Source organism: Burkholderia sp. BE17, assembly GCF_009362305.1.
GTDB lineage: Bacteria > Pseudomonadota > Gammaproteobacteria > Burkholderiales > Burkholderiaceae > Burkholderia > Burkholderia pyrrocinia_C.
The window spans coordinates 1-115,343 of record NZ_WHNU01000015.1; the positions used below are offsets into that span (position 1 = coordinate 1).

At 66.8% G+C, this 115,343-nt stretch carries 97 protein-coding genes and 1 pseudogene; 57 read left to right on the top strand and 41 right to left on the bottom strand.

Annotation, left to right across the window (positions count from 1 at the left end; genetic code table 11):
• Positions 1 to 132, bottom strand: a pseudogene (locus tag GD429_RS14675) (IS256 family transposase); the annotation flags it as partial.
• 175 nt (positions 133 to 307) lie between these two features.
• Between GD429_RS14675 and GD429_RS14680 the strand changes: the two are divergent.
• Positions 308 to 1,015 carry a YceH family protein gene (locus tag GD429_RS14680; RefSeq protein ID WP_152857556.1) on the top strand — a complete coding sequence of 236 codons (708 nt, stop codon included), beginning with the start codon at positions 308 to 310 and terminating at the stop codon, positions 1,013 to 1,015.
• A gap of 90 nt (positions 1,016 to 1,105) precedes the next feature.
• On the opposite strand, the gene GD429_RS14685 is transcribed toward GD429_RS14680, so the two are convergent.
• From GD429_RS14685 to GD429_RS14695, 3 genes are read right to left on the bottom strand one after another with little or no spacing between them, the layout of a single operon-like run.
• Positions 1,106 to 2,371: a hypothetical protein gene (locus GD429_RS14685; protein WP_152857557.1), complete on the bottom strand. Its 1,266-nt coding sequence runs from the start codon at positions 2,369 to 2,371 to the stop codon at positions 1,106 to 1,108.
• Positions 2,372 to 2,418: 47 nt separating this feature from the next.
• Positions 2,419 to 2,856, bottom strand: coding sequence for a hypothetical protein (locus GD429_RS14690; RefSeq protein ID WP_227791651.1), 438 nt, complete (start codon positions 2,854 to 2,856; stop codon positions 2,419 to 2,421).
• A gap of 16 nt (positions 2,857 to 2,872) precedes the next feature.
• Complete coding sequence (locus GD429_RS14695; protein ID WP_152857558.1) at positions 2,873 to 3,427, bottom strand: hypothetical protein; 555 nt, start codon at positions 3,425 to 3,427, stop codon at positions 2,873 to 2,875.
• A gap of 456 nt (positions 3,428 to 3,883) precedes the next feature.
• Between GD429_RS14695 and GD429_RS14700 the strand changes: the two genes are divergently transcribed.
• From GD429_RS14700 to GD429_RS14730, 7 genes are all read left to right on the top strand, one after another.
• Positions 3,884 to 5,200, top strand: a complete 1,317-nt coding sequence (locus GD429_RS14700) for a lipase family protein (protein WP_152857559.1) — start codon at positions 3,884 to 3,886, stop codon at positions 5,198 to 5,200.
• A gap of 191 nt (positions 5,201 to 5,391) precedes the next feature.
• A complete protein-coding gene (locus GD429_RS14705) occupies positions 5,392 to 6,522 on the top strand; it encodes a 3-deoxy-7-phosphoheptulonate synthase (protein ID WP_152857560.1) in 1,131 nt (376 codons plus the stop codon).
• 701 nt (positions 6,523 to 7,223) lie between these two features.
• The gene (cblB, locus tag GD429_RS14710; protein WP_152857561.1) at positions 7,224 to 8,045 is read left to right on the top strand and encodes a cable pilus chaperone CblB; all 822 of its coding nucleotides are present in this window, start codon (positions 7,224 to 7,226) and stop codon (positions 8,043 to 8,045) included.
• Positions 8,046 to 8,048: 3 nt separating this feature from the next.
• Entirely contained in the window at positions 8,049 to 8,549 is a 501-nt protein-coding gene (gene cblA, locus GD429_RS14715) for a cable pilus major pilin CblA (protein ID WP_060315823.1), read from the top strand.
• An 84-nt stretch (positions 8,550 to 8,633) separates the two neighbouring features.
• Positions 8,634 to 11,336 (top strand): cable pilus usher protein CblC, encoded by a 2,703-nt coding sequence (gene cblC / locus GD429_RS14720; RefSeq protein ID WP_152857562.1) that lies wholly within the window; start codon positions 8,634 to 8,636, stop codon positions 11,334 to 11,336.
• A gap of 66 nt (positions 11,337 to 11,402) precedes the next feature.
• Positions 11,403 to 12,569 (top strand): CfaE/CblD family pilus tip adhesin, encoded by a 1,167-nt coding sequence (locus tag GD429_RS14725; RefSeq protein ID WP_152857563.1) that lies wholly within the window; start codon positions 11,403 to 11,405, stop codon positions 12,567 to 12,569.
• 55 nt (positions 12,570 to 12,624) lie between these two features.
• Positions 12,625 to 14,778: an ATP-binding protein gene (locus GD429_RS14730; protein ID WP_152857564.1), complete on the top strand. Its 2,154-nt coding sequence runs from the start codon at positions 12,625 to 12,627 to the stop codon at positions 14,776 to 14,778.
• Between the two features lie 53 nt (positions 14,779 to 14,831).
• On the opposite strand, the gene GD429_RS14735 is transcribed toward GD429_RS14730, so the two are convergent.
• Positions 14,832 to 17,366 (bottom strand): ATP-binding protein, encoded by a 2,535-nt coding sequence (locus GD429_RS14735; protein ID WP_152857675.1) that lies wholly within the window; start codon positions 17,364 to 17,366, stop codon positions 14,832 to 14,834.
• A 395-nt stretch (positions 17,367 to 17,761) separates the two neighbouring features.
• Here GD429_RS14735 and cblR point away from each other — a divergent pair, with 395 nt between their 5' ends.
• Positions 17,762 to 18,475, top strand: a complete 714-nt coding sequence (gene cblR, locus GD429_RS14740) for a cable pilus system response regulator transcription factor CblR (protein ID WP_152857565.1) — start codon at positions 17,762 to 17,764, stop codon at positions 18,473 to 18,475.
• Between the two features lie 289 nt (positions 18,476 to 18,764).
• On the top strand, positions 18,765 to 19,193 hold the full coding sequence (locus GD429_RS14745; protein ID WP_152857566.1) for a PRC-barrel domain-containing protein: 429 nt from the start codon (positions 18,765 to 18,767) through the stop codon (positions 19,191 to 19,193).
• Positions 19,194 to 19,401: 208 nt separating this feature from the next.
• Here the strand turns inward: GD429_RS14745 and dapF are convergent, their stop codons facing one another.
• Complete coding sequence (dapF, locus tag GD429_RS14750) at positions 19,402 to 20,232, bottom strand: diaminopimelate epimerase (RefSeq protein WP_152857567.1); 831 nt, start codon at positions 20,230 to 20,232, stop codon at positions 19,402 to 19,404.
• 280 nt (positions 20,233 to 20,512) lie between these two features.
• Here dapF and GD429_RS14755 point away from each other — a divergent pair, with 280 nt between their 5' ends.
• From GD429_RS14755 to trhA, 3 genes are all read left to right on the top strand, one after another.
• A complete protein-coding gene (locus GD429_RS14755; protein ID WP_152857568.1) occupies positions 20,513 to 22,591 on the top strand; it encodes a carbon starvation CstA family protein in 2,079 nt (692 codons plus the stop codon).
• Positions 22,592 to 22,603: 12 nt separating this feature from the next.
• Positions 22,604 to 22,810 carry a YbdD/YjiX family protein gene (locus GD429_RS14760; protein WP_006480280.1) on the top strand — a complete coding sequence of 69 codons (207 nt, stop codon included), beginning with the start codon at positions 22,604 to 22,606 and terminating at the stop codon, positions 22,808 to 22,810.
• Between the two features lie 200 nt (positions 22,811 to 23,010).
• Entirely contained in the window at positions 23,011 to 23,631 is a 621-nt protein-coding gene (trhA, locus tag GD429_RS14765; RefSeq protein ID WP_047902192.1) for a PAQR family membrane homeostasis protein TrhA, read from the top strand.
• Between the two features lie 103 nt (positions 23,632 to 23,734).
• Here trhA and GD429_RS14770 read toward each other — a convergent pair whose 3' ends face one another.
• Both GD429_RS14770 and GD429_RS14775 read right to left on the bottom strand, forming a co-directional pair.
• A complete protein-coding gene (locus GD429_RS14770) occupies positions 23,735 to 24,166 on the bottom strand; it encodes a nuclear transport factor 2 family protein (RefSeq protein WP_152857569.1) in 432 nt (143 codons plus the stop codon).
• A gap of 119 nt (positions 24,167 to 24,285) precedes the next feature.
• Positions 24,286 to 24,639, bottom strand: coding sequence for a DOPA 4,5-dioxygenase family protein (locus GD429_RS14775; protein ID WP_152857570.1), 354 nt, complete (start codon positions 24,637 to 24,639; stop codon positions 24,286 to 24,288).
• A 491-nt stretch (positions 24,640 to 25,130) separates the two neighbouring features.
• On the opposite strand from GD429_RS14775, the gene GD429_RS14780 reads away from it, so the two are divergent.
• Genes GD429_RS14780 through GD429_RS14790 form a run of 3 tightly spaced genes read left to right on the top strand, consistent with a single transcriptional unit; the run spans position 25,131 to position 26,220 of the window.
• Complete coding sequence (locus GD429_RS14780; protein ID WP_152857571.1) at positions 25,131 to 25,508, top strand: hypothetical protein; 378 nt, start codon at positions 25,131 to 25,133, stop codon at positions 25,506 to 25,508.
• A 14-nt stretch (positions 25,509 to 25,522) separates the two neighbouring features.
• Positions 25,523 to 25,735, top strand: coding sequence for a hypothetical protein (locus tag GD429_RS14785; protein ID WP_152857572.1), 213 nt, complete (start codon positions 25,523 to 25,525; stop codon positions 25,733 to 25,735).
• Positions 25,732 to 26,220, top strand: a complete 489-nt coding sequence (locus GD429_RS14790; RefSeq protein WP_152857573.1) for a hypothetical protein — start codon at positions 25,732 to 25,734, stop codon at positions 26,218 to 26,220. Before GD429_RS14785 ends, GD429_RS14790 begins: the two co-directional genes overlap by 4 nt.
• 217 nt (positions 26,221 to 26,437) lie before the next feature.
• On the opposite strand, the gene hpnH is transcribed toward GD429_RS14790, so the two are convergent.
• Complete coding sequence (gene hpnH / locus GD429_RS14795; RefSeq protein WP_152857574.1) at positions 26,438 to 27,598, bottom strand: adenosyl-hopene transferase HpnH; 1,161 nt, start codon at positions 27,596 to 27,598, stop codon at positions 26,438 to 26,440.
• Positions 27,599 to 27,610: 12 nt separating this feature from the next.
• Positions 27,611 to 28,552 carry a 4-hydroxy-3-methylbut-2-enyl diphosphate reductase gene (ispH, locus tag GD429_RS14800; RefSeq protein WP_034181594.1) on the bottom strand — a complete coding sequence of 314 codons (942 nt, stop codon included), beginning with the start codon at positions 28,550 to 28,552 and terminating at the stop codon, positions 27,611 to 27,613.
• Positions 28,553 to 28,949: 397 nt separating this feature from the next.
• On the opposite strand from ispH, the gene GD429_RS14810 reads away from it, so the two are divergent.
• Positions 28,950 to 30,137: a glycosyltransferase gene (locus GD429_RS14810; protein ID WP_152857575.1), complete on the top strand. Its 1,188-nt coding sequence runs from the start codon at positions 28,950 to 28,952 to the stop codon at positions 30,135 to 30,137.
• 119 nt (positions 30,138 to 30,256) lie between these two features.
• On the opposite strand, the gene GD429_RS14815 is transcribed toward GD429_RS14810, so the two are convergent.
• Both GD429_RS14815 and hpnA read right to left on the bottom strand, forming a co-directional pair.
• Positions 30,257 to 31,657, bottom strand: a complete 1,401-nt coding sequence (locus GD429_RS14815) for a phage tail protein (protein ID WP_152857576.1) — start codon at positions 31,655 to 31,657, stop codon at positions 30,257 to 30,259.
• A gap of 108 nt (positions 31,658 to 31,765) precedes the next feature.
• Positions 31,766 to 32,773: a hopanoid-associated sugar epimerase gene (gene hpnA, locus GD429_RS14820; RefSeq protein WP_072440028.1), complete on the bottom strand. Its 1,008-nt coding sequence runs from the start codon at positions 32,771 to 32,773 to the stop codon at positions 31,766 to 31,768.
• A 214-nt stretch (positions 32,774 to 32,987) separates the two neighbouring features.
• Between hpnA and GD429_RS14830 the strand changes: the two genes are divergently transcribed.
• The 4 genes from GD429_RS14830 to GD429_RS14845 all read left to right on the top strand — a co-directional run bounded on the left by GD429_RS14830 (position 32,988) and on the right by GD429_RS14845 (position 35,734).
• Positions 32,988 to 33,284, top strand: a complete 297-nt coding sequence (locus GD429_RS14830) for an acylphosphatase (RefSeq protein WP_152857577.1) — start codon at positions 32,988 to 32,990, stop codon at positions 33,282 to 33,284.
• Between the two features lie 16 nt (positions 33,285 to 33,300).
• Positions 33,301 to 34,200, top strand: a complete 900-nt coding sequence (rarD, locus tag GD429_RS14835) for an EamA family transporter RarD (protein ID WP_152857578.1) — start codon at positions 33,301 to 33,303, stop codon at positions 34,198 to 34,200.
• Positions 34,155 to 34,376, top strand: a complete 222-nt coding sequence (locus tag GD429_RS14840) for a hypothetical protein (protein ID WP_152857579.1) — start codon at positions 34,155 to 34,157, stop codon at positions 34,374 to 34,376. Before rarD ends, GD429_RS14840 begins: the two co-directional genes overlap by 46 nt.
• Positions 34,377 to 34,609: 233 nt before the next feature.
• Positions 34,610 to 35,734, top strand: a complete 1,125-nt coding sequence (locus GD429_RS14845) for an OpgC domain-containing protein (RefSeq protein WP_152857580.1) — start codon at positions 34,610 to 34,612, stop codon at positions 35,732 to 35,734.
• 34 nt (positions 35,735 to 35,768) lie between these two features.
• Here GD429_RS14845 and GD429_RS14850 read toward each other — a convergent pair whose 3' ends face one another.
• Together GD429_RS14850 and GD429_RS14855 are read right to left on the bottom strand one after the other, a co-directional pair.
• The gene (locus GD429_RS14850; protein WP_152857678.1) at positions 35,769 to 35,975 is read right to left on the bottom strand and encodes a hypothetical protein; all 207 of its coding nucleotides are present in this window, start codon (positions 35,973 to 35,975) and stop codon (positions 35,769 to 35,771) included.
• 117 nt (positions 35,976 to 36,092) lie between these two features.
• Positions 36,093 to 37,613, bottom strand: a complete 1,521-nt coding sequence (locus tag GD429_RS14855; protein ID WP_152857581.1) for a peptide MFS transporter — start codon at positions 37,611 to 37,613, stop codon at positions 36,093 to 36,095.
• 499 nt (positions 37,614 to 38,112) lie between these two features.
• On the opposite strand from GD429_RS14855, the gene GD429_RS14865 reads away from it, so the two are divergent.
• The 7 genes from GD429_RS14865 to GD429_RS14895 all read left to right on the top strand — a co-directional run bounded on the left by GD429_RS14865 (position 38,113) and on the right by GD429_RS14895 (position 46,104).
• The gene (locus GD429_RS14865) at positions 38,113 to 38,694 is read left to right on the top strand and encodes a cupin domain-containing protein (RefSeq protein ID WP_034181602.1); all 582 of its coding nucleotides are present in this window, start codon (positions 38,113 to 38,115) and stop codon (positions 38,692 to 38,694) included.
• Positions 38,695 to 38,873: 179 nt separating this feature from the next.
• Positions 38,874 to 40,487: a peptide ABC transporter substrate-binding protein gene (locus GD429_RS14870; protein WP_152857582.1), complete on the top strand. Its 1,614-nt coding sequence runs from the start codon at positions 38,874 to 38,876 to the stop codon at positions 40,485 to 40,487.
• An 11-nt stretch (positions 40,488 to 40,498) separates the two neighbouring features.
• Entirely contained in the window at positions 40,499 to 41,437 is a 939-nt protein-coding gene (locus GD429_RS14875; protein ID WP_152857583.1) for an ABC transporter permease subunit, read from the top strand.
• Between the two features lie 13 nt (positions 41,438 to 41,450).
• A complete protein-coding gene (locus tag GD429_RS14880) occupies positions 41,451 to 42,353 on the top strand; it encodes an ABC transporter permease (RefSeq protein ID WP_152857584.1) in 903 nt (300 codons plus the stop codon).
• Between the two features lie 105 nt (positions 42,354 to 42,458).
• Positions 42,459 to 43,451 carry an ABC transporter ATP-binding protein gene (locus tag GD429_RS14885; protein WP_152857585.1) on the top strand — a complete coding sequence of 331 codons (993 nt, stop codon included), beginning with the start codon at positions 42,459 to 42,461 and terminating at the stop codon, positions 43,449 to 43,451.
• A complete protein-coding gene (locus tag GD429_RS14890; RefSeq protein ID WP_174421685.1) occupies positions 43,448 to 44,467 on the top strand; it encodes an ABC transporter ATP-binding protein in 1,020 nt (339 codons plus the stop codon). The genes GD429_RS14885 and GD429_RS14890 overlap by 4 nt, the downstream gene beginning before the upstream one ends.
• Before the next feature lie 164 nt (positions 44,468 to 44,631).
• Positions 44,632 to 46,104, top strand: a complete 1,473-nt coding sequence (locus tag GD429_RS14895; protein ID WP_152857587.1) for an OprD family outer membrane porin — start codon at positions 44,632 to 44,634, stop codon at positions 46,102 to 46,104.
• Positions 46,105 to 46,158: 54 nt separating this feature from the next.
• On the opposite strand, the gene GD429_RS14900 is transcribed toward GD429_RS14895, so the two are convergent.
• The 3 genes from GD429_RS14900 to GD429_RS14915 form a co-directional block, all read right to left on the bottom strand.
• Positions 46,159 to 47,154, bottom strand: coding sequence for a DedA family protein/thiosulfate sulfurtransferase GlpE (locus tag GD429_RS14900; protein ID WP_152857588.1), 996 nt, complete (start codon positions 47,152 to 47,154; stop codon positions 46,159 to 46,161).
• 152 nt (positions 47,155 to 47,306) lie between these two features.
• On the bottom strand, positions 47,307 to 47,576 hold the full coding sequence (locus GD429_RS14910) for a hypothetical protein (protein WP_152857679.1): 270 nt from the start codon (positions 47,574 to 47,576) through the stop codon (positions 47,307 to 47,309).
• Between the two features lie 279 nt (positions 47,577 to 47,855).
• Complete coding sequence (locus tag GD429_RS14915) at positions 47,856 to 50,213, bottom strand: phosphocholine-specific phospholipase C (RefSeq protein WP_152857589.1); 2,358 nt, start codon at positions 50,211 to 50,213, stop codon at positions 47,856 to 47,858.
• A 590-nt stretch (positions 50,214 to 50,803) separates the two neighbouring features.
• Here GD429_RS14915 and GD429_RS14920 point away from each other — a divergent pair.
• Together GD429_RS14920 and GD429_RS14925 are read left to right on the top strand one after the other, a co-directional pair.
• Entirely contained in the window at positions 50,804 to 51,304 is a 501-nt protein-coding gene (locus tag GD429_RS14920; RefSeq protein ID WP_152857590.1) for a GNAT family N-acetyltransferase, read from the top strand.
• A gap of 284 nt (positions 51,305 to 51,588) precedes the next feature.
• Positions 51,589 to 53,184 carry a thioredoxin family protein gene (locus GD429_RS14925; protein WP_152857591.1) on the top strand — a complete coding sequence of 532 codons (1,596 nt, stop codon included), beginning with the start codon at positions 51,589 to 51,591 and terminating at the stop codon, positions 53,182 to 53,184.
• A gap of 39 nt (positions 53,185 to 53,223) precedes the next feature.
• Here the strand turns inward: GD429_RS14925 and GD429_RS14930 are convergent, their stop codons facing one another.
• Both GD429_RS14930 and GD429_RS14935 read right to left on the bottom strand, forming a co-directional pair.
• Positions 53,224 to 53,475, bottom strand: coding sequence for a DUF4148 domain-containing protein (locus GD429_RS14930; protein ID WP_152857592.1), 252 nt, complete (start codon positions 53,473 to 53,475; stop codon positions 53,224 to 53,226).
• 377 nt (positions 53,476 to 53,852) lie between these two features.
• Positions 53,853 to 55,256, bottom strand: a complete 1,404-nt coding sequence (locus tag GD429_RS14935; RefSeq protein ID WP_152857593.1) for a GntP family permease — start codon at positions 55,254 to 55,256, stop codon at positions 53,853 to 53,855.
• A 317-nt stretch (positions 55,257 to 55,573) separates the two neighbouring features.
• Between GD429_RS14935 and GD429_RS14940 the strand changes: the two genes are divergently transcribed.
• From GD429_RS14940 to GD429_RS14960, 5 genes are all read left to right on the top strand, one after another.
• Positions 55,574 to 57,052, top strand: a complete 1,479-nt coding sequence (locus GD429_RS14940; protein WP_152857594.1) for a sigma-54 interaction domain-containing protein — start codon at positions 55,574 to 55,576, stop codon at positions 57,050 to 57,052.
• Positions 57,053 to 57,106: 54 nt separating this feature from the next.
• Positions 57,107 to 57,634: a BON domain-containing protein gene (locus GD429_RS14945; protein WP_152857595.1), complete on the top strand. Its 528-nt coding sequence runs from the start codon at positions 57,107 to 57,109 to the stop codon at positions 57,632 to 57,634.
• Positions 57,635 to 57,695: 61 nt separating this feature from the next.
• Entirely contained in the window at positions 57,696 to 57,968 is a 273-nt protein-coding gene (locus GD429_RS14950; protein WP_111019108.1) for a hypothetical protein, read from the top strand.
• 103 nt (positions 57,969 to 58,071) lie between these two features.
• Positions 58,072 to 58,377, top strand: coding sequence for an H-NS family nucleoid-associated regulatory protein (locus tag GD429_RS14955; RefSeq protein ID WP_152857596.1), 306 nt, complete (start codon positions 58,072 to 58,074; stop codon positions 58,375 to 58,377).
• Positions 58,378 to 58,949: 572 nt separating this feature from the next.
• Positions 58,950 to 61,307 carry a GNAT family N-acetyltransferase gene (locus GD429_RS14960; RefSeq protein ID WP_321574622.1) on the top strand — a complete coding sequence of 786 codons (2,358 nt, stop codon included), beginning with the start codon at positions 58,950 to 58,952 and terminating at the stop codon, positions 61,305 to 61,307.
• A gap of 653 nt (positions 61,308 to 61,960) precedes the next feature.
• On the opposite strand, the gene GD429_RS14965 is transcribed toward GD429_RS14960, so the two are convergent.
• Together GD429_RS14965 and GD429_RS14970 are read right to left on the bottom strand one after the other, a co-directional pair.
• Positions 61,961 to 62,512: a hypothetical protein gene (locus GD429_RS14965; RefSeq protein WP_152857597.1), complete on the bottom strand. Its 552-nt coding sequence runs from the start codon at positions 62,510 to 62,512 to the stop codon at positions 61,961 to 61,963.
• Positions 62,513 to 62,684: 172 nt separating this feature from the next.
• A complete protein-coding gene (locus GD429_RS14970; protein ID WP_152857598.1) occupies positions 62,685 to 63,506 on the bottom strand; it encodes an IclR family transcriptional regulator in 822 nt (273 codons plus the stop codon).
• 472 nt (positions 63,507 to 63,978) lie between these two features.
• Between GD429_RS14970 and GD429_RS14975 the strand changes: the two genes are divergently transcribed.
• Positions 63,979 to 64,827: an ureidoglycolate lyase gene (locus GD429_RS14975; RefSeq protein ID WP_152857599.1), complete on the top strand. Its 849-nt coding sequence runs from the start codon at positions 63,979 to 63,981 to the stop codon at positions 64,825 to 64,827.
• 146 nt (positions 64,828 to 64,973) lie between these two features.
• Here the strand turns inward: GD429_RS14975 and GD429_RS14980 are convergent, their stop codons facing one another.
• Positions 64,974 to 65,357 carry a VOC family protein gene (locus tag GD429_RS14980; RefSeq protein WP_034181624.1) on the bottom strand — a complete coding sequence of 128 codons (384 nt, stop codon included), beginning with the start codon at positions 65,355 to 65,357 and terminating at the stop codon, positions 64,974 to 64,976.
• Between the two features lie 255 nt (positions 65,358 to 65,612).
• Here GD429_RS14980 and GD429_RS14985 point away from each other — a divergent pair, with 255 nt between their 5' ends.
• Positions 65,613 to 66,257 (top strand): CGNR zinc finger domain-containing protein, encoded by a 645-nt coding sequence (locus tag GD429_RS14985; RefSeq protein WP_152857600.1) that lies wholly within the window; start codon positions 65,613 to 65,615, stop codon positions 66,255 to 66,257.
• 48 nt (positions 66,258 to 66,305) lie between these two features.
• Here the strand turns inward: GD429_RS14985 and prpR are convergent, their stop codons facing one another.
• Entirely contained in the window at positions 66,306 to 68,288 is a 1,983-nt protein-coding gene (gene prpR, locus GD429_RS14990; RefSeq protein WP_152857601.1) for a propionate catabolism operon regulatory protein PrpR, read from the bottom strand.
• A 170-nt stretch (positions 68,289 to 68,458) separates the two neighbouring features.
• Here prpR and prpB point away from each other — a divergent pair, with 170 nt between their 5' ends.
• From prpB to prpF, 4 genes are all read left to right on the top strand, one after another.
• Positions 68,459 to 69,352, top strand: coding sequence for a methylisocitrate lyase (gene prpB / locus GD429_RS14995; RefSeq protein WP_152857602.1), 894 nt, complete (start codon positions 68,459 to 68,461; stop codon positions 69,350 to 69,352).
• A 156-nt stretch (positions 69,353 to 69,508) separates the two neighbouring features.
• Entirely contained in the window at positions 69,509 to 70,681 is a 1,173-nt protein-coding gene (prpC, locus tag GD429_RS15000; protein ID WP_034181628.1) for a 2-methylcitrate synthase, read from the top strand.
• A gap of 65 nt (positions 70,682 to 70,746) precedes the next feature.
• Positions 70,747 to 73,341, top strand: a complete 2,595-nt coding sequence (gene acnD / locus GD429_RS15005; RefSeq protein ID WP_152857603.1) for a Fe/S-dependent 2-methylisocitrate dehydratase AcnD — start codon at positions 70,747 to 70,749, stop codon at positions 73,339 to 73,341.
• 202 nt (positions 73,342 to 73,543) lie between these two features.
• Positions 73,544 to 74,737, top strand: a complete 1,194-nt coding sequence (gene prpF / locus GD429_RS15010; protein WP_152857604.1) for a 2-methylaconitate cis-trans isomerase PrpF — start codon at positions 73,544 to 73,546, stop codon at positions 74,735 to 74,737.
• A 58-nt stretch (positions 74,738 to 74,795) separates the two neighbouring features.
• Here the strand turns inward: prpF and GD429_RS15015 are convergent, their stop codons facing one another.
• The 7 genes from GD429_RS15015 to GD429_RS15045 form a co-directional block, all read right to left on the bottom strand.
• The gene (locus GD429_RS15015) at positions 74,796 to 75,734 is read right to left on the bottom strand and encodes an alpha/beta hydrolase (RefSeq protein WP_152857605.1); all 939 of its coding nucleotides are present in this window, start codon (positions 75,732 to 75,734) and stop codon (positions 74,796 to 74,798) included.
• A 228-nt stretch (positions 75,735 to 75,962) separates the two neighbouring features.
• Positions 75,963 to 77,117, bottom strand: coding sequence for an acyl-CoA dehydrogenase family protein (locus GD429_RS15020; RefSeq protein WP_152857606.1), 1,155 nt, complete (start codon positions 77,115 to 77,117; stop codon positions 75,963 to 75,965).
• Positions 77,118 to 77,154: 37 nt separating this feature from the next.
• Positions 77,155 to 78,477: an MFS transporter gene (locus GD429_RS15025; protein WP_152857607.1), complete on the bottom strand. Its 1,323-nt coding sequence runs from the start codon at positions 78,475 to 78,477 to the stop codon at positions 77,155 to 77,157.
• A gap of 10 nt (positions 78,478 to 78,487) precedes the next feature.
• Positions 78,488 to 79,540 (bottom strand): porin, encoded by a 1,053-nt coding sequence (locus GD429_RS15030; RefSeq protein WP_152857608.1) that lies wholly within the window; start codon positions 79,538 to 79,540, stop codon positions 78,488 to 78,490.
• A 90-nt stretch (positions 79,541 to 79,630) separates the two neighbouring features.
• Complete coding sequence (locus GD429_RS15035) at positions 79,631 to 80,431, bottom strand: enoyl-CoA hydratase/isomerase family protein (RefSeq protein ID WP_152857609.1); 801 nt, start codon at positions 80,429 to 80,431, stop codon at positions 79,631 to 79,633.
• On the bottom strand, positions 80,428 to 81,648 hold the full coding sequence (locus GD429_RS15040) for a CaiB/BaiF CoA transferase family protein (protein ID WP_152857610.1): 1,221 nt from the start codon (positions 81,646 to 81,648) through the stop codon (positions 80,428 to 80,430). Before GD429_RS15040 ends, GD429_RS15035 begins: the two co-directional genes overlap by 4 nt.
• An 82-nt stretch (positions 81,649 to 81,730) precedes the next feature.
• The gene (locus GD429_RS15045; RefSeq protein WP_152857611.1) at positions 81,731 to 82,513 is read right to left on the bottom strand and encodes a crotonase/enoyl-CoA hydratase family protein; all 783 of its coding nucleotides are present in this window, start codon (positions 82,511 to 82,513) and stop codon (positions 81,731 to 81,733) included.
• A 136-nt stretch (positions 82,514 to 82,649) separates the two neighbouring features.
• Here GD429_RS15045 and GD429_RS15050 point away from each other — a divergent pair, with 136 nt between their 5' ends.
• The gene (locus tag GD429_RS15050) at positions 82,650 to 83,414 is read left to right on the top strand and encodes an IclR family transcriptional regulator (protein ID WP_034181637.1); all 765 of its coding nucleotides are present in this window, start codon (positions 82,650 to 82,652) and stop codon (positions 83,412 to 83,414) included.
• A gap of 211 nt (positions 83,415 to 83,625) precedes the next feature.
• Positions 83,626 to 84,678, top strand: coding sequence for a CaiB/BaiF CoA transferase family protein (locus tag GD429_RS15055; RefSeq protein WP_152857612.1), 1,053 nt, complete (start codon positions 83,626 to 83,628; stop codon positions 84,676 to 84,678).
• A gap of 67 nt (positions 84,679 to 84,745) precedes the next feature.
• On the opposite strand, the gene GD429_RS15060 is transcribed toward GD429_RS15055, so the two are convergent.
• Entirely contained in the window at positions 84,746 to 85,189 is a 444-nt protein-coding gene (locus GD429_RS15060) for a PaaI family thioesterase (RefSeq protein WP_034181638.1), read from the bottom strand.
• 349 nt (positions 85,190 to 85,538) lie between these two features.
• Between GD429_RS15060 and GD429_RS15065 the strand changes: the two genes are divergently transcribed.
• Positions 85,539 to 87,167, top strand: a complete 1,629-nt coding sequence (locus GD429_RS15065; protein WP_152857613.1) for a methyl-accepting chemotaxis protein — start codon at positions 85,539 to 85,541, stop codon at positions 87,165 to 87,167.
• Here the strand turns inward: GD429_RS15065 and GD429_RS15070 are convergent.
• A complete protein-coding gene (locus GD429_RS15070) occupies positions 87,140 to 88,249 on the bottom strand; it encodes an AGE family epimerase/isomerase (RefSeq protein ID WP_152857614.1) in 1,110 nt (369 codons plus the stop codon). The genes GD429_RS15065 and GD429_RS15070 overlap by 28 nt on opposite strands.
• 114 nt (positions 88,250 to 88,363) lie before the next feature.
• Here GD429_RS15070 and GD429_RS15075 point away from each other — a divergent pair, with 114 nt between their 5' ends.
• The 4 genes from GD429_RS15075 (at position 88,364) to GD429_RS15085 (ending at position 91,674) form a co-directional block, all read left to right on the top strand.
• Positions 88,364 to 89,062 carry an MgtC/SapB family protein gene (locus GD429_RS15075; protein ID WP_152857615.1) on the top strand — a complete coding sequence of 233 codons (699 nt, stop codon included), beginning with the start codon at positions 88,364 to 88,366 and terminating at the stop codon, positions 89,060 to 89,062.
• A gap of 92 nt (positions 89,063 to 89,154) precedes the next feature.
• The gene (locus GD429_RS41065) at positions 89,155 to 90,696 is read left to right on the top strand and encodes a flagellar hook-length control protein FliK (RefSeq protein ID WP_152857616.1); all 1,542 of its coding nucleotides are present in this window, start codon (positions 89,155 to 89,157) and stop codon (positions 90,694 to 90,696) included.
• Between the two features lie 175 nt (positions 90,697 to 90,871).
• Entirely contained in the window at positions 90,872 to 91,027 is a 156-nt protein-coding gene (locus tag GD429_RS40455) for a hypothetical protein (RefSeq protein ID WP_193727111.1), read from the top strand.
• 167 nt (positions 91,028 to 91,194) lie between these two features.
• Positions 91,195 to 91,674 carry a GNAT family N-acetyltransferase gene (locus GD429_RS15085; protein WP_152857617.1) on the top strand — a complete coding sequence of 160 codons (480 nt, stop codon included), beginning with the start codon at positions 91,195 to 91,197 and terminating at the stop codon, positions 91,672 to 91,674.
• Between the two features lie 302 nt (positions 91,675 to 91,976).
• Here GD429_RS15085 and GD429_RS15095 read toward each other — a convergent pair whose 3' ends face one another.
• The 3 genes from GD429_RS15095 to GD429_RS15105 form a co-directional block, all read right to left on the bottom strand.
• Positions 91,977 to 94,823, bottom strand: a complete 2,847-nt coding sequence (locus GD429_RS15095) for a heavy metal translocating P-type ATPase (protein WP_152857618.1) — start codon at positions 94,821 to 94,823, stop codon at positions 91,977 to 91,979.
• Between the two features lie 183 nt (positions 94,824 to 95,006).
• A complete protein-coding gene (locus tag GD429_RS15100; RefSeq protein WP_047902238.1) occupies positions 95,007 to 95,330 on the bottom strand; it encodes a type II toxin-antitoxin system HicB family antitoxin in 324 nt (107 codons plus the stop codon).
• Entirely contained in the window at positions 95,327 to 95,578 is a 252-nt protein-coding gene (locus GD429_RS15105; protein WP_152857619.1) for a toxin HicA, read from the bottom strand. The genes GD429_RS15100 and GD429_RS15105 overlap by 4 nt, the downstream gene beginning before the upstream one ends.
• 326 nt (positions 95,579 to 95,904) lie before the next feature.
• On the opposite strand from GD429_RS15105, the gene GD429_RS15110 reads away from it, so the two are divergent.
• Positions 95,905 to 97,341 carry a DUF1254 domain-containing protein gene (locus GD429_RS15110; protein ID WP_152857620.1) on the top strand — a complete coding sequence of 479 codons (1,437 nt, stop codon included), beginning with the start codon at positions 95,905 to 95,907 and terminating at the stop codon, positions 97,339 to 97,341.
• 151 nt (positions 97,342 to 97,492) lie between these two features.
• Positions 97,493 to 101,383: a DUF748 domain-containing protein gene (locus GD429_RS15115; RefSeq protein WP_152857621.1), complete on the top strand. Its 3,891-nt coding sequence runs from the start codon at positions 97,493 to 97,495 to the stop codon at positions 101,381 to 101,383.
• 57 nt (positions 101,384 to 101,440) lie between these two features.
• On the opposite strand, the gene GD429_RS15120 is transcribed toward GD429_RS15115, so the two are convergent.
• A complete protein-coding gene (locus tag GD429_RS15120) occupies positions 101,441 to 101,662 on the bottom strand; it encodes a hypothetical protein (RefSeq protein WP_059238606.1) in 222 nt (73 codons plus the stop codon).
• Between the two features lie 248 nt (positions 101,663 to 101,910).
• Between GD429_RS15120 and GD429_RS15125 the strand changes: the two genes are divergently transcribed.
• Positions 101,911 to 103,587 carry an alkaline phosphatase family protein gene (locus GD429_RS15125; RefSeq protein ID WP_152857623.1) on the top strand — a complete coding sequence of 559 codons (1,677 nt, stop codon included), beginning with the start codon at positions 101,911 to 101,913 and terminating at the stop codon, positions 103,585 to 103,587.
• A gap of 123 nt (positions 103,588 to 103,710) precedes the next feature.
• On the opposite strand, the gene GD429_RS15130 is transcribed toward GD429_RS15125, so the two are convergent.
• On the bottom strand, positions 103,711 to 104,607 hold the full coding sequence (locus GD429_RS15130; protein WP_174419193.1) for a LysR family transcriptional regulator: 897 nt from the start codon (positions 104,605 to 104,607) through the stop codon (positions 103,711 to 103,713).
• 162 nt (positions 104,608 to 104,769) lie between these two features.
• On the opposite strand from GD429_RS15130, the gene GD429_RS15135 reads away from it, so the two are divergent.
• From GD429_RS15135 to GD429_RS15160, 6 genes are all read left to right on the top strand, one after another.
• On the top strand, positions 104,770 to 105,621 hold the full coding sequence (locus GD429_RS15135) for an ABC transporter permease subunit (protein WP_152857624.1): 852 nt from the start codon (positions 104,770 to 104,772) through the stop codon (positions 105,619 to 105,621).
• Positions 105,622 to 105,628: 7 nt separating this feature from the next.
• Positions 105,629 to 106,660 (top strand): ABC transporter ATP-binding protein, encoded by a 1,032-nt coding sequence (locus GD429_RS15140; RefSeq protein ID WP_152857625.1) that lies wholly within the window; start codon positions 105,629 to 105,631, stop codon positions 106,658 to 106,660.
• Between the two features lie 36 nt (positions 106,661 to 106,696).
• Complete coding sequence (locus GD429_RS15145) at positions 106,697 to 107,785, top strand: extracellular solute-binding protein (RefSeq protein WP_152857626.1); 1,089 nt, start codon at positions 106,697 to 106,699, stop codon at positions 107,783 to 107,785.
• Positions 107,786 to 107,795: 10 nt separating this feature from the next.
• Complete coding sequence (locus GD429_RS15150; protein WP_152857627.1) at positions 107,796 to 108,626, top strand: ABC transporter permease; 831 nt, start codon at positions 107,796 to 107,798, stop codon at positions 108,624 to 108,626.
• Positions 108,604 to 109,152, top strand: a complete 549-nt coding sequence (locus GD429_RS15155; protein ID WP_034181654.1) for a TIGR00725 family protein — start codon at positions 108,604 to 108,606, stop codon at positions 109,150 to 109,152. The genes GD429_RS15150 and GD429_RS15155 overlap by 23 nt, the downstream gene beginning before the upstream one ends.
• Before the next feature lie 68 nt (positions 109,153 to 109,220).
• Positions 109,221 to 110,420: a porin gene (locus GD429_RS15160; RefSeq protein WP_152857628.1), complete on the top strand. Its 1,200-nt coding sequence runs from the start codon at positions 109,221 to 109,223 to the stop codon at positions 110,418 to 110,420.
• A 398-nt stretch (positions 110,421 to 110,818) separates the two neighbouring features.
• On the opposite strand, the gene GD429_RS15165 is transcribed toward GD429_RS15160, so the two are convergent.
• From GD429_RS15165 to GD429_RS15180, 4 genes are all read right to left on the bottom strand, one after another.
• On the bottom strand, positions 110,819 to 111,163 hold the full coding sequence (locus tag GD429_RS15165) for an antibiotic biosynthesis monooxygenase family protein (RefSeq protein WP_152857629.1): 345 nt from the start codon (positions 111,161 to 111,163) through the stop codon (positions 110,819 to 110,821).
• 227 nt (positions 111,164 to 111,390) lie between these two features.
• Positions 111,391 to 112,131: a glutamine amidotransferase gene (locus tag GD429_RS15170; protein WP_152857630.1), complete on the bottom strand. Its 741-nt coding sequence runs from the start codon at positions 112,129 to 112,131 to the stop codon at positions 111,391 to 111,393.
• 36 nt (positions 112,132 to 112,167) lie between these two features.
• Positions 112,168 to 113,217 (bottom strand): 2Fe-2S iron-sulfur cluster-binding protein, encoded by a 1,050-nt coding sequence (locus GD429_RS15175; RefSeq protein ID WP_152857631.1) that lies wholly within the window; start codon positions 113,215 to 113,217, stop codon positions 112,168 to 112,170.
• Positions 113,214 to 114,176: an AurF N-oxygenase family protein gene (locus GD429_RS15180; protein ID WP_152857632.1), complete on the bottom strand. Its 963-nt coding sequence runs from the start codon at positions 114,174 to 114,176 to the stop codon at positions 113,214 to 113,216. Before GD429_RS15180 ends, GD429_RS15175 begins: the two co-directional genes overlap by 4 nt.
• Positions 114,177 to 115,343 lie beyond the last annotated feature (1,167 nt).

Consider the following 115,343-nt stretch of genomic DNA (forward strand, 5'->3'; position numbering starts at 1 on the left):
CAGCATCAGATCCTGAACCTCGGTCGGCGTCATCGGCCCCTTGACCAACTGGTCCAGCAGTTCCTTGGGCAACTCAGGCAGCGGCCCGCGGGCCGCTGCCTGACGCGCTACGGTTTGCCTCTTCTTCTTCATCGGCATATCCATGACTTTTATACCTCATGATATGCCCCGCCCACGAAATGACGGATAGGTCCGCGCGGCGAGCAGCGCCGGGCCAAGCGCCGCGAGCTATCATATGGCTCGCCCGTTCGCGATGCCGGACGGGCCGCGACCGTTCCCCTCACCTGCTGCACGCTGCGAAGCCAACATGAACTCCACGCCGGATACGCCCACGCCACGCGCCCTTCGCGAACTCACGCCTCTCGAGGCCCGCATTCTCGGTGTGCTCGTCGAGAAACAGCACACGGTGCCGGACACCTACCCGCTGTCGCTGAATGCGCTGACCGCGGGCTGCAACCAGAAAACCGCGCGCTCGCCGGTGATGAACGTCAGCGAGGACGAAGTCACGACCGCGCTCGACGGGTTGAAGCACCTGAGCCTGGTGATGGAAGGCAGCAGCAGCCGCGTGCCGCGTTTCGAGCACAACATGAACCGCGTGCTCGGCATCCCGAGCCAGGCGATCGCGCTGCTGACGATCCTGCTGCTGCGCGGCCCGCAGACGGCCGCCGAGCTGCGCCTGAACAGCGCACGCCTGCACGGCTTCGCGGATATCTCGTCGGTCGAGGCGTTTCTCGACGAACTCGCGGCGCGCGCGCAGGCGCTCGTCGTCCGGCTGCCGCGTGCGCCGGGCGCGCGCGAGAACCGCTGGATGCACCTGATGTGCGGCGAGGTGAACGTGGCCGATTTCGCGAGCGCGGATGCCGGCGGCGCGGATTCCGTGCCGCCTTCCGAATTCGAGGCGCTGAAGGCCGAACAGAAGCGCCTCGCGGATGAAGTGGCGCGACTGAGTGAGCTGGTTCAGCGGATGGCCAGCGAACTGGGGATCGACGTCGACGCGCAGGGCAACGCGTCTTGACGCAATGACTGCGGTGCTCGCGCGTCGACCGCCCTCGTCGCTGTGCGGCCGGGCCGATGCGCGATGTGGATACCGCTACGTGCCGCCGCGTTACTTCAGCTTGACGCCCGGTACGAGATAACGCGCACCTTCGGGCTTCAGGATCGGTGCGAGCGCCGCAAACGGCGCGTCGAGCTGTGGCCCGAGACAGGCACCCGCCGCGTGGCCGATACCGGACACGGCGAACGACAGCTTGCCGGGCGCATCGAGTTCGAACGCAAGATACTGGGGGAACACGTCGGCGCACGACAGCGAATTGCCGTAGCCGTCCGTCGGCCGTTCACCCGGCTCGGCCTTGTCACGTCGCTGCGCGATGAAGCGCATCAATGCGGCGCTCGTTTCCGTGTCGCCGTCCTTGCCTGGCGTAGCCGCGTCGATCACGCGATTCCAGTCGAGATACGCGCCGCGCAGCAGGTCGAATGTGCCAGGGTTGTAGTGATTGTTCGGATGCGCGCCGCCGCAGAACGTGCTGCCCGATTCCACGATGCCCAATGCCGCGCGCGATAGCCACGTGACCGTCACGTGCTCGTCGTCGTAGCCGCCAAGCGTCCCGGCTGCCGGCCCGTCGTCGGTATAGCGGGTTGACGCGCATTCGAGCGCGGCGAGATTCATCTGCCACTGCCGCTGTTCCAGCAGATGGTTGACCCGCGCCATCACGGCCGGATCGGGATGGCGGCTCAGTCGCGGATACAGGAACTGCGTGCGCGGATCGCGCCACATCCGGTAGGCGATCGTGCCGTCGCCGATCTCGGGGCCGGCCGGCTGCGCGTGCCCGGCGAGCTTCAGCGTCGCGTAGGGTGCGCGCTTCATGTCGATGTCCACGCCGCGTGCGACGCCGCTGCCGACGCCGCCGGCGATGCGATCGGTGACGGCTTCGACGGAACCCGGCCCAATCGCGTCGGGATCGTATTCGGCAACACGCCGCAACGCGAATGCGCGCGTCTTGCCCGAGCGTGCATCGGTCCAGCGGCCCCGATAGCCGTCTCCGTTCTGCGCGCCGCGCCAGGTTGCCGCGACCTGATCGAAATCGGCTCGATCGCTGTAGCTAGACTGGCTGCGGGCGGCATCCGGCAAATCCGTTCGCGCGAGTGGTTCGACGAGCGCTGCGGGCTTGCCGCGCAGCGGAATGTCGATGCCGTACTGCGTGTAGAAATAACGGCCCGAGATCGTGCCGTCTGCCGCCGTCCGCCCGTCGAGTTCCATCACGACTTCGCCAGCCCCTTGCAGCGTGCCCTGATAGACGATGCGTGGCGCGGCGTACACGAAGCCCGCGTGCAGCGCGAGCAACAACAGCGCAATTGGACCCGGCAGTTTCATGGCGATCCTTTCGACGAGATCAGGTGTGGGCGAGAACGATGCCAGCGTTACCAGCGGCATCCCGTTTTCTCGGATGCGTCGGCGTCGAACGCCCACGTGAAATTGGTTTTCTTGCGGGTGCGCGCGTTGGTGTAGGTCATCGTATAGATTCGGGCGCCCTGCGACCTCATTTCGTATTCTCCGTTGATCTTGCCGTCGACCATTTCGATCCAGGTCGTCGTGAACTGGTGCGGACGGTCTTCGGCGGGCACTTCCTCCTCCTCGTGACCGATCACCAGCGGGAGGGCCGTTTTCGATTTCGCGTACCGGACCATGCCGCCCGTCCATTTGACCGCATCGTCGTAGTAGGTGCGCATCTCGAAGCGCACGGGTTTGTCGCCGTCCGATGTGAAACAGAACACTTCGGTGGAAACCTTGGCGAGCGCCGGCAACGAAATGCAGAGCAGTACCGCGGCGAGAGCTTTTTTCATGATGGTGGTGTGCAAGAGATGAAGCCGCATTTCAACCGACGCCGATCCGCGTAGCCCCCGCATCGACGAGCCGGAACAGCAGATCCTCGACGGCCGTCTCGGGCGCGGAACCGAGATCCGCATCGACGCGCCACCCCTGTTCCGTGCGAACCGGTTCCGACAGGTAGTGAACGATGCCATGCAGCCCGTCTTCGGCCGGCGTGTTCTCGTCGTCCACATCGAACCACGCGAAGAACCACGTCTTGAACGCGTCGACCGCCGCGCTTTCGTCGAGGCCATCGGCCTCGATCGCGGCCCAGTCCCACACGAACGGGCGGATCGACACGGCCGCCGTTTCGAGGTCGAACGCGAACGGCTCGAAATCGAGTTGCGAGGTCGAATCGACCATCGACGGCTGGCCGGCCGCGTCGCCTTCGGTCGGGATCGTGTCGGCCCGGCACGGCAGCGCGAGCGGCCCTTCGGTGGCCAGTGTGCCGTCGGCCTGCCGGTAGGCCGGTTCGACGATCACCGCCGGTTGCGCTGCCGCTTTCGCGAGCAGGTCGATATAGGGTTGGCGGATGGCGCGGAGCAGTTCGGATACGGTCATCGTGGCAACTCGGGTGGGTCAGGTAACGATCGGGTCGCCGGCGGGCGGTCACCAGGCCAGCGCCCGTGAGCGCTCGCACCGAACGACTCGGTTGGACGCAATCGTACGGCACTCCGGCCGCGCGCCGGCAGTCGGCCGAACGGTCAGGGCACGCGCTACGATACGCGACTGCCGCGAAATACGTGACGCAAGACACCGGCCTGTCGGTACGACTCGTCGTGTCCGGATTTAGACGTTTACCTTCAAACAACGGAAAACGCACATCGAACGCGTTCTCGTTGTGCTTCAATTCATCCGGTTTGTACTCCTACTAAAATTGCAGATTCCGAACAAGCCGGATCATTCACAGGAGACAGTCGATGGCACGGAAACGCTTTTGAAGCGGCAATCGCAGATGGTCTGCAACACCGCCGAACTTCCTTCGATGAAAGCAGGTTATCCCAGGGGCTCCCACCCATGTCCTCCAGACGTTTGATGATTGCCGCGGCCGTTGTGTCCGCCGCACTGGCCATCGCCGCACCGCCGGCCAGCGCCGGCGCGCCGACCGTGTCCGATCCGTTCTATACGTATGCCGGCGTCACGCCATTGGCATCGATTCCACCGGGCACGGTGCTGAAGACGCGCAACGTCACCTATCACGTGGCCGGCATTCCGACCGCGCTGACCGCGCAGCAGTTGCTGTATCGCACCAACAACGCGCGGAACCAGCCGGTCGTCAACGTGACGTCCGTGATCCGGAGCGCGGTCAGCAACGGCCAGGCCATCTCGTACCAGTCGGCCTACGATTCGCTGAACCCGTACGACGAGCCGTCGCAGGTGATCGCCGGCGATCGCGACGTCACGAAGGTCATCAACGTGGGCACGGTGCTCTACAGCGCGGAATCGATTCCGCTGTCGACACTGCTGCTGCTCGGCTACAACATCATCGTGCCCGATACGGAAGGCCAGACGGCGGACTTCGCTGCGGGCCCCGAATACGGGATGACGACGCTCGATTCGATCCGCGCGGCGCTCAACACGCCGTCGACCGGCCTGAATCCGTCGAGCAAGGTCGCGATGATCGGCTATTCCGGCGGTGCGATCGCGACGAACTGGGCCGCGCAACTCGCGCCGAGCTATGCGCCCGACATCAACAGGCAGCTCGTCGGCGCGGCGGAAGGCGGCGTGCTGGTCGACCCCGCGCACAACCTGCGCTATGTGGACGGCAGCATCGTCTGGGGCGGCGTCGCCGCGGCCGCGCTCGCCGGGCTCTCGCGCGGCTACGGCTTCGACCTGACGCCCTATCTCAGCGACACCGGCGTTGCCGTGTTCAAGGACATTCAGAGCCAGTCGCTCGCGTACATCCTGCCGAAGTACACGGGCCTGCATTGGGGGACGCTGTTCAAGTCGCAATACGCGAACGACATCAACAGCATCCCGGCCTACGTGACGTATGCGAACAAGGTGAATGCGGGGCTGGCCGCGTCGCCGACGATCCCGATGTATATCGACCAGGGCACGGCGGGCGCGCTCGATGGCACGTTCGGCAGCCAGGTGGGCGACGGCGTGATGCTTGCGTACGACGTGCGCGCGCTTGCGAAGAAGTTCTGCGCCAGCGGCACGCCGGTTACTTACACCGAGTATCCGCTCGAACATGTGGGCGCGATCGCGCCTTGGGTGGCCGGCATGCTGCCGTGGCTCTACGACCGCTTCAACGGGAAAGCCGCGCCGAGCAACTGCTGGCTGACGGCGCTGCTGCCGAGCAATTCGCTGGCGCCCGAGACGCTGCACTAGACGCGCCGGGGCGACGCGGTGAAGGGCAGGGCGATCCGCTGCGGATCGCCCTTTTTGCATCCCGCGTCTGCCGTCTGTCGCACGACCCTGACCGCCGTCACATGCATCCCCCCGCCACACCCGGCTGCCGCTTCTCCCGGGTGCCATAATCGAGCCTGCACATCATTCCAGACGTCCCCCGGAGAATCATCATGCAGAACCTCGACAATCCTTCCCATGATCGCGAGGTAGGCAGCGCCGACGCGACGCAGGACACCACGCGCATCGACGACGTCCGCATCGGCGCCGTGCGCCCGCTGATTTCGCCGGCACTGCTGCTCGACGAGCTGCCGGTGCCGGCCGCCACGCAGACGCTCGTCGAGGATACGCGCCGCGCGATCGGCGATATCCTGCACGGCCGCGACGACCGGCTGCTGCTCGTCGTCGGCCCGTGCTCGATCCACGATCACGACCAGGCGCTCGATTACGCGCGCCGCCTGAAGGCCGCCGCCGACGCGCTGAAGGACGACCTGCTGATCACGATGCGCGTCTACTTCGAGAAGCCGCGCACGACGGTCGGCTGGAAGGGCTACATCAACGATCCGCGCCTCGACGGCAGCTTCCGCATCAACGAAGGGCTGCGCGCCGCGCGGCAGCTGCTGCTCGACGTCAACGCGCTCGGCCTGCCGGCCGCGACCGAATTCCTCGACCTGCTGAGCCCGCAGTACATCGCCGACCTGATCGCGTGGGGCGCGATCGGCGCGCGCACGACCGAGAGCCAGAGCCATCGCCAGCTCGCATCGGGGCTGAGCTGCCCGATCGGCTTCAAGAACGGCACCGACGGCGGCGTGCAGGTCGCGTCGGACGCGATCGTCGCCGCGGCCGCGAGCCATGCGTTCATGGGGATGACGAAGATGGGGATGGCCGCGATCTTCGAGACGCGCGGCAACGACGACGCGCACGTGATCCTGCGCGGCGGCAAGACCGGCCCGAACTACGACGCCGCGCATGTCGAGGAATGCTGCGCGGTGCTGCGCAAGGCCGGGCTGCGCGAGCAGGTGATGGTCGACTGCTCGCATGCGAACTCGAACAAGTCGCACGAGCGGCAGATCGACGTCGCGCAGGATCTCGCGCGGCAACTGTCGCAGGGCGAGCACCGGATCGTCGGCGTGATGGTCGAGAGCCATCTCGAGGCAGGGCGGCAGGACCTGAAGCCGGGCGTGCCGCTGAAGTACGGCGTATCGATCACGGATGCATGCCTGAGCTGGACGCAGACGGAGCCGGTGCTCGACGTGCTGGCGGAGGCCGTGCGACATCGGCGAGTGTATTCGCGCAATGCGTGAAATAACGGCGGCGGGTTGACGCCCGCCGTCGTCATAGGCGAGGTGATACATCAACGAAGATGGGTGCCGGGCAAATCGCTTTATTCCGCCAGATACGCGCTCGCCCGCGTTTTCGCCATCACGTCGCGCGACGAGCATCCTGCCCGCGCGTCTTCCCGCCTCGATTGTCCGATAGCCGCGCTCGGTGGCTCGGATATGGCTCGCTTCGGAAACTTCTCGCGAACGAGTTTGCCCTGCAGACCATCACGCTCCATCTCACTATGCGGATCGCGGGTAGTTAGGCCTTTATAGGCGAATTAGCCCTGTCGATTGGTGCAGAAGCATCAAATTTAGGACGAATCCTATATTCCGTGCCCCCCTGATTAGTCAGAATCCTAATCAAGCAATGCGTTGGGATAGCCGGGGTGCTTGACATGGCACCTCATACGCAAACGCGCTGGAGATTTCGCGGTCGCCGGAAAGATCGGGCTGCCGCTTCCATCCCAAGTCGACGAAGGGTTTCATGACTCGTGCCGCGTTCGTCGCCGACGACTCGGCGGCTCGGGTGTCACGCCGGCCCGTATCCGCGGTGGAAACGACTGGCTGAGCCATCTCAGGCATGTCGCAAGTCATTGGGAAGCCGCCTGGAATTTGCGTCGAGCGAGGCGTGATGGCTCGCTAATGCGTGAAATAGCGCGAAATTGATTCCGTGTAGATAAGGTATGCAAATTATTTTCAACGAGAGATACCACCCGTATCGGGTGTTGCTTGTCGCAATTGCCATGTCGCTTGCCTCATCGGTCGCCAGCGCAAACATGCTGGTCTATCCCATGGCGGCATCGATCGGGGGCGGCAAGGAGTCGGCCGCGGAGCTGCGCATCTATTCGAAGTCCGATGCGACGCAGTACGTGAAGGCGATCGCGAAGCGCGTGATCGATCCGGCGACGGATCACGAGCGCGAGGAGGCCAGCATGAATTCCGGTGACGACGCGATCGTGATCTCGCCGGCCAGGTTCGCGTTGCCGGCCGGCGGCACGCGGCTCCTGAGGGTGATTCCGCTGGGCGTGCCGAAGAAGGAGGTGCTGTATCGCGTCTACCTGCAGCCGGTGGCGGCGCCGTCCGACGACGATTCCGCGGCGAATGGCGATGTGTCCGGCAAGGTCGACTTCAGCCTCGTCTGGGCGCCGCTCATTCGTGTGCTGCCGAAAACGCCGGTGCCTGATTTCGACGTGTCGCATGGCGTGCTGGCCAATACCGGCAACGTGCGGATCGGTTTGCTCGAGGCCGGCGCGTGCCGGTCCGAGAAGGACGATGCTTCGTGCCAATGGACGAAATTCGACCGCAGTGTCTATCCGGGCCAGCACTTCAGGCTGGAGGGGCTGCATTCCGCACCTTATGTGCGAATCCGATATCGAGTGGGGGGAATGGCAGGTGTACAGCAGAAGGTTGTGCGCATGCATTCCGTCGACGCGATGAACGCGCCGAGCGCGAATAACGAGACCCTGACGGGTCATACCATTGTTTCAACCAACCAGAAGGACTAACCCATGCTGAAATACGTTCCGATCGCTGCCGCCGCCCTGATGTCGATGTCGGCTCACGCCGTGCAGAAGGACATCACCGTCACCGCCAACGTCGACACGACGCTCGAGATGCTGTCGGCGGACGGTTCGGCGCTGCCGACGACCATGCAGATGCAGTATCTGCCGGGCTCGGGTCTCCAGGCGGCTGAAGTGAACACGAAGATCTTCACGAACGACAAGGCGAAGGATCTGCAGATCCGCCTCGCGGCCGAGCCGGCGCTGAAGAACCAGACGAGCCCGGGCGCCAAGGAGATTCCGCTGGCGGTCAAGCTGGGCACCACCGCGCTGAGCACCACGGCGACGACGCTGAAGGCGTCGGAGATCTTTACCGGCGAACTGGCGCAGGGCTCGAACGTGCTGCCGCTGTCGATCGAACAGAAGACGGCCGGAGCCATCACGGCTGCCGGCAGCTATCAAGGCCTCGTCAGCGTGATCGTCACGCAGAGCGCGGCATCGGGTAGCTAAGCTCCTGCGCGGTATCGACGGGCGCGCCTGAACGGCGCGCCCTGTTTTTTGTAGCACTCCTTTGAAAATCCTCCTTGTTCCCGCATGATTCCATTCGACCTCAAGAAGACCGTTGTCGCATGCCTGGGCGCTATCTGTGTGATGGACATCGTGTCCGTCGCACACGCCGCTTCGGCTGTGCCGCCGGGGTTCGAGGACATCGTGACGGGGCAGGACGAGCGCATCAACGTCAACTTTCTGGGCAAGCCGCTCGGCTTGTTCCGCGTGTTCGTGACGCCGGACGCGGTGCGTTTCGAGGATTCCGCACGCCTGTTGCAGGCGCTCGGCTCGCAGCTGAACCCGGCGACGGACGTGTCGACGATCGGCGACGCGCTGTCGAAGTCGATGGCGCGCAACGGCAACCTCGCCTGCGCGGGGCCGGCGGGCGTGAACGGCTGCGGGTATGTCGACACCGACAGCGCGGCCGTGATCTACGACGAAAGCGAAGGCAACATCGAGCTGTTCCTGTCGCGCGACTGGGTGAGCGTCGAAGAGCGCGACCAGCGGTTTCGCGAGCCGTCTCCGATGACGGAAAACGCGCTGATCCATCAGCAGACGATCAACCTGTCGGGCGGGCGCGGCTACGAGAGTCTGTCCGTGTCGGGCACGGGGGCGCTCGGCATCACGCCGAAGAGTTTCATCGGCGGGAACTGGAACTTCACCCATACGGGCTATTCGAGAGGATCGGACAGCCACGTCCAGCTTCAGGATCTCTACTACCGCCACGATCTCGGCACCGAGCATTACGCGCAGGCCGGCCGGATGGACAACCGCAACCTCGCGAGTGCGCTCGGCGGCAACTTCGGGTTCACGATGCTGCCGGTCGGCACGCTCGACGGCATGCGTGTCGGCACGACGCTGGCCTACGTGAACCCGGAAGTTGCGCAGCAGGGCACGCCGGTCACACTGCTGTTGCCGCGTGATTCGCGTATCGACGCGTACCGCGGGCAGGAGCTGCTGGGCACGTCTTACATGAAGGCCGGCGTCAATGCGCTCGATACGTCTCGCTTTCCGGAAGGCACGTATCCGCTGACGCTGCGCGTGTTCGAGAACGGCGTGCAGGTGCGCACGCAGACAACGCCGTTCACGAAGACGGGCGGCGGTGTCGATTCGCGCACACGACAATGGTTCGCGCAGGCCGGCCGCCCGTCTGACCGGGACGCGCCGGACGGCATGGCAGCGGCAGCCGGCGTGCGGATTCCGCTGTCGCGCGAAATTGCGCTGACAAGCGGCGTCGCGAGCGTCGGCCGGCACGTGTACAACGAGACGGCGCTGGAGTGGCGCCATGCATTTCCGCTGGGCGTGCTCTCCGCCGGCGGTTCGTTCTTCTTCGGGAACGACGGTTCGCGCGGCAACACCCAGCAGATTTCGTTCGCCGACGGCGTGTCGTGGAGTGTGTACCGCTACCAGATGCGCGGCGCGGCGTGCAACGGCCCGGCCGTGTCGTATCGCGACATCGGTTGCTACGACATGCTGAACGCGACCGTGTCGTTTCCGATGGGCAACTGGTCGGCGATGCTTGGCTACACGTACAACAAGAGCGTCGGGCGGTCGCAGGACTGGCAGCCGGACACGCCGGATCGTCCGTGGGCGACACCCGTCTTTCGCCAGGGCGACCAGGTGTCGCGTGCGCTTCAGGCATCGCTATCGCGATCCTTCACATGGCGCAAGGTCAGCGCGAACCTGCGCGTCGGCGCGTACGCGAATCGCAGCACAGGTGCCCGCAGCGAGTACGGCGGTTACGTCGGCGTGACGCTGTCGATGGCCGAACCCGCGAGGCAGCTCGGGCGCGCGTCCGCTTACACGTCGGCGGGCGTCGACGTTCGAACGGATCGCAACAGCACGACGACGAACTACACGCTCGACCGCAACTGGAACTGGCAGGGCGACACCTACCGGGAAGTCGCGATCGGCGTGTCGGGCTATGGCACCGAGAGCCTGACCGGTACTGTCCAGGGCCGCTGGAAGGGGCGCTACGGCGACGTCGCCGCGTCGGTCGCGAACAGCTACAGCCGCGACAGCGGCGGCAACAATCCATCGGTGACGGCGAGCTATTCGTCGTCGTTCGCGGTGGCGCGGCAGGGCGTGTTCCTCGGCGCATCCGCGTCGCAGTCGGATCCGCTCGCGGGGTTCGCCGTGCGGGTCGGCAAGCGCGACGATGCGAGCGGCATGGCGGCCGAGGTGCGCAGCGATTCGAGCGCGCGGATCAAGGTGGGGTTCGGGCAGCGCGCGCTGCTGCCGGTGTCTGCCTTCACGCCCGTGACGACCGAAGTGAACGACGCGGGCGCGCACGCGTCCGCGGGTGCGACGAGCGTGACCGAGGGGCTCGGCAAGCGCACGCTGTTCATGGTGCCGGGGCAGCTCGCGTTGCGCAAAGTCGAAGCGAAGGTGACGTACACCTATGTCGGCCAGGCATTCTCGAAGGGCGGCATGCCGCTGTCGGACAGTGTGATCCTCAATGGCGCGATGCCGCTGATCGACAACGAAGGCGGCTTTATTGCCGAGCTTGATCATAAGGAAAACGAGCTGTTCGTTGTGGATGGTCCGACGCTGATGCGTTGCCCGCTGCACGTGAAGCAGCAGCAGGACGTGCTGATGATGGTGGGCAAGGTGCGCTGCGAAGTGGCCGGACCCGATGCGCTGCCGGCGTCGCTGCGCAAGCAGGCTCGCGTGCGCAAGCTGCTGGAGCATCGCTACGTGATGTCGATGCGGGCGCAGGCATTGGACGTAATCAACGCGGCGCAATGACGCGCACGCACGGATGCCGCGCGGCGCGACCCGCGATTTCGAGTACACAAGGAAGCAGTCATTCAAATGATTCAGATCAGTCGAATTCGCTGTCGGGCAATCGTCCTGGCGGCCGCGTTGAGCGCGATCGCGTTCGATGCATCGGCGGCCTCCCAGCAGCCGGCCAACCGCAACGATACTGTGGAAGCCACGCTGGATCGTGGCGCGCCGACGGGGGACGTCGTGGTATTCAACTACGCGTCGGGCGGCTATGACACGGCGGATTTCAAGCGATGGGGGCGGAATTCGTGGACGTGCGAATCGGCCACCGCCACGGCGACAGGTGCGTGTCCGATCGAACCGGTCTGGATCGTGGCGGGCAGTTCGACCACGATCCGGCTTACGTTCAAGGAGGAAAAGACGGGCGCCACGGCCGTGCTGAATCTTCAAGGAGAAAGTGCATACAGTCGCCACCGCGATTGCAACGGCAACGCCATGTCGGAAGGCTTGTCGTCCGGGCGAACGCCAATCGAGATGGCGCAATCCGCTACCGTGGCAAATTGCACTGCCATAGGCTGGGATGGGCGAAATATTTTCGTCAAGATCCCCGTCGCGGAGCTGAAGAAGCTCCCGTCGGGCGGAACCTGGAAGGCGAACCTGAAGCTGAACCTGAGGCAATGGGACGTCGGCGGAATCAACCCGAAGATCGCCACTTTCGTGGCGTCAATCAAGCTGGACGTCACCGACAAGAACAACATCCAGGTTTATCTGCCGGAGTTCACGAGCGCGACGCCCACGGTCGACCTCAAGCTGCGCAAGCTGCCGAACGGCAGCCGAATGTCGGGCACGTCGAACGTCGATATGTGCCTGTACGACGGCTACAACTCGCAGAGCACGTGGTTCGACGTGTCGGCGAGCGACGGTTTGACGGTCGACCGTCGCGACAAGGGCCAGTATTCCGTGCTGCTCGCGTCGGACAAGAGCGGCGCGTACGAATCGCGTATCGACTACAACGTGAGCCTGACGTACGCAGGCAAGAACATCGTGCTGCCGAACAACGAGACGGTGCGGCTCCAGGGCGTGAACAACAGTGCCGGTCGCTCGGTATCGCTGCCGGGCATTTCGGTGCCGGTCGTCTGCACGCCGACGCCACTGACCCTCGAGACACCGGAATTCCAGTCGGCCTGGAAGCGTCCGGGCAAGTACACCAACAAGCTGACGATCACGTTTACGCCGTCGTCAGCCAGTCTCTAGCGCGTTCGGCGCCCGTGAAGCGGCGCCGAGCGCCTTTACCCCAAACGAATCGATCATGGAAGCAAGGTTCTCCGCGCATCGCCCGGTGTGGCGCATGCTTCGCCACGTATTGACGACGATGCTGCTGACCTTCTCGGTCGGCACGGGCGCCGCGACCGCCTGCTGGAAGCCGATCTTTACTGAAGAGGAGCTGCGCTGGATCGGCGACCACCCGGTCGTCCATATCGCGGTCGAGGCGAACTGGCACCCGATCGAGTACATGCGCAACGGCAGACACGCAGGTCTTGTCGCAGGCTATCTGAGCGCGATCTCGAAGATGACCGGACTCGCGTTCCAGACCGTGCCGGGCACCGAGTGGGGACACGCGTACAAGGCGCTCGCGTCAGGCAAGGTCGATTTGCTGCCGGGTGTCTGGCGCGAGCTGGTTCCGGACCGCATCGGCGCCGGTGCGCTGGTCAGCGCGCCCTACCTGGTCGGGCGGCTTACCGTCGTGACGCGCAACGATTCCGCGATGATCTTTGGTCTGCAACGGCTGAAGGGGCGGCGCATCGCGATCAAGGGGCACGGTGCGGTCGAGTACTTCGTCCGCCACAGTGGCGTGCCGCTCCATGTGCTCACGTTCGACACCGAGGAACTGGCGCTTGGCGCGGTCGCCAACGGCGAAGCCGATGCCGCGCTCGGCATCGACGTCACGATCCTGCCGATCGTGCGGCGGCAATTCACCGGGCAGCTTTACATGTCCGGCATGCTGGCCGACCGCCCGGTGTCGCTCGCGATGCTCTCGCGCGCCGACCTGCCGGTGCTCGCGTCGATCATCGACAAGTCGCTCGCGGCCATTCCGGTCAGCGAGACGGCCGAGATCACGCGAGACTCGATCGAGCTGGGCGACTACGGCAAGCCGACGATCCGCTCGATCGTGCATTATCGTGCGCCGGTGGTGCTGGCCATCGCGTTGACGTTGCTGACGTTCGCGGTGCTCGCCTACCTGATGTGGAAATCCCGTGCGGCGGCCATCCGCAGCAAGCGCGACAAGGCGATGTTCCTGGCTTTCGTCAGTCACGAAATCCGCACGCCGATGCAGACGGTCCTGTCGTCGCTCGAATTCCTGCAGCGCTCGCGGCTTCCCGTGCTGCAGGCCGGCCGCGTGGAGGCGGCCGCATCGGCATCCGAAACGCTGCTGACGCTGCTCGACGACATCCTCGAATATTCGCGCCTCGAATCGCGCAAGGTGACGCTGGCTCCGCAAACGACCGAGCTCGAGGCGTGGGCTCATCAAACCGTCGACATGGTGCGCTGGCGTGCGGAGCGAAAGGCGCTGGCGCTGAGGCTCGAGATTTCGGGGGCACCGTCGTTGCACGTCCTGATCGATCCGGTTCGCGTGCGCCAGATTGCGCTGAATCTGCTCGTCAATGCGATCAATTTCACGGCGGCCGGCGCCGTTACGCTGCGCGTCCGCTATCTGGCGGCCCGCCACGGGCGCAACGGCGTGTTGCACCTCGAAGTGCGCGACACCGGCATCGGTATCGCGCCCGAACGGTTCGGGCGGGTCTTCGACACCTACTGGCAGGCCGATCGTGCACCGCAACAGGGCATCGGCGGCAGCGGGCTCGGGCTCGCGATCTGCCGGGAACTCGTCGAGTTGATGCACGGCTCGATCGCGGTCGAAAGCACGCCGCACGTCGAAACGGTATTCACGGTGCAATTGCCGGCGACCGCAGTGGACGGCGTGCCGTCGACACCGGCCGTCGCGGCGCCGCCGACACTGGCCGACGCAGCGGCAGCGCCGGTGCATCGCGGCGCACCGCGCGTCCTGATCGTCGACGATCACGAAGCCGTGCGGGTCGCGCTGCAGGATCAATGCGACGCGCTCGGCTGTGTCGGCATCGTCGCCGGCGCGGGCGACGATGCGTTGCGGCATCTCGCGCAGGGCCGGATCGACATGGTGCTGCTCGATTGCAATCTGCCCGACATCGACGGTTATGCACTCGCGCGAATGATTCGTCAGGAGGAAACCGCGCGAAAGGCCACGCATGTTCCGATCATTGCGATTTCGGCGGAGTCCGGCGATGCGCACAAGGCGCGTTGCCTGGAAAGCGGCATGGACGGCGTGCTGGGCAAGCCGCTGCGGCTCGAAACGCTCCGGCAGGCGATCGCGACCTGGTGTCCGGCCGATGCGGATGGCGCACCGGTTGCGTCGACCGCGCCATAGGGCCACGACGCGTGCCGGCAGCCGGGGCCCGGGTTTCCGGCCACGCGGGCCATCTATGTTTCGGCGTTGCCCGAATCGTGCCCGCGGGCGTCCGATCCGGCCATGTCGGCGCGATGCAGGCGCAACAGTTCGTCGCCGAGCGCCCGGATGCCTGGCGGCATGGGGCCGGATGCGAACTGCAGCCGGCGCTCGAGTTCGGCTGCCAGTTCGCTCGTCGCCGCATGGCCGGCAACGGCAGCGGCACCCTTGATGCGGTGCGACGCATGACGTGCGCGATCGGCATCGTCATTCGACAGCGCATCGCCGAGCACCGCCAGATCCGCGTCGACGCTTTGCCGATAGATCGCCCGGAAATCGGCTTGTGCCGATCGCGTGTCCTGCGCCGGTGGCGCGATTTCGTCCGCCGTGCCGGCCGGACACCACAGGTCGATCATCTGGCGCAGCGCATCGAGCCGCAGCGGCTTGCCCAGCACGCCGTCCATGCCGCTGTCGAAGCACCGCTCGCGATGCGCGTCGCCGGTCGACGCCGAGATCGCGATGATGGGCGTGCGCGCCCGTTCTAGCAGGCGTTCGCTGTCGCGCATGCGTCGCACGACCGTATAGCCGTCGATGTCGGGCAGGTCACAATCGAGCAGCACCATGTCGAATGCCGTGCGCTCGAACTGCGCGAGGGCCTGCTCGCCGGTGCAGGCAACCGCCGAGCGGCACGCGAGCGCGTCGAGTTGATGTGCGATCGCATGTTGAACCGCTTCGTGATCGTCGACGACGAGAATCGTCGGGCCGCTCCCGGCCGGCTGCCGCGTGTCGGCTTCAACTGGCGCCAGTCCGTGCGCCGGCGGCGACGGGTCGGCCGACGTCTTCTGTGCCCCGGTCGTGTCGGACGCCTGAATGTGAGCGATGCGCCGTGCCGGCACGATCACCGTGAAGATGGTGCCCTTGTCGGGGCTGCTGCTGACGGTAATCACGCCTTTCATCAGGTCGACCAGTTCGCGACAGATCGACAGTCCCAATCCGCTGCCGCCGACGCGACGGTTACCCGAATGCTCGACACGCTGGTAGGGCTCGAAGATGCGGCGCTGGCGTTCGGGCGGAATGCCGATGCCGGTATCGCGGACCTCGATCACGAGCGAGCCGGCATGGTCCGGCTTGCCGTCGAGATAGTCGACGCGCAGCGCAACCGAACCGGCCGACGTGAACTTGATCGCATTGACGAGCAGATTCAGCACGATCTGCCGCGTGCGCACGGGGTCGATCAGCACGCACAGCCCGGGTGGGCACGCGAGTTCGAGCGCCAGGCTCAGCTTCTTCTCGTCGATTCGCCAGCGGACCATGTCGGCGCTGCGCCGCACCCAGGGCTCGACGTGCGTGGGCTCGGGCGCGAGCGTCACGTTGTGCGATTCGAGGCGCGAGTATTCGAGGATGTCGTCGAGCAGCGTCAGCAGCGATTCCGATGCGGCCATCGCCGCGTCCGCGCGACCGGCCTGCTTCGGCGGCAGCTCCGAGCGTTGCAGCAATTCCAGCGACGACAGGATCGTGTACATCGGCGTGCGGATCTCGTGGCTGATGAAGGCGAAGAACATTGCCTTGTCGCGCTCGCTGCGCACCGCCGCGACGCGCGAGCGCCAGGAAACGAATGCGATTGCGGCCAGCGCGAGCAGGCCGGCCCCGGCCGCGGTGACCTGCCAGCGCCGGTAGTAAAGGATCGAGTGCAGCGACGGCTTGCCATAGTCGGCCGATTCGATCCATTGACGTGCGATGTGCTCGGCGTCGCGCGCCGGGATCGCCGCGAGCGACTTGTCGAGAATCGAGGCGAGCACCGGCATGTCGGGGCGCGTGGCGATCGCGAGCGCATACGGGCTGTCCGGCAGGCCGCCCGTTACGAACAGCTTGTCGCGGTATTGCCGCTGCAGCAGCGGCAGGATGGACATGTCGGGACCGATGGCGACGTCCGCGTCACCGTGGGAGACGGCCTCGAGCGCGTCGCGTTCGTCGTCGTAGGTCAGCAGGGTCACGGGGATGTCGCCATGGCGGATCGCGATTTCCAGTGCGCCCCCGCCCTTGATCGCGACACGCCGGCCGGCGAGATTGCGGGAGTCGACGAACAGGTTCTGGCGTTCGGACGCAATGACGAAAACGGTGCCGACGAAATAGGGGCGGCTGACGATGAGGTTGCTGCGGAGCGATGTGGCGCCGCCGCCCGCCGTCGCACCGGAGGCGGTGCCGGGGCCAGGCATTTGAAGTGCACCGGACGCGCTGCGCCAGGTCACGTCGGGAACGATGTCGATCCGGCCGGAGCGCAATGCGTCCATCGAGTCGCGCCAAGTGACGTCATCGACATACTCGAAGCGCAACCCGCTGATCCGCGAGATGGCGTCGAGAAACGACGGCACCACGCCGACGACCTTGCCGCTTTCGCGAAATTCGAACGGACGCCACCTCGAATCGACGCGGGTGCGCACCACCGGATGCGCGGCGATCCAGGCCTTTTCCTCCGCCGTAAACCGCGGCGCGTCGGCCGCGTCTCCGGGCGCCGGCAGCAACCCGATCATCATGCCGATCAGGACGGCGCAACCCTTCAAACTCACCATGCTCACGTCCTTTCCTCGCTTGCGTTATCGTTCGGGTTGCAACCGAACCGGCCGCGATACCGGAGTGGCCGCGGCGGCGCCGGCCCGCTCCGGCGTCGTGGTTCCCGTCCATCGCGGCGCGCGGCGGCCGGATCCGCATCGGTCGCCCCGACGAACCCGGGAACCGCCGAAAAACGGGCTCGCCATCATAGGTCGCGCGCCAGGGAAGCGCAACGCCGCCCTGCGGCGGGGGACCAGGCCGAAAAGCCTCGGCCCCGTTTAGCCGACAGGGTTAAAAATTAGCCGGAAAGCCGGTAAGCTAACTCCAATAACCGATGACATCGATGGCCGCTTGCGACGACAAGCAGTAACGCAAAGCCGGCTACGGTCGTACCGAAATAAAGAAAGGGTTAGCAATGAGGCCAAAGCACCAGCCGATCCGGGTCGTGATCCTGGACGACCACGCCGTCGTCCAGCACGGGATCGCCAGTTACCTGACGGAGAAAACCGGCATCGAAGTGGCGGCGAGTTTCGCGAAGTCGCGCGACCTGATTCGCTGGCTCGAAGCGAATCACGCGGATGTCGTGCTGCTCGACTATACGCTCGGCCCCGGCGAGATCGACGGCCTCAATCTCGTCAAGCTTGTCAATACGCGCTTCCCGAATTGCCGGATCCTGATGACATCGAGCAGCGATACGCCGGCGACCGTGAACATGACGATGCGCGCGGGTGCGCTCGGCTTTTTCGGCAAGAGCGAAGATCTCGGCGAGCTTGCGCATGCCATCCGTGTCGTGGCGAGCGGCCGTTCGTACATCAGCGCCGAACTGGCCGCCCGGATGGAATCGAGCGCGACGCCCGACCCGCGCATGGCCGACACGAAGGCGGCGGGCGACGGCACGCTGTCGCCCGAATCGGCATCTTCTGCCGATCTGCGCCTCAGCCCGCGCGAGCACGAGGTGCTGCGCTGCTTTCTCGCCGGCATGTCCGTATCCGACATCGCCTCGAAGTTCTCACGCAGCCCCAAGACGATCAGCGCGCAGAAGCAATCGGCGTTTCGCAAGCTCGGCATTCGTAGCGATGCCGAACTTTTCGCATCCCGCAAGCTGATCGAGGAAGGCCGGACGGCTTGATCGACATGTCGCGGCGCGCGGCGCCGATTATCCACACGTTCATTGATCTCCATCCGGCTCGCCCCACCTGCCACGTTGCACCCCGAACGCACGATCCGGCGAATGCCGCTACCATGAACGCCGTGTTGCATGCAGCGGTCCGGCCATGCCGGTCCGTCGTGCACATACGCAGTGGCGGCGCGGCCGGCCGTCACGCGACCGACGAAGCGCGGGGTGCTCATCGATCAGCCGTTGCGCCCGCGTCGCTTCGCTCCCGGAATCAACAACACCGAACCGGAGTGCGATACACATGAAGTTCTACAAAACCCTCATCGCAGCAACCATCCTCGCATCGAGCGTCAGCGCACACGCGCAGATCGCCGGCGCACAGCCGCTCAGCGTCACCGTCGAGCAATCGCAGGCGCTGCTCGAAGGCTGGAGCGTGAAGAAGAGCGTGCTCGGCAAGGCCGTATACAACGACGCGAACCAGAAAGTCGGCACGGTGCGCGACCTGATCGTCGCGCCGGACGGCTCGGTGTCGGCGGCGATCGTGTCGGCCGGCGGTTTCCTCGGCGTGGCCGCGCATGACGTCGCGGTGCCGATCGCGTCGCTCGACGTGCGCAACGGCAACATCTACCTGCCGGGCGCGACGAAGGATGCACTGAAGGCGACGCCGGCATTCCAGTACGCGAAGGTGCCGTCGCCGCCGAAGCCGAAGAAGATCGACGACAAGCACTGATCGATGCGGCCCGGCGCGCGCTGCGCCGGGCCCGGCCGACCGCGGGCCGTGAACGGCACCGCGCGTCGGCGCGATCGTCGGAAGCCAGGCGCCACATCATGGCGGCGAACGGATTGCTTCGACGATCGATGACGATGCGGCTGCGTTGCCGCCGCGCATCCGGCGCGAATCGATATCGCGATTCGCGCCGCACCGCGAACGCCGGCGATCAGCTTGCCGGCATCGTCTCGTCCACCCACACCCCGTCGAAACCGAACGCAACCGGCCCGCTCAGGAACACGCTGCCGGTGCCGTCCCATTGAACGGCGACGTCGCCGCCGTCGCATTCCACCCGCACGGTATGGTCGAGCAGCCCGCGCCGGATGCCGTTGACCACCGCGCCGCACGAACACGAGCCCGAACCGAGCGGCACGCCGCCGCCGCGCTCCCAGATGCGCAGGCGGATATGCGTGCGGCCGATCACCTGCACGAAATGCACGTTGGTCTTCAGCGGAAACAGCGGATGCGTTTCGATTGCCGGGCCGAGCGTGTCGATATCGACCGCATCGAGATCGTCGACGAAGAACGTGCCGTGCGGATTGCCCATGTTGCACGCAGCCGGTGCGCCGGGCAGAGGAAGGGCGAGCGTGTCGACGGCTTCGGCGGTGGGCACGTCCTGCCAGCCGACGCACGGCGCGCCCATCTCGACCGTGATCAGCCCGTGCGTATCGTGCGAACAGAGCAGGCGCCCGCGGTTGGTGCGCAGCACGACCGACGCCGCGCCGGTTTCCCGCATCAGCTTCCACGCGACGCCGCGCGTCGCGCTGCCGCAGGTATCGAGCGTCGAGCCGTCGGGGTTCCAGAACGCGACGCGGGCGGCCGCGTCGTCGCAGTCCGATAGCACCGCGAGCTGGTTGAAGCCGATGCCGCGATGCCGGTCGCCCATGCGCCGTACGAGGTCGCGGTCGATCGCGTGCGCATGATCCAGATCCTCGCCGAGCAGGTCGACGATGACGAAGTCATCGCCATTCGCGTTCATCTTCTGAAATCGGATCGGCATGGCGGTTCCGGAATCGAGGTACGCGAACACTGTACGTGGCTTGCCGACCGCGATCAATCGCGGCCGAACGATGCGCATGCAACAACCATGCGGTGCGAACTACGTAATTCTACGTATCTCCACATACGTAGTTATCCGCTTGTAAGCCGCCCCCGTCGCACGGAATACTACGGCCCATTGCCGCGGCCTTTGCAAGACCGCGGCACGACGCATCGACGTCACGCGTGTGCGGCCACTTAGCCGCATGCCATCAAAACCACATTGGAGACCAGGAGACGCCATGAATCGGGCTTCCAGTACCCTGCTCTGGATCGCGGTCGCGCTGCTCGGCGCGTTCTCGTTCGGAACGATCGCACTCGCGCACGGCGAGCGCGTCAGTGCCCTCTGGATCGTGATCGCCGCTGTCTGCGTGTATCTGATCGCGTATCGCTTCTACAGCCGTTTCATCGCCAGCAAGGTCATGCAGCTCGACGGGCTGCGGATGACGCCGGCGGTCAAGTACAACGACGGCCTCGACTACGTGCCGACCAACAAGTACGTGCTGTTCGGTCATCACTTCGCCGCGATCGCCGGCGCGGGGCCGCTCGTCGGGCCCGTGCTCGCCGCGCAGATGGGCTACACGCCCGGCATGCTGTGGATCCTGGCCGGCGTCGTGTTTGCCGGCGCGGTGCAGGACTTCATCGTGCTGTTCATCTCGACGCGCCGCGACGGCCGCTCGCTCGGCGATCTCGTCAAGATGGAGCTTGGCACGGTGCCCGGCGTGATCGCGCTGTTCGGCGCGTTCCTGATCATGGTGATCATCCTCGCGGTGCTTGCGCTGATCGTCGTGAAGGCGCTGACCAATTCGCCGTGGGGCACGTTCACCGTCGCCGCGACGATTCCGATCGCGCTGTTCATGGGCGTCTATACGCGCTACATCCGTCCGGGCCGCATCGGCGAAGTGTCGATCATCGGTTTCATCGGACTGATGGCGGCGATCTCGTTCGGCCAGAACGTCAGCGCGTCGCCCGCGCTCGCCGCATGGTTCACGTTCAGCGGCACGCAGCTCACGTGGATCCTGATCGGCTACGGCTTCGTCGCATCGGTGCTGCCGGTGTGGCTGCTGCTCGCGCCGCGCGACTACCTGTCGACGTTCCTGAAGATCGGCACGATCCTCGGCCTCGCGATCGGCATCCTGGTCGTCGCGCCGGAACTGAAGATGCCCGCGCTGACGAAGTTCGTCGACGGCACGGGCCCGGTGTGGTCGGGCAACCTGTTCCCGTTCCTGTTCATCACGATCGCATGCGGCGCGGTGTCGGGCTTCCACGCGCTGATCTCGTCGGGCACGACGCCGAAGCTGATCGACAACGAAACCAACGCGCGCTTCATCGGTTACGGCGCGATGCTGATGGAATCGTTCGTCGCGATCATGGCGCTGGTCGCCGCGTGCGTGATCGAGCCGGGCATCTACTTCGCGATGAACGCGCCGGCCGCCGTGCTCGGCTCGACGCCGGAAGCCGTCGCGAACACCGTCACGCAGTGGGGCTTCGTGCTGACGCCCGACATGCTCACGCAGACCGCGAAGGCCGTCGGCGAAACGACGATCATCGCGCGCGCGGGTGGCGCACCGACGCTGGCCGTCGGCATGGCGCACATCCTGCACCAGGTGATCGGCGGCGAAGCGATGATGGCGTTCTGGTATCACTTCGCGATCCTGTTCGAGGCGCTGTTCATCCTGACGGCCGTCGACGCCGGCACGCGCGCGGGCCGCTTCATGCTGCAGGATCTGCTCGGCACGTTCCACCCGGCGCTCAAGCGCACCGAGTCGCTGCCCGCGAACCTGGTCGCCACCGGGCTGTGCGTGGCCGCGTGGGGCTACTTCCTGTACCAGGGCGTGGTCGATCCGCTCGGCGGCATCAACACGCTGTGGCCGCTGTTCGGCATCTCGAACCAGATGCTCGCCGCGATCGCGCTGGTGCTCGGCACCGTCGTGCTATTCAAGATGAAGCGCGAGCGCTATGCATGGGTGACGATCGTGCCGACGGCATGGCTGCTGATCTGCACGCTGACGGCCGGCTGGCAGAAGATTTTCGATGCGAACCCGAAGGTCAGCTTCCTCGCGCACGCGGCGAAGCTGCAGGCCGCGGTGGACGAAGGCAAGGTGCTCGCGCCGGCCAAGTCGATCGCGCAGATGAAGCGGATCATCTTCAACGACTACATCGATGCGGCGCTGGCCGGGCTGTTCATCTTCGTCGTCATCAGCATCGCGGTGTACGGAGTGATCGCCGTGCTGCGCGCGCGCAGCGAGTCGAAGCCGACCGTGCGCGAGACGCCGTACGAAGCGATGCCGGCCGCGCAGGCGCTCGGCAGCGGACGTTAAGGGGAGGCCGCGATGTTCAGCGATCTTGGCAGCGACCTGCGCAGTGCGGGGCGTTACCTCGGGCAGGCGTTGCGGCTGATGGTCGGCCTGCCCGACTACGACACCTACGTCGCGCACATGCGCGAAACCCATCCGGACCGCGAGCCGATGACGTACGAGGAATTTTTCCGCGAGCGTCAGAATGCGCGGTACGGGTCGGGAGCAGGGAAGTGTTGCTGAGCCGGGCCGGTGAAACGGTTCGGTGATTTACAAGGAAGCGCCGCGATGGATTTCGCGGCGCTTTTTCTTTGGCGGGCCCGGCGGCGCGCCTGTCGCGGATATCGCCGCGTCGTTTGCCGGCGCGCAGCACGGCAACGTCCGGTGGCCGGTATCATAGAACTCACTTTTTCCCCCAGTGGACCCGCGCAGGAGAACACGTCGTGCATGTCGGTGAGCGTTTCAACAGCATTTCCCACCTCGTCGGCGCGGTGCTGTCGGTGGCCGGCCTCGTGGCGCTCGTGACGATGGGCGCGCTCGAAGGCGACCCGTACAAGGTGGTGAGCTTCAGCGTGTACGGCGCGATGCTGATCCTGCTCTACGCGATCTCGACGCTGTACCACAGCGTGCGCAACCCGCGCCTGAAAGCGATCCTGCAGAAATGCGACCATTCGGCGATCTACCTGCTGATCGCCGGCAGCTACACGCCATTCACGCTGGTCACGTTGCGCGGCCCGTGGGGCTGGTCGCTGTTCGGTGTGAGCTGGGGGCTCGCCGTGCTGGGCATCGTGCAGGAACTGACGCTCGGGCGGCGCACGCGCATGCTGTCGATGATCCTGTACGTGCTGATGGGCTGGCTCGCGCTCGTCGCGGTGCGTCCGCTGATCCATGCGCTGCCGCCGGTGGGCACCGCGTGGCTCGTGGCCGGCGGCGTGATCTACAGCGCGGGCATCTACTTCTTCATCAACGACGAACGTATTCGCCACGGGCACGGTATCTGGCACCTTTTCGTGCTGGCCGGCAGCCTGTGCCAGTTCGTCAGCGTCGCGATGTATGTGGCGTGAGCGGAATGCGGTGTTGACCCGGTGACGACGCGCCACGGGCGCGTCCGGGGAATGCGCTATCGGCGCGCGGTGGTCATGGGTACGGCCCGCTCGCCGGCGGCCGTCATGCACGGTCGGGCGCCGGCGTCGCGGCCTGCAGCGCGAGAAAGCCGACCCATCCCCAGTACACGCGATGATGCACGATCAACCCGTCGCGCAGATCCATCACCTCGACGAGATCGACCTGGTCGCCTTCCGGCGTGGCGCGCGGATATTCCCACGTGAGTTGGCGACCGTTCGAGAAGAACAACCCGGTCCGGTACCAGCGTCCAAGCTTGTTGCCCGGATTGCGCAGGCCGGCCGCGAAGAATTCGCCGATCGCGGCCTTGCCGTGCAGCACGCCCGAGCCGTGGTCGGGCAGCGCAACGACGACGAGCGGCGTTTCGAGCACCGCGTCGTCCGCGTACAGCGACATCAGCGCATCGAGGTCGCGTGCGACGACGGCGGCGTGCCAGCTTTCATGGATGCGCCGGGCATCGGCGTCGGCGTGTGTCATGGCGGGTTCCCTGAAGTGTCGATAACGGAACCCACTGTATTGGCGCGACGCCGCGAGACGTTTCACGTCGGCCCGAAACGTGGATGCGGCCCTGGTTGAAGGCGGCCGCGCGCCAGACCTTATCCGGCCAGCGCGTCGAGATTCAGCACATACGACTTCCCGATCCACACCGCGCAATCGCGATGGTCGCGCAGGTCGTCGCCGGTATTCGGGTGCAGGAAGATATCGAGCGGGCCGTGGTTCAGCACGAGCCACGGCACGATGTCGTCGAATCGCGCGGCGTCGAACGCGATCTGGTACGACCAGGCCGGATGCGGGCCGACGAGACGTTCGTGAAAGCGGCCGAGTTCGATGACCGCGCCGAACCGTTCGTCGACGACCTGGCGAAACGCCCAGGCCGCGTCGCGGCTGGCCGCATCGAAATAGACGTGCGCGTGCCAACTGTCGATGGCGGTGGTGTCGAGGGCAGCCATGGAAGGACTCGATAAAAAAGGGGAATGCAAGAAGCGCCGTGCGAAACGGCCGATGCGTGATTATCGCGCGTCCTTGCCGTATGCGTCGTGTCACGGTCCGGCAATCCGACGCCGATGATTTGTCCTGTATCAGAAGAATCGTTTGATCCGATGAAACCGGGCTTGTGGTATCCGCGTGTGCGATATCACACCGGTAGCCTTGTCGGCACTTGCGCTAGCCGCAATCGCACAGGCAACACGTCATTTCGGAAATTGAAAAAGCGATGCGAGCGTGCTTTGAGGCAACTGGAAAAATGCGATCAGGCGGTTGAATGAAATAAGGAAATTCCATTTCGGCGGGATGGGTGAATGATGCGGATCGCGCGCCGAATGCAAGGCTGAAAATATCAATTGCGAAATCGGCTATTCAAGCGGAATGCGGCGCGACATACGATGATTTCAACGCATCGATGATCACCGATCGATGCGGGGACAACCATCTGGAGGCCACCATGCGATCCCTCGTTCCCGTTGCTGTTCTTTCCTGCGCACTCGTTGCGCTGCCCGCCGTCGGCTTTGCGCAGCCGGCCGGCTCCGACTGGTTGCCGAATACCGCACGGTTGAGCTGGTCGGCGGCGCGCGCCGAAACCGACACGCAACTGATCCAGATGACGCGTGCCGGCTATCGCGCGACGACGGCCGGCAACCAGAACTATCCGCTCGCGATGCAGCGCGCGCTCGAACGTGTCCACAATCCGGTGCCCGACCGGTCGCGCGAGGAGAAGGCCGCGATGGAAGCGCGCGTGGCCCGCGATGCGCAAGCAGGCCATCCGGTCAGGGCGTTCTTCGTGAAGACCGCGTACTACCTGAAGGGCGAGAACACGTTCTGATGCGGGAGACGAACATGGCTTGCCCGATCCGATTCGCCGACGTCGTGCGCGCGTCGGCGCCGCTCCAGTTGCCGGATGGGCGGGCAACGCAGCGGCGAGGCGATGCGCATGGCGCGCGGCGCGCGGCGAAGCACAACCGCGATGCAGGCCGCGGCGCCGTCGCGTGCCGTATCGTGTGGCCGGATTTCGCGGCGAGCGACGCTCCCGCACGCGAGCGCGAATCATGAAGGCCACCCGGAAAAACCGTCGCCACGTGCCGCTGACCCGCGAATGGCTGCTGCCGCTGCCGCCCGTGCATGTGCGCGACATCTCGCTGAAATGCCACATGGCGCTCGTCGCGCTGCGCGGCGAGCACGGCAACGAGGCGCTGCTGATGCGACTGCGCACGAGTGTCTATCTGGTGTTCCTGGCAATCGACGATGCGGTGTGCGCGGACGCAAGCATCGACTTGTGCGTCGACGCGGAGCGCGCGCTCGATGCGGGTGTGGCGCGCGCGGCGCAAAGCGGTGCATGGGCGCTGCGCGACGACGAGTGCGCGGTGCTCGAGCGCGTGCTCGCGGCGCACGACACCTGCGTCGCGACGCTCACGCGGCATCGGCTCGTCGAGCTGTGGCGTCACGTCTGCATGTTCGCGTCGAGCGGGCAGCCGGCGCTCGTGGCGAGCGCGGCGGAGAAGATGCGCGTGCACGCGGCCGAAACGCTGGCCGCGTAGCGTCGCGACCGGTTTCACGTGGGGATGGAGGAGACAGGGCCGACCGCACCGGCGCGGCCGATGCAATCGCGCGACGTCGACGATTGCGCGGCTGCCGCGGCAACGTGGTGCGGGCAAATCCAGCGGCCCAAAACAAAAGCGCCACGGAGTGAACTCCGTGGCACTTCATTCATGCCCGCCTGTGCGGAGGCGCTAGCCCCCGCCAGGCGAAACGCGCTTAAGCCGCCGTTGCCGGCTTCGCCGGCTTCTGCAGCTTGCCCTTGCCGGCGCGCTGGATTTCCTCGAGCTTGATCTCGACGTGGCGCGAGAACACGTACTCGGCCGGACGCTGCTTCGCGATCGAGATATCCGGTGCGAACGGGCCGTCGGTCTTGATGCCCTTGCGGCTCACGCGCAGCGCCTTCAGCGGGTTCGAGATCGTGTCCATCACGGCCGTGGCCTCGAAGCCGCAGTGGACCATGCAGTCCGCGCACTTCTCGTAGTTGCCGACGCCGTAGTTGTCCCACTCGGTCGTTTCCATCAGTTCCTTGAAGGTCTTCACGTAACCTTCGCCGACCAGGTAGCACGGCTTCTGCCAGCCGAACACCGTACGCGCCGGGTTGCCCCACGGCGTGCACTTGTAAGTCTGGTTGCCGGCCAGGAAGTCGAGGAACAGCGACGACTGGCTGAACGACCAGCGCTTGCCGCCTTCGCCGCGCTTCAGGATTTCGCGGAACAGGTTCTTCGTCTTGTCGCGGTTCAGGAAGTGCTGCTGATCCGGCGCGCGCTCGTACGCGTAGCCCGGCGACACCGTGATGCCGTCGACGCCGATCGGCCCCAGCGTGTCGAAGAACTTCGCGACGCGCTCGGGCACCGCATCGTTGAACAGCGTGCAGTTGATGTTCACGCGGAAGCCGCGGCGCTTCGCTTCCTTGATCGCCGCGACGGCCTTGTCGTACACGCCTTCCTGCGACACCGAGTGATCGTGCGCCTGCTGGTCGCCGTCGAGGTGGACCGACCAGACGAAATACGGGCTCGGCGCGTAGTCGTCCATCTTCTTTTCCATCAGCAGCGCGTTCGTGCACAGGTACACGAATTTCTTGCGCTTCATGATGCCCTTGACGATTTCCGGCATCTCCTTGTGGAGCAGCGGTTCGCCGCCGGCGATCGACACGACGGGCGCGCCGCACTCGTCGACGGCCTGCAGGCATTCCTCGACGGACAGGCGCTGGTTCAGGATCGGGTCCGGATAATCGATCTTGCCGCAGCCGTTGCACGCGAGGTTGCAGCGGAACAGCGGCTCGAGCATCAGCGCGAGCGGATAGCGTTTGTTGCCGGACAGGTGCTGGCGCACGATATATGCGCCGACACGGACTTGCTGGAGCAGCGGAATAGACAAGGGATGTCCTCCTTAAACTTCGCGGGCGACAGCTTGCGTGAGCTTCGCCGGCAGCTTGAATTCGACTTTTTCCTCACGGCCCGCCATCGTCGCGACATCGACGGGCCCCAGCGCGCGCAGCGCGCCGATTACATCCTCGACCATCTCTTCGGGCGCCGACGCGCCGGCGGTCAGGCCGACCGTCTGCACGCCCGCGAACCATTCGGCTTTCACTTCCGAGCCGTCGGCGACGAGATAGCTCGGCACACCGCTTTCGGTGCCGATCTCGCGCAGGCGGTTCGAGTTCGAGCTGTTCGTCGCGCCGACGACGAGCAGCACGTCAACCTGTTCGCTCAGCTCGCGCACGGCGGCCTGGCGATTTTGCGTCGCGTAGCAGATGTCACGCGTGTCCGGGCCGACGAGGTCGGTGAACCGGCGCTGCAGCGCTTCGATGATGCCGCGCGTGTCGTCGACCGACAGCGTGGTCTGCGTGATGTACGCGACCGGCGTATCGACGGGCAGCGTCAGCGTCGCGACTTCGGCTTCGCTCTGCACGAGGATCACCTCGGCCGGAATCTGGCCGATCGTACCCTCGACTTCCGGGTGGCCCGCGTGGCCGATCAGGATCAGCCGGCGGCCCGCCGCGACATACTGGCGGCCCTGCACGTGCACCTTCGTGACGAGCGGGCAGGTCGCGTCGAGCACGTCGAGCCCGCGCGTTTCAGCGTCGCGCTCGACCGTCTGGGCGACACCGTGCGCGCTGAAGATCGCGACAGCGCCGTGCGGCACCTCGTCGAGTTCCTCAACGAATCGTGCCCCTTTATTACGCAGATTTTCGACGACATGCCGGTTATGAACGATTTCATGACGCACATAGACCGGCGCGCCGTGCTGTTGCAGCGCGCGATCGACGATCTCGATCGCACGGACAACCCCCGCACAAAAGCCGCGGGGCTGGGCAAGGATGACTCGCATAGGTGAGCGAACTCCGACGACAGACGCCGGGGTTCGAGGAGCTGGCACCAACTCGATCGCCCCGGCTTGATGTTATGAAGGCAGGAACGAACCGGCCAGACCAGGCCCCGGAACCCCGAATTAATCGCGCATTTTAACCCTATCGGGAAGTCCTTGCTCTGGTGCCGTGTCGGCCCTGTTGCAATTGCGGGAGAACCGCGTCGGCGCTGGCGCGCGCGGAACCCAGTAAACTACGCGGTTTCGCGGGCGGCCGCTCCGGCTGCCCGGCGTCGCGCTCATTTCAAGGCCATTCGATGACCGTCGATTCTTACGCGTATTGCCCGGCCGCTCGTGCGGTTTCGGGCGTTTTGTTCCTGACCCCCATTCAACATGCCGGTGTCCGGTCGGAGGCGCGCCAATGATGCTGGCGATCGCTTTCCTGGTATCCGGCCTGTCGCTGATGATCTGGATCGTGCTGCTCGTCGCGCGCGGCGGCTTCTGGCGCGCGGTGCCCGCGCGGCCGCTGCCGCCCGACGCGCGCGGCACGGCGGCCGACGCCGGCTGGCCGGCCGTCGTCGCGGTCGTGCCGGCGCGCAACGAGGCCGACGTGATCGCCCGCGCGGCGACTTCGCTGCTCGAGCAGGATTATCCGGGCGACTTTCATCTGATCATCGTCGACGACCACAGCGACGACGGCACCGCCGACGCGGCCCGCGCGGCGGCGCTCGCGATCAACCGCGCCGACCGGTTGACGGTGCTGGCCGCGAAACCGCTGCCGGCCGGCTGGTCGGGCAAGGTGTGGGCGCAGTCGCAGGGGATCGCCGCGGTGCAGACGCTCGGCCTGCCGGCCGACTACCTGCTGCTGACGGATGCCGACATCGGCCACCCGCCCGACGCCGTCGCGCAGCTCGTCACGCGCGCGCAGGCCGAGCACCGCGATCTCGTGTCGCTGATGGTGCGGCTGCGCTGCGATTCGTTCTGGGAAAAGGCGCTGATCCCGGCGTTCGTGTTCTTCTTCGCGAAGCTCTACCCGTTCTCGTGGATCAACAACCCGCGCAACCGGACGGCCGGCGCCGCGGGCGGCTGCATGCTCGTGAAGCGCACGGCGCTGGAGGAAGCGGGCGGCATCGAGTCGATCCGCGGCGCGCTGATCGACGACTGCAGCCTCGCCGCGCAGATCAAGCATCGCGGCAGCGGCCGCCATCCGATCCGCCTCGACCTGGCCGACCGCAGCGTGTCGCTGCGCCCGTACGACAGCTGGCGCGACATCTGGAACATGATCGCGCGCACCGCGTTCACGCAGCTGCACTATTCGCCGCTGCTGCTGGCCGGCACGCTGCTCGGGATGGCGATCATCTATCTGGTGCCGCCCGTCGCGGCGCTCGCGTACGGCGCGCGCGCGTGGCCGGCGTGGCTCGCGTGGGCGTCGATGTGCGCCGCGTATGCACCGATGCTGCGCTACTACCGGCGCTCGCCGCTGTGGGCGCCCGCGCTGCCGCTCGTCGCGCTGTTCTATGTCGGCGCGACGTTCGCGTCCGCGTGGCGCTACTGGCGCGGCAAGGGCGGCCAGTGGAAGGCGCGCGTGCAGGCGCCGGTGGATCGCTGAGCGTTTCGCGCGCCGCCGGCGCGCGGCCCGGGACGCTGCCGTTCCGGCAGCCGGAAAGCAAACAGCCCGATCGGAAACCGGTCGGGCTGTTTGCTTTCGGCGGTGCTGCTTGCCGGTGCTTACCGCTGGGTCAGCATCATGTACATCTGGACCACGACGTCCGGCGAGAACGTGAACGGAACCCAGCCGTAGCCGGTGTGGCGGGCGACCAGCAGGCGGTCGCCGTTCGACTGCTTCTGCACGGCCATCATCGGGTTCTTCGTCGTCACGAAACGCCAGCCGGCCGGGATGCCGGGCGGCGGCTCCGGCTGCATCGACGCGCGCGCATGCGCGAGTTCCTCGATCAACTGACCGAGTTGCTCCGGATGCAGCGTGATCGATTCGCCGTTGATGGTCAGCGTGAGTTCGTGCTGCGACGGACGCGCCACGTGCAGCGTCGCTTTGTCGGCCGGGTTGGCGGCCGCTTCGGCTTCGGTTTCAGTCGCGGCTTCGGCTTGCGCCGGCGCAACGATCGCGGTTCCGGCGTGGGCTGCCGCATCGGCTGCATCGGCTGCAGCCGGCGCGGATGCGTTCACAGCCGGTTCCGCCGCCGGCGTGCCTGCCGGTGCCGGTTCGACGGTTTCGGCGGCAACGGCCGGGGCGGCCACCGCGTTCGTCGCGGCTTCCTTGACGACGGCCTCGACCAGCGCCTCGGCGTCGGCAATGGCCTTCGCGTGGTGCTGCGCGGCGGCTTCGGCCTGCGCGATCGCTTCGGCATGGCGCTGCGTGACGGCATCGGCCTGCGCGGTGGCGTCGGCGTGGCGTTGCGCGGCGGCTTCGGCTTGCGCGATCGCTTCGGCGTGACGCTGCGCGACGGCTTGCGCCTCGGCGGTCGCGTCGGCATGACGCTGCGCGGCGGCCTGTGCCTCGGCGATCGCTTCCGTATGACGCTGTGCGAGCGCTTCGGCCTCGGCGATCGCGGCCGTGTGGCGCTGCGTGGCCGCTTCGGCTTCGGCGGTCGCTTGCGCGTGACGCTTCGCGGCGGCCTCGGCTTCGGCGGTCGCTGCCGCATGGCGCTGCGCGGCAGCCTCGGCTTCGGTCGCGGCGGCGTCATGGCGTTGCGCGGCGGTCTCCGCTTCTGCGATCGCCGCTGCGTGGCGTTGCGATGCGGCTTCGGCATCCGCGTGACGTTGCGCGAGCGCCTCGGTCCGTGCGGTGGCTTCCGTATGGCGCTGCACGGCGGCTTCGGCCTGCGCGGCCGCATCCGTATGACGGTGGGCGGCGGCTTCGGCGGTGGCGGTGGCTTCCGCGTGGCGCTGCTGCGCGGCTTCGGCCTCGGCGGCTGCCGTCGTGTGGCGCTGCGCGGCGGCCTGCGCTTCGGTTTCCGCGGCGGCGTGACGTTGCGCCGCGGCCTGGGCTTCCGCCGCTGCGGCGCGCGCGAAGGCTTCCGCGCTGCGGGCCGCCTGCTGTGCGGCGTGGTGATCGTGGAGGAGCTGATCGACGCCCGCGTTGAGCGAATCGATCTGATCGTTCAGGTTCATGCGTGTCTTCTCTGCGTAAGACCCGCGATTTTACCCGCTGCGCCGGTGCCGGTCCGCGCACGACGTGTAACAAAGTGCGCAAGGCGGCGCGAGGCGCGCCGCTTTGTGTTATTTCAGGTACCCCGCCGAGCCGAACCAGTCGAGCGCATCGCGCAGCCCTTCGCGGTACGGGCGCGCGCGGTAGCCGAGCTCGCGCTCGGCCTTCGCGGACGTGAAATACATCTTGTTCTTCGACATCCGCAGCCCGTCCACGGTGACGAACGGCTCCTTCTTCGTGAACTTCGCGACCGCTTCGGCGCCGACCGCGAGCGGGTACAGCGGCCAGCGCGGCAGCGCGATCGTCGGCGCCTTGCGGCCCGTCATCTGCGCGATGTCGGCCAGCATCTGCTGCAGCGGCAGGTTCTCGCCGCCGAGGATGTAGCGCTCGCCGATCCGGCCGCGTTCGAGCGCGAGGAAGTGGCCGTGCGCGACGTCGTCGACGTGCACGAGGTTCAGCCCCGTGTCGACGAACGCGGGAATCTTGCCGAGCGCGGCCTCGACGATGATGCGGCCGGTCGGCGTCGGCTTCACGTCGCGCGGGCCGATCGGCGTCGACGGGTTGACGATCACGGCCGGCAGCCCTTCGTCGGCGATCATCCGCTCGACCGCGCGTTCCGCGAGCACCTTGCTGCGCTTGTAGACGCCGATCGCCTGCTCGGGCGTGAGCGGCCGGTTTTCGTCGGACGGGTCGCCCGCGCTCGTGACCTTCAGCGTCGCGACGCTGCTCGTGTAGACGATCCGCTCGACGCCTTCGGCGCGTGCCGCGCGCATCGTCGCGACCGCGCCTTCGAGGTTCGCGCGCTCGATCTCGTCGGGATCGGGCGCCCACAGCCGGTAGTCGGCCGCCACGTGCAGCAGGTAGCGCACGCCGCGCAGCGCGGCTCGCATCGACGCCTCGTCGCGCATGTCGCCGGTGACGATCTCGGCGTCGAGATCCGCGACGTTCGTGCGCGGGCTGGTCGGGCGTACGAGCACGCGCACCGCAAAGCCTTTCTGCTGCGCGATGCGCGCGACGGCCGAGCCGACGAAACCGGACGCGCCGGTGACGAGAACGAGATCGCGGGAGGTATCAGTCATGCGTTTCCTTCAGGGCCGCGCGCGAGCGGCGCGGCGGTTGAGCGTCGGCGAGATTGTACGTGGTCGGCGCGCGCGGCGACGCAACGCCGGCGCCCCGGCGGGCCGTGCTTCCGTGGCGGCGCGGTGGCGGCGCGCGGCCGGGCCGCCGCACGCGTGTGCGAAGCGGCCGACGCGACTACAATGCCGGGCTTGAATGCAACGGGAGGGCGACGCGATGAGCCGCAATGAACTGGACGAACGGATCGAGACCTACTACGTGCGGGTGCGCGGCGTCGTGCAGGGCGTCGGCTTCCGTCATGCGACGGTGCGCGAGGCGCATGCGCTGAAGCTGCGCGGCTGGGTCGCGAATCTCGAGGACGGCAGCGTCGAGGCGATGATCCAGGGTCCCGGCGCGCAGATCGACCGGATGCTCGCGTGGTTGCGCCACGGGCCGCCGGCCGCGCGCGTGACCGAGGTGACGTTCGAGGAACGCCGGACCGAAAGGCGCTTCGACCGTTTCCAGCAGCAGTAACAGGCACAGAACAACCATGACGGGGTATCCGGAAGCCGGGCGCGGCCTCTTGCTGTCGGTGATGGCATCGACGCTGTTCGCGCTGATGTCGGCTTACGCGAAACTGCTCGCGCCGCTCACGGGGCTCGACATCTTCGCGTGGCGCGTGTTGTGGACCGCGCCGGGCGCGCTCGCGCTGATCGCGTTGCGCGGCCGCTGGCCCGCGCTCGCCAACCTCGCGCGGCGCAGCGTGCGCGACTGGCGTTTGCTGATCGCGCTGCCCGCGAGCGCGGCGCTGCTCGGCCTGCAGTTGTGGCTGTTCCTGTGGGCCCCGCTGCACGGCCGCATGCTCGAGGTGTCGCTCGGCTATTTCCTGCTGCCGCTGACGATGGTGCTCGTCGGCCGCTTCTACTATCGCGAACGCCTCGACCCGCTGCAATGGGCGGCCGTCGCGTGCGCCGCGCTCGGCGTCGCGCACGAAGTGTGGGCGACGCGCGCGTTCGCGTGGCCGACGCTCGTCGTCGCGCTCGGCTATCCGCCGTATTTCGTGCTGCGCCGCCGGATCAACGCGGATTCGCTCGCCGCGTTCGCGGTCGAGATCGTGCTGTTGTGCCCGGTCGCGTTCGCGATGGTCGCGGCGAGCACGACGCGCGTCGCGAGCCATCCGGTGCTGTGGGCCGCGCTGCTGCCGGGGCTCGGCGTGCTCAGCACGCTCGCGCTCGCGAGCTACCTGAAGGCGAGCCGGATGCTGCCGATGGCGCTGTTCGGGATTCTCGGCTACGTCGAGCCCGTGCTGCTCGTCGCGGTGTCGCTGCTGCTGCTCGGCGAGACGCTGAGCGTCGCGGAGCTCGCGACGTACGGGCCGATCTGGGTCGCCGTCGCGCTGACCGCGTGGCACAGCGCAACGCTGATGCGGCGCTTGCCCGCGCGCGGATAAGCATCGATCTCGATCGCGGTGCGGCGGCCGAATGGAACGCGCCGCGCATCGCGCACTGCTCGACGATCGACGATCGAACCACGGTCGAATGCATCGATGCTGACCGCAAACTGGCGTCGCGCTGGCGTCAATCTGGCGGCGCTGCCCGCTTCATTTTGCCGGCCTCGTCGTTGTAATCGAACAGAAGATTCGGTTGCACTTTGTTACTTAGGGTCTCCCCGGATCGGCCATTAGACTGGCCTGACCGACTTCCCTTCGTATGCAGCTTTCCAATGAACGGTCATGTCCGTGCCTGGCCGGCCGGGTTGGCGCGATGCGGGCATACGCGCATCGCCGCTGATCGCGCTCGCCTTCTCCTTCCCGATCCATTCCCCGGCGCCTGTCGCGCCGCCGTTGCGCAGGTGCGCTCATGTCGTTGAGCATGCCGCCTTCCGCCGCGGTCCGGCCGTCGCGCGGCGGCCGCCTGATCGAAGTCGATTTCTTCCGCGGGCTCGTGCTGTTGATGATCGTCGTCGATCACATCGGCGCGAGCGTGCTGTCGCGCGTGACGCTGCACGCGTTCGCGCTGTGCGACGCGGCCGAGGTGTTCGTCTTTCTCGGCGGCTTCGCGACCGCGAGCGCGTACGGCGCGATCGCCGAACGGCACGGCGCGCGTGCCGCGCAGCGCCGGTTCGTGCGCCGCGCGATGCAGATCTACCGCGCGTTTCTCGCGACGTCGACGCTGATGCTCGTCGTGTCGGCCGTGCTCGATCACTACGGGATCGATGCGCCGAACCTCGCGCTCGACGACGTCAGCGTGATGCTCGCGTCGCCGCTCACGGGCCTCGCCGAATTGCTGACGTTCCAGCGCCAGCCGTATCTCGCGTCGGTGCTGCCGATGTACGTGTTGTTCGCGCTCGCGTCGCCGGTGCTCGTGCCGTTCGCGCGCCGCCATCCGTGGCTGCTGGTCGCGCTCGGCGTCGCGTCGTGGCTGGCGGCGGGCTGGCTCGGCCCCGAGCTGCTGGATACCGACGGCTTCCGCTGGAGCTTCAACCCGTTCGCATGGCAACTGATGTTCGTCGCCGGCGTGCTCGCGCGCTGCCAGCCGTTCTACCGGCGCATCGCGCTCGGGCGATGGGGCGCCGCGGCGACCGGCGTCGCGTGCGCGGTCGTGCTCGGTTGCGCGAGCTACAAGCTGTTCTCGGGGCTGCCGCTGCCCGAAGGCGTGTTCAAGCGCGATCTCGCGCTGCCGCGCGTCGTGAGCTTCGCGGCCGTCGCGTGGCTGATGGCCGATTGCGTGCGCTACGGCTGGATCGCGCGGATCGCGCAGGGCGTGCGGCCCGTCGTCGCGGTCGGCCAGCGCGGGCTGATCTGCTTCGTCGCGGGCGCGGCGATCTCGCTCGTCATCGATTCGCTGCTGCACCCGGTCGCGCACGGCGCCGATCTGCGGCATGTCGGCGTGGGCCTCGTGGCCGACGCATGCGCACTCGGGCTGATGATGGCCGTGGCCGGTTCGGGAACGTGGATCGCGCGATGGCGCGGCGCGGCCGCGTGAGCGGCGCGTGCGGCACGGAACGTGCCGCGCGGTGTCAGTGAGGTGAGCCGATGCGGGAGCGGGGAACGGCGGTTGCTTCGTCGGATTCGGCGTCGTCGCGTTCGTCCGGCGCCGGGTCGTCGCGCTCCGCGAGTACCGCGTCGGCTTCGGCCGCGGCTCGGGCGGCGCGTATCGCGGTGCAGCGCTGAGCGTGCCGGATGTCCGACAGTATCCTCAGCAGCCGCGTGGTCTTGCTTTTCATGATCTTCTCCCGCCAGTGCGCATCGCGACGGATCGGATGCGTTTTCACCAGTGTAGGACGCGATCGCGCAACCGGCAGGGGAATGTGGCGTGCATGCCGCACGCCAAGGGATAGTACTTACTGGGCCGCGGCAACGCCCTGCGCCTGCAGCGCTTCCTCGCGGCGCTCTTCCGCGCAGCGCTGATGCTGGCGCGACAGGCGGTTCATCAGCGGCAGCAGCAGCAGCGCGAGCAGCATGCCGATCGCGGCGAGCCAGCCGAGCTTCTCGAACAGCGAAAGATAGAGCGGCAGCGACTCGGTGGCCGGCAGCTCGTGCGACGGCATCTGCGCGAAGTTCGCGACGACGCTGCCGAGATACTGCGACACGCCCGTCGCGACAAAATACGCACCCATCATGAAGCCGCTCATGCGCGCCGGCACGTAGCGGGCGATCATCGCGAGGCCGAGGCCGCTCACCAGCAGTTCGCCGAGCGAGTAGAGGCCGTAGCCCCACACCATGAACCACGACGACACGCGGCCGTCGACCGCGTAGCGGCCGCTGATCGTGAACACCAGGTAGCCCGCGGCGACCGCGCCGAAGCCGAGCGCGTACTTCGCGGCGACCGGCAGGTCGCGGCCGCCCTTCGCGACTGCGTTGTAGACCCACACGAGCACCGGGCTCAGCAGCATGATCCAGATCGGGTTCAGCGCCTGGAACTGCGCGGCGCTCCACGTGAACATCGTCGTGCCGAACAGGATGAAGCGCGGATCGACGTTGCGCAGCGCGAACAGCGTCAGCGACGTCGACATCTGCACGTAGAAGATGAAGAACAGGATCACCTGGCCGATCAGCACGAGCGCCGCGATCAGGCCCGCGCGCTCCGAGCGCTCCGACTTCGCGATCATGTACGCGAAGATCGCGAGGATCGCGAACGCCGCCGTCCACACGCTGGCGACCGCGAGCTGCTTGTGCTGCAGCACGTACAGCGTGATCAGCGCGAGCGCGACGCCGCCTGCCGCGACCGCGCCGAGGCGCTTCCAGCGGATCGGCTGTTCGTCGGGCTGCGAGCCGACGTGCGCGAGCGTGCGGTGCATCAGCATGAAGTTGAGGATCGCGAGCAGCATGCCGCCGCAGCAGACCGCGAACGCGGCGTGCCAGCCCCAGTGATCCTTGATCCACGGCGTCGCGAGCATCGACACCGTCGAGCCGATGTTGACCGCCATGTAGTAGATCGTGAACGCGCTGTCGATGCGCGCATCGTCGCCTTCATAGATGCGGCGCACGAGGTTCGCCGCGTTGGCCTTGAACAGGCCGTTGCCGACCACGATCACGCCGAGCGACGCATACATGTACGTCAGGTGATCGTTCGGTACCGCGAGCATCAGGTAGCCGGTGCACAGCACGGCCGCGCCGATGATCATCGTGCGACGGGCGCCGAGCACCTTGTCGCCGATCCAGCCGCCGATCGACGGCGCCGCATAGACGAGCGCGGTGAACGCACCCCAGGTCAGGTTCGCATGGCTGTCGGTGAAACCGAGCCGGTCGACCATGAAGAGGACCAGGAGCGCGGCCATGCCGTAGTAGCCGAAGCGCTCCCACATTTCGATGAGGAAGACCGTCGTGAACGATCGGGTTTGTGAAACAGGTGAATGCATCATCAATCTCTGTTGAAACGGACGGCACGGATCACGCGTCGTCTTGGGGTCGAACTGGAGCCGATGCACAATGGGCCGGGTAGGTCTTGTGCAGGCGATGGAACAGTCGGGCGGTTAGCCCGGGCCGGGGTCGGACTCCGCCTCGTGGGGCGGGGAAGGACCTCGACCGGCGCGCGAATGGTAACGTTTGCCGGTCCGGTGCGTCAGGTATGCGCCACTTAGGGAAATTCCCGATGTGGCAGCAGCTTTCAGGAAGATTCGTCTCGTCATCTATTTGTAAACCTCTCCGCCGGCCCTCCCAAGATTCCCGGAGAGCCGCTTGCAGCTTGCCTGTGAAGCCGGCGAGTCTGGCAAGATAGCGCGTCGTTTCGCTCGCTTCGTGTCCTGTTTAGTGCACCGGGCTCAATACCGAAGACGTGTGCGAACCCGAAGACTAAGCTATATCGATCTAACTTAGTTATTTTCCATCAAACATTTTTTGACGACTACTTTTCGGCCTGCTATGGTTCCCCCCACTGAAAACTCGCGGTCAGCAGACGCTGCCGCCGTACTGGGCAGCAAGATTCGCGCGTTGCGCCAACGACTCAAGCGCACGCTCGACGACACCGCTACTGCCGCGGGGATTTCGAAGCCGTTTCTGTCTCAAGTCGAGCGCGGGCTCGCGTCGCCGTCACTGACGTCGCTGGCCGGTATCGCGCACGCGCTCGGTGTGACGGTGCAGTACTTCGTGGATACGCCGAGCGAGGAACGCTCGGTCTGCCGAGGCGAGCAGTTGCGCTTCTTCGGGTTTGCCGATTCGGCGAACCTGTTCGCGAGGCTGACGAACGTATCCGAGGGGCGACAGCTCGAGGCGATCCTCGTGAGGTTGCCGCCGGGACAGAAGCGGTCGGAGGTGACGACACATGCAGGAGAGGAGTTCCTGTATGTGATTGAAGGGGAAGTGTCTCTGACGCTGGAAGGCAAGACGTTCGTCCTGCAGGCCGGCGACAGTTCGCACTATCAGTCGACGGTCCCGCACAGTTGGGTCAACACCGCGAAGATCGAGTCGGTGGTGGTCTGGGTCGGTACACCGAGGCTGTTCTAACGCACAGGTATTCCTTCGTTTCCAAGACGGGATGCCTGTCGAAAGAAACGTAAGGAATACTAAGATGAAATTCGGGAATCACGGGCCTCCTCAATCGCTGCACCCGTCAGCGTCTCACGCGTAAGCCGCGGCATTCGCCGCGCGACGCTCACCGAACCCACTTTCTCAAGACTGCCACGATGAAATCCTTGCATGCCATGTCGGCCGTGCTGGCCGCGCTCGCCCTGACGACGCCCGTCGCCCACGCCGTTAACGTCCCGTCGAACGTCGCGCTCGCTCCTCAGCAGGACCTGACGCGACAGGTGCCCGCCGAAGTCGAGTCGCTCGATCCCGCGCACATCGAATCGTGGACCGGCAACACGATCGGCCTCGACCTGTTCGAAGGGCTCGCCCGCATCGATGCGGCCGGCCAGGTCGTGCCGGGCGTCGCGCTGTCGTGGGAACGCAAGACGCCGCAGACGTGGATCTTCAAGCTTCGCCACGACGCGAAGTGGAGCAACGGCCAGCCGGTGACGGCCGCCGATTTCGTCTATGCATGGCAGCGCCTCGTCGATCCGAAGACGGGCTCGAAATACACGATCCTCGTCGAGTTCGTGAAGAACTCGAAGGACATCATCGCCGGCAAGGCCGCGCCGTCGACGCTCGGCGTGCGCGCCGTCGATCCGTACACGCTCGAGGTGACGACCGACGTGCCCGTCGCGTTTTTCCCGGAGCTGACCGCGATGGTGCCGCTCGCACCGGTGAACAAGGACACGGTGACGAAGCTCGGCGACGCGTGGACGCGCCCGGGGAACATCGTCAGCAACGGCCCGTTCCAGCTGGTCGACTGGCAGCCCAACAACCGCATCGTGATCGCGAAGGACGCGAAGTACTGGAATGCGCCGAAGGTCGTGATCAACAAGGTCACGTACTTGCCGATCGAGAGCGACGAGACCGCGATGCGCATGTACCAGGCCGGCCAGATCGACTACAGCTACTCGATTCCGTCGGGGATCTTCCAGCAGGTCAGCAAGCAGTTCGGCGGCGAACTGCGCCAGGGCCTGCAGCTCGCGACGTACTACTACTACCTGAACAACAACAATCCGGCGCTGAAGGACAAGCGCGTGCGCCAGGCGCTGTCGATGGTGCTCGATCGCGAGGTGCTGACCTCGAAGCTCACGCAGGCCGGCGAGAAGCCGATGTACGGGCTGATGCCGAACGGCACGAAGGGCGTGCAGCCGTTCACGCCGGACTGGGCGACGTGGCCGATGGCCAAGCGCGTCGACACGGCGAAGAGCCTGCTGAAACAGGCCGGCTACTCGGATGCGAAGCCGCTGTCGTTCACGCTGACCTACAACACCAACGACCTGCACAAGAAGGTCGCGCTGTTCGCCGCGTCGGAATGGCGCACGAAGCTCGGCGTCAATACCAAGCTCGAGAACGTCGAGTTCAAGGTGCTGATGAAGGAGCGGCATGACGGCAAGGTGCAGATCGCGCGCGACGGCTGGTTCGCCGACTACAACGACGCGATGACGTTCTTCGACCTGCTGCGCTGCGGCAGTGCGCAGAACACCGTCGGCTACTGCAACAAGCAGGCCGACGCACTCGTCGACGAAGGCAACCAGAAGCTCGACGACAAGGCGCGTGCCGCGCTGCTCACGCAGGCACACGACCTCGCGCTGAACGACACGCCGATGGTGCCGCTGTTCCAGTACTCGGCCGACCGTCTCGTGAAGCCCTATGTGGGCGGCTATTCGCTGAAGAACGTGATCGACATGCGTGCTTCGCAGGACATGTACCTGATCAAGCACTGAGCGGAGCGATCATGCTGGCCTACGCTTTGAGGCGCACGTTGTGGGCGGTGCCGACGATCCTCGCGGTCATCACCGTCTGCTACCTGCTGCTGCATTTCACGCCCGGCGGCCCGTTCGATACGGAGAAGCAGCTTTCCGCCGCGACGCTTGCGAACCTGAACGCGAAGTACCACCTCGACCAGCCGCTGTGGAAGCAGTACCTGATGTATCTCGGTTCGCTGCTGCAGGGCGACCTCGGTCCGTCGTTCCGCTACGTCGACTGGTCGGTGAACGACCTCGTGAAGAAGGCGCTGCCCGTGAGCCTCGGCGTGGGCGGCGTGTCGATCCCAGTCTCGATCGTGTTCGGCGTGCTGCTCGGCACCGTCGCGGCCGTGCGCCGCGACAGCGCGATCGACCGCTTCGTGATGCTGATCGGCAACTTCGGCAACGTCGTGCCGCCGTTCGTGCTCGGCCCCGTGCTCGTGTGGATCTTCGCAATCCTGCTGAAGACGTCGGCCGGCAACGGCTGGCTGCCGGCGGGCGGCTGGGGCGACGGCGGCTGGCAGTACCGGCTGCTGCCGATCGTGCTGCTGACCTTCATCAACGTGTCGCTGCTCGCGCGCGTGATGCGCGGCTCGATGATCGAGACGCTGTCGAGCAACTTCATCCGCACCGCGCGCGCGAAGGGCCTGCCGGGCTCGACGATCGTGCTGCGCCACGCGCTGAAGCCCGCGCTGATGCCGGTCGTGTCGCTGTTCGGCACGGTCTGCATCACGTCGATCACGGCGGCCGTCGTCACCGAATCGGTGTTCGCGCTGCCGGGGCTCGGGCAGCTCGTCGTGAACGGTGCGATCAACCGCGACTACACGCTCGTGCTCGGCCTCGTCGTGCTGACCACCGTCTGCGCCGTGCTGTTCAACCTGCTGGTCGATCTCGCGTACGCGTGGCTCGATCCGCGCATCCGTTATTGAGCGAGGCACAGCGATGACTCCGACTACACCCGTCGTCGGCCTGCCCGTGCAGACCGACTCGCCGCCGCGTTCGCGCTCGCCGCTCGCGCTCGCGATGGCGCGCTTCCTTCACAACCGCGCGGCCGTGTTCAGCCTCGTGCTGCTCGCGCTGATCACGCTTGCGTGTTTCGTCGGCCCGTGGGTGCTCGCGGCCGATCCCGCCGCGAGCGACTGGGGCTCGATCAGCCTGCCGCCGACGCTCGCGAATCAGCACTGGTTGGGCACCGACGAGCTCGGCCGCGACCTGCTGGTGCGCACGCTGATCGGCGGCCGCGTGTCGATCGAGGTCGGCGTGCTCGGCACGCTCGTGTCGGGCCTGTTCGGCGTCGCGTGGGGCGCTACCGCGGGCTTCGCGGGCGGCCGCGTCGACTCCGTGATGATGCGTATCGTCGACATGATGTACGCGATCCCGTACCTGCTGATCGCGATCCTGATGATGACCCTGTTCGGCCGCTCGTTCATGCTGGTCGTGCTGACCATCAGTGCGTTCTCGTGGATCGACATGGCGCGTGTCGTGCGCGGCCAGACGCTGTCGCTGCGCAACCGCGAATTCGTCGATGCGGCGCGCGCGATCGGCGTGACGCCGACGTCGATCGTGCTGCGCCACGTCGTGCCGAATCTGCTCGGCGTTGTCGTTGTGTACGCAACTGTATCGGTGCCGAACATCGTGCTGACCGAATCGGTGCTGTCGTTCCTCGGCCTCGGCGTGCAGGAACCGATGACGAGCTGGGGCGTGCTGATCCAGGACGGCGCGCAGAAACTGGAATCGATGCCGTGGCTGCTGCTGGCCCCGGCCGTCATGCTGTGCGTGACGCTCTACTGCGTGAACTTCGTTGGCGACGGCCTGCGTGACGCGCTCGACCCGAAGGATCGCTGAGATGAAACAACCCCCACGCTCACTACGTTCGCTCGGGAGGGCGCAGCCCCTCCGTCTCCTCCAGGCGCTTCCATCGAAGTGCGGGGCGGCCCGGCGGAGGCTGGCATGACCGCACTACTCGAAGTCGACAACCTCGGCGTGCGCTTCACGCGCAAGGACGCTCCGCCGATCGACGCCGTGAACGGCGTGTCGTTCTCGGTCGAAGCCGGCAAGACGCTCGGCATCGTCGGCGAATCGGGCTCGGGCAAGAGCCAGACCGTGATGGCGCTGCTCGGCCTGCTGGCCGGCAACGGCACGACGACCGGCACCGCGCGCTATCGCGGCGACAACCTGCTCGAGATGGATACGCGCGCGCTGAACAAGGTGCGCGGCGACCGGATCGCGATGATCTTCCAGGACCCGATGACGTCGCTCAATCCGTTCCTGACGATCGAGCGGCAGATGACCGAGACGCTGCAACTGCATCGCAAGCTGTCGCGCAAGGAAGCGACCAAGCGCGCGATCGAGGCGCTCGAATCGGTGCGCATTCCCGATGTGGCGCGGCGCATCCGCATGTATCCGCACGAGTTCTCGGGCGGCATGCGCCAGCGCGTAATGATCGCGATGGCGCTGTTGTCCGAGCCGGAAATCCTGATCGCCGACGAGCCGACCACCGCGCTCGACGTGACCGTGCAGGCGCAGATCATCGACCTGCTGCGCGAGCTGAACCGCGAGCGCGGCACCGCGATCGTGCTGATCACGCACGACATGGGCGTGGTCGCGGGCCTCGCGGACGACGTGATGGTCATGTATGCCGGCCGCACCGTCGAATACGCGCCGGCCGATTCGATCTTCGCGGCGCCGTCGCATCCGTACACGATCGGCCTGCTCAATGCGCTGCCGCGCCTGACCGACGCGCACGATGCGCCGCTCGTCGCGATTCCCGGCAATCCGCCGATGCCCGGCACCGCGCCGGCCGGCTGCGCGTTCGCGAAGCGCTGCACGTATGCGGAAGAACGCTGCGGCGCCGCGCGGCCCGCGCTCGAAACTTATGGCGCCGCGGGCGCGGTGCGCGCGTGCCACCGCCCGGTGGCCGATCTGGCGGGAGGTCTGCGATGAGCGTCAACGAACGCCGCAATGCGGGCGCGACGGACGACACGCTGCTGTCCGTCGACGATCTGAAGGTGCATTTCCGCGTGCCGCTCGGCGGCTATCCGTGGTCGCCGAAGGGCACGCTGCGTGCGGTCGACGGCGTGTCGTTCGACGTGAAGCGCGGCGAGACGGTCGGGCTCGTCGGCGAGTCGGGCTGCGGGAAGTCGACGCTCGCGCGCGCGCTGATCGGCCTCGTGCCGATGACGGCCGGCACCGTGAAATGGCGCGGCGAAGCCGTCGCGCCCGATCACCTGCGCGGCACCGCGATGCGGCGCGAAGTGCAGATGATCTTCCAGGATCCGCTCGCATCGCTCGATCCGCGCATGACGATCGAGCAGGTCGTCGCCGAGCCGCTCGTCACGCACCACGCCGGCCTCGGCCGCACCGAGGTGCGCCGCCGCGTGGTCGCGATGCTCGAACGCGTCGGCCTGAATGCGCATCACCTGCTGCGTTATCCCCATGAATTCTCCGGCGGGCAGTGCCAGCGCGTCGGAATCGCACGCGCGCTGATCAGCGAGCCGAAGCTCGTGATCTGCGACGAACCCGTGTCGGCGCTCGACGTGTCGATCCAGGCGCAGATCGTGAACCTGCTGCGCGACCTGCAGCGCGACCTGTCGCTGTCCTATCTGTTTGTCGCGCACGATCTGGCGGTGGTCAAGGCGATCAGCCAGCGCGTGCTCGTGATGTATCTCGGCCGCGTGATGGAGTTCGGCACGCGGCATGACGTGTACGGCGTGCCGCAGCACCCGTACACGAAGGCGCTGCTCGATGCGGCGCCGACGCCGGAGCCGGCGCGCGAGCGCGCTCGCCGTCCGATGCTGCTGGCGGGCGAGATGCCCTCGCCGCTCAACCCGCCGTCGGGCTGCGCGTTCCGCACGCGCTGCCCGGTCGCGATCGACGCGTGCGCGCAGGACGTGCCGCTGCCGGAAGTGCGGCAGGGGTCGGCGGCGCGTGTCGCGTGCATTCGTGCGGGCGCGGCGTGACTTGAAGTAACTCGGCAAATAAAACCAGGCTGGTCAACAGGGGCAGGTGCGGCGCGAACGACCTTCGCGTCGCGGGTACAGGCGCGTCCTTAGCCGGGCACGCCGGGGGGCCGGGAGCGGATCGCAACCGGCGTGGACGATATCAACACAAGACGAGAATCACGATGAAGAAACAGAAGACGATCGGGACGGCATCGAAGATGCTGCTTGCATGGGGACTGCCGGCACTCGCCGGCGTCTCGCTGACGGGCGTCGCACACGCCGACGACGCGGCCCCCGCGCCGCTGACGGTCGCGCAGGCCGCGCCGGCTGCCGGTACGGGCACGACCGTTGCGCAGGCAACGACCCCGAACGCAGTCATCAACGCCGAAGCGACGCAGGCCGTCACGCCGCCCGACGAGCCGTCGGCCCAGTCGAAGTCGAAGGGCTTCATTGCCGACAGCCATCTCGACTTCCTGTTCCGCAACTATTCGGACGTGCTCGACAGCAAGGGCGGACCGCATCGCCACGCATGGGTGCAGGGCGCGATGGCGAACTTCGAGTCGGGTTATACGACGGGCCTGATCGGTATCGGCTTCGACGCGTCGCTGTATGCGGCACTGAAGCTCGACGGCGGCCAGGGCGCCGGCAGCATGGTGCACATCGCGAAGGGCGGCGGCGGCGGCAACCAGCTCGCGTGGGCCTACCCGGGCATCTACGACATCAAGGCGCGCATCTCGAACACGGTGGTCAAGTACGGTCTGCAGGCCGTCGACAACCCGTTCATGGAGCAGCACGACAACCGTGCGCTGCCGCCGACGTTCCTCGGCACGACGATCGTCAGCAATGAATTCAAGAACGTGATGCTCGAGGCCGGCAGCTTCACGAAGACCAATGCGCGCGGTCACACGACGCTCACCAACCTGACGACGCAATACGGCGGCACGCGCATCAATCGCCTGTCGTATGTCGGCGGCACGTGGGATTACTCGCCGAACGGTGAAGTCGCGCTGTACGCGAACCAGGCCGACAACGTGTGGCACCAGTACTACGCGTCGGTGAAGCACAGCATCGGCAGCCCGCAGACGATCAAGTGGACGGGCTTCGGCAACGTCTACTCGACGCACGATACGGGCGACGCGCTGCAGGGCAAGATCGACAACAACGCATACAGCCTGTCGGTGGCCGCGCAGCACGGCCCGCACGAGCTGCTGCTCGGCTTCCAGCAGGTGCTCGGCGACCAGTTCTTCGATTACCTGAACGAAACGAACGGCATCTTCCTGACCAACTCGATGGACGTCGACTACAACGCGCCGCACGAAAAGTCGCTGCAGCTGCGTTACACGTTCTACGGCAAGGAAGCGGGCCTGCCGGGCTTCAAGGCGATGGTCTGGGGCGTGACGGGCTGGGGTGCGGACGGCAGCGCGGGCGCGGCGAACGACCCGAGCAAGTCGAGCATCTACTGGAGCAACGGCGCGCCGGTGCAGGGCCGTCACCACGAGTTCGGCTTCATCCCGTCGTACACGTTCCAGAGCGGCAAGCTGAAGGACACGAAGGTCACGTTCATCGCGATGTGGCACACCGGTTCGACTCACTACTCCGACGCGACGAACAAGGAGTACCGTCTGGTCGTGAACCTGCCGCTGCACGCGTTCTGATCGAAGGGGGGCGCAGGCCCCCCGCATCGCGCGGCCGGCCTGCGAGCAGAGCGATCAGGCCGGCTTGTGCAACCCCGCGACCGGGTCGTTCGCGGCGGGCATCTCTTTCGCGAGCGACGTGAGCTGGCGGCCCGTATCGCGCCATGCGTCGAGGCCGCCGCGCAGCGCGAGCGCATCGGTGAAGCCTGCGTCGAGCAGGCGTTTCGCCATCAGCGCGGCCGTCACTTCGTTCGGGCACGAGCAGAATACGACGAACTTCTGCGTGAGCGGATAGCGCGCGACGATGTCGCCGATCTGCCGCTCGTCGGCGAACTGCGCACCGGGAATCGTGAACGGGTCGAGCTTGCGGTGCTCGGGCGAACGCACGTCGAGCACCACCGGCGCGGTGGCGTCGCGCAGCAGCAGGTCGAGTTCGTCGACGCCGATCCGCGCGTTCGCGAGCTGGCGGATCAGCGCGCGGCGGCGCATCCAGCGCACGGCCGCATAGATCGCCAGCAGCGCGACGATGACCAGCAGCACCGCGCGGCCGAGGTGGCTTGCGCCGGCGAACAGCCAGTCGATCTGCCGGTAGAACACCAGCCCGGCCACGAGTCCGACGATCGTCCACAGCGCGGCGCCGAGCGCGTCGTAGCCGGCGAACGTGCGATAGCGCGTGCCGAGCGCGCCGGCCATCGGCACCGACACGAGCGACAGCCCGGGAATGAAGCGCGCGACGGCGAGCACGCGCACGCCGTAGCGGCCGAAGAAGCGCTCGGTCTTTCTCACGCAGGAATCGCGCGACAGCGACAGCCGGCAGATCGTCTTCAGCGTCGTGCCGCCGTAACGCCGCCCGGCGACATACCAGACGGTGTCGCCGATCAGCGCGCCGAGCACCGACAGCGCGACCACCGTCACGAGCTGCGAGCCGATCATCGCCGGATGCATCGCGGACATCGCGCCGAACAACACGAGCGTCGGCATCGCGGGCACCGGCAGGCCGATGGCCGCCGCGAGCACGTTGGCGAACACGAGAAGCGGCCCGTACTGGGCGACGAGGTCACGGAGGAGCATGACGGCTGGCCGAAAAGAGGATGCGTGGGCAGGAAACGCAGATGGACCGATTATCGGCCATTTTCAAGACAGCGGCGGGAATGACGCAAAGCGCCTGACGGCGGCAGCGGGCGCGGTGAGCCGGCGCGTTGCGCGCGGCTCACCGTGAGAGATCAGGAGGACGTACGGGCGAGCGACGCGGCGCCGTGGTTTTCGCCGGGCAGCTCGGCGCCGTGCGAGCGGATCGCCGCGATCAGTTCGGCCGGCGTGATCTCGTAGCGGACCTCGCGATGGATGCCGGGCTTGCGTTCGTCGATCTCGATCAGCAACACGCTCTTGCCGTCGCCGGTTGCTTCGAGCCGGAGCGAACGCAGTTGGCGGCCGTCGGCCGCGTCGTGTTCGGTGAGCAGGGTCATTGCCCCGGATGAGCCGGTTGTGCGCATCGAACCTATCCTCGTGTCGTGGGTGCCGTAACGGCGAAGATGCGTTTGTTGAATACAGCCTTGTCGCAGTTTAACGCGAACGGGCTGCAACACGGAGCATTTTCGCGGCGGCGAAATGAGGGGGGCACCACCGATCCCTCTGATGTTTGAGCCGCGCCGGGCGGGCGTTTCAGCCGGATCGGGCGCGGCCGCGGCCGGCGCCTGACCGGTGTTCGCGGCTGCGCCGGCACGGGCGGCGACACGCGGTGCAACGCGCGTCGCCGCGGCGGCTTGGCGGCGTCAGAAGCGGTCGGCCAGCCCCATCGCCGGGTCGCTGACCGAGTGGCGGCCCGTTTCGACGCGGCCGGCCACGCGGCGCGAAAAGCTCGCGTCGCTGTCGGCGGTGACGATGAAGTCGTACCAGTGGCCGGTCGAGTCGAGCTTCCAGTGCAGTTCGGACTGGTCGCCGGCGCGCACCGTGACGGTCCACGTGGTGCCCGTGCCGTTGCCATTGCCGTAATAGTGGCCCTGGTTGTTGCCGTCCTCGTTACCGTGGCCATGACCGCGATCGTCGTTCGCGCCGCGGCCGGGCAGCGGCCCGTAGACCTGGTTCGACTTCACCGTGAAGCGCACCGTGCCGCCGCCGTCGTTGCGCAGCCGCAGGTGGAGGTTGCCGCTCGCGCCCGCATAACCGACGCGAACTTCCGGACGAGGTGCGTGGGCGCCGGCCAGGCGGCTCAGGTCGCCGGTGAAGCCGCGGTGATAGCCGTTCGGGCCGAGCACCCACAGGTCATATTTGCCGCCATTGTCGGCGCGCGCGGCCCAATCGCCGTGCAGCGTCTTGCCCGGCTCGACGACGTAGCGCCGCGGCAGGCGCTCGAGGTGCAGCTTGTCATAGACGTGAAACACGGCGGCGGCGCGGCCCGTGTTCGCGAACTTCAGCGTGACCGTGCCGGTGCCGGCATCGGTGCGCGCGCTCGCGTGCAGCTCGTACGGCAGCGCGCGCGACGGGCGCACGCCGGTGGCCTGTGCGGGCAGCGACGGCGCGGCCGGCGGCACGATCTTCGGCGCGGCCTGCTGCGCGGCGCTCAGTGCGTCGACCTGGTTTTTCGTCGTATGGCCCGCGAGCGTCGGCAGCGGTTCGTTGTTGGGCGAGCGGAAGTTGAACGCGCTCGTCAGGTCGCCGCACACCGCGCGGCGATACGCGCTGATCTGCGGCTCCGCGACGCCGAAGCGCTTTTCGAGGAAGAGCAGCGTCGACGTATGGTCGAACACCTGCGAGTTGACCCAGCCGCCGCGGCTCCACGGCGACACGACCCACATCGGCACGCGCGGGCCCGGGCCGTACGGGCGGCCGTCCGCCGCCGGCTGGCTCGACGTGGCCGGCGTGAAGTCGTGGTATTCGACGGCGACGTCGGCGTCCCGCAGCGTATGGCCGCCCGCGAGCGTGCCGTTGGCGTTGCGCGACGGCACGGCCGGCGACGGCATGTGGTCGAAGAAGCCGTCGTTTTCGTCGAAGTTGACCAGCAGCACCGTCTTGCTCCACACCTCCGGGTTCGCCGTCAGCGCATCGAGCACGGCCTGCACGTACCAGCCGCCCTGTGCAGGGCTCGACGGTCCCGGGTGTTCGCTGTACGCGGACGGCGGGATGATCCACGACACTTCCGGCAGCTTGCCGTTGCGGATGTCGTCGCGGAACGTTTCGAGAAAGCCGTACGGCATCGTGTTGCCGAAGCCCTTCGCGAGCGGGCTCAGCGGATCGTCGATCGTCGGATCGTAGAACGCGCCGGCCGCCGTCACGGGCTGCGTGATGTCCGTCGACGCGACGTACGCGGGCCGGCGCGCGGCCGGCATCTGCTCGATCGCCGCGCGCCAGTGGCGGAAGCTCATCATCTCGTTGCAGCCGAAGTTGTCGATCAGGCTCTGGTAGACCTTCCAGTTCACGCCGGCCTGCTGCAGCCGGTCGGCATAGGTCGTCCAGGTCCAGCCCTGGCTCGACGGGCCGATGTCGTTGCCGCCGTTGAACTGGTTGTTCAGCGCGGCGATCTTCACACGGCTGCCGTCGGCCGGGCTGATGCCGTTCGGGCCGTTGGTGCCGCTCCAGTAGAACAGGCGGTTCGCGATCGTGCCGGTGTGCATCCCGCAGTGGTAGTGGTCGCACAGCGTGAACGCGTCGGCGAGCGCGCGCTGGAACGGCACTTCCGCCGCGTCGTAATAGCCCATCGACAGCGGCGTCTTCGCATCGGGCCAGCGGTTCATCCGGCCGTGATCCCATGCGGCCTGCGCATCGGCCCACGTGTGCGGCGTGCCGCCCGCGCGCTGTGCGTTGCCCTGGCTCGCGTCGAGGTGATACGGCGTGCAGGTAGCGGCGGGCGTCGCCTTCGTGTACGTCTGGTAGAACACGTCGCGGCCGTTCGGCGACGGCACCGCGAAGCGGTCGCCGTAGCCGCGCACGCCCTTGAACGTGCCGAAGTAGCTGTCGAATGCGCGGTTCTCCATCATCAGCAGCACGACGTGCTTGACGTCCTTGATGGTCCCCGTTTCGTGAAACGCGGGAATGGCGAGCGCGCGGCGGATGCTCGGCGGGAACGCAGACAGCGCGGCGGCGGCGAGGCCGGAAGTCGCGGTCTGCTGAAGGAATTTGCGGCGTGACGTCATGGCGTTCGGATCCTGTGATGGTGGGAGCGTTCGTGACTTCGTCTGGCGGCGCCCGTGCGTCGTCCCCCCTGGGACGATTCGCGATGCGTGTGCGTTCGAGTGCGTCGGCCGCGCGTGGCGAAGCTGCGCGCATCGCGCGACGCGTGGCGTCGAGCGGTGTCGCGCGGATGCATCGGCAGTCGTCGCGGTCCTGCGCGCCGCGCGCTCGTGATGCGCGGGCCAGGACGTCGGCACACATGGGCCCGGCATATGCCGGGCTGGGCGGCGCCCAGTCTAGGGAGCCGACATGACGTCGACGTGATGAAGAAATGACATCGCATGTCGCGCGCGTGACGTTGTGTGCGCAACGATTCGTTCGGGCGCGATGTGTGACGGAAGAGGGTAAGGAATTACCGATCGCCGCATGCGGAATCGGTCGGATTTTTCCGAATCGCGGCCGGCAGCGTGATCGTGTGTCGTTGCGGATGCAACGGCATCGCGCGACGCCGCGACACCCATGTTTCAAATGCGTGAAATCGGCTAAGCTCGAAACGTTGCTGCGCATGTGCGCAGTCCGCGCCGCAGGCGCGATTTTTCGGACCGGCCCACCCATGACCGACATCAAGATCCGGCACAGCGAGACGCACGACGTCGACGCGATCCGGCAGATCGCCGCCCATCCCGCGGTGTACATGAATACGCTGCAGTATCCGTTTCCGTCGCTCGAGAAATGGCAGAAGCGGCTCGAAAACGCGCGCGAGCACGGCGTGAGCCTCGTCGCCGAAATCGACGGCACGGTGGTCGGCCATCTCGGCCTGCATTTCGAGGCGAATCCGCGCCGGCGCCATGCGGCGGGGCTCGGCATGATGGTCGATGCGGCCCGTCACGGGCGCGGTGTCGGCCGCCGGCTGCTCGCGGCCGCGATCGATCTCGCGGAAAACTGGCTGAACATCACGCGCCTCGAGTTGACCGTGTTCACCGACAACCGCGCAGCGATCGCGCTCTACGAGAAGCACGGTTTCCGGATCGAAGGCGAATCGCCGGGCTATGCGTTGCGCGATGGCGTGCATGAGGCCGTGTATCACATGGCGCGGATCAAGGGCCGGGAGTGAACGGGCGATCGGTGCGGGCGTGACGGAACGCGCGGCCACGGTGCCGCGCGTCATATTCATTCGAGAATTCGTTCGTTTTCCGCTGGCTGCGCCGGTCGTATCGTTGATCGATTTGCCGGTCGCTTCGGCCGGCATCCGCTTTTCCGCGTCGACGCACCGCCACATTCCGGCATGCGTCTCGCCGCACGTCGGTGCGCTTCATCGTTTCATGAACATCGCTTCATGGTCATCGTTTCGCGCGACACATCTTCCTGCAACCGTCTCTTTCAACGGAACCTGCCTCGATGAAAACCGCTCTCCGGAATCTGACTGCCGCCTGCCTGTTCGCCGCCGCGGGTGCGGCGTTTGCCGCTGCCGCGCCTTCGGGCGCAGCGGTGGCGAGCGCGTCGCCCGAAGGCGCGCATCTGCCGCCCGGCATCGCGTGGCAGCACGGCGATGTCGATGCCGCATTCGCGCTCGCAAAGCGCACCGGCAAGCCGCTGCTGCTCTACTGGGGTGCGGTGTGGTGCCCGTCGTGCAACCAGGTGAAGTCGACGATCTTCAGCCAGCAGGCATTCAAGACCCGCTCGTCGTTTTTCGTGCCCGTCTATCTCGACGGCGATACCGAAAGCGCGCAGAAGCTCGGCGAGCGTTTCAAGGTGCACGGTTATCCGACGATGATCCTGTTCCGCCCCGACGGCACCGAAGTGACGCGGCTGCCGGGCGAGGCCGATCTCGACCGCTACATGCAGGCGCTGTCGCTCGGGATGACGGCCGCGCATCCGGTGCGGCAGACGCTCGCGACGGCGCTGAAGAACGGCGCATCGCTGACGCCGGACGAATGGCGCCTGCTGGCCGACTATTCGTGGGATACCGACGGCGCGCTGTCGGTGCCGGCCGATCGTGTCGCCGAGACGCTGCAGTCGCTCGCGCAACGCGCGCGGGCAGCCGGCGCGAAAGCCGAATCGGCGCGCTTCGCGCTGAAGTCGGCGGTGGTCGCCGCGTCGGACGATCCGGCGCAGGCCGGCGCGCTCGACAAGGCGGCGCTCGCCGATTCGCTGCGCGCGGTGCTGCACGATCCCGCGCTGGCGCGGGCCGATTCCGACGTGCTGGTCGCGGCACCCGCGCGCGTGGTCGCGTATCTCGGCGGCGACGACGCGCAGCGCGCGAAATTGCGCGGCGCGTACGACACGGCGCTCGCGCGCCTGTCGACCGACACTACGCTGTCGTCGATCGACCGGCTGATGGCGCTGCACGGCCGCGTGCTGCTTGCGCGCGGCGACGCGCGCAAGGGCGCGCCGCTCGCTGCGCCGGCGCTGGCCGATACCGCGCGCAAGCAGATCGCCGCGTCGGTGCAGGGCGCCGCGAATGCGTATGAACGGCAGGCGCTCGTCAGCGAAGGCGCGGACACGCTGACCGACGCGGGGCTGTACGACGAGTCGGATGCATTGCTGAAGGCCGAGCTGCCGCGTTCGTCGACGCCGTACTACTTCATGTCGGGGCTGGCCGCGAATGCGAAGGCGCGCGGCGACAAGGCCGCGGCGCTCGACTGGTACAGCAAGGCGTACGACTCGGCGAGCGGGCCGGCGACGAAGCTGCGCTGGGGCGCGACCTATTTTGCGAATGCGGTCGAACTGGCGCCGGCCGATTCGGCGCGCATCGAAGGGATTGCCGCGAGCGTGCTCGCGCAGGCCGACAAGACGCGGGATGCGTTCTACGGCGCGAACCTGCGCGCGCTGACGAAGGTCGTCACGCAATTGAACCGCTGGCGCAGCGGCGGCGCGCACGATGCGTCGGTCCGGTCGGTCGTGAAGCAGTTCGACGGCGTATGCGGGAAGCTGCCCGCGGGCGATCCGCAGGCAGCGGCGTGCGCGAAGCTGATCCAGCCCGTGAAGGCGTAACCACGCACGCACACATCGTCGAGCGGGCCGGACGAGAGATTACCGGCCCGACTCCGACGACGCGCCGCGATCGCTGCCGTATCCGGCGTCGTGCTGACGGGCAATCTTCGCTTCGGCGGAAACGATGCTGGCCGGATAGAACCAGTCGCTCGACTGGAAGCCGGCCTGCTTGAGCGCCTTCACTTCGGCGTGGACCTGCGCGCGCGTCAGCGGCTGGTTCGACTGCGCTTGCGCGGCGAGCGGGGCCGATACGGCCAGGGCAATGGCAACGGCTTGGAGCAGGCGCTTCATGATCGGGACCTCCAGGATTTCGGTGATTCGCCGCGCTTCGTTCGTCGAAGCGCCGGGTGACGTTGAAGCCAGTGTAGGCCGGGGCGGGCGCGCGAAAAATGCGATCGCGCCCAACGCAGTATTTTGCTGCGGGTAACAATGGGCGGGCGGTGGCGGGCGATGCCGGATGGCGGCTTGACGAGAGTGACGGGCGAGCCGCCATGCGAGCCGACCGGTTCCGGCGTGCGGGGAATTGAAATCGGACCGGATGTGAATTCCGGAATCCATTCCGGTTCGCATGCGGTCCGATCGTGACAGGCAGGTGAGGTTTGAAGAGGCCTGCACGTCGATGCGGCAGGCCGGGAGACGGCGTACGAAACGCCGCCTCATGCAGGCGCTTACACGAGCCCCGTCATGTAGAACACGGCGATCACGAAGAACACCGCGAGCGTCTTGATGACGGTGACCGCGAAGATGTCGCGATACGACTCGCGGTGCGTGAGGCCCGTGACCGCGAGCAGCGTGATGACCGCGCCGTTGTGCGGCAGCGTGTCCATGCCGCCGCTCGCCATCGCGACGACCCGGTGCAGCACGTCCATCGGAATGTTGGCTGCCTGCGCGCCCTTGATGAACAGGTCCGACATCGCGGCGAGCGCGATGCTCATGCCGCCCGACGCCGAGCCCGTGATGCCGGCGAGCGAGCTGACCGACACGGCCGCGTTGACGAGCGGGTTCGGGATGCTCTTCAGCGCATCGCCGACGACCAGGAAGCCCGGCAGTGCGGCGATCACGCCGCCGAAGCCGTATTCCGACGCGGTGTTCATCGCGGCGAGCAGTGCGCCGCCGACGGCGGCTTTCGAGCCGGCCGCGAAGCGGTCGCTGACACGGCTGAACGCGGTCAGCACGACCAGCACGATGCCGAGCAGCAGCGCCGCCTCGACCGACCAGATCGCGACGACGGTCTTGATCGACGTCGTCACCGGCGTGTGCACGCCCGGCAGCACGTCCGGCGCGACCGTGTACGACGCGGCGCCGTACCACTGCGGGATCAGCTTCGTGAACAGGAAGTTCGACACGCCGACGAGGATCAGCGGCAGGATCGCGAGCGCCGGGTGCGGCAGCGACGTCGCCTCGACGCGCTCCGGCTCGTTGACGAGCGACGTGCCGTAGCCTTCGCCCTTCGCCATCGCCGAGCGGCGGCGCCATTCCAGATAGGAGAGGCCGACGACGACGATGAACAGCGAGCCGATCGTGCCGAGCGCCGGTGCGGCCCACGCGGTCGTCTTGAAGAACGTGGTCGGGATGATGTTCTGGATCTGCGGCGTGCCGGGCAGCGAATCCATCGTGAACGAGAACGCGCCGAGCGCGATCGCGCCGGGCATCAGCCGCTTCGGAATGTTGCTCTGGCGATAGAGTTCGGCCGCGAACGGATAGACCGCGAACACCACGACGAACAGCGACACGCCGCCATAGGTGAGCAGCGCGCACACCGCGACGATCACCGCATTCGCGCGCGAGCGGCCGATGTAGCGGATCGCCGCATGGACGATCGATTCGGAGAACCCGGACAGTTCGATCACCTTGCCGAACACCGCGCCGAGCATGAATACCGGGAAATACAGTTTGACGAAGCCGACCATCTTCTCCATGAAGATGCCGGAGAAGACCGGTGCGACGGCGGCGGGTTCGGTCAGGAGCACCGCGCCGAGCGCGGCGATCGGCGCGAACAGGATCACGCTGTAGCCGCGATACGCGGCGTACATCAGGAACGCCAGCGCGGCGAGGACGATCACGAAAGACAAGGGGAGTCTCCTAATGGCTTTGGTTGTTGTTCGATCGCGCGACGCGCCGCGGACCGGCTCAGGTTCGTGCAGGTTTCGTGCCATCGGCCGGATTGCGCCGCCGGACATGGGTCCGCCGGAGACCGGCGGGGCCGCGCCGGTCCATGTCTGACGATTCTACAGAAAACGTCTCGATTCGGAGACGATATGGCCATCCGGCCAGCCCGTGAAACCGGGCAGGGCTTTCCCGGACAACGCGTTATGGCATGTCTCCAGAGTGAGATAATCCGTCTCGCTCTGGAGACATCCGGTCGAAAATACATGGAGACGAAGACACGATGATGAATGACTGGGCGCGCCTGCCCGTCAACTACGGCGACGTGCTGCGGCGCGCCGCCGAGTCGCTGTTCCGGACCTTCGAGGATTCGAGCGCGGGCACGGTGGTCGTCGATCGCGACGCGCGCGTCGTGTGGATGAACGAGCGTTACGCGGCGCGCTTCGGTTTCGCCGATCCGCAGCAGGCCGTCGGCCTCGACTGCGAGGCCGTGATCCCGAACAGCCTGATGCGCGAGGTCGTGTCGACCGGGCAGCCGATCCTGCTCGACATCATGGAGACGGGCCGCGAGCCGCTCGTCGTCACGCGCCTGCCGCTGAAGAACGAGGCCGGCGAGACGGTCGGCGCGATCGGCTTCGCGCTGTTCGACCAGTTGAAGACGCTCACGCCGATCTTTTCCCGCTACGTGCAGCTTCAGCAGCAACTGATCGCGACGCAGCGTTCGCTCGCGCAGGCGCGCCGCGCGAAATACACGTTCGCGAGCTTCGTCGGCACGAGTGCGGCGAGCCTCGAAACCAAGCGCCAGGCGCGGCGGGCCGCGCAGGTCGATTCGCCGGTGCTGCTGCTCGGCGAGACTGGCACCGGCAAGGAGCTGCTCGCGCACGCGATCCACGCGGCTTCGGCGCGTGCGCTCCAGCCGCTCGTGACCGTCAACGTCGCCGCGATTCCCGACACGCTGCTCGAAACCGAATTCTTCGGTGCGGCGCCCGGCGCGTACACGGGCGCCGATCGCAAGGGGCGTGTCGGCAAGTTCGAGCTGGCCGATCGCGGCACGCTGTTTCTCGACGAGATCGGCGACATGCCGCTGCCGTTGCAGGGCAAGCTGCTGCGCGTGCTGCAGGACAAGGAGTTCGAGCCGGTCGGCTCGAACCGGATCGTGCGCGCGGACGTCCGGATCATCGCCGCGACGTCGGCCGACCTGCCGGCGCTCGTGGAGGCCGGGCGTTTTCGCGCCGATCTTTATTACCGGCTCAACGTGCTGACGATCCACGCGCCGCCGCTGCGCGAGCGGGCGTCCGACATCGCGGCGCTCGTCTATGCGACGCTCGAGGAACTGGCCGCGCAGCACGGGCGCGCCGCGCATTGCGAGCTGACCGACGATGCGCTGCGGATGCTGTGCGCGTACCCGTGGCCGGGCAACGTGCGCGAGTTGCGCAATACGCTCGAACGTGCGCTGATGCTGTCGGACCGTTCGGTGATCGATGCGCGGGCGCTCGCGCCGTTCCTCGGGCCGGTGCGCATTTCGACGGACGGCGCATCGCCGGCGCAGCGGGTTGCCGCAGCGCCGGTCGAGCGGGGCGCGTCCGGTGCATCCGGTGCGCCGGTCGCTTCGTATGCCGATGCATTGGCGGCGTGGGAGCGCCAGTTCCTGATCGACGCGCTGGCGGCCTGTGGCGGCAAGGTCGTGGAAGCCGCCGCGCGTATCGGGATCGGCCGCGCGACGCTGTACAAGAAGCTGGTGGCGCTGGGCATCGAACGGTAGGCCGATCGGCGGCGCCGATGCGGCCCGAGTTGAAGCATCGAACAGGAGATCACGATGAAGCGAATCGGTATCGCAGGTTGGCTGACCCTGTTGCTGGCGACCTCCGCGCTCGCGCAGTCCGGCGACGCGGACGCGCCCGAGGCGCGGCGCAACTGGTACAACGATCCGTTCGTTGCGCTGTCGCAGGACCTGGCCGAATGCCCGTTGCCGCTCGGCCCGTGGATGACCCGCGCCGAGATGTCGGACGATGCGCATTACCGCGCCGAACGCGGCACCACCTGCTGGCTCGCGCACCGCTGCACGAAACCGAATTCGTATATGTATGACGCGCCGATCGCCGATGCCGCAAAAGCGCACTTCTCGGGCTCCGATCGCCTGCACGGTACGAGCCTGTGGATCACCGTGCAGCGGCGTTTCATCTATGTCGAAGGATGCGCGAATACGGCGTTCGATCGCCAGGCGCTGCAACGCGAACTCGAGGCGCTTCCGGACGTCGAGCAGGTTTTCGTTCGCATCACCGACGATCCGCGCCGGAGCTTGCCGTACAAGGCGCGCGGGCAACCGGGCCGCACGCCGAACTGACGACCGAAGGGCCGCGCATGGCATACTCGCGACATTCAAAAAATGGTTGACGGGAAGAATAATGAAACACATGCTTGCGTCGGTCTGTCGGTGGCCTCGGGTGGCCGGATTGTTGGCTCTGGTTGCAGGGCTCGGCGGGTGCGGTGGCAGTGCGCCGCTGTTCACTTCGGACGGGCGTCCGACCACGCAGGTGCAATGCACCGGCAGCGGCTGGAGCAATTGCACGGACAATGCCCGGGCCATGTGCAACGGGGATTTCGAAGTGATCCAGCAATCGACTGATGACGCCGTGCGAAATCTTCTCTTCGCATGCAAGAAGAAAAGCGGCTATTGATCTCGAAATGACCGGCCGAGGAGACCGCGATCGGGAGAAGCGCTTTTCTGTTTGCTTGGAGTCGTCTATTTTTTACGAATAACACTCATGGAGTCCCATCCATATGGCGACCTACAGGCAACTGACTGCGCAGCTCGAACGGCTTCAGCAAAAGATCGACAAGGAACGCGAAAAGGCGATTGCCGACGCGATTGCCGATATCCGCGCGAAAATCGACGAATACGACATTACGCCGGAAGAGCTCGGTTTTCGTCCGGCAGGGTCCGCCGCCGCTACTTCGAAGCCGAAGCCGAAGCGCACGTTGCTGCCGAAATACCTGAATCCGAAGACGGGCGAAACCTGGAGTGGCCGCGGGCGCGCGCCGGCGTGGCTCGGCAAGAATCGCGCACGTTTCGTGATCAAGGACTGACTCCCGAAAAACCTCACCTGTCGTGCGCCGACTGACGGTGCGAACGGCCAGGCGGCCGTCGCACCGTTTTGTTTTGGTGCCGTCGCCGGGCGATGCCCGCCGACGAATGGAGGTGCAATGCCGCGCGATTAACGGATCCCGTTTTGCGAATTCGCCGCGATTCGGCTGCCTATCGCGGCGAATTCCGGTAAACAACCGTGCAATTGCGCAGTGCATGCGCATTGGCGATCGCCATTTTCGCGGTGCACGCATGCCGCGGATTTCCATCACCTTTCGCGTGTTTGCGCGTTGTGCCGTGCAATTCCCGAAGATGCTCACCATGGCTCCTGTAAATCCTCACCTTTGAGGAAGCGGCAGCGTCGCGCCGTGTTGCTTGCGGCATGCGGCGATGTCGCGCCGCGCTTGTGTTGCAGGCCCATGGTGCGAGCGTTGACGTTCGTCGGGTAGTCGGCCGTTCGGCATATAGGCAGCCGCGTGCGCTTCGCCTATGCTTGGGGTTCGCGTCGAGCGGCGCGCGGCCTGTCCGTGCCGTATGCCGCTCGGGTCGTCTTTCGTTACCGCAGGGAGCCGATGTGACCGTTCGCCATCTCGATGCGTTGTTCCAGCCCAAGTCCGTTGCAGTCGTCGGCGCGTCGTCGCGCGCGGGCAGTATCGGCGCGATGGTGTGGTCGCGCGTGCTCGACGGTGCGTTCGACGGGCCCGTGTGGCCCGTCAATCCGAAATATCGCGAGCTCGACGGGCATGCGGTCGTCTCCGACGTCGACCGGCTGCCCGCACCGCCGTCGGTTGCCGTGATCTGCACGCCGCCCGCGACCTGGGCCGGCATCGTGCGCAAGCTCGGCGAACTCGGCACGCGCGTCGCGGTGATCGTCGGCGAGGCGCGCACGGATGCCGATCGCACCGCGCTCGATCGCACGCTGAAGGCGGCGAAGCCGTTCGTGCTCCGTATCGTCGGGCCCGGCAGCCTCGGCGTGCTGTCGCCCGCGCGGCATGCGCATTTCGGCGCCCCGGCCTATACGGCGCGCTCGGGCGGCGTCGCGTGGGTGTCGCAATCGAATGCGCTGACGAACGCGGTGCTCGGCTGGGCCGATGCGCGGGGCCTCGGCTTTTCGCATGTCGTCGCGCTCGGCGGCGAGTCCGACGTCGATGCGGGCGACGTGCTCGATTATCTTGCGAGCGATCCCGGCACGCGCGCGATCCTGCTCGAACTCGATACCGTGCGTGCCGCGCGCAAGTTCATGTCGGCCGCACGCGCGGCCGCACGCAACAAGCCGGTGCTCGCGTTGCGCACCGGGCGCGCCGATCCCGGCGACGCGCTTTATACGGCGGCGTTCCAGCGCGCGGGCATGGTACGCGTCGATGCGCTCGACGATCTGCTCGACGAGATCGAGACGCTCGGCGTTGGCCGCGTCACGGCGCGCGGCGCGGCGACGCTCGTGACGAGCGATGCGGGCGTCGCGAAACTCGCGGTCGATGCGGTCGCCGAGGTGCGCGACGTGCTGGTCGACTGGTCGCCTGCGGCAACCTCGGCCGTGTCGGCCGCGCTGCCGCATCTGGCTGCGCCCGGCAATCCGCTGACGCTGGGCGACGACGCGCGCCCCGAGCACTTCGCCGCGGCGATCAAGGCGCTCGCGCCGTTCCCGCAAACGGGCACGCTGTTCGTCGTCCATTCGACGTCCCACAGCGCGCCGGCCGATGCGGTTGCGCGCACGCTGATCGAATCGCGGCAGTATGCGCATCGCGGCATCCTCGCGTGTTTTTTCGGCGCGGTCGATGCGGCGACGCGCGATGCGCTGCACGCGAACGGCATTCCCGTACACACGACACCGCAGCGGCTCGCGCGCGCGTATGCGCGTCTCGTCGACTACAACCTCGGGCGGCAACTGCTGATGCAGACGCCCGAGGGTACGCCACTGCAGCCGGCCGAGTGCGTCGCATCCGCACAGGCCGACGCGCGCCGGATGGTCGAAGCCGGCCAGCATGAACTGGCCGGCGAGGCCGCGCTGCACTGGCTGTCCCATTTCGGCCTGCAAGGCGAGCAGGCGGGCGAGCAGGCCGGCGCGAAAATTGTCGATGTCAACGTCGACATGTACGACGATTCGAACTTCGGTCCGGTGTTTCGCTATGCCGTGCCGCCTGCGGATGGCGTGTCGGCGCCATTCGTCGTCTACGGCCTGCCGCCGCTGAACACCGTGCTCGCCCGCGCGGTGATGGAGCGCTCGCCGTATGCGCGCAGCACGCCCGTCGAGCCGACGCTCGACGCGTTGACGGCGCTGTCGCAGGTCGTCTGCGACGTGCGTGAAGTCGTCGCGATGTCCGTCACGCTGCGCGTGTTGTCCGACCGTGCGCAGGTGATCGCGCCGCGCATCACGCTGGCCGCGGGGCGCAGCCGGCTTGCGATCATGCCGTATCCGCGCCACCTCGAACAGACACTGGAGTGGCGCGGCGAGACGGTGACGATCCGTCCGATCCGTCCGGAAGACGAGGTCGCGCACAACGAGCTGCTCGGTGCAATGACGCCGGACGATCTGCGGATGCGTTTCTTCGGCGCGGTGCGCAGCTTCGATCATTCGCAGGTAGCGCGCATGACGCAGATCGACTACGACCGTGAGATGGCCCTCATCGTGTCGTACACCGATGCGTCGGGGCGCGACCATACGCTGGCGGTCGTGCGCGCGGTCGCCGATCCCGACAACGAGACGGCGGAGTTCGCGATCGCGGTGCGGCCCGATCAGAAGGGCAAGGGGCTCGGCCGGCTGCTGATGAGCCGCATCATCGACTACGCACGCTCGCGCGGGACCGCCTGGATGATCGGCGAGGCGCTGCGCGAGAACTCGGCGATGATCTCGCTCGCGAAGTCGTGCGGTTTTGAGGTGTCGACGACGGAGGAGCCGGGCGTCGTGGGTTTCAGGATGAAGTTGCAGCCGTAGCGTCTGTCGGCTGCGTGAAGGATTGGCGCCATCGCATGCCGTCGATGGCGCCAATCCTTCACCGCATTGCGCATGCGCCCATTCAGGGGTGCAAAGTATTCGGGCCCGCCTCTTGTACGAAACGTCCGAACGTATCGGGCCCATTCGCTATGCCGATATCGACGCACGCATGGCGCCCGGAAGCATTGGCTGTGTGCCGCGCTATCCGCTGCGCACAGCCGTTTCACGCGATGTGCGCGCGCGCATTCGCAGCCGCATTCCGGCTTCGCCAATTCGGAATCTCCGCAAAGGTGAGGCTTTTCGGGAGCCGCGAGTGAGCTTTTCCGGGGAGGCGCGGTGAGCCGATACGGGAGCGTTCGGTGAGCCTTCCCGGGAGCAGCCGGTGAGCGCCTGCGGGAGGCGCTGGTGAGCCTTTCCGGGACGCGTTGGTGAGGGTTTGCGGGAGATGTCGGTGAGGACATTCGGGAGACTTCGGTGAGAGTCTCCAGGAGCCTTGGGTGAGCTTTTTCGGGAGTGTTTGGTGAGCGCTTGCAGGACACCAGGGTGAGACTTTTCGGGAGCATGCGGACACACGGCTCCCGCGCGTGCGGCGCCGGCCAATGCCGGTGTCGCCTGCGGGTGCGGGCACGCATGAACCGTGCCCGCGATCACATTCAGGCAGCGAGTTTCGACGCCGCGTCGTTCACCTGGTCGCGCGAAATCGCGAGTTCCTCGAGGTGCGGATCGGCATAGACGGCGCCGGTTTCGCGCTCGAGGCGGGCGATCGTCAGCGCGCAACGCGCGGTGTCCTTCGGCATCGCGATGAAGCGCTTGACCGACTCGCCGGACGTGAATGCCTCGAACAGCGCGCCGCGCACGTCGTCCGGAAGCGTCTTGGTCCACTGGTACGGCTTGCCGTTGAACGTGATCGACGGCGGCAGCGTGCGTTCCTTCTTGGTTGCCGTGATGAGCCCGTAGGTGCGGGCCGCGTCGCCGATCTGCTCGGGCGAGAAGAGCTCGTCGGGCGTGATGTCGAACTGCTCGATGTGGTTCTCGATCGCTTGCATCGCGGCGGCACGATCGTCGCGCTTCTTCTGCGCGCGCGCGACGATATCGCGCAGCTCGTCCGCCTCCTCGGGCGTGATCGTGAAGCTTGCCTGCTTCTGCTGAAGTTCGGAGAAACGCTGGAATTCTTGATCGTTCAGAAGTTTGGCCATGACATCCATCGGACACGACGGCCGCGACAACCGGCCGCCGTAGTTTTTGAGAGGGCCGCTATTCTAGCGTAGCGCCGTGAGCGCACGATATGGCACCGCACATCGCGCGCTGCGCCGGTGTCGCGCGCGGCCGGGCCGGCGCAGGTGCGCCGTACCCGGTGCGCTTCGTCGGATCGGCGCGTCAGCAGGTCTCGGTGCGGCCCATCGACAGATGGGCGGCCGTGTCGCGCAGCCCTTCGACGGCGACGTCGACGGACGGCGCCGCGTGCGCGTCGATCCGGCGCATGTACGGGCAGGTCAGCACCGCGATCGCGTGGCCGGACGGCCCGAGGATCGGCGCGCTCAGGTCGGTGACGCCGTACGCCTGGCGGCTGTCCTGGCGCAGGTAGCCGGACTGCCGGATGGACTGGCACGCATACGCGAGCTCCTGCTCGTTCAGCGGCGCTTCGCCCTTGACCTTGCGATGCTCGGCCAGCATGTGCGCGCGCTGCTCGGGGCCCTGGAACGACAGCATCACGCGCCCCGATGCCGTATCGGCGAGCCCGATACGCGAGCCGAGCCGGACCGACACGCCCCACGGGCCGGGCCCGTCGACTTGCGCGATCACGAGCAGGTTGCCGCGATCGTAGACGGTCAGGTGGCACGATTGTTCGGCGGCATCGGCGAAGCGCTGCATCGGCGGCAAGGCCTCGGCAATCAGCAGGTTCATCGGCGGATGCCGGTGCGCCAGCGCGAACAGCTTGAGGCTGAGCGTGTAGCGGTCGCCGCCGGTCGAGCGCATCACGTAGCGGCGCGCGACGAGGCGTTCGAGCATCCGGTAGATTTCGCTTGCGTTGCGGCCGAGTTGCTTCGTGATTTCGGTGCGGGTGAGTCCTTCCTTCTGCTCCGACAGGAGTTCGAGAATGTCGAGGCCCTTGTCGAGCGCGGGTGCGCGATAGCGATCGATTGCGCCCAGCGATTCCCGCGCGTCGCAGCCGGGAAGTGGGTCGTTGGTTGTTTGCATTTTGGGTGTGAGGTTGGGGGATTACCGTCGATCGGTCGGCGACGCACGCTGGCCGGTTCTGCACGCGCATAAGTCGGGCCTGCGGATGGCGGTACAAGCCATTCGTACGAGCTTAGCAATAAACATATAGTGTGCAATGCAGCGTCTTTTTACCGATCGTTACCGTACAAGAACGGATTGGCAAACGTTTCCGATGACAGGGGCACCCCGAATAGCCAGTATTGATGCGCCGATGGCAGGCGGTGCCGGCATGCGCGGCGGATCGCGTTGCGCCGGCGTGTCCAGTGTTGCGCCGCAGCGTCTGCAGGCGCACCAATAGTCGGTATCCGTCGCGCGTCATTTCATGGCGCGCGGCCGATGGTACAAAGGCTTGCGGGCCAGCGACGGTGCGGCCGCGCGTGAACGGCACGCAGCCTCGAATGGCCGCGTCGGCCGGTATCCTGTCCCATTCGACAACAGAGGTTTGAGCACGATGAAACTGCTTCGCTATGGCCCGTCAGGCCAGGAAAAGCCCGGTATTCTCGACGCGGCCGGCTGGATTCGCGACCTGTCCGCGCACGTGCCGGATCTTGCCGGCGATGTGCTGTCCGACGCGGGTCTCGCGCGGCTGCGCGCGATCGATCCGGCCACGCTGCCGCTCGTGTCCGGCGAGCCGCGCATCGGCGCGTGCGTCGGGCACGTCGGCAAGTTCATCGGCATCGGCCTGAACTATGCCGATCACGCGGCCGAAGCCGGCATGCCGGTACCGAAGGAGCCGGTCGTGTTCGGCAAGTGGACGAGTTCGATCTGCGGCCCGAACGACGGCATCGACATCCCGCAGGGTTCGGTCAAGACCGACTGGGAAGTCGAACTGGGCGTCGTGATCGGCGCGCGGTGCAAGGACGTCGACGAAGCGAGCGCGCTCGATTACGTCGCGGGCTACTGCGTCGTCAACGACGTGTCCGAGCGCGAGTGGCAGATCGAACGCGGCGGCCAGTGGGACAAGGGCAAGGGCTTCGACACGTTCGGCCCGATCGGCCCGTGGCTCGTCACGCGCGACGAGGTGCCCGATCCTCAGTGTCTCGACCTGTGGCTCGAAGTCGACGGCCACCGTTATCAGAACGGCAACACGCGCACGATGGTGTTCACCGTCGCGCAACTGATCGCGTATCTGTCGCGCTGCATGACGCTGCAGCCGGGTGACGTGATCACGACCGGCACGCCGCCGGGCGTCGGCATGGGTATCAAGCCGTCGCCGGTTTTCCTGAAGGCCGGCCAGATGGTGCGCGTCGGGATCGAAGGGCTCGGCGAGCAGTTGCAGCGTACGCGCGACGCACAGTAACCGCACGAGCCGCGATCCCGTTGAGCGACCACGGCGGGCGGTCGTCGAAAACCGGACGCCGACGCTGACGCGTCAAAACCCAGGGCCCGATTCCGCGCAATGCGGAATCGGGCCCTGGCCGTTTGTACGCGGTGTACGCGGGCGGGTCACACGACGTTGTCGAGTTCGCAATGCGCTTCCAGCCGATACCCGTCGGGATCGACGACGAACGCCGCGTAGTAGCCGGGGCCGTAGTGCTCGCGCTTGCCGGGCCCGCCGTTGTCCTGCCCGCCGTGCTCGAGCGCGGCGCGGTAGAACGCGTCGACCTCGACGGGCGAAGCGGCCTTGAACGACAGGTGCAGCCCCGATTCGGGATCGGCGGCGACGGGGCGGGCAGCGTGCTGCAACCACAGCTCCGGTTCGGTCGTGCCGTACCCGATGGATCCGTCGTCGCTATACAGCCGCTTGTAGCCGAGCGCGCCGAGCGTGCTGTCGTAGAACGCGCGGCTGCGGCCGATGTGGGCGACGCCGAAGGAAAGGTGATCGATCATCTGTTGGCTCCTTGAACTGAAGGGGGGACGTCAGTGCAGCAAACCCGCTTACAAGCACCATGCCAGCCGCTTGTAGCGGAGCGCGCCGAGCGTGCTGTCGTAGAACGCTCGGCTGGGGTCGTTGTGGATAACTCCGCAGGAAAGGTGATCGATCATCTGTGACTCCTTGAACTGAAGGGGACGTCAGTGCAGCAAACCTTTTCGTAACCACCATGCTGGTTATGTTAGAAAGCGTCCGGACGCTTGTCAACCGGCATGGTGGTTAGATACGATGGGGTCATGAGCGATACGCAACCTTCCGTCACGATGGACTGCCTGATTCCGGCGCCGCCCGAAACCCTGAGCATCGATTTCGCGAACACGCTGTACTGGCGTGGCAGCGAGGCGCCGACGGAAACCTTCGGAACGATGGACGACCTGCTGGCGTGGTGCCGCGAGCAGGCCGGCGTGCCGGCCGGCCTGGCCGAGAGGTGCCGCGTGAGCGGCGTGGAGGAAGGCGAGCCGGCGATGCTCGCACGCGCGCTCGCGTTGCGCGAGGCGTTGTACCGGCTCTTTCATGCGCAGGCCGAGCGGCGCGAGCCGCAGGCCGACGATCTCGCGCTGCTCGGCGGCTTCCTGGCCGAAGCGTCGCCGCGCGTCGCGCTGGCGCGCGTCGACGGCGGTTATGCGTGGCGGATCGCAGACGCGGGCGCAACGCTCGCGGGGCTGTTGAGCCCGGTACTGTGGTCGGCGATCGACCTGCTCGGCGGCGCGCGGCTCGCGAAGGTCAAGCGATGCGCGAACGACGCATGCCAGTGGCTGTTCATCGACGACAGCAAGAACGGCAGTCGCCGCTGGTGCTCGATGTCTTCGTGCGGCAATCGCGCGAAGGCGTACCGCCACTATCACAAGGCCGACTGACGAGCCCGTTCAGGCACGCGCATACGATCGTGTCGACTCCAAACCTGCCTATTTCGCTGACAACTTCCGCCACAGCGTCGTCTTGCTGATGCCGAGCATCGCGCATGCGCGGTCGCGGTCGCCGCCGCACGCGTCGAGCACCGCACGGATCTCGTCGGCTTCCGCGCGGCGGCGGCGCGCGTGCAGCGTCTGCGCATCGTCGGCGTCGATCGCGTCGGGCGGCGGCGCGAACAGCTCGGGCGCGATCGCCTGCAGCGCGTCGGGATCGAGCGCGGCGCACGCGGCGGCCGGATCGTTTTCATCGGCTTCCTCGGCGAGTTCCACCGCGATCCGCTCGATCACGTTCTGCAGTTCCCGCACGTTGCCGGGCCACCGGTAGCGCGCCAGTGTCGCCTGTGTCGCGCCGAGCACGCGCGCGGCATCGCCGGCGTCGCGCAGGCGTTCGGCGAGGCGCGGCTCGCGCCGCGCGGCCTGTACGAGCAGCGTCGCCGCGAGCGCGGGAATGTCGGCCGCGCGCTCGCGCAGCGGCGGCAGGCCGACGTTCAGGATGTTGAGCCGGTAATAGAGATCCGCGCGGAACGTGCCGGCCTCGACGGCCGCGAGCAGCGGACGGTGCGTCGCGGCGATCACGCGCACGTCGATGCGGATCGGCTCGGTCGAGCCGAGGCGGATCACCTCGCGCTCCTGCAGCACGCGCAGCAGCCGGCTCTGCAGCGACGGCGGCATTTCGCCGATCTCGTCGAGAAACAGCGTGCCGCGGTGCGCGGCCTCGAACAGGCCGGTCTTGCCGCCGCGCCGCGCGCCGGTGAACGCGCCTTCCTCATAGCCGAACAGCTCGCTTTCGAGCAGCGCTTCCGGAAACGCGCCGCAATTGACCGCGACGAACGGATAGCTGCGCCGCGCGGACAGCGCGTGCAGGCTTTGCGCGATCATTTCCTTGCCGGTGCCGCTTTCGCCGAGCACGAGCACGGTCGCGTCGGATTTCGCGTAGCGGCGCACGAGGTCGCGCACGCGCGCCATCGGCGTCGATGCGCCGATCACGTCGTCGAGCGCATAGCGCGCCGCGAACTGCTGGGTGGTCGGCTGCGAACGCAGCGCGCGATCGAGCCGTTCGACCGCGCGCGATTCCTGGAACGTCAGCACGCTGCCCGACGTGACGCCGCGATCGACGAGCGGCCCGCGATGCACGACATAGCGCACGCCGCGCACGGTCGCGAGCGCGTCGCCGTCCTCGCCGCGCAGCGTGCGCAGCTCGGGCCGCAGGTCGACGAGCGCGCGGCCGACGGCCGCCGCGGGTTCGACCCCGAGCGCCGACGCGAGCCGCTCGTTGATCGCCTCGACGCGGCCGCGCGCGTCGAGCGCGACCACGCCGTCACGCAGGTGTTGCAGCAGGTTGTCGAGCCGCTGGCGGCGGAATGCCTCGGCGTGCGTCGCATACGCGACTTCGAGCGCCGTATCGACGGCCTTGCGCACCGACGCATGCGAATACAGGAACACCGCGCCCATGCCGGCGCTGGCCGCGAGGTCGGTGACGAGGCCGGGGCCGACGATCGTCTCGATGCCGCGGTCGCGCAGGTCGTGCACGCAGGCTTCCGCTTCCTGCGCGGACTGATATGACGCAAACTGCACGTCGAGGCCGTACGCGGCGACGAAGCGGCGCACTTCGGGCGGCGTTTCTCCGGCGCTGACGAGCGCGATCCGCGACGCGTCGCGCCGGGCGCGCGCGAGCGCCTGCATCACGTCGAAGCCGGTCGGCGACACGACCACGACCGGCACCTGCGCACGCGTCTTCAGGAAGGCGCCGTTCGAGCCGGCCGCGACGATCACGTCGGGCCGCGCGGCGCCGGCCTCGGCGATCGCGCTGAGCGCATCCTCATACGCGCGCGTCACGATGCGCACGTCGGCGCGTTCGTCGAATTCGCCGGCGATCTCGCGAAAGAAGTCGCGCAGGCGGCTGATGCCCATCGCCCAGATGCGCGGGCGCGCCGCACGATCGGCCGGGTCGACAGGCTTGGTCGAGGAGAGGTCCATGACGGTCGATTATGCGCGCGGGATTTCATTTTTGAAACATGAAATTGCCGAATTGAAATCGCCGGGTGCTGCATCGCCCGCGCCGGTTGCTTAAGAATCAGTGGGTTAGCGACGTTTCGCGAGCTGGCCCGGTCCTTGCTGTTATCGGGCATTCCTTCAGGAGGCCGTTCATGAGCAACACGCATCTTCAGAGCGCCGGCGCGAAATTCCGCGCGGCAGTCGCGGCCGAGCAGCCGCTGCAGGTGGTCGGCGCGATCACCGCGTACGCGGCCAAGATGGCGCAGGCCGTCGGCTTCAAGGCCGTGTACCTGTCGGGCGGCGGCGTCGCCGCGAACTCGCTCGGGATCCCCGATCTCGGCATCAGCACGATGGAAGACGTGCTGATCGACGCGAACCGGATCACCAACGCGACCGACCTGCCGCTGCTCGTCGACATCGATACGGGCTGGGGCGGCGCATTCAACATCGCGCGCACGGTCCGCTCGTTCATCAAGGCCGGCGTCGCCGCCGTGCACATGGAAGACCAGGTCGGCCAGAAGCGCTGCGGTCACCGTCCGGGCAAGGAAGTCGTACCGACCGAGGAAATGGTCGATCGCATCAAGGCCGCGGTCGACGCGCGCACCGACGACCAGTTCGTGATCATGGCGCGTACCGATGCGGCCGCCGCCGAAGGGATCGATTCGGCGATCGAGCGCGCGGTCGCGTACGTCGAAGCCGGCGCCGACATGATCTTCCCGGAAGCGATGAAGACGCTCGACGACTACCGCCGTTTCAAGGCGGCCGTGAAGGTGCCGATCCTCGCGAACCTGACCGAGTTCGGCTCGACGCCGCTGTTCACGCTCGACGAGCTGCGCGAGGCGAACGTCGACATCGCGCTGTACTGCTGCGGCGCGTATCGCGCGATGAACAAGGCCGCGCTGAACTTCTACGAGACGCTGCGCCGCGACGGCACGCAGAAGGCGGCCGTGCCGACGATGCAGACGCGCGCCGAGCTGTACGACTTCCTCGGCTATCACGAATACGAGCGCAAGCTCGACGAACTGTTCGCGCAGGGCAAGAAGTAACGCGGCCCGCGCGCCGGGGCATGGTTCCCGGGAAGCTCTGCATGGGACCGCATCAGGCGCTAAAGCGCCAAGTGCGGTCGACAGCTTTGCATGCGACCGGACTAAGCGCTAAAGCGCCAAGTGCGGTCGACACGATACATATTGGAGAACGGAAACATGAGCGAGACGAAAGACGCAGCAGCACCGGCCGCCGCAGGCGCCTTCAAGCCGAAGAAGTCGGTCGCGCTGTCGGGCGTGACGGCCGGCAACACGGCGCTGTGCACGGTCGGCAAGACCGGCAACGACCTGCACTACCGCGGCTACGACATTCTCGATGTGGCCGAGTCGTGCGAATTCGAGGAAATCGCGCACCTGCTCGTGCACGGCACGCTGCCTAACCTGACCGAACTGGCCGCGTACAAGACCAAGCTGCGCGCGCTGCGCGGCCTGCCGAGCGCGCTGAAGGCGGCGCTCGAGCAGATCCCGGCGTCCGCGCACCCGATGGACGTGATGCGCACGGGCGTGTCGGTGCTCGGCACCGTGCTGCCGGAGAAGGACGACCACAACCTGCCGGGCGCGCGCGACATCGCCGACCGCCTGATGGCGTCGCTCGGCTCGATGCTGCTGTACTGGTATCACTTCTCGCACAACGGCAAGCGCATCGAGACGGAAACCGACGACGATTCGATCGGCGGCCACTTCCTGCACCTGCTGCACGGCAAGACGCCGTCGAAGTCGTGGGTCGAGGCGATGCACACGTCGCTGATCCTGTACGCGGAGCACGAATTCAACGCGTCGACGTTCACCGGCCGCGTGATCGCGGGCACGGGCTCGGACATCTACTCGGCGATCACCGGTGCGATCGGCGCGCTGCGCGGGCCGAAGCACGGCGGCGCGAACGAAGTCGCGTATGAAATCCAGAGCCGCTACAGTTCGCCGGACGACGCCGAAGCGGACATCCGCCGCCGCGTCGAGAACAAGGAAGTCGTGATCGGCTTCGGCCACCCGGTCTACACGATCTCCGATCCGCGCAACAAGGTGATCAAGGGCGTCGCGCACAAGCTGTCGAAGGAAGCGGGCGACACGAAGCTGTACAACATCGCCGAGCGCCTCGAATCGGTGATGTGGGAAGCGAAGAAGATGTTCCCGAACCTCGACTGGTTCAGCGCGGTGTCGTATCACATGATGGGCGTGCCGACCGCGATGTTCACGCCGCTGTTCGTGATCTCGCGCACGTCCGGCTGGAGCGCGCACATCATCGAGCAGCGCATCGACAACAAGATCATCCGCCCGAGCGCGAACTACACGGGCCCGGAAGACCTGCAGTTCGTGCCGATCGAGAAGCGCTGATCGGGCGCCCGAGGGGAGGCCGGTCGGCTTCCCCCGCTCATGAATTCCCAGCTTTCCCCCACATCATGAATACCGCCAACCGCAAACCCCTGCCCGGCACGTCGCTGGATTATTTCGACGCGCGCGCCGCGGTCGAAGCGATCGCGCCCGGCGCCTACGACACGCTGCCGTACACGTCGCGCGTGCTCGCCGAAAACCTCGTGCGCCGCTGCGATCCGGCAATCCTCGCCGATTCGCTGAAGCAGATCATCGAGCGCAAGCGCGAGCGCGACTTCCCGTGGTTCCCGGCGCGCGTCGTGTGCCACGACATCCTCGGGCAGACGGCGCTCGTCGATCTCGCCGGCCTGCGCGACGCGATCGCGGACGGCGGCGGCGACCCGGCGAAGGTGAACCCGGTCGTGCCCGTGCAGCTGATCGTCGACCACTCGCTCGCCGTCGAATGCGGCGGCTTCGATCCGGACGCGTTCGCGAAGAATCGCGCGATCGAGGATCGCCGCAACGAGGATCGCTTCCACTTCATCGAGTGGACGAAGAAGGCGTTCGAGAACGTCGACGTGATCCCGCCGGGCAACGGCATCATGCACCAGATCAACCTCGAGAAGATGTCGCCGGTGATCCAGGCGCAGGACGGCGTAGCGTATCCGGACACCTGCGTCGGCACCGACAGCCACACGCCGCACGTCGACGCGCTCGGCGTGATCGCGATCGGCGTCGGCGGGCTCGAAGCCGAGAACGTGATGCTCGGCCGCGCGTCGTGGATGCGCCTGCCCGACATCGTCGGCGTCGAGCTGACCGGCAAGCGCCAGCCCGGCATCACCGCGACCGACATCGTGCTCGCGCTGACCGAGTTCCTGCGCAAGGAAAAGGTGGTCGGCGCGTACCTGGAATTCCGCGGTGCGGGAGCCGCGAGCCTCACGCTCGGCGATCGCGCGACGATCTCGAACATGGCGCCCGAATACGGCGCGACGGCCGCGATGTTCTTCATCGACGGCCAGACGACCGACTACCTGCGCCTCACCGGCCGCAGCGACGAGCAGGTGAAGCTCGTCGAAACCTATGCGAAGGCGGCGGGCCTGTGGGCCGATACGCTGAACAATGCGCAGTACGAGCGTACGCTGACGTTCGACCTGTCGAGCGTCGTGCGCAACATGGCCGGCCCGTCGAACCCGCACAAGCGGCTGCCGACGTCGGACCTCGCCGCGCGCGGGATCGCCGGCCAGTGGGAAGAGAAGGCGGGCGAGATGCCCGACGGCGCGGTGATCATCGCCGCGATCACGAGCTGCACGAACACCAGCAACCCGCGCAACGTGATTGCCGCGGCGCTGCTCGCGCGCAACGCGAACGCGCGCGGCCTCGTGCGCAAGCCGTGGGTGAAGAGCTCGCTCGCGCCGGGCTCGAAGGCGGTCGAGCTGTACCTGGAAGAAGCGAACCTGCTGCCGGAACTCGAGAAGCTCGGCTTCGGCATCGTCGCGTTCGCGTGCACGACCTGCAACGGGATGTCGGGCGCGCTCGACCCGAAGATCCAGCAGGAGATCGTCGATCGCGACCTGTACGCGACGGCCGTGCTGTCCGGCAACCGCAACTTCGACGGCCGCATCCATCCGTATGCGAAGCAGGCGTTCCTCGCGTCGCCGCCGCTCGTCGTCGCGTATGCGATCGCCGGCACGATCCGCTTCGACATCGAGAAGGATGTGCTCGGCCACGACCAGGACGGCAAGCCCGTCACGCTGAAGGACATCTGGCCGACCGACGAGGAGATCGATGCGATCGTCGCGTCGAGCGTGAAGCCCGAGCAGTTCCGCAAGGTCTATGAGCCGATGTTCGCGCGCAGCGCCGATGCGGGCGAGCGCGCGGCGCCGCTGTACGACTGGCGTGCGCAGAGCACGTACATCCGCCGTCCGCCGTACTGGGAAGGCGCGCTGGCCGGCGAACGCACGCTGCAGGGCATGCGCCCGCTCGCGGTGCTCGGCGACAACATCACGACCGACCACCTGTCGCCGTCGAACGCGATCCTCGCGAACAGCGCGGCCGGCGAATACCTCGCGAAGATGGGCTTGCCCGAAGAGGACTTCAATTCGTACGCGACGCACCGGGGGGACCACCTGACCGCGCAGCGCGCGACCTTCGCGAACCCGACGCTGATCAACGAGATGGCGGTGGTCGACGGCGCGGTGAAGAAGGGCTCGCTCGCGCGCGTCGAGCCGGAAGGCAAGGTCATGCGGATGTGGGAGGCCATCGAGACGTACATGAATCGCAAGCAGCCGCTGATCGTCGTCGCCGGCGCCGACTACGGCCAGGGCTCGTCGCGCGACTGGGCCGCGAAGGGCGTGCGGCTCGCGGGCGTCGAGGCGATCGCCGCCGAAGGGTTCGAGCGGATCCACCGCACCAACCTGATCGGGATGGGCGTGCTGCCGCTCGAGTTCAAGCCCGGCACGAACCGGACGACGCTCGGCATCGACGGCACCGAGACCTTCGACGTGATCGGCGAGCGTAAGCCGCGCGCCGACCTGACGCTCGTGATTCACCGCAAGAACGGCGAGCGTGTCGGGGTGCCGATGACGTGCCGTCTCGATACGGCCGAGGAAGTGTCGATCTACGAAGCCGGCGGCGTGCTGCAGCGTTTCGCGCAGGACTTCCTCGAATCGTCGCAGGCGGCATGACGGGAAGGCGGTACAAGCGGTAAAGGCGGTTCCGCGCGCCGTGGCGGTGCGCGGAACATAGGGCCGGTTGTCGCGGCGGCGCAGGGGCGCCTGCCGCGCGGCCGGCCCGATTCGGTTTGCTGCGCATGGCTTCGGCATGCGAAGCATCGGGCGGGAAGCGGTGTCGATGCACCGGTTCCCGCCGACCTGGGATAAAACGGACATGGCTCACATTCCTCAAATCAGGATTCCCGCGACCTATATCCGCGGCGGCACCAGCAAGGGCGTGTTCTTCCGGCTGCAGGACCTGCCCGATGCGGTGCAGGTGCCGGGCGCCGCGCGCGACGCGCTGCTGCTGCGCGTGATCGGCAGCCCCGATCCGTACGGCAAGCAGATCGACGGGATGGGCGGCGCGACGTCGTCCACCAGCAAGACGGTGATCGTGTCGAAGAGCACGCGCCCCGGCCACGACGTCGACTACCTGTTCGGTCAGGTCGCGATCGACAAGGCGTTCGTCGACTGGACCGGCAACTGCGGCAACCTGTCGGCGGCGGTCGGCCCGTTCGCGATCGGCGGCGGGCTCGTCGATCCCGCGCGCGTGCCGCGCGACGGCATCGCGACCGTGCGGATCTGGCAGGCCAACATCGGCAAGACGATCGTCGCGCACGTGCCGGTCACGAACGGCGCGGTGCAGGAGACGGGCGACTTCGAGCTGGACGGCGTCACGTTCCCGGCCGCCGAAGTGCAGCTCGAATTCATGGATCCGGCCGCCGAGGAAGAGGGCGCGGGCGGGTCGATGTTCCCGACCGGCAACCTCGTCGACGATCTCGCGGTGCCGGGCGTCGGCACACTGAAGGCGACGATGATCAATGCGGGGATCCCGACGATCTTCGTCGAGGCGGAGGCGATCGGCTATACGGGCACCGAGCTGCAGGACGCGATCAACGGCGACGCGAAGGCGCTCGAGAAGTTCGAGACGATCCGCGCGCACGGCGCGCTGCGCATGGGACTGATCGATACGCTCGACGAAATCGCGACGCGGCAGCACACGCCGAAGATCGCGTTCGTCGCGAAGCCGGCCGACTACGTCGCATCGAGCGGCAAGCGCGTGAACGCGGGCGACGTCGACCTGCTGGTGCGCGCGATGTCGATGGGCAAGCTGCACCACGCGATGATGGGCACGGCGGCGGTCGCGATCGGCACGGCCGCGGCGATCCCCGGCACGCTCGTCAATCTGGCGGCGGGCGGCGGCGAACGCAACGCGGTGCGCTTCGGGCATCCGTCGGGCACGCTGCGCGTCGGCGCGGAAGCGCAGCAGCAGGAGAATGGCGAGTGGACCGTCACGAAGGCGATCATGAGCCGCAGCGCACGCGTGCTGATGGAAGGCTGGGTGCGGGTGCCGGGCGACGCGTTCTGATCGTTGCCGGTTGTATCGGTGGAAATGCGGGCGGCTTCGGCCGCCCGCGTCGTTTCGGCTAGCCGTGCAGGAAGCGGCGCAGCGCGTCGTGGCTGAGGCGGCGTGCCGTTTCGGAGAGTCGCGCGTCGGGCACGATGTCGAAACCGTGCACGCCGCCGGGGAGCACGTGCAGTTCGGTCGGCACGCCGGCGCGGAGCAGCCGCCGCGCATAGTCGAGGTTTTCTTCGAGGAACAGGTCGAGCGAGCCGATCGACAGGAACGTCGGCGGCAGGCCGTCGAGCTTTTCCGCGCGCGCGGCGGCGGCATACGGCGACACGCCGTCGAGGCCCGGCGCGTGGCCGAGCAGCGACGCCCAGCCGAACCGGTTGTTGGCCGCGTGCCAGACGAACTCGCCGGCATGCGGGTGCGGCGTACGCGTACAGGTGCGGTCGTCGAGCATCGGGTAGATCAGGTGCTGGAACGCGAGCCGGTATTCGCCGCGGTCGCGCGCCAGCAGCGCCAGCGCGGCGGCGAGCCCGCCGCCCGCGCTTTCTCCCATGACGCCGATGCGTGCCGGGTCGATGCCGAGCGTTTCGGCATGGCGGAAGGTCCATGCGAGGCCCGCGTAGCAATCCTCGATCGCGCCGGGGAACACCGTTTCCGGCGCGAGGCGGTAGTCGATCGAGATCAGCACGCAGCCGAGCTGCCTGACTACCTGACGATGAATGGCCTCCAGGTCCTTCGCCGCGCCGCGCACGTAGCCGCCGCCGTGCATGTGGACGATCGCCGGGAGCGGTCGCGCGGCGTCGTCGGGCGTGTAGATGTGGAGCGGGACGTCCGGCGCGCCGGCGGGGCCGGGCACGGCGCGGCGCTCGAGCGTGCTGCCGGCCGGGTCCGGCGGCGGCAGCGGCAACACGCGTTCGCGCGCCTGCGAGAGGTTGTCGGCGCTGAGCGTGACGGTCGGCCACACGTCGAGCAACGGGCGGATTTCGGGATCGACGAGATGCAGGGTATCCAAGCGGTTGCTCCGTGATTGGGTGGCGGCGATAACGGATGAACCGGCGTCGCCGCAGCGGGGCTCGGGGGCCGGCATGCCGCGGCAGACGGGCGGTGCCGCCGGACGCGTGTCATGTGCGGCACGACAGTGGGCTGACATTGCTGTCGACGCGCAAGTTCCCGCGGCGGCGCCGACCGGCGCGACATCGTCGTCGTGATGCGTCGTGCGCGGCCCGCGTGGCGCGGATGCCTACAGCACGCTGCGTGCGACGACCCAGCGGTGCACCTCGCTCGGGCCTTCGAAGATGCGCATCAGCCGCGCTTCGCTCGCCATCTGCTGCAACGGCAGTTCCTTCGTCATGCCCATCGCACCGAGCGTCTGCATCGCGTGATCGATGACGGTCCACGCCATTTCGGTCGCGAACACCTTGACCATCGAGATCTGCGTGCGCGCATCCTGCCCGGCATCCACCCGTGAGGCCGCTTCATAGGTCATCAGGCGGCACGCGTGGATGCGGGTCAGCGCATCGGCCACCCACCACTGGACGGCCTGGCGCTCCGCGAGCAGCACGCCGAACGTCGTGCGCTGCTTCGCGTATTCGCACAGCAGCGCGACCGCGCGCTCGGCGCGGCCGATGCACCAGGCCGCCATCTGCAGCCGCCGGTTCGACAGCCGCCCCTGCATCGGCACGAAGCCTTCGCCTTCGCGGCCGAGCAGTTGCGTGGCGGGAAGGCGGCAGTTTTCGAGCACGATCTCGTAGGTGGACAGCCCGCCGATCATCGGAATCCGGCGTTCGATGATGAAGCCCGGCGTATCGCGCTCGACGATGAAGGCCGAGATGCCGCCGCGCTTGCCCTTGCTGCGGTCCGTCAGCGCCATCACGATCGTCCAGTCGGCTTCGCTCGCGTGGCTGATCCAGATCTTGCGCCCGTTCAGCACCCAGCCGTCGCCGTCGCGCTCGGCCGTCGTCGACAGCATGCTCGGGTCCGAGCCGGCACCTGGTTCGGAGATGGCCATCGCGGAGCGCGTGACGCCGCGCGCATAAGGGGCGAGATAGCGGGCGCGCTGCGCGTCGTCGGCCGCGTCGCACAGCATCCTCAGGTTCGGCGAATCGGGCGGCAGCACGTACGGCGTCACGGTCGTGCCGATCGCTTCGTTCACGCCGACCATCGCGACGGCCGACAGGTCCGAGCCGCCGGCGTCGAGCGGTGCGTCGAGCCCCCACAGGCCGAGCTGCCGCGAGCGTTCGTCGAGCCGCGCGCGCTCGTCGGCGAGCAGCGCGAAGCGCTGGCCGTCGGCCTCGCGCGCCATCACGGCCGCTTCGAGCGGAATCAGCTCGTCGTTCACGAAGCGCGCGACGAGGTCCTTGATCATCCGGTGTTCGAGTTCGAGTTCGAAATTCATGTGCGGATCAATGAGTGAGTGAAGGAGACCGGCGCGGTCAGCGCGCGGCTGGAAGCGGCGCCGCCCGCGCGCGCAGCGTGCCGAGCAGCGCCACGCAGCCGGCCGCGAGCAGTGCCGCGTTGAAATAGAGTCCGCCGCGCATCGACCCGGTGACCGTGTTGAGCACGCCCATCAGGAACGGGCTCGCGAACCCGCCGATCGCGCCGGACATCGTGATCGCCGCGATCGCGACCGCCATCGAGCGCTTCGGCAGCGCGAGCCCCGGCAGCACCCAGAACGCGGGCAGTGCCGCGGCATGCGCGGCGACCGCGATGCAGAGCGCGATCATCAGGTGCGGCGTGCCGTCGACGCTCGCCAGCCCGGCGAGCGCCGCCGCGCAGGCGAGCATTGCGACCGCGCCGTGCCCGCGCCATTCGCGCCGGCGCTCGGTGTGCCAGCCCATCCCGAGCATGCCGACGATGCCGCACAGGTAGGGCAGTGCGGTCAGCATCCCGATCTGCATCGCGCCATGCAGGCCGCCGCGATGCAGGATCACGGGCATCCAGAACACGAGCGCGTAGCCGGCGGCTGCGATCGCAAAATTGGCCGCGCACAGCAGCCAGAAATCGCGATGCGCGAGCAGCGGCCGCGCCGCGTTCGCACCCGGCGTGCCGGCTTCGGCATGCGCGTGTGCGGCGCGCAGTGCGGCCTTGTCGGTGTCCGACAGCCAGCGTGCGTCGTCCGGCCGGTCGTCGAGAAACCGCAGCGCGACGATGCCGATCGCGCTGCTCGGCAGCCCTTCCACGAGAAACAGCCATTGCCAGCCGCTCAGGCCGGCCGCGCCGTCGAAGAACGTGAGGATCGCGCCCGACACGGGCCCGGCGATCAGCCCCGCGAGGTACAGCGCCGTCATGAAGAGCGCGAACGCCTTCGCGCGCTGCTTCGGCGGATACCACGCGCCGAGATAGAACAGGATGCCGGGGAAGAAGCCGGCCTCGAACACGCCCAGCAGGAACCGGCACGCATAGAACTGCGCGGGCGTCGTGACGAACATCGTCGCGGCCGAGCCGAGCCCCCACAGCACCATGATTCGTGCGATCGTCCTGCGCGCGCCGATCCGCACGAGCAACGCGTTGCTCGGAATCTCGAATGCCATGTAGCCGATGAAGAAGATGCCCGCGCCGAGTCCATAGACGGCGTCGGAGAAGTGAAGTTCGGCGGCCATCTGCGCGTGCGCGAAGCCGATGTTGATCCGGTCGATGAACGACAGCGTGTAGCAGAGGATCAGGAACGGCAGCAGCCGATGCGAGATCCGGCGGTAGAGCGCCCGCGTCGCGCCATCTTCGACGGCGGTCGGGTGGGTGGTAAGGGTCGGGGTCATGGGCACTCCGTCAGAAGCGGTGAACGATGCCGAGTGCGAACACCTGCTCGGTGCCGCCCGGTTGCGGCTGCAGGCCGACGACGATCGTGTTGCGCGCGTCGCCGCCGTTCTTCAGGTAGAGATAGCGCGCGTAGAGCGAAGTCCGCTTCGACAGCGGATGGTCGTACCCGACGCCGAGCGCGGTCGCGTCGTGCGCCGAGCCTTTCACGTCGCGGCGCACGACCGACACGAGCACGCGATCGAGCGCGCCGACGTTGATCGATGCGCCGACGCTCGCGGTCGAGAACGCTGGCAGGTTCGGCGCCGTGCTGGCGCCATGGAGAAACGCGGCGTACAGCTTGACGCGCGCGAACGCGTAGTTGGCCGCGAACACGTAATGGCGGGTCGTCGACGGGTAGACGACGGGCGACGGGTTGCCGGCCGACACGTCGCCCTGGAAGCCCGCGCCGAGATAGAGCCCGCCGATCCGGTACTGAAGCCCGGCGCCATAGTTGCGCCCGGCCTGCGTGGACAGCGCGTTCGGCGTCGGAAAGCCGTACGTGGCCATCACGCGCAGGCCGTTCCAGTCAGGGCTGAGATACGACGCCGCCTGGTTGAAGCGCGGAATCGGCGGCGTCGTGTTGCTCGTGATCGTATCCGTCGACGTCGCGAGCAGCGCGAGCGGCGACATTCGCTCGTTGAGTCCGAACGGATCGCCGTCGTACACGACGTAGAACGCAGGCGTGTATTGCCGGCCGAGCCGGAGGTCGCCGTAGCGGGTGTTCTGCAGCGACACGTATGCCTGCCGGTAGAACAGTGTGCCGCCCTGGAACGATCCGTCGGCAGGCGAGAAGCCGCTTTCCAGCACGAATTTCGTCGACGTGCCGCCGCCGAGATCCTCGACGCCCGTCAACCCGATGCGGCTGGTCGACGATCCGCCGCCGCTCTGCCGCACGCTCGACAGGCTGCCGATGCGATCGAATTCGACGTAACTGTCGACGATCCCGTACAGCGTGACCGACGACGCTTGCGCCGGCGACGCGCACAGCACGCAGGCGCCGACCAGGAATGCTTTCCGTTGCATGAAGGTGTCTCCGTTCCATGTCTTTTTCTTGCGCGCCCGCGTTCTGGGAGCGGTTGCGCGCGTCGTGTCGCCCGCCGTGCTGCGTCGGGCTCAGTGCCCCTTGAACACCGGCTTGCGCTTCTCGAGAAACGCGCGGGCGCCTTCGATCCGGTCCTCGCTCGCATAGACGTCGGGGCCGGCGTCCAGCCGCAGCGCCGCGGCAACCGGCAAGCCCTGGCTGCGTGTTGCGGTTTCCTTGATGCGGCGGATCGTGAGCGGCGCGTTCGCGGCGATCGCCAGCGCCAGTTCGCGCACCGTGTCGTCGAGCGCGGCACCGGGAACGACGCGGTTCAGCAACCCGACGCGCTGCGCTTCGTCCGCGTCGAAGCGGCGGCCCGTGAACAGCAGCTCCATCGCGACGGCGCGCGGCAGCATGCGCGGCAGCAGCACGCTCGCGAAGTTCGCGCCCATGCCGACCCGCGCTTCGGGCAGCGCGAAATACGCGTGATCGGCGGCGATCCGCAGATCGCAGGCGAGCGCGATTTCAAAGCCGCCGCCCACGGCGAAGCCGTTGATGGCCGCGATGGTCGGCTTGCGCAGCTCCAGGATCAGCTCGTGCACGTTGCGTGCGAGCCCGCGCATCGGCCGCATCCCGCGCATCTCGGGATCGCCGAGATCGATGCCCGCGCTGAAGGCGCGTTCGCCGGCACCGCGGATGACGATCGCGCGAATCGCGGGGTTGTCGTCGAGCGTGACCAACTCGTCGCACAGGCGCCGGATCGCTTCGGCGGACAGCGCATTGGCGACATGCGGGCGATGGATCGTCAGCCACGCGACGCCGTCGTCGTCGTTGCGCAGGATCGACGGGGCGTCGTCGCCCGTCAGCGAAGAAAACGTGCTCGACGTGGTCATGACGTGCTCCCGGTCGCGGTTGCGCGCGTGTCGTGGAGCACACCCGCCTGCCGCAACGCATCCCGACGGGCCGCATCGATGCCGAACGCGTCGAGCACGGCGTCGGTGTCGGCGGCGAACGGCCGGGGCGGCCGGCGTATCGATCCGGGTGTGCGGGAGAGTTTGGCCGGGATGCCCGCGCCGGTGTACGCATCGGTATTGACGAACATCGCGTTGCGCGCCGCCTGCGGATGACCGAATGCATCGGCCACGGTGTTGACCGGTCCCGTCGCGACGCCCGCGTGCAGCAGCCGTTCGACGACGTCGTCGGCGCTCAGTTCGGCGGTCAGTTGCCCGAGCAGCGTATCGAGCGCGTCGCGATGCGCGACGCGCTGCGCGTTGGTCGCGAACCGCGGATCGCGCGCAAGCTCGGGCACGCCGAGTGCTTCGACGAGCCGCACGAACGTGCGGTTGTTGCCGGCGCCCGTCGCCACCGGCTTGTCCTTGCACGGATAGACGCCGTACGGTGCGATCGCGCCATACACGTTGCCGGTCGCGACGGGAACGTCACCGGTTGCCATCCAGCTCGTGCTGACCGGGTGCAGCATCGACAGTGCGGTGCTGAACAGGTCGATGTCGACGTGCTGCCCGAGACCGGAGCGCGTCCGTTCGACCAGCGCGAGCAGGATGCTCGACACGGCGCTCAGGCCGGCCGCGAAATCGACGACCGGAAACGGCACCTTGAGCGGCATGCCGCCCGGTTCGCCGTTGATCGACATGAAGCCGGCCAGCCCTTGCGCGACGGCGTCGTAGCCCGGAAACCGCGCGAGCGGGCCGTCGGTGCCGTATCCGGAGATCGAACAATGCACGAGGCGCGGGAAGCGTTCGCGCAGGCAGTCTTCGTATCCGATGCCCCAGCGTTCGAGCGTGCCCTGCTTGAAGTTGTCGACCAGCACGTCGGCCGTCTCGAGCAGGCGGAACAGCACGTCGCGTCCGTCGGGATGCGACAGGTCGAGCGCGAGATTGCGCTTGTTGCGGTTGAGCCCCCAGTAGTAGCTGGAGATGCCGCCCGGCATCGCGGGCCCCCAGTCGCGCGTCTCGTCGCCTTGCGGCGGTTCGATCTTGATGACGTCCGCGCCGTGGTCCGCGAGCGTCTGCGCGCAGAACGGCCCCGCATAAACGCGGCTCAGGTCCACCACGCGCACGCCCGCGAGCGCGCCTTCGTTGTTGCTGGTCATGACGATGTTTCCTTCGATGTGGGATTCGATGGTCCGGCATGCCGGCACGCGCCGGCCGCACGGCGTTCGACGCGCCGCCGGTTCAGCCGCGCGCGGCGAACAGCGCGTTCACCGCCGCGCGATGTTCGGGTGTGGCGTGCGCGAACGCCTGGTACGAGGCCGACAGGTCGAGCAGCGTGTCGAGGCTCGCGTGCCGGCCTTCGCGCAGCAGTCGCTTGGTCAGGCGCAACGCGGTGCCCGAGTGGCGGGCGATGCGGCCGGCCAGTTCGTGCGCGTGCGCGAGGAGGTCGCCGTCGGGAACGACGCGCGACACGAGCCCGCAGCGCAGCGCCGCCTGTGCGTCCAGCGCGTCGCCCGTGAACGACATTTCCGCGGCGACGGCGGCGCCGACGATCTGCGGCAGGAACCACGCGCCGCCGTCGCCCGGCACGAGGCCGAGCGTGATGAAGCTCTCGGCGAAGCGTGCGCTGTCAGCGGCAATGCGGATGTCGCACATGCATGCGAGATCGGTGCCGGCGCCGATGGCCGGGCCGTTGACCGCCGCGATGGCCGGCACTTCGAGCTGCTGGAACGCGTGCGCCACGCGCTGTATGCCGCGGCGATAGCTCGTCCGGATCGCCGCGAGATCGTGCGGGTCCGATTCGATGAACGTGCGCATCGTCTTCACGTTGCCGCCCGACGAAAACGCCGCGCCGGCGCCGGTCAGGATCAGCACGCGGATCGATGCGTCGCGGTTCGCGTCGTCGCAGCATTCGGTCAGCGCGTCGATCGCATCGGTATCCGAAATGGCGTTGCGGGTTTCGGGACGGTTCATCGTGACGGTCAGGATCGGTCCCTGCCGTTCACGGATCAGAAAGGCTGCCATGGTGTCTCCGTGAGTGCTGTGCCGCGGGACTTCACGCCGCGGGTCGAAGCCTAGTATCGTCACGACGGTTGGCGGCGGGAAATTCCATTCCACATATGTGGAAGATCCCGTCCCGGTTGCGTGCGGAGAGGGCGGGATGAGTGGAAACGTGGTCAAGAGCGCGGCGCGCGTGTTCGAGGTGCTGGAACTCTTCAGCACATTGCAGCGGCCGCTGAGCGTGCGCGAGATCGCCACGCGCTGCGGCTATCCGGGGTCGAGCGCGGCGGCGCTGCTGACCAGCATGAAAGCGCTCGGCTATCTCGCGTACGACGACGCGACGCATGCCTATGCGCCCACCGCGCGGCTCGTCAATCTCGGCGAAGCGCTCGTCGATTCGGCGGCAGGCAGCCGGCGGCACTGGCACGCCGTCGCGATGCGACTGGCAGCCCGCACGCACGAGGCGGTCGTGATCGCGGTGCAGAGCGATCTGTATGTGCAGTACATCGACGCGGTCGCGGGCTCCCATAGGATTCCGATCCAGTTCTATGCGCCGATCGGCACGCGCCGCGAGATCTGCATGTCGAGCCTCGGCTGGGCGCTGCTGAGCATCCAGCCGGACAGCACGATCCGCCGGCTCGTGGCGCGCAGCATCCGGCGGTTCGGGAAGTCGGGCAGGACGATCGACGAGGACATCGTGCTGGACAAGGTCGAGCAGACGCGCCGGAACGGCTATTCATATTCGGCGCATACGGTGACGCAGGGCGCCGCAATGGTCTCGATGGTGATCGCGGACGGCTGGAACGGTCTGCCGCTGGCGATGGGCGTGGCCGGGCCCGTCGAGCGGATCGACGCGCATCGCGACGCGATCGTGCGGGCGATGCGGGAAGCGCTGGCCGAGCGCGCGGATGAGGCGGCCGGCTAGCCGCGCGAGGCTGGCTCGTGCGCTGGGCCTTGCCGGCATCGGGCGAGTGCCGGTGCCTGACGACGATCGAGGGCGAGCGATGGCGATGCGGCCGGGACGTCGGTCCCGTGTATCGGCCCGGCCATCGTGCGTGCCGTGCCCGTTGCACGCATTCGCATAGAATCGATGCGTTTCCTTGCCCCTGTCCCGGTTGCATTTCAGCGAGGTCGCAATGTCATTGAGCGCGCCGCTTGCCGGCATCCACATCGTCGAATTCGAAGGTCTCGGCCCCGGCCCGCTCGCGGGCTGGATGCTCGCCGGGATGGGCGCGCGGATCACGCTGATCGCACGCCCGTCCGGCCGCACGAGCGCGCCCGACGCGCTGCGTGGCCGCGACGGCGACCTGCTGCGCGAAGGCAAGACGATCGTCGAGCTCGACCTGAAGGCGGCGGCCGGCCGCGATGCCGCGCTCGAACTGATCGCGCAGGCCGACGCGCTGATCGAGGGGCTTCGGCCCGGCGTGATGGAGCGGCTCGGCCTCGGGCCCGACGATTGCGCGCGCCGCAACCCGAAGCTCGTGTACGGGCGGATGACCGGCTGGGGCCAGCACGGCCCGCTCGCGGCCGCGGCCGGGCACGACCTGAACTATGTCGCGCTGACGGGGCTGCTGTCGCTATCGGCACCGAACGACGGCCGGCCGGGCCTGCCGCCGACCGTCGTCGGCGATGCGGGCGGCGCGCTCGGGCTCGCGTTCGGGATCGTCTGCGCGCTGTTCGACGTGCGCGGCGGCGGGCCGGGGCGCGTGGTCGACGGCGCGATCGTCGACATCGTATCGATGCTCGGTTCGCTCGCGCTGTGGGCGCGTGCGAACGGGCAACTCGATGGCACGCAGCCGAGCCTCTTCCACGACGCGCCGTTCTACGACGTGTATCGCTGCGCGGACGGCGAATGCGTGACGATCGGCGCTCTCGAGCCGCCGTTCTATGCGCTGCTGGTCGAACGACTCGGGCTCACCGACGTCGATCCGGCGTCGCAGTACGACCGCGCGCGCTGGCCCGCGCTGAAGGCACGATTCGCCGACGTGTTCGCGCAGCAGCCGTCCGCGCACTGGCGCGCGCTGCTGGAGGGCACCGACGCGTGTTTTGCGCCTTTGCTGAGCGTGGCCGACGCGGTGGTGCATCCGCACAACGCGGCGCGTGGGATCTACCGTACCGACGAGAACGGCAACGTGCGGGCGCGCGTGGCGCCGCGGTTCCTGCCGCTGGCGGGGGACGACGCGGGTTAGCGGCGCGGAGGCGCGCTGCTTCGCGGTATCGGGTGACGGCCGCTCAGGCTGTTTTCAAGCGGTTTCTTCAGGCCGTTTCTTCCGGCGTATCCGGCATCTTGCCGTCGCCGACGCGGTTGATCGTGCCTTGCGCGATCGCGACGAGCCGCTCGTGATCGCCGTCGATGACGAACACATGACACTGGCAGGTCGCCTGGTGCCGCCCTGCGTAGACGAGCTTCGCGCGGGCGACGAGCGTGCCGTTCACGGCCGGCCGCAGGTAGTTGATCTTGTATTCGGCCGTGATCACGCGCGGGCCGAGCACGAGCGCGCCGGCGAACGTCAGCGCGTTGTCGGCGAGATAGCTGATGACGCCGCCGTGCACGAAACCGTGCTGCTGCCGCAACTCGTCGCGCACGTGCAGGCACAGCGACACCTCGTTGTCGCCGATATGCATCAGCTCCGTGCCCAGCAGCATGCTGAACGGTTGCGCACGCAATGCGCCGCGTGCGTGATCCGTGATGTCGGTCATCGAACTTCCTTCGAAATGAGTGCCCGCTTGCGCTGAACTCTAGGAAGGGGGCTGCGGATAAGCAAGGAAATTCGTCCGCGATTCCTGCAATTGCCGGCGCGATGCGACGCGATTATTGCGTCGAACGCAGAAGTTGTCCTTGTTAGCGGGCGATTCGACGGGAATGCGCGAGCGAAGCGCGTCACTGGGCCGTCTTTTCGGCCGCACCTCGCCCGCCGCACGTAGGCGGCCCCACCCAGGCAGCCCCGCCTTAGACGACCTCACCTAGGCGGCCCCACCTAAAGTCCGACGAAGAAATGCCGCTAATGCCGGGGCATTGCCTCATCGTCCGCTTCCCAGGAATCTCCCCATGTTCGGAAAAATCAAGCTCGCGTCGGGTCTGCTCGGCGTGTTGACCGTGTTTTGCCTCTTCCTGTTCGCGATCGAAGCGCTCGGCTTCCGGGCGCTCGCGTCGACGCGCGGCGGCGTCGACGATCTGTCGAACGTCGCGATCGCGCAGGTCAACGCGGCCAACCAGGCGACCGAGCACCTGCTCGACGCGCGCATCAACCTGTCGCGCGCCGGCACGCGGATGGTGCGCGGCGGCCCGAAGCCGGAGGACATCATCCGCCATGCCGGCGCTTCGCTTGCCGACGCGGACAAGGCGTTCGCCGCGCTGACGGCCGCGCAACCGGTCGACGACACGAACCGCGCGCGCGTCGCGGCGCTCGCCGAGCGCTATCGCGCGCTGCGCGGCGCGCTCGGCGAACTCGTGCAGTTCCTCGACGCCGACAACATCCAGGCGTTCCTCGACCAGCCGACACAAGGCATCCAGGACGCCTATATCGCCGAACTGCATCGCTTCGCCGAATACGGCAGCGCATCGAGCCGCACGGCGCTCGACACGATCTACGGCGGCATACTCTGGTTCAAGTCGGTCGGCATCGCGCTGCTGGTGGCGATGCTCGCGGCGAGCGCCGCGATCTACGCAGCCGCGCGGCGCGCGGTCGTCGCGCCGCTGGATGAAGCGGGCCGCCATTTCGAGCGGATCGCGTTGGGCCGCCTCGACGAGCCCGTGCGGGCGGGCGGCGTGTTCGAGATCGACCGGATGCTGCGCGGCCTCGCCGCGATGCAGACGAGCATCGCGGGCACCGTGCGCACGGTGCGCCACGCGTCCGATGCGATCCACCTCGGCGCGGGCGAGATCGCGGGCGGCAACGCCGACCTGTCGGCCCGCACGGGCACGCAGGCCGCATCGCTCGAGGAAACGGCCGCGAGCATGGAGGAACTGACCGCGACCGTCCGCCAGAACACCGACAGCGCACGCGCGGCCAGCGCGCTGGCCGACGCGGCGCTCGAAGCGACGAGCCACGGCGGCGGCGTGGGCGACAACGTGATCGACCGGATGCGCGGCATCGCGCAGAGCTCGGGGCGGATCGCGGAGATCATCTCGGTGATCGACGGCATCGCATTCCAGACCAACATCCTCGCGCTGAACGCGGCGGTCGAGGCCGCGCGGGCCGGCGAACAGGGGCGCGGCTTCGCGGTGGTCGCGGGCGAAGTGCGCTCGCTCGCGCAGCGCAGCGCGCAATCGGCGAAGGAGATCAAGGCGCTGATCGAGGATTCGGTCGCGCAGATCAACGGCGGCGCGGAACTCGTCGAGCGCGCCGGCGACGCGATGCGGACGGTGTCGGCATCGATCACGCGTGTCGTGCAGACGATGTCGGAGATCACGTCCGCGTCGGTCGAGCAGAGCGTCGGGATCGAGCAGGTGAACCAGGCCGTCACGCAGATGGATCAGCTGACGCAGCAGAACGCGGCGCTGGTGGAGCAAGTCGCGGCGGCGGCCGCGTCGCTGAACGACCAGACCGCGCACCTGATGCAGGCGGTGTCGGTGTTCGAACTCGGCGATGCGCGCGGCGAACGCGCGGCACTCGGCGAACGCGCGGCGCCGTCGTTTGCCGACGCGGGTTACGAACCGGCCGGCAGCGCCGCGTAGGCGGTCGCGAGATGGTAGGGCGTCGTCGACGGCATGTCGGCGCGCGACACCTGCCCGTCCGCCGTCTTGCACTCGAACCAGCCGCGCGGATGCAGGAAGCGCGCGGCGAAGCGCTCGATCTGCCGCGCGAGCGGCGCGGAGGCCGGCGTGCCGCCGTGCGTCGCGAGCGCGCGCAGGTACTCGGTCTGCGCCCAGATCCGCTGCGTGCCGTCGATGCACGCGCCTTGCGCATCGAGCGCCGCGCAGACGCCGCCCGTTTGCGCATCGACGCCGTATTGCTCCGCGAACGTGAACGCGCGCGACAGCGCGCCGGGGAGCCCGGTCTGCGCGAGCCGCGCACCGGCCGCATCGACCAGATAGAACCATTCGAACTGATGGCCGGGCTCGAAACGGTTGTCGGCCGCGCCGAGCGGCAGCTCGGCCACGCAGCCGGTCGCCGCGTCGACGAACGTGCGCTCGACGGCCTGCGCGGTGCGAATGAGCGCATCGTCGAACGCCGCATCGCCGAACGCGTCGGCGGCCGCGAGCCATGCTTCGGTCAGGTGCATCAGCGGATTCTGAAGCGCGCCGCTGCCGGATGACGAGAAATCGGCGTGGCGCTCCGCATCGAGCAGCGCGTCGCCATGGCGCGGCGCGAAGCGGTCCTGGATCAGCGCGGCGGTTTCCTCGGCCACCGCGCGCGCGGCGGCGTCGCCCGACGCCGCATGCCACGCGGCGCACGCGAACACGATGAACGCGTGCGTATAGAGATCCTTGGTGGTATCGAGCGGCGCGCCCTGCGCGTCGACGCTGTAGATCCAGCCGCCGTGGCGCGTGTCGCGGAAGCGGCTGCACAGCGCGTCGAACAGCGTGGCTGCGTGCGCTGTGTCGCCGGCCTGCGCGAACACGAACAGTTGCCGCGCGCAGGCCATTGCGCGATAACGGGTGACGGGCAGCGGCGCGTGGGTGGCCGGATCGACGGCCTCGAACGGCAGCTGCAACGTGCGGTCGAACCCTGAACCCCGCCAGATCGGCAAGACGACGTGCGCGAAATGGTGGCGCAGCTGGGCGGCCTGGGCGGAAGCGGAGTCGGAAACGGACATGACGGGGTTGAGCGCTTGGATCTGAACGTGTCGGCGCGGCCCGGAGGATCGGCGCGGCCGGGGCCAAGGATAAAACATTCCGCGCGGCCGGCACAAAAAAAGGAGATAAATCGGATGCTCAGCAACCTGGAACTCGTGATGCGGCTCGTTCTCGCGGCGGCGCTCGGCAGCGTCATCGGCTTCGAGCGCGAGCGCCTGTCGTGGGCGGCCGGCCTGCGCACGCACATGCTCGTGTGCGTCGGCTCGACGCTGATCATGATCGTGTCGGCGTTCGGTTTCGCCGACGTGCTCGGCAGCAGCGAGCACATCGTGCTCGATCCGTCGCGGATCGCCGCGCAGGTCGTGTCGGGTATCGGCTTCCTCGGCGCGGGCTCGATCCTGCTGCGCGGCGAGATCGTGCGCGGGCTGACGACGGCCGCGAGCCTGTGGTCGGTCGCCGCGATCGGCCTCGCGGTTGGCGGCGGGCTTTACGTCGCGTCGATTTCGGCGACGATCATCATCCTGATCATCCTGGCCGGCATCAAGCCGCTGGAGCGGCGCTATTTCACGGTGCGCCAGCGGCGCCAGCTTGCGCTGACGGTGGTGAGCGGCGCGCTGACGTTCGATTCGCTGCACGCGGCGCTCGGCCCCGACAGCGCGCGCGTGAAGCAGTTCATCGTGCAGCGCGCCGACGACACGGGCGAGCACGACGAGGTGCGCATCGCGCTCGCGCGGGTGTCGGAACTCGAATACCAGGCGATCTGCAACAAGCTGCGCGCGTTGCAAGGCGTCACGCGTTTCGAGGAAGGGAACGGGTTGTCGGGCGACGAATAGGCTGAATCGGTTGCGGGGCGTGCGACAATGGCCGGCCACCGATTCCGTTCGACATCCGGTTCCGCGCTCGCGGGCCCCGCAATCCGATCTCCATGACCGAATCCGTTTCCACGCCTCGCTCCCGTTCCCGTTCCAATCGTTCGTCGGCCCGTTCACGCCAGCGCTCGGCGGCTGCCGCGGGCAGCGCGTCCGCGAGGGCGACGTCGCGGCCCGGCAACGCGCCGGCCGGCGATGCGCCGCGGGACGAACTGACGCTCGACCTGTTCGGCGATCCGGTGCTCGAACCGGGCGAGCGGGTGCCGGTCACGGTGCGCGACGAAGCGGCTGCGGAAGCCGAAGCGGCGGCCGGTGTCGCGGACGATGCGGCCGCCGGGCGCCAGGCCTCGCTGGACGGGTTCAGCGCGCCGGAGGCTGCGAGTGCAGCGGGGCATGCGGAAGCTGACGGTGCGGTGAAGCCGGAAGTTGCAGTGGTGGCTGACGGTGTTTCGGCGCCCGAAGGTGGTGATGCTGCGAACGCGGGCGGTGTGTCAGTGGCTGATGGCGTTGCAATGAAGGTCATCGATGCGCCTGCGGCGGATGGCGTTGCAACGAAGGCAGCCGATGTGCGTGCGGCCGATGGCGGCACGGTGGCGGTGGCCGAACTGCAAGCGGCAGATGGTGCTGCAGCGAAGATGGCCGATCGGCAGGCGACCGATGGCGAAGTTGCGAAAGCTGCTGTCGAAGCGGCGGCCGGCGTCGCGGCTGTCAAATTCCGCGAAGCGCGATCTTCCGGCGACGCAGTAAAGGAGCGCCGCTCGTCGTCGGGCGGCAAACGCCGGGCGGCTGCCGGCGCAAGCGACGCGACGTCGGGGCAATCGGCGCTGGTCGCGACGAGCGTCGACATGGCGCCGGACGCGACCGGATCGAACCCGGTGCCGGACGCCGCTTCGACGGTCGAGCCGCAGACGCAGGCACAACCGGCCGAGCCGGCGAACACCGCGAATACCGCGAATACCGCGAATACGGCGAATACGGCGAATACGGCGAATACGGCGAATACGGCGAATACGGCGAATACGGCGAATACGGCGAACACGGCGAACACGGCGAACACGGCGAACACGGCGAACACGGCGAACACGGCGAACACGGCGAACACGGCGAACACCCGTGACGCTGCCCCGGCCGACGCCTCGCCGTCGCCGGTCACGCAGCCTGTCGCTTCCGCCGCGTCCTTCGTGACGAAGCCGTCGTCGGAACGCGCGCAACCGGCCGCGCCGGCCTTCGATCCGGATACGCACCTCGGCCCGTTGACCGACCGACTCGCCGCGTTGCAGGCCGACGTGGACGGTTTGACGCGCACGGCCGATCGCGAGATGCGCCGCGTCAACCGCTTGTTGCTGGCACTGGCTGTCGTCGTGCTGGCAGGGCTCGTCGCGCTGATGCTGCAAACACGGCAGATCGCGCACCTGAAGCAGGACGCGGCCACCAAGCAGCAGCGGATCGATCGCCTGGCGGCCGATCTGTCGACGCAGCAGGCAACCCTGATGACGCTCGAGGAGCACCACGAAGCGCTCCTGTCGCAAGTCGACCGGCTTCAGCGTAATGCGAATCGCGAGGCGGCCGTCGCGAAGCGTGCCCGTCGCACACGCTGATCGTTCAGACCCTATCCTGGAAGCCTGACGGGGCAAGGATCGACGTTCCGCGCCGGTAATCGGTGGCGGTGCGCGCGCGGCAAACTGATGCGGCGTACTGGCAGAGTTCAGGGAAAACCCTTAGAATGGAGTCCGTCTAAGGGAAAACCCTAGACACAACTGTCAGGAGTCTCACATGAGCTTCATCCTTGCCCTGCTGCAAAAGATCGACGACCTGTTCGTATCGCCGCACCTGCCGCTCGACGCCGATTACTCGTACGCTGCACGTCATGTCGAAGCCGAGCGCGTGCGCCGTGCGCATCTCGTGCCGATCGTCTTGTATCGTCGCTGATTCGCTGATTCGCTGATTCGCTGATTCGCTGATTCGCTGATTCGCTGATTCGCTGATTCGGCGCGGCGCCCGCTGCACCTGCCTGCCTGTTTTCCGCCGCTGCCGTGCGCGCTGGCACGACGGTCCCGCTACACTGGAAGTTGGATTCCTCTCACGGCGACCGGGCCATGCTGCAGATGCGGCCGATGACGGCCGGCGAATTCCACGCGTACCGCACGCGAGCCATCGAAGGCTACGCGCGCGATCTCGTTTCATCCGGACAAAATGCTGTCGAAGACGCGGCCGATCGTGCACGCGCCTGTTTCGACACGCTGCTGCCGGACGGCCTGCGGACATCCGGCCAGACACTCGTCGTGCTCATCGACGGCGCCAGCGGCGACGCGGTGGGCGACCTCTGGTACGCGATCGTGCCCGAAGGGCCGAACCGCACGCTGTTCATCTACGACCTTGAAATCGTCCCGTCCCGGCGCCGCCAGGGCTGGGCCACGCGCGCGCTCGACGCACTCGACGCCGAAGCGCGCCGGTACGGCATCACCGAGATCGGGCTGTCGGTGTTCAATCACAACACGGCGGCCCGCGCGCTGTATCGTGCATGCGGCTTCGCGCCGATCACGACGACGTTGATCAAGCCGGTTATCCAGGGCTGAATCCGCTGGCCCGCGCTGCGTCGTCACGTGCGACCAATTCCACACACACCGCTGACGGCCGACGCAGGCCACCCTCCTGATCCTTCGTGTTCGCCGAACGCCGAACGCCGAACGCCGAACGCCGAACGCCGAGCACCGAGCACCGAGCACCGAGCACCGAGCACCGAGCACCGAACGCCGAACGCCGAACGCCGAACGCCGAGCACCGAGCACCGAGCACCGAGCACCGAGCACCGAACGCCCAACGCCAAACGCCCAACGCCCAACGCCAAACGCCCATTCGGCTAGTTCACCTGCACGCCTCAGTGCGCCCGCCCTTTCCATCTCCGCAGCAGCAGCGCGTTGGTCACGACGCTGACGCTGGAAAACGCCATCGCCGCGCCCGCGATCACCGGGTTCAGCCAGCCGAGCGCCGCGAGCGGCACGCCGATCAGGTTGTAGACGAACGCCCAGAAAAGGTTCTGCTGGATCTTCCGGTACGTGCGTTTGGAGATGTCGATCGCGTCGGCGACGAGCGCCGGATCGCCGCGCATCAGCGTGATGCCGGCCGTGTGCATCGCGACGTCCGTGCCGGTCGCCATCGCGATGCCGACATCGGCCGCGGCGAGCGCGGGTGCATCGTTGATCCCGTCGCCGACCATCGCGACGATCCCGCCGTGCGTGCGCTTCAGTTCGGCGACGACGCGCGCCTTGTCGTCGGGCAGCACCTGCGCATGCACTTCGCCGATGCCGAGCGCCGCCGCGACGGCCGCCGCGCTGCCGCGGTTGTCGCCCGTCACGAGCACGCTCGCGACGCCGCGCGCCGACAGCGCCGCGATCGCGTCGCGGGCGCCCGGCTTCACGGTGTCGCCGAACGCGATCAGCGCGAGCAGCACGCGCGGCGCATCGGCGCGCATCAGCCACGAGATCGTGTTGCCCGCGCGTTCGAGCTCCGCCGCGCGCGCGTCGAGCGCGGGCGGCACTACCAGGCCGAGCTCGTCGCGCCAGCGCGTGCTGCCGAGCGCGAGCAACTGCCCGCCGACGCGTGCTTCCACGCCGCGTCCGGCCACCGCGCGCGCATCGGCTGCAGCGACCGCATCGACTGCAGTGACCGACGGCGCCGTGTTGTCGCGCGACGCCACGTCCGCATCGTGCGCGGCGACCACGGCGCGTGCGAGCGGATGGTCGCTCTGGCGCTGCACCGCCGCCGCGAGCGCGAGCGCTTCGTCGCGCGGCATGCCGACGGCTTCGAACGCCGTCACGGACGGCTTGCCTTCGGTCAGCGTGCCGGTCTTGTCGAACGCGATCACGGTGGCGCGCTGCGCGAGCTCGAGCGCCTGCGCGTCCTTGATCAGCACGCCGTGCCGTGCCGCGACGCCCGTGCCGGCCATGATCGCGGCGGGCGTCGCGAGGCCGAGCGCGCACGGACACGCGATGACGAGCACCGCGACCGCGTTGAGAGTCGCGGTTTCCGTCCCGGCGCCGGCGATCAGCCAGCCGGCCAGCGTCAGCAGCGCGATGCCGAGGATCGCCGGTACGAACACTTCGCTGACGCGATCGACGAGCCGCTGGATCGGCGCCTTCTCGGCCTGCGCGGATTCGACGAGGCGGATGATGCGCGCGAGTGTCGTCTCCGCGCCGATCGCGGTGGTTTCGACGATGAGCGCGCCTTCGCCGTTGATCGAGCCGGCGGTGACGGCGTCGCCGTCGTCCTTCGGCACGGGCAGGCTTTCGCCGGTGATCAGCGATTCGTCGATATGCGAGCGGCCCGACACGATCCGGCCGTCGACCGGCACGCGTTCGCCGGGGCGGATGCTGACGTTCGTGCCGACGCGCACCTGCGACAGCGGCACGTCGCGTTCGACGCCGTGCTCGACGACGCGCGCCCGATCGGGCCGCAGCGCGTTCAGCGCGCGGATCGCCTCGGTGGTCTGGCGCTTCGCGCGCGATTCGAGCCATTTGCCGAAGCGCACGAGCGTGACGATGACGGCCGACGCCTCGAAATACAGGTGGCCGGGATGCGCGGGATCGCGCAACAGCATCCACAGGCTCAGCCCGTATGCGGCCGACGTGCCGAGCGCGACGAGCAGGTCCATGTTGCCGGCGCGCGCCTTCACCGCATGCCAGGCCGCGCGGTAGAAGCGCGCGCCGAAGCCGAACTGCACGATCGACGCGAGCACGAGCTGGAGCCAGCCGGGCAGCATCAGGTCGATGCCGAACGGCGCGACGAGCATCGGCGCAACGAGCGGCGCGCTCAGCACTGCCGACCAGATCACGAGGTTGCGTTCGCGAACCGCTTCGCGGCGCTTGCGGGCGTCGGGATCCTGCGCGGGGCTGGCCGGTTGCGCGTCTGCGCCGGCCATTACGCCGGCCGACGACGCGGCGGCGAGCGATGCGCGGTAGCCGGCCGCCGTGACCGCCGCGATCAGCGTGGCGGCGTCGAGTGCGCCGGCGCCGTGCACCGATGCGCGCTCGGTCGCGAGATTGACCGACGCGCGCGTGACGCCCGGCACGGCGGCCAGCGCTTTTTCGACGCGGCCGGCGCAGGACGCGCAGGTCATGCCGCCGATGTCGAGTTCGAGATCGGCGGAGGCGGCGGATTCTGCCGGCCGGACGGCGATGGCGGCGGCGCCGGCGACCGGCGTCGCGCCATAGCCGGATTGTTTTACGGCTTCGACGAGCCGCGCGGCGGAAACGCCTGCCGCGGCGTCGACCGTGGCGCGCTCGGTCGCCAGGTTGACCGATGCACGCGTGACGCCCGGCACCTTCGCCAGCGCTTTTTCGACGCGCGACACACACGACGCGCAGGTCATCCCGTCGATATCGAGTTCGATCGTGGCAGTGGCCGCAGGCAACGCCGCTGCCGTTACGGGTGGCGTTTCGTCGTGCAGCGTGTGCGCCGCCAGCGCGGTCGCGACGGCCTCGACCGCCGCTGCACGCACGACCGCACGGTAGCCGGCCTCGCCGACTGCGTCGACGAGCCGGCCGGGCTCGACCGTTTCCTGCGCGGTCACCGTTGCCGTGTGTGGGTCGAGATCGACCGCCACGTCGACGACGCCCGGCACGGCGGCCAGCGCGCGCTGCACGCGGCCCGTGCAGCCGCCGCAATGCATGCCGTCGACGCTCAGTTCGATCGTTTGCAGCGCTGCGGAGGCAAGTGGTTCAGTCATGTCGGATTCCCAAAAAGCGCGGATCGTGCCGCGAATGATCCCAGTATCAACATTCCCATGATGGGAAGGTCAAGGGATGGCGACGCTGTCGATGCACACTGGTTGTTCCGGCCCGGAAAAAGCCGACGCCCGGCTTCCAGGCGGGCAGCCGGACGGGTCATGCCCTTGCGCTCGATTGCGCGGTCAGGCGCAGAGCTTGGCGCTCGCGAGACGATTCAGGCTGACGCCTTGCTCGGCGGCCTGGATTACCAGCGCGCGATGCGCCTGCGGAGGAATGCGAACCTTGAATTCACCGCTGTAGGTTCGGTCGGCGATCGGCTCGGGCACCTTCTCCCCGTTCGCGGCCATGTCGCGCACGACATCGGCGACGAGCCGGCGAATGCCGGCCAGTGCGCCTTCCGGCGTTTCGTCGAGCCATGAAAGAGACGGGAACTCCGCGCACAGGCCGACGTGCTCCCCGTCCTCCGGGGACCACGTTACGCGGTACGTAAAGTGGTCTTGGGTCATGATTTCTGTTCCTTCAGTCGATCGATCGCGTCGAGAACCTGCCGCACCTGATACGCCTTCGCTTTCCCGCGATCATTCTGGATATTCACTCGTGGATCGCCTTGCCACGGTGTCTTGAAAATAGCGTGGCTCGACCCGGATTGGCGGGCCGCTCCGAAGTGTGCCTCGCAGACCTTGAACAGATCGTTGAATCGCACATTCGCGGGCTCGCGCCTCATCAGTTCGAGGATCTTCGATACGCTAGCCATACCGAATGGTGTCAATATTGACACCATTCGTCAATCCGGAATTCGCCCCTTCAGTCCGCGATTGTTTCGGCACGTGCGTGTGTCGTTCCGGTATCTCCGATTTTGTGACGAATCTCTCGAACTATTTCGAATTCGTCGACAGTTCGGCCAGCGTTCACCCCGCTATTCGGCATATTAGGGATTGCCCCGAGGCGCTATGATACCGGCCTGACATCAGCGCCCACCGTCGCGAAACGGCGATCCGGGCAGGCTGAGGTGCCTTGCGTTCGCCGTTCGCGAGTGGAGCAGGGCGTTGATTGAAAAGAACGATATTCGGCCAGTAATCGATGATTGAAAACCAACGAGAATCAGTTTCTCTGCGGCGCGCGTGCGCGTCGCTGGCCATGGCGGCGTTGCTTGCGGGATGCGCGTCGCAACCCGACGCGATCCAGCGGAAAACCGGCTGGATGCGTGCGGAAGTGGCCGACTCCTATATCTATGCGTATCCGCTCGTGCTGATGGACGTCGCGAAGGAAGCGGCGACGGGCGGCGACGGCGCGCATCCGGGGCAGGCGCCGCTCAACACGCTGCGTCACGCGCAGGCGCTGCCGCCCGTCGGCGCGGTCAATCCGCCGCTGCCGGGCGTCGACACGCTCGACTCGACCGGCTGGCTCGACGTCGCCGCCGAACCCGTGATCGCCACGCTGCCCGACACGCGCGGCCGCTACTGGGACGCGCGCGCGCTCGACATGTGGACGAACGTGCTGTGGTCGTCGTCGAGCTTGCCGGCACGCGGTGCCCGCAGCGCGGCGCGATCGCAAACGATTGCCTTTGCCGCGAAGGGCTGGCAGGGCACGCTACCGAAGGGCGTGCAGCGCGTCGACGTGCCGTCGGGCAATGCGTGGCTCGAAGTGCGGCTGCAGACGAGCGGCGGGCGTGATCTCACGAACGTGAAGAAACTGCAGCGCGCGATCCGCGTGGTGCCGCTTTCCGTTTACACGGGCGCGGCGCGCGGCGCGTCGGTCGCGGTCCATGCGGGTAGCGCGCCGTCCGAAGCGGTGGGCGGCGGCACGCCGGCCGAGCAGGTGGCCGCGCTCGACCCGAAGGCGTTCTTCGCGCGCTTCGCGCAGGCGCTGCAGGACAACCCGCCGCCGGCCGACGATGCGCACGCGCAGGAATTGCTCGGCGACATCGGCGTGTCGGCCGGCTACCCGGTGCTGTGGACGGGCGACCGCCTCGTGGCCGCGACGACGGGTGTCGCCGAGGCGCGCGCGCGGCTCGCGACCCCGCCGTCGAACCTGCTGAACGCGAACGGCTGGAGCTGGATCGGCGACACGGCCGGCAAGTACGGCCAGGACTATGCGCTGCGCGCGTACGCGGCCTACACGCAGTTCGGCACCGCGACGCGCGACGACGAGACGCTCGCGGTCGTCCGCGTGGACAGCGACGGCCATGCGCTGAACGGCGCGAACCGCTACGTGCTGCATTTCGCGCCGGGCGCGCGGCCGCCGGCGCGCGCGTTCTGGACGCTCACGCCCTACACGACGAACGGCGCGCTGCCCGACCTCGGGTCGGCGCGCCGCTCGCTCGGCGATCGCGACCGGCTGCGCCGCAACCACGACGGGTCGATCGACATCGTCGTGTCGGCGTCGCCGGGCGGCGCGTATGCGGGCAACTGGCTGCCGGCGCCGCGTACCGATTTCGCGCTCGCATTGCGCCTGTACGCGCCGAAGCCGCAGGCGAGCGACGGCTCGTGGATGCCGCCCATCGTCGTCCGGAAATGAACAGTTGAGCGGCGCCGTCGTCCGACCCGCGGGCGCGGCGGCGGCGCCCGACCTCCGTACCGGCACCTCCTGAGCCTATACTTTCGGGATAGCGTGCGCGGCCGTTCGGTTTTCCGGCGCGGCCCGGCATCCATTCCCGAGATATTCAAGCATGGCAAGCGCAGACAAGAAAACCGTATCCTCGACCCTCCATGCCCTCGGCGGCGTTGCACGCTCGCGGCGGACCCGGCGTATCGGCATCGGCGTACTGATCTTCCTGGTTTTATTCGGACTGCTCGGGTTCTTCGCGGCGCCGCCGCTGATCCGCCATGTCGCCGAACAGCAACTGAGCAAGCAGCTCGACCGGCCGGCCACGATCCAGCGCATCGCGCTGAATCCGTACACGCTGAATCTCGAAGCCGACGGCATCCATCTCGGCGAGCGCGGCGGCCAGGGCGACTTCATCGACATCGGCAAGCTCGTCGTGAGGCCGTCGTGGTCGTCGCTGTTCCGCGGCGCGCCGATCGTCAACGAAATCCGCGTCGATTCGCCGCGCTTTCACATCGTCCGCTACGACGCGCAGCGCTTCAACTTCACCGACCTGATCGAGAAGTTCTCGACGCCGTCCAAACCCGAAAGCAAGCCGACGCAATTCTCGGTGTCGAACATCCAGGTGAACGACGGCCGGATCGACTTCGACGATCGCCTGCTGAACGAAAAGCACGTCGTCGACAACTGGATGCTCGGCATTCCGTATATCGCGACGCTGGCGTCGAAGACCGACATCTTCGTCGAGCCGAAGCTGCGCATGCGTTTCGACGGCAGCCCGATCGCGATCGACGGCAAGACCAAGCCGTTCGCGCAGTCGCGCGAGTCGGAGATCGCGCTGAAGTTCGACCGCCTCGACGTGCCGAAGCTGATCTCGTACGTGCCGGCGAAGCTGCCGGTGGCCGTGACGAGCGGCCTGCTGAGCAGCAACCTCGCGATCAATTTCGCGATGAACGGCGCGACGCCCGCGCTGCGTGTATCGGGCACCGTCGACCTGAACGACGCGAAGGTGACGGACCATGCGTCCGCGCCGCTGTTCGCCGCGCGCGGCGTGCATATCGCGGCGGCCGGCCTCGAGCCGCTGCGCAATGCGATGCACTTCGACGAGATCCGGATCGACCAGCCGGTGGTCGACCTGTCGCGCGACAAGCAGGGCGTGCTGAACGTCGAGAAGCTCGCCGCGCAGCCGGGCGCCGCACCGAAGGCCGAAGCCGGCAAGCCGGCGGCGTCGGGTGCCGCGGCCGCTTCCGGGATCGCCGCCGCAGCAGCCAGTGGCGCGAAGGCAGAAACCGCCGCCGCCGCAGCGAGTGGCGCGAAGGCAGAAACCGCCGCCGCAGCAGCCAGCGGCGCGAAGGCAGAAACCGCCGCCGCCGCAGCCAGCGGTGCGAAAGCCGAAACCGCCGCCGCCGCGAAGGAGGCGCCGCCGCTCGACCTGACGATCCGTCATTTCGCGATCGACGGCGGCACGGTCAACGTCGACGACCGCGTGCCGGCGACGCCGACCGCGCTGTCGCTGACGAAGCTCGCCGCGACGCTCGACGGTTTCTCGCTGCAAGGCAAGACGCCCGCGAAGTACACGCTGTCGACGTCGCTGTCGCGCGGCGGCGACGTGACGGCCGAAGGCGCATTCAATCTCGCGGAGAAGCAGGCCGGCACGAAGCTGACGATTGCCGCGCTCGCGCTGCCGGCGCTTCAGCCGTACCTCGGCGAGGCGACGCGCGCCCGCGTGCTCGACGGCACGCTCGGCGCGACCGTCAACGCACAGGCCGACTGGGGCAAGACGCCGCTCGCCGCGCAGGTCGCCGACAGCACGGTGAGCCTGAAGTCGCTGAAGATCGCGACGCCCGACGCGAAGGCGCCCGCGATCGTGCTGCCCGACGCGAGCGCGAAGATCACGAAGGTCGACGTCGCCGCGCGCACCGCGGAGATCGCGAGCGTCGACGCGAGCGGGCTCGCGCTCGACGTGAAGCGCCTGAAGGACGGCAAGATCGATCTCGCGGCGCTGGCCGAACCCGCGCAGGCATCGGTGCCGCAGCGCACGGTCGCGCGCAAGGCCGAAGCCGCCGCGCCGTCATGGCATTACCGGATCGACGCGCTGAACGTGAAGGATTCGTCCGCGAACTTCACCGACCTGTCGACGCCGCGCCCGGTGAAGCTGGCGATCAAGCCGCTGGAACTGTCGGTGCAGAAGTTGAGCGACGACCTGACCAAGCCGCTGCCGGTGCAGTTGAAGGCGACGCTGAACCGCAAGGGTTCGCTGAACGTCGCGGGCGACGTGACCGCGCAGCCGCTGAAGGTCGGCCTGAAGATCGACGGCAACCGCCTCGACGCGGCCGCATTCGAGCCGTACTTCGGCAGCGTGCTGAACGCGACCATCGCGAGCGCGCTGCTCAATGCGCAGGGCAACCTGACGTTCGCGCAGGTGAAGGACACGCCGCGCGCGACCTATCGCGGCGACGTCGCGCTCGTCGACGTGCGGATGCTCGACAAGGCGACGTCCGACCCGTTCGCGGGCTGGCGCTCGCTCGCGCTGTCGAACCTGAAGGCGAACTACGACGAGAAGGGCACCGACGTCGACGCCGCGCGCGTGACGTTCTCGAACTTCTACGGCCGCGTGCTGCTCGACGCGCAGGGCCGCCTGAACCTGAAGGACGTCGTCGCGAAGGAGACGGGCCCCGCGCAGTCGCTCACGCGCGACGCAAGCAAGGGCGAGCCGGTGCCGCTGTCGCCGCAGGCCGCGTCGGCGCCGGCGCCGGTAGTGGCCCAGGCCGCATCGGCCGCGTCCGCGCCGGCGGTCGTGAAGGCCGCGACCCCGCCGCAGAACCCGGTGCGGATGCATTTCGGTCAGTTGGTGCTGCAGAGCGGCCGCGTGACGTATACCGACAACTTCATCAAGCCGAACTACACGGCGAACCTCGTCGCGATCAACGGCACGGTCGGCGCGTTCGGCACGGATTCGACGACGTCCGCGCCGGTCGATGTCGCCGCGAACCTGGCGGGCAACGGGCCGATCTCGATCAAGGGTTCGGTGAACCCGCTGATCGAGAAACCGGCGCTCGACCTCACGGCGACCGCGCACGACATCGAGCTGACCAACCTGACGCCGTATTCGGCGAAGTACGCCGGCTATCCGATCACGAAGGGCAAGCTCAACGTCGACCTGCACTACCAGCTCGCGAACGACCAGTTGTCGGCGAACAACCACATCTTCATCGACCAGCTCACGTTCGGCGACCACGTCGAAAACGACACGGCGACGAAGCTGCCGGTGAAGCTCGCGATCTCGCTGCTGAAGAACACGCGCGGCCAGATCGACGTGAACCTGCCGGTGTCGGGTTCGCTGTCGAATCCGGAGTTCAGCATCGGCGGGCTGATCTGGCACGCGGTGCTGAACCTGATCGCGAAGGCCGTCACGTCGCCGTTCACGCTGCTCGCGAATGCGTTCGGCGGCGGCGGCGAGGATCTCGGCTACGTCGAGTTCGCGCCGGGCACGTATGCGCTGACCGACGCGCAGCAGCAGAAGCTCGACACCGTCGTGAAGATGCTGACCGAGAAGGCGTCGATCCGCCTCGACCTGATCGGCCGCGTCGATCCGGCGAAGGACACGCCGGGGCTGCGCGACGCGTATGTCGAGCGGCTGGTGCGCCAGCAGAAGCTGAAGGATGTGGTCGGCCAGGGCGAGAGCATCGATCCGATGTCGGTGAAGGTCGACCCGGCCGAATATTCCAAATACCTGACGCGTGCGTACAAGGCCGCCGACTTCAAGAAGCCGCGCAACCTGGTCGGCCTGCAGAAGACGCTGCCCGATGCGGACATGAAGCAGGCGCTGGCCGATCACGCACCGGCCGACGACAACGCGCTGCGTGCGCTCGCGCAGCAGCGCGCGCAGGCCGTGCGCCAGTACCTCGACGGGAAGATCGATTCGAGCCGCGTGTTCGTCGTCGCGCCGAAGCTCGATGCGAAGGGCATCGAGGACAAGGGCGCGACGACCCGCGTCGATTTCGGGCTCCAGTAAGCCGTCGTTTCATCCGCTGCCGCCGCGTCCGCACAAGCCGGGCGCGGCGGCTTTTTTTCAGCGCGCGGCGATCGCCGGTTCGCGCTTGTCCAGTTCCTTCCTCGCGGCCAGCGGCAGACGTGCGTCGTCCCACTGCGTCAGCCATTCGATTTCCTTCGCGGTGAACACCTGTCCGTAATTGCGCAGCGCGTACTGCAGCGCGTCGACGACGTGATGGCGAATGATTTCGGGGGTGCGTGCATCGTCCAGCACGAACCGGAGAGCTTCCAGGGTCGACATAGTCGTGCTCCGGGTCAGGGAAAACCCTTTATCACACGCCAATAGTCGCGGGCCAAGCCGAAAAAAATTCCGGCCGCGCGCCGCCGCACCGAGCGGATCGCATTGCGACCGCTTCATGTCACTTGCGTTTGGTTACGTTTGACAGAGAACAGAAAGCCCCGCTTCATCCGGCCGCCGCACGATCCGGCGATATTTTGCGCGCCTGATGGCAAGTCACGCAGTTCAACATCAATCGGTGAGGTGGGGTGATGATTTCGTTTTTCGGTAAGCAGCGGAAGATGGCCGCGATGGTGGCGGGCGCGCTGGCGCTCGCAAGCGTGGGTGCGTATGCGGCGCAGCAGGACGGCAACGCTCAGGGCGAGGATCACGGCAATGCGCGCCGCGTCGTGAAGCACGTGCTGCTGATCAGCGTCGACGGCCTGCACGAGCAGGATCTCGCGCGCTGCATCGGCGCGAACACGTGTCCGAACATCGCGGTGCTCGCCAAGAGCGGCGTGACGTACACGAATGCGTACACGCCCGGCCTGTCGGATTCGTTCCCGGGCCTCGCGGCGCTCGTGACGGGCGGCTCGCCGAAGACGGCCGGCCTGTTCTACGACGTGTCGTACGATCGCAACCTGTATGCGCCGAGCGACACGACGTGTTCGGGCAAGCAGGGCTGGAACGTCGTGTTCGACGAAACGACCGGCATCGACGCGATCAACGGCGGCAAGCTCGTGCACCTCGACGGCGGCGGCGCGTTCAATCCGCAGGCGATCCCGCACGCGCGCGTGGGCGGCCAGTGCGTGCCGGTCTATCCGCACAACTACGTGAAGACCAACACGGTATTCGAAGCCGTGAAGGCCGGCGTGCCGAATGCGCACACCGCGTGGGCCGACAAGCACGCGTGGGGCTACGACTGGCTGAACGGCCCGTCGGGCACCGGCGTCGACGATCTGATGCGCACCGAGATCAACTCGATCGACCCGGCGACGAACACCGACTACACGGACGTCTATTCGCACACCGCGCGCTTCGACAACCTGCACGTGCAGGCGCTGATCAACCAGATCGAAGGCCGCGATTCGACGGGCACCAAGAGCGCGCCGGTGCCGACGCTGTTCGGCGCCAACTTCCAGACGCTGAGCGTCGCGCAGAAGTCGCCGGTCGCGAAGGGCGGCGGGTATCTCGACGCGGATTTCACGCCGAACGGTCAGGTCGCGAACGCGATCACGTATGTCGACAACTCGATCGGCCATGTCGTCGCTGCGCTGAAGCAGGCCAACCTGTACACGTCGACGGCCGTGATCGTGACGGCGAAGCATGGCCAGTCGCCGACCGACCGCACGAAGCTCGTGAAGAACGGCGACACGCTGACGAAGCTGCTCGAAGCGAACAACTACCTCGACCCGAACGGCAACTTCGGCCAGAACAACACGTCGACGGGCAACCTGAACGACGGGTCGGGCCTGGTCGGCACGGGCTTCGTGCAGACCGACGACGTCGGCCTGATCTGGCTGCGCGACCGCAGCCAGCGCACGGCCGTCGTGCAGACGCTGAAGGCGAACCTCGGCTGCAACGCGCCGGGGATCTGCGCGGACGGCTCGCAGGCGTACATCCTGTACGGCGCGGCGCTCGCCGACCGCTTCGGCGATCCGGCCAACGGCCGTACGCCGGACATCATCGTCCAGCCGAATCCGGGCGTGATCTACACGTCGAGCACGAAGAAGGACGAGGAGCATGGCGGCAACGCGCCGGACGACAGCCACCTCGGCCTGCTCGTGTCGTATCCGGGCATCCATCGCGCGCGCACCGTGAACGATCTCGTCGGCACGAAGCAGGTCGCGCCGACGATCCTCGAGCTGCTCGGCGCCGATCCGCGCCTGCTGCATGCGGTCGTGGCCGAGAACACGCGCGTGCTGCCGGGGCTCGGTATCGGGCGTTGAGCGTGATGGGCGGCGCGGCGCCGCGCTTCCTGCGCTGCCATGCCACCCGAGCCTGTCCGGCCGTGCCGTCCGGGCTTGCCCGGCTCCATGCCGTCCGAGCCTGTCCGGCCATGCCGGACAGGCTCATCCGTTCGCGCATTCGTCGAGCATCCATTCCCTGAAGCGCTGCAACGCAGCGCTGGTCTCCAGGCGCTCCGGCGCGTAGCACAGGTAGTGCCCTTGCGCGTCGACGTCGACGGGGGCGTCGAACGGTTCGACGAGCGCGCCGGTCGCGAGCGTGTCGACGATCAGGAAGCGCGGCACGAGCGCGAGCCCGAGCCCGGCCTGCGCGGCCTGAATCAGCACCGAATACTGTTCGAAGCGCGGCCCCGACAGCGCATTCATGTGGGCCGCGCGATGGCGCTCCGCCCACATGGACCACGCAATCTCCGCCTGCTCGTGCACGAGCCGCGGCGCGGATGCCGCGTCGGCCGGCGTGCGCAGCGCATGCCGCGCCGCGAATTCACGGGAACAGACCGGCACGAACGTCCGGCCGTCCAGGTAATCGCAGCGGACGCCTTCCCATGCGCCGTCGCCATAGCGGATCGCCGCGTCGAGTCCGAACGGAAACACGTCGCCGTGAGCCAGATGGCGGCGAAAACTCAGCGTGACGCCCGGCGCGACGGCCAGAAAGCGCGCGAGCCGCGGCACCAGCCACTTCGTCGTGAAGGTCGGCACGCTCGCGATCGTCAGCAGATCGCTGTTCTCGCGCGCGCTCAGCAATTCGATCGACGCGTTGCCGATCTCGCGCAGCGGGCCGATCACGCGCGCGTGATAGACCTGTCCGGCTCGCGTGAGCGCGAGATTGCGCCCCTCGCGCACGAACAGCTTGACGCCGAACAGCGCCTCGAGATTCGCGATCTGCCGGCTGACCGCGCTGGGCGTCAGGCCGAGCTCGCGGGCCGCATACGAGAAGTTCAGATACTTCACGGAGCTCGCGAACGCGTGCAGCTCCGCGATGTTGGGAAACAGGTGCTTCACGGCGAACTATTCCTTGCGCGCACAGATCGATGCGGGCGTTGTACGTTTTTTTCATGACGATGCCATGTCGGATCCGCACACTGCGCCCGTCACGACAACGCATGTCGGCCCTGTCCGGCGGGCGTTGCGTGCCCCATTCCGTACCCGTCAGCGAGTTTCGCCATGCATCCGCCATCCGCTCCGGCCCTTGCCGAAGCTATTCCGATTCGTCGTAACAAACGGCCGCACGCGATGGTAGGGCGCTTGCTGCTGCAGGCATTCGTCGCGGCCTTCGCGCTGTATCTCGCGTTGCCGATCGTGCTGCTGCTGATCGGCGCGGTCGGCCAGTCGTGGACGAACACGCTGCTGCCGTCCGGCATCACGTCGCACTGGTTCGCCGATCTGGCCGCGAATCGCAGCTTTACCCGCGCATTCGGCGTGAGCCTCGTCGTCGCGCTCGCCTGCTGTGCGATCAATGCCGTGCTGGCGCTGCCGCTCGCGTATGCGCTGCATCACCGCGCACTGGCCGGCCGCGGCTTCGCGGCGCGCGTCGTGATGCTGATGCCGATCGCGGTGCCGGCGCTGACGCTCGGGTTCGGCTACATCGCGATCTTCAGCGGCGATGCGCTGCCGTGGCTCGGCACGCTGCCGCTGATGATCGCCGCGCACGCGGTGCTGACGCTGCCGTACCTGCTGCAGACGCTGCTGAGCGACCTGCGCCACCTGGGGCTCGCCCATCTCGAAGCGTGTGCGGCAACGCTCGGCGCGACGCCGCTGCGCCAGTTCTTCACGATCGTGGTGCCGAACCTGCGGCAGAGCCTGTTTTCCGGCCTCGTGATGGTCGCCGCGCTGTCGATCGGCGAATTCCAGATCTCGAACCTGATCGCGGGTTTCCGCTATCGCAACTATCCGATCGTGCTGCTGCAGGCGTTCTACGGCGCGTCGGGGATGGCCTGTGCGGCGACCGTCGTGCTGCTCGTCCTCGCCGTGCTCGCGACGCTCGCCTCCGTCTTCACTGTGCAACGCCTGAAGTGAAACCGTCATGAGTCTCGATTTCGAAAACGTCAGCTTTCAGTATCCGGGCGCCCGTCACGGCGTCGACGCGGTTACGTTGTCCGCGGCCCAGGGCGAACTGCTCGCCGTGATGGGCCGCAGCGGCTCCGGCAAATCGACGCTGCTGCGCCTCGCCGCCGGGCTGCTCGACGGCTACCGCGGACGCATCGCGATCGTCGGCCGCGACATGGCCGGCGTGCCGGTGTGGCAGCGCGAGATCGGGATGGTGTTCCAGCATTACGCGCTGTTTCCGAACCTGTCGGTCGTCGACAACGTCGGCTATGGCCTGAAGATGCGCGGCATGACGGCGGTACTGCGCCGCCGCCGCGCGCTCGAGATGCTCGAACGCGTCGGCCTCGCGGCGCAGGCCGACCGCAGCACGGCGCTGCTGTCCGGCGGCCAGCAGCAGCGCGTCGCGCTGGCCCGCGCGCTCGTGATCGAACCGAAGCTGCTGCTGCTCGACGAGCCGCTCGCGGCGCTCGATGCCGGCATTCGCCACCAACTGCGCGACGAGATTCGCGCGCTGCAGCGCGCGTGCGGCGCGACGACGCTGCTCGTCACGCACGACCAGGACGAGGCGCTCAGCATGGCCGATCGCGTGGCGATCGTCGACGGCGGACGCATGTTGCAGGCCGGCACCCCGCGTGACCTGTACGAGCGTCCGGCGACCGCGCAGGTCGCCCGCTTCGTCGGCCATTCGACGCTGCTGCGCGGCCGCGTGCTCGCGCACGGCGCGGTCGACGTGCGGTTCACCACGCTGTGCGCGGATACGGGGGCGCACCGGCCGGGCGACACGGTCGACGTGCTGGTCCGGCCGGAACACCTGCAGCCCGATCCGCCCGAATACGTCGCGAACCGCATCGACGGCCGGGTCGGCGAGGTGCGCTATTTCGGCGCGACGCAGCGCTTCGACTTCGTGCCGGCCGGTGCGACCGACGCGCTGCTCGGCGAAGGGCGCGAGCTTCCCGCGCGCTGCGTGTCGATCGAGCCGCGCCACCTGCTCGTGCTGCCCGCCGCGTAAGCGCGGGCGACCCTATTCATTCAACGGAGAATCACGATGTCTGCACGCTGCCACTTCCTTCTTGCAACGCGCCGCCGCCTGCTGGCGCTCTGCGCGTTCGCGACCCTCGCGCCGGCGCTGGCCCATGCCGCGCCGCTGTACCCCGGCGAGGACGCGCTGTACGAGAAGGCCGCCGACGAAGGGCTCGTCGTGTCGTTCGACACGGGCCCGGAATGGGCGAACTGGAAATCGCTGTTCGCCGAATTTCGCAAGCGCTATCCGAAGGTCGAGATCACGTACAACGACATCGGCTCGGCGGCAACGGTCGTCGCGCTCGACAAGTCGCGACGTCGCCCGCAGGCCGACACCGCGTACTACTTCGCGGCGTCGGCGCTCGATGCGGCGGCCAAGGACGTCGTCGCGCCGTTCAAGCCGGTCAATTTCGACAAGCTGCCGCCGGTGTTCCGCGCAGCCGACGGCCGCTGGTTCGCCGTGCACTCGCTGAACATCGCGCTGCTCGTCAACCGGAAGCTCGTGAAGAACGTGCCGCAGCGCTGGTCCGACCTGTTGAAGCCCGAATATCGCAATGCGGTCGTCTATCTCGACCCGCGTTCGACCGGGCAGGGGCAGGTCGCCGTGTTCGCCGCCGCCTATGCGAACGGCGGCAGCGTCGACAACCCGAAACCGGGCGCGGAGTTCTTCGGCAAGCTGAAGCAGGCGGGCAACGTGCTGCGCGTCGAGGGGACGACGCCGTACGCGAAGTTCGTCAAGGGCGAGATTCCGATCCTGATCGGCTACGAGAACGACGGGCTCAAGGCCAAGTACGCGGACGGCATGGGCGACGCGGCCGAAGTCGTGATTCCGCAGGACGGCAGCGTATCGGCGCCGTACGCGATGAGCCTCGTGAAGAACGGCCCGAACCCGGCCGCCGCGCAGTTGTGGCTCAATCTCGTGATGAGCGATGTCGGCCAGGCGCTGTTCGCGCAGGGCTACGTGCGCCCGGCCGTACCCGGCACGCCGGTTGCGCAGGAGGTTGCCGCGAAGCTGCCGAACGCGCCGCAGGTGCGTCCGCTCGACGTCGCGAAGGCCGCGACGCGCAAGGCCGAGGTCGACCAGCTCTGGTCGCAGGCCACGCTCGGCAAGTAAGGGGAACGGGATGCGGGTCTCGTCCATGCAGCGCGGCGTCCTGCGCCGCTACGGCGCGGTGCCGGCGGCCGGGCTGTTCGCGGTGTGCTTCGTATTGCCGCTCGCCGCGCTCGTCGGCGCCGCGTTCGACGGCGGCGGTCGTGCGTTTGCCGCGGTATTCGGCGATCCGCTCGTCTCCGACGCAATCGTGCGTTCGCTGGCGCTCGCGATCGGCGCCGGCACGCTGTCCGTCGCGGTCGGCGTGCCGGTCGCGTTCGTGCTGGCCGGGCAGTCGCCGGCGCGCCGCCGCTGGTCGCTCGCGCTGCTCGGCGTGCCGCTGGCGTTCTCCGGCCTCGTGATTGCCTACGGCTTCATCCTCGTGTTCGGCCGCGCCGGTTTCGTGACGACGCTGCTGGCGTCGCTAGGCGCGGACCCGACCGTGGTCGGCGGCGCGATCTACACGATGCCGGGGCTCGCTTTCGCGTACGCGTACTACCTGATCCCGCGCGTCGCGCTGATCCTCTACCCGGCGCTCGCGAATCTCGACCGGCGGCCGCTCGAGGCGGCGCTGACGCTCGGCGCGCGGCCGTGGCGTGCGTGGTTCGACGTCGCGTGGCGCGAGCTGTGGCCGTCGATCGCGTCGGCGTGGTGCCTCGTCAGCGCGATCGCGCTCGGCACGTACGGCACGGCGCTCGCATTGGCCGGCACGCAGATCAACATCCTGCCGCTGCTGATGTACCTGAAGCTGTCCGACGGACAGACCGATTTCTCGCAGGCTGCCGTGCTGTCGATCGTGCTGACGGCGCTCTGCACCTGCGTTCTTGCATTGGGGGAAGGACTTGCACGGCAACGACATCATTGAATGGTCGAACCAGGCGCGCGACGCGCTGGAGCAACTCGCGCAACGGCAGCGCGGCGCGACCCGGCACCGGATGCCGGTCGGCGTGATCGGCCCGCGCGATGCGACGGACGCCCAGCTCGCCATCGCCGAGCGGATCGCGCACGGGCTCGCCGCGGCGGGCGTCGCGATCGTCGGCGGCGGCAAGCAGGGCGTGATGGAGGCGGCCGCGCGCGGCGCGCATGCGGCAGGCGGCTGCGCGATCGGGCTGCTGCCCGAGGACGATGCGCAGCACGCGAATCCGTATCTGACTGTCGCGCTGCCGACCGGGCTCGGCATCACGCGCAACGCGCTGATCGCTCGCGCGTCGCTGTGCCTGATCGCGGTCGGCGGCGGGCTCGGCACGTTGTCCGAGATCGCGCTGGGGCTGCAATGGGGCAAGCCGGTGTTCACGATTTGCGACGCGCCGCAGGTGGCGGGCGTCGAGTGCTTCGACGAAGCGGACCTGCTCGTCGCGCGGGTCGCGCAGTGGCTGTCCGGTTCGGCGTAGGTCGGCATTCCGGGTAACCGGATGCATCGTCTCGAGTGGTATCGATTTAATAAATAGGAATCCTCTACATGAAGAAGATCACTTTTGCGCTTTGCGTTGCCGGCGGCCTCTGCACGGCGGCGCATGCGCAAGGCACCGTCACGCTCTACGGGATCGTCGACGCGGGTTTGGGGTACGCGAGCAACCAGCGCGTCGCGACGAGCAAGGGGTCGCTCGGTTCGCCGGTCGCGTATCGCGGCGCGTCGAGCTACAGCTTTGCGAGCGGTACGTGGTCCGGCAGCCGCTGGGGGCTGAAGGGCAAGGAAGATCTCGGCGACGGGCTCGCGGCCGTCTTCCAGCTCGAGAGCGGCTTCAACATCGGCACCGGGCAACTCGGCCAGGGCGGGCGGATGTTCGGTCGCCAGGCGTGGATGGGGCTGTCGAGCACGCGCTACGGTACGTTGACGATGGGCCGTCAGTACGATCCGATCGTCGATTTCGTCGGCTCGATCGGGCCGGGTTCGTTCCTGACCGGCATGGGAGCGCATCCGGGCGATCTCGACAACATCGACAACCAGTCGCGCGAGAACAATTCAGTCAAGTATGTGAGCCCGTCGTTCGGCGGCTTCACGGTCGGCGGGCTGTACGGCTTCGGCAACCAGGCGGGCAGCGCGAAGAACCAGAACACGTGGAGCGTCGGCGGCCAGTACGTGAACGGGCCGTTCGCGATCGGCGCGGCCTACCTGTATGCGACCAACGCATTCGGCGCGAACGGCGGCGCATGGACCGGCTCGTACGACGGCACGTTCGCGTCGTCGATCAACGGGGGTTTTGCGTCGTCGAAGAGCATGCAGATCGTCGCGGCCGCGTCGACCTACCAGATCGGCGCGATGACGGTGGGCCTGTCGTACAGCAACACGCAGTACCGTGCGGGCGCGTTCTCGACGTTCCGGGGCAACGCGACCTACAACTCGGTTGGCGGCACGGCGTCGTGGCAGGTGTCGCCGGCGCTGCGCGTCGCGGCCGGCTACGACTTCACGCGCGGCAGCTCGGTCGGCGGTGAAGCCGCGCCGAAGTATCACCAGTTGAACCTGGCGTCGTACTACTACCTGTCGAAGCGGACCGCGCTCTACGGTCTCGTCGGCTACCAGAAGGCGAGCGGCAAGACGCTCGACCCGTACGGCAATGTCGTCGCCGCGACGGCGTCGGTCGGCGACGTCGGCAACGGCATCTCGTCAGCGGGCAACACGCAGACGCTCGTGCGGGTTGGTATGCGGCATACGTTCTGACGTGGCGCGGCCTGTCTCAGGCGAGTCCGTTCCGGCCTTCGCGTGATGCGGAGGCCGTTTTTTGGGGGTGGGCATGGCGCGTAGCGCCGCGACTGGCGCTATCTAGTCTGTTGTGGTGACGAGTTGGATGACTTTGGAGTGAAAGTCTCCTACACACTCAACAAGAGGAAGTGTTACCCAAGCCGAGTAGCCGACTGCGGGGCGACCACGGCGCAGATTCGCGCGGCGACCGGAAGGGGCGGATCGGGCTGACTCCGTCAGACCAGCCCTGCGTGTTTCCAATCGGCGCGATTTCAATGGCCCCCGTGTCGCCGCATTCGATGGTCTGCCTATTTCTATGAAGCCATTTGGCTGCGGTTAGCCAAGGACCGCCCCTACTGCCCCCCTCGCCTCACTCCTCAGTGGCGGCCAAGAAGGCTGTCTTCCGGCGCTTGCTCGCGATCATGCAAACCATAATCCCTTATCACAGATGTCACGCGTACGCGGTAGTCCTTGAATATCTTGTCCCGTCCTGCCCTCTGAGCAGACAAGTGCGCCTCCACGTTACGCCACTTAATTACCGCTTCCTCGTCGCGCCAAGTGGTAACTGACATGACTTTCTCCGGATTGAGGGTGCTTTGAAAACACTCGACCGAGATGAAGCCTTCCATGGGTTCCAGCATCGGAGTCAGCTTGTTTACGAGGTCAACATAGGTCTGATTTTGACCGGGCATGGCTTGCAGTTCGAATAATACGACAACCATTTTTGATCCTTGTTTATATCAATAAGAAAGTTGAAAAAATAGATAACCGTGGTTCAGGGGGCTGGTGCTTGTTTAATGTTCCTTGGGAAATCTGGCTGGGTCAGTTATATTTAACAGAAATTATTTATTTGCTCCGTAGGTTGATTTGTGGGATGAAAATGGTGTGATGTAGTCATTCGATTTCAACATCGCAAGCAGATCGCCTCCTTAGACAATAAGTAACAACTTCACGCTAGAACTCCCGTGGTAGCCGCCGACGAGTTGGTATATCGTTCTTCCAAGTTATGTAGCCAGTTTGCAAGGACTAGGCGTGCCGCAATCGTCAAATGATTTCCATACCGAGTAGCATCCGCGCGCAGCGTTCGCGGATCTATGTTGGTTTGTGCTAGTTCAATGGCGTGACCAATCAACCACCGTTCGAGCTTGTGCACATCAACCTCCAAGTGAAACTGCAGGCCAAGTACATGGGACCCAATCGAAAACGCTTGATTGGCACCTACTGGAGTGCTGGCCAGATGAATGCCGCCATCAGGAATATCGAACTGGTCACCGTGCCAATGAAGGACGGGAATACCATCTAAAGCAGCAAGCGGGGAATGCTTGCCGGCAGATGTCAAAGTAAGCGGTGCAAATCCAATCTCCTTTATTCCCAGAGGGTAGACATTGGCTCCCAATGCTCTTGCTATGAGTTGTGCGCCCAGACAAATACCGAGAATGGGCCGTTGTGTGTGCAGCCATTGGCGCACTACAGTAAGTTCATCTTCAAGAAATGGGTAGGTCTGCTCGTCGTAAGCGCCGATGGGCCCGCCCAACACGATCAACAGATGGGCCTGTTGCAGGTCTAGATCCGTAAGTTCCCCGAGCGTCGGATCGATATATTTAATTTCGTAACCGTGATCGGAAAGTGCTGTATCAAGCGTGCCAGCATCCTCGAAGTTAATGTGACGTAGTGCGATTGCTGTTTTCATGAAATGTATCGCAAAGAGAAGTGGGCCGTAGTGGATTTATGTTGCCGCTTTAAATTCGACTGCGATATCTCCAGAGAGTGGAAATGTGCAGCACGCCAGTGCATAACCACTAATCTTGTCTTTTTCGCTAAGGCAAAAATCCGGCTCGAAGCGGCACTCGCCACCGGAAACCCTGACGCGGCAGTCACCACAAATTCCGGCCCGGCACTGACTGCGAACCGGGGCGCCGTAGGATTCAAGAATTTCAAGCAGGCTCTTGCCAGATGATGCTTCAATAACTTCTTCGCTATCGGCCAGGCTCAATCGAACAGATCGCTCGGTGCCTTCATGCCCTTGGCATGCTTGGGGCTCCGGAGGTGTGAATGACTCGATCAACAGGCTGGCGGAGGGAAACAGTGAGGACGCATGCTCACGAAATGTCTGGGCAAAACGGTGACTGCCGCATATCACTACGGCCTGAGGCTGCCCCATGATGCTTAGGGACTCCAGGGTTGGCCGGCCGGGATTGAAATGATCGCGGGCGTGAATGCTTTCCCGGGTCACAAATACGTGGAGAGTGAACCACATCGAAGTGAGATTCAACTCCAGTAATTCATGGAGAAAGGGGATGTCGCTTATTTTCGGAATACACAACACCAGTACCGTTTTCGGAACTTGCCGGCCGCGGCGTGCCCTGTCTGCAATCTCACGAAGCAATGCAATCGGGAGCGTAATGCCGATACCACCGGCAACCATGCCGAGTCGCTCGAGATTAGCAACTGATTCGATTGTGATATCGCCTGCCACGTATCCTAATGAAATAGTGGAACCCTCGTGGAGCGTCGCATGCATGTGATCTGAAACACTGCGGCGACCTGAGCGCTTGACTGCGATTTCGAAGACATTCGCGTTTCGCCTGCCGGTGATCGAGTAGAGCCGTTGCTGAAGAGCCCCTGACGTATCCGGGTAGCGAATGGCGATGTGCCTGCCGGGGCGAAGCTTGTTCAGGAATTCGTCCTCCGTGCCCTGTATTCGCAAGGTGAACACTTTTATGTCTCCTGCCTCCATCGAGACGCGCTCGCAGCGTGCTTGAGCTATCGAGTTCATCTGCACTCCTCGGTGCGAGTAGGGAACTGGTTGCTTCGATAACCCGAATGAGCCTGGTCGGCCAATCCTATCCTGTTGATGAGTGCTTCCACCGAGTCTGTGTAAACGCTGATCTCGTTGGTGTCACCAACATCGTGCAAAATGTCCTTTGAATAGGGAAATTCTACTAAATCGAATACAGTCGCCCACGCCCCGAGTTCGTTGTTTGCAAACATCTGTACCGTCTTAATGATGATGGACCGCAAGTATGCTCGCTCCTTGTAGCTCAGTCCTTGAACTATATCGGTGGCAACGAAGCTGAAAACACTGGAATGGCTCCATTCATCCATTGCATGCGTGCGCGTGACTTCATGGCAAATTGGTTGAATCGTACTGTCTTCAGCCATCGTCTTCAGATAATCGGTAATGAGCGTTTCGCTGGCGCAAGCGATGGCGAACCGTGCCAGACGGCGCTCCCATTCCGCACCGCATTCGGAAAGAATGCTGTCTCGCCATCGCACAAGATTGAAATCCGAAAAATAAAGAGGCCGGAGATTTCGCATTTCATATATATAGTTGCAAGCCATAATCGACATGCGTGTGTGCAATGCCTCATCCAGAAGCGCCTGTGACATCACATCCTGCAGCAGTACCCGATTCGTGCTTGGCGGTGGTGTCTTAATGATGTCCTCGCAGACTGGAGTCACAACATTGCATTCAATATAAATGGTTTTCAGGTTATAAATTCCCCATGCATAGGAAAGGCACTTTTCTCGGAGAGATTCCGGAGCTTCTTGCCAAGCAGGATGGTGGCGAAATGGCAGCAGAGAAGGAGTGAAGTCCTTCTTTCTAGGGTCAAATGCGAGGGTGTCGTAATCTGATAGCTCCTGATTTACTGCGGCACGGGTTTTCCAAAGCTGCGAGAGTTTTTGCAGCATGCCGCGGACGACGTCGTCGGTCTCAGAAATCTTAAGCTCCATCTAAAATCTCCTTGCAGTCGATCAGTGATTCTTGGTAGGTGGAGGATTTTCAGTATCTTTCGTATTTTTACCCATGCCTCACGATTGCAGGTGCGGTTGGTAATGTAAAAATGCATGCTTTAATGATGATCATGAGGCTTCCTCGGAATTTGAAATTCGTTTGGCTGTCGCTATTTCTTGGGCACCAATCTTGGCGTGCCGGAGATATCTTTCCTGAAGGAGCGCCAGAGCAGTAGTCAGAATCCTAAAGAAGAAAAATCAAAAGACTGCGCTCGGATGGCTGGTCAGGTGTGCTGTTGTCATTTGGATCATAATTCCAATATTGTGAATTGACATTGATCGCCTTCCGTGGTGCGTGACGGAGGTTGAAGGGCGAAATTCATAATGCTTTGGCTGCGTAGTTTGCGGCGACCACCCTCTGACTCATTCATAACGCGACTTCTCTTGCTCCGTAAAACCTTGTTACATGAGTGTGCGATAGGTTGACGTAGGAGTTTTGAGGAAGAATTCTTGTGGTTGAAGAGCTTATTGTCCTCGTGCTCTTCGTCTTCGAGAAAAACTGGTTGACTCATTCTTATGGATTTTATGTACTGGGTGGTCAATTAAATCAGACCATTTTTTCAGGGGTGGCCAGACCACTTGCCTGGACTAGGTATTTGCCATGAATATTCTTATGCCTGCTGCGTGAAATTGACGATTGGAAAACTTGCCTAATTAGAAATGGAAGTCTTGTCTATCGCGTTGGAAAGTGCTCTGTTGAGCGCCAATCATTGACGGTGCCGGGAGTTGATGGTGCGTTAAAATTAACTCGGTTGAATTTGTGTTTTATTAAAAATTTGAGTATCACTCGTTGAGTGAGGTGGAGCATCATCTTCCGTGTTCTGGGTTTCCGGGTATGACGCAATTCATTATCCTGAGGTCTGGGTTTTGATGCTAAGACATTGCATCACTGGCACGGCATATCGAGAATGATGTGATTCTCATTCGGGGATTTTCGGGTGGGTGTAAATTTTATGGATGGTTCTTCTGTTTCGATGTAGGCGGAGCCATCCAAGGCTGGTGGCGTCGTCTTCTCAAATGTTATTTCCCGTGGTAGGCGCTCAAAATGCGGGCGAAATTATCCCTCCAACTGTCGGTTCTTTTGTGCTGCAATAGGTCGATGAAATA

Coding starts and splice junctions, on each gene's coding strand:
- GD429_RS14680 (WP_152857556.1), top strand. CDS start 308: ATGAACTCCACGCCGGATACGCCCACGCCACGCGCCCTTCGCGAACTC.
- GD429_RS14685 (WP_152857557.1), bottom strand. CDS start 2,371: ATGAAACTGCCGGGTCCAATTGCGCTGTTGTTGCTCGCGCTGCACGCG.
- GD429_RS14695 (WP_152857558.1), bottom strand. CDS start 3,427: ATGACCGTATCCGAACTGCTCCGCGCCATCCGCCAACCCTATATCGAC.
- GD429_RS14700 (WP_152857559.1), top strand. CDS start 3,884: ATGTCCTCCAGACGTTTGATGATTGCCGCGGCCGTTGTGTCCGCCGCA.
- GD429_RS14705 (WP_152857560.1), top strand. CDS start 5,392: ATGCAGAACCTCGACAATCCTTCCCATGATCGCGAGGTAGGCAGCGCC.
- cblB (WP_152857561.1), top strand. CDS start 7,224: ATGCAAATTATTTTCAACGAGAGATACCACCCGTATCGGGTGTTGCTT.
- cblA (WP_060315823.1), top strand. CDS start 8,049: ATGCTGAAATACGTTCCGATCGCTGCCGCCGCCCTGATGTCGATGTCG.
- cblC (WP_152857562.1), top strand. CDS start 8,634: ATGATTCCATTCGACCTCAAGAAGACCGTTGTCGCATGCCTGGGCGCT.
- GD429_RS14725 (WP_152857563.1), top strand. CDS start 11,403: ATGATTCAGATCAGTCGAATTCGCTGTCGGGCAATCGTCCTGGCGGCC.
- GD429_RS14730 (WP_152857564.1), top strand. CDS start 12,625: ATGGAAGCAAGGTTCTCCGCGCATCGCCCGGTGTGGCGCATGCTTCGC.
- GD429_RS14735 (WP_152857675.1), bottom strand. CDS start 17,366: ATGGTGAGTTTGAAGGGTTGCGCCGTCCTGATCGGCATGATGATCGGG.
- cblR (WP_152857565.1), top strand. CDS start 17,762: ATGAGGCCAAAGCACCAGCCGATCCGGGTCGTGATCCTGGACGACCAC.
- GD429_RS14745 (WP_152857566.1), top strand. CDS start 18,765: ATGAAGTTCTACAAAACCCTCATCGCAGCAACCATCCTCGCATCGAGC.
- dapF (WP_152857567.1), bottom strand. CDS start 20,232: ATGCCGATCCGATTTCAGAAGATGAACGCGAATGGCGATGACTTCGTC.
- GD429_RS14755 (WP_152857568.1), top strand. CDS start 20,513: ATGAATCGGGCTTCCAGTACCCTGCTCTGGATCGCGGTCGCGCTGCTC.
- GD429_RS14760 (WP_006480280.1), top strand. CDS start 22,604: ATGTTCAGCGATCTTGGCAGCGACCTGCGCAGTGCGGGGCGTTACCTC.
- GD429_RS14770 (WP_152857569.1), bottom strand. CDS start 24,166: ATGACACACGCCGACGCCGATGCCCGGCGCATCCATGAAAGCTGGCAC.
- GD429_RS14775 (WP_152857570.1), bottom strand. CDS start 24,639: ATGGCTGCCCTCGACACCACCGCCATCGACAGTTGGCACGCGCACGTC.
- GD429_RS14780 (WP_152857571.1), top strand. CDS start 25,131: ATGCGATCCCTCGTTCCCGTTGCTGTTCTTTCCTGCGCACTCGTTGCG.
- GD429_RS14785 (WP_152857572.1), top strand. CDS start 25,523: ATGGCTTGCCCGATCCGATTCGCCGACGTCGTGCGCGCGTCGGCGCCG.
- GD429_RS14790 (WP_152857573.1), top strand. CDS start 25,732: ATGAAGGCCACCCGGAAAAACCGTCGCCACGTGCCGCTGACCCGCGAA.
- ispH (WP_034181594.1), bottom strand. CDS start 28,552: ATGCGAGTCATCCTTGCCCAGCCCCGCGGCTTTTGTGCGGGGGTTGTC.
- GD429_RS14810 (WP_152857575.1), top strand. CDS start 28,950: ATGATGCTGGCGATCGCTTTCCTGGTATCCGGCCTGTCGCTGATGATC.
- GD429_RS14815 (WP_152857576.1), bottom strand. CDS start 31,657: ATGAACCTGAACGATCAGATCGATTCGCTCAACGCGGGCGTCGATCAG.
- hpnA (WP_072440028.1), bottom strand. CDS start 32,773: ATGACTGATACCTCCCGCGATCTCGTTCTCGTCACCGGCGCGTCCGGT.
- GD429_RS14830 (WP_152857577.1), top strand. CDS start 32,988: ATGAGCCGCAATGAACTGGACGAACGGATCGAGACCTACTACGTGCGG.
- rarD (WP_152857578.1), top strand. CDS start 33,301: ATGACGGGGTATCCGGAAGCCGGGCGCGGCCTCTTGCTGTCGGTGATG.
- GD429_RS14845 (WP_152857580.1), top strand. CDS start 34,610: ATGTCGTTGAGCATGCCGCCTTCCGCCGCGGTCCGGCCGTCGCGCGGC.
- GD429_RS14850 (WP_152857678.1), bottom strand. CDS start 35,975: ATGAAAAGCAAGACCACGCGGCTGCTGAGGATACTGTCGGACATCCGG.
- GD429_RS14855 (WP_152857581.1), bottom strand. CDS start 37,613: ATGATGCATTCACCTGTTTCACAAACCCGATCGTTCACGACGGTCTTC.
- GD429_RS14865 (WP_034181602.1), top strand. CDS start 38,113: ATGGTTCCCCCCACTGAAAACTCGCGGTCAGCAGACGCTGCCGCCGTA.
- GD429_RS14870 (WP_152857582.1), top strand. CDS start 38,874: ATGAAATCCTTGCATGCCATGTCGGCCGTGCTGGCCGCGCTCGCCCTG.
- GD429_RS14875 (WP_152857583.1), top strand. CDS start 40,499: ATGCTGGCCTACGCTTTGAGGCGCACGTTGTGGGCGGTGCCGACGATC.
- GD429_RS14880 (WP_152857584.1), top strand. CDS start 41,451: ATGACTCCGACTACACCCGTCGTCGGCCTGCCCGTGCAGACCGACTCG.
- GD429_RS14885 (WP_152857585.1), top strand. CDS start 42,459: ATGACCGCACTACTCGAAGTCGACAACCTCGGCGTGCGCTTCACGCGC.
- GD429_RS14890 (WP_174421685.1), top strand. CDS start 43,448: ATGAGCGTCAACGAACGCCGCAATGCGGGCGCGACGGACGACACGCTG.
- GD429_RS14895 (WP_152857587.1), top strand. CDS start 44,632: ATGAAGAAACAGAAGACGATCGGGACGGCATCGAAGATGCTGCTTGCA.
- GD429_RS14900 (WP_152857588.1), bottom strand. CDS start 47,154: ATGCTCCTCCGTGACCTCGTCGCCCAGTACGGGCCGCTTCTCGTGTTC.
- GD429_RS14910 (WP_152857679.1), bottom strand. CDS start 47,576: ATGCGCACAACCGGCTCATCCGGGGCAATGACCCTGCTCACCGAACAC.
- GD429_RS14915 (WP_152857589.1), bottom strand. CDS start 50,213: ATGACGTCACGCCGCAAATTCCTTCAGCAGACCGCGACTTCCGGCCTC.
- GD429_RS14920 (WP_152857590.1), top strand. CDS start 50,804: ATGACCGACATCAAGATCCGGCACAGCGAGACGCACGACGTCGACGCG.
- GD429_RS14925 (WP_152857591.1), top strand. CDS start 51,589: ATGAAAACCGCTCTCCGGAATCTGACTGCCGCCTGCCTGTTCGCCGCC.
- GD429_RS14930 (WP_152857592.1), bottom strand. CDS start 53,475: ATGAAGCGCCTGCTCCAAGCCGTTGCCATTGCCCTGGCCGTATCGGCC.
- GD429_RS14940 (WP_152857594.1), top strand. CDS start 55,574: ATGATGAATGACTGGGCGCGCCTGCCCGTCAACTACGGCGACGTGCTG.
- GD429_RS14945 (WP_152857595.1), top strand. CDS start 57,107: ATGAAGCGAATCGGTATCGCAGGTTGGCTGACCCTGTTGCTGGCGACC.
- GD429_RS14950 (WP_111019108.1), top strand. CDS start 57,696: ATGAAACACATGCTTGCGTCGGTCTGTCGGTGGCCTCGGGTGGCCGGA.
- GD429_RS14955 (WP_152857596.1), top strand. CDS start 58,072: ATGGCGACCTACAGGCAACTGACTGCGCAGCTCGAACGGCTTCAGCAA.
- GD429_RS14965 (WP_152857597.1), bottom strand. CDS start 62,512: ATGGATGTCATGGCCAAACTTCTGAACGATCAAGAATTCCAGCGTTTC.
- GD429_RS14970 (WP_152857598.1), bottom strand. CDS start 63,506: ATGCAAACAACCAACGACCCACTTCCCGGCTGCGACGCGCGGGAATCG.
- GD429_RS14975 (WP_152857599.1), top strand. CDS start 63,979: ATGAAACTGCTTCGCTATGGCCCGTCAGGCCAGGAAAAGCCCGGTATT.
- GD429_RS14980 (WP_034181624.1), bottom strand. CDS start 65,357: ATGATCGATCACCTTTCCTTCGGCGTCGCCCACATCGGCCGCAGCCGC.
- GD429_RS14985 (WP_152857600.1), top strand. CDS start 65,613: ATGGTGGTTAGATACGATGGGGTCATGAGCGATACGCAACCTTCCGTC.
- prpR (WP_152857601.1), bottom strand. CDS start 68,288: ATGGACCTCTCCTCGACCAAGCCTGTCGACCCGGCCGATCGTGCGGCG.
- prpB (WP_152857602.1), top strand. CDS start 68,459: ATGAGCAACACGCATCTTCAGAGCGCCGGCGCGAAATTCCGCGCGGCA.
- prpC (WP_034181628.1), top strand. CDS start 69,509: ATGAGCGAGACGAAAGACGCAGCAGCACCGGCCGCCGCAGGCGCCTTC.
- acnD (WP_152857603.1), top strand. CDS start 70,747: ATGAATACCGCCAACCGCAAACCCCTGCCCGGCACGTCGCTGGATTAT.
- prpF (WP_152857604.1), top strand. CDS start 73,544: ATGGCTCACATTCCTCAAATCAGGATTCCCGCGACCTATATCCGCGGC.
- GD429_RS15020 (WP_152857606.1), bottom strand. CDS start 77,117: ATGAATTTCGAACTCGAACTCGAACACCGGATGATCAAGGACCTCGTC.
- GD429_RS15025 (WP_152857607.1), bottom strand. CDS start 78,477: ATGACCCCGACCCTTACCACCCACCCGACCGCCGTCGAAGATGGCGCG.
- GD429_RS15030 (WP_152857608.1), bottom strand. CDS start 79,540: ATGCAACGGAAAGCATTCCTGGTCGGCGCCTGCGTGCTGTGCGCGTCG.
- GD429_RS15035 (WP_152857609.1), bottom strand. CDS start 80,431: ATGACCACGTCGAGCACGTTTTCTTCGCTGACGGGCGACGACGCCCCG.
- GD429_RS15040 (WP_152857610.1), bottom strand. CDS start 81,648: ATGACCAGCAACAACGAAGGCGCGCTCGCGGGCGTGCGCGTGGTGGAC.
- GD429_RS15045 (WP_152857611.1), bottom strand. CDS start 82,513: ATGGCAGCCTTTCTGATCCGTGAACGGCAGGGACCGATCCTGACCGTC.
- GD429_RS15050 (WP_034181637.1), top strand. CDS start 82,650: ATGAGTGGAAACGTGGTCAAGAGCGCGGCGCGCGTGTTCGAGGTGCTG.
- GD429_RS15055 (WP_152857612.1), top strand. CDS start 83,626: ATGTCATTGAGCGCGCCGCTTGCCGGCATCCACATCGTCGAATTCGAA.
- GD429_RS15060 (WP_034181638.1), bottom strand. CDS start 85,189: ATGACCGACATCACGGATCACGCACGCGGCGCATTGCGTGCGCAACCG.
- GD429_RS15065 (WP_152857613.1), top strand. CDS start 85,539: ATGTTCGGAAAAATCAAGCTCGCGTCGGGTCTGCTCGGCGTGTTGACC.
- GD429_RS15070 (WP_152857614.1), bottom strand. CDS start 88,249: ATGTCCGTTTCCGACTCCGCTTCCGCCCAGGCCGCCCAGCTGCGCCAC.
- GD429_RS15075 (WP_152857615.1), top strand. CDS start 88,364: ATGCTCAGCAACCTGGAACTCGTGATGCGGCTCGTTCTCGCGGCGGCG.
- GD429_RS41065 (WP_152857616.1), top strand. CDS start 89,155: ATGACCGAATCCGTTTCCACGCCTCGCTCCCGTTCCCGTTCCAATCGT.
- GD429_RS40455 (WP_193727111.1), top strand. CDS start 90,872: ATGAGCTTCATCCTTGCCCTGCTGCAAAAGATCGACGACCTGTTCGTA.
- GD429_RS15085 (WP_152857617.1), top strand. CDS start 91,195: ATGCTGCAGATGCGGCCGATGACGGCCGGCGAATTCCACGCGTACCGC.
- GD429_RS15095 (WP_152857618.1), bottom strand. CDS start 94,823: ATGACTGAACCACTTGCCTCCGCAGCGCTGCAAACGATCGAACTGAGC.
- GD429_RS15100 (WP_047902238.1), bottom strand. CDS start 95,330: ATGACCCAAGACCACTTTACGTACCGCGTAACGTGGTCCCCGGAGGAC.
- GD429_RS15105 (WP_152857619.1), bottom strand. CDS start 95,578: ATGGCTAGCGTATCGAAGATCCTCGAACTGATGAGGCGCGAGCCCGCG.
- GD429_RS15110 (WP_152857620.1), top strand. CDS start 95,905: ATGATTGAAAACCAACGAGAATCAGTTTCTCTGCGGCGCGCGTGCGCG.
- GD429_RS15115 (WP_152857621.1), top strand. CDS start 97,493: ATGGCAAGCGCAGACAAGAAAACCGTATCCTCGACCCTCCATGCCCTC.
- GD429_RS15120 (WP_059238606.1), bottom strand. CDS start 101,662: ATGTCGACCCTGGAAGCTCTCCGGTTCGTGCTGGACGATGCACGCACC.
- GD429_RS15125 (WP_152857623.1), top strand. CDS start 101,911: ATGATTTCGTTTTTCGGTAAGCAGCGGAAGATGGCCGCGATGGTGGCG.
- GD429_RS15135 (WP_152857624.1), top strand. CDS start 104,770: ATGCATCCGCCATCCGCTCCGGCCCTTGCCGAAGCTATTCCGATTCGT.
- GD429_RS15140 (WP_152857625.1), top strand. CDS start 105,629: ATGAGTCTCGATTTCGAAAACGTCAGCTTTCAGTATCCGGGCGCCCGT.
- GD429_RS15145 (WP_152857626.1), top strand. CDS start 106,697: ATGTCTGCACGCTGCCACTTCCTTCTTGCAACGCGCCGCCGCCTGCTG.
- GD429_RS15150 (WP_152857627.1), top strand. CDS start 107,796: ATGCGGGTCTCGTCCATGCAGCGCGGCGTCCTGCGCCGCTACGGCGCG.
- GD429_RS15160 (WP_152857628.1), top strand. CDS start 109,221: ATGAAGAAGATCACTTTTGCGCTTTGCGTTGCCGGCGGCCTCTGCACG.
- GD429_RS15165 (WP_152857629.1), bottom strand. CDS start 111,163: ATGGTTGTCGTATTATTCGAACTGCAAGCCATGCCCGGTCAAAATCAG.
- GD429_RS15170 (WP_152857630.1), bottom strand. CDS start 112,131: ATGAAAACAGCAATCGCACTACGTCACATTAACTTCGAGGATGCTGGC.
- GD429_RS15175 (WP_152857631.1), bottom strand. CDS start 113,217: ATGAACTCGATAGCTCAAGCACGCTGCGAGCGCGTCTCGATGGAGGCA.
- GD429_RS15180 (WP_152857632.1), bottom strand. CDS start 114,176: ATGGAGCTTAAGATTTCTGAGACCGACGACGTCGTCCGCGGCATGCTG.